The organism is Pseudomonas sp. Gutcm_11s, assembly GCF_028649395.1.
Taxonomy (GTDB): domain Bacteria; phylum Pseudomonadota; class Gammaproteobacteria; order Pseudomonadales; family Pseudomonadaceae; genus Aquipseudomonas.
The window spans coordinates 239208-354550 of sequence record NZ_JAQSUW010000009.1; the positions used below are offsets into that span (position 1 = coordinate 239208).

The following is a 115343-nucleotide window of genomic DNA, read 5'->3' on the forward strand; positions in this document are numbered from 1 at the left end:
TATGGCGCGCGCATCGGTGTGTCGCCGAGTGGCAGCGAGCCGGGCATGCTGCCGCATGCGCAGGACCTGCTCAGCCTGGCGACCTTCGCCTGGGCACGTGGCGAGGCGCTGCCGGCCGACCAGGCCCAGCCGGTGTACCTGCGCGACAACGTGGCTACACCGAAGAAGCCGGTCTAGAGCGCCGCTGCGCTTCGCCGCCTTCTGTCGCCGGGCGTGCGGCGAAATTGCCATTTGTATCCGCCGCCGCTACATTGCCACCCACGTATTCCGAGCAGTAAACGATGCGTATCGACGGCTTCTCATCCACATATCCTCTAGATCGCGGCTCCCGTGCGGGCAGTGCGGTCACGCCTTTGCGCGAGGATCAGCGTGAGATCGAGCAACGCCGCGAGCAACCCACGCCGCCTTCCGCCAGCCAGGGCTACGAGCAACTCGCCCAGCCACGCAAGGTGCAGGCCGGCAACGCCAGCAGCGACAGCCTGCCGGCGCGCTACCAGGACAACTTCGCCCAGCAGCGTGGCCTCAGCGCCCGCGCCAACCAGGCGCTGTCCGCCTACGGCAATACCGCGACCTATACAGACGAACGCGACGCCAGCGAAGTCCTTGGTCTAGACCTCTACGCCTGATGCTCCCGTATTTTCTCGGCTGCCCGTCCTGGAACGAGCCGGCCTGGCGCGGTTCTTTCTATCCGTCCGACCTGCGGCCCGCCGATACCCTGGCGCACTACGTGGCGACCTTCAATGCGGTGGAGGGCAACACCACCTTCTATGCGCGCCCGGCCGAGCAGACCGTGCAGCGCTGGGCCGAACAGATGCCGGCGCATTTCCGCTTCTGCGCCAAGCTGCCGCGCGATATCAGCCACGCCGGCGATCTGCGTGACCATTTCGCCGCCAGCGCCGACTTCCTCGCCCTGCTGAAGCCGCTCGGTGAGCGGGTCGCGCCGCTCTGGCTGCAGCTGCCGGCCAGCTTCGGTCCAGCGCGCCTGGGTGAGCTGCTGAGCTGGCTGGACGAGTTTGCCGAGCGCGCCGTCGCCGTGGAACTGCGTCATCCGGCCTTCTTCGAGCGGGGCGAGGAGGAGCGCGCGCTCAACCGCGAGCTGCAGGCGCGCGGGGTGGAGCGCATCTGCCTGGATTCGCGCGCGCTGTTCGCCTGCACCTCGCGCGATCCCGCGGTGCTGCATGCCCAGTCGAAGAAGCCGCGTCTGCCGTTGCGCCCGACCGCCTTCAGTGCCCATCCGCAGCTGCGTTTCATCGGTGGACCGGACCTGGACGCCAATCAGGCCTTCCTCGAGCCCTGGCTGGACAAGGTTGCCGGCTGGATCGAGCAGGGCCTGGCGCCGCATGTGTTCCTGCACACGCCGGACAATCATCTGGCCGCTGCCCAGGCGCTGCGTTTCCATGCCTGCCTGAGCGAGCGCCTGCCAGGATTGCCGGCGCTGGCCGTGACAGCGGTGGAACCGGCGGCAGAGCAGCTCGGTCTGCTCTGACAGGAGCTCCGCTTGTGGCCGCGGCCGGCTAAGGTTGCTCCATCATTCAGCGCAAGGAGCATCGCGATGAGTACACAGCGAGAGCGGGGTGAGGCCTTCCAGGCCCTGCACCGGGGCGAGGGCCTGCTGGTCCTGCCCAACCCCTGGGACGCCGGTTCGGCGAAGATGCTCGCCCACCTGGGCTTCCAGGCCCTTGCCACTACCAGTGCCGGTCTGGCCTTTTCCCTCGGTCGTCGCGATGCGGAAGGCACGGTCAGCCGCGACGAATGCCTGGCCAACGCCCGCGCCATAGTCGAGGCCACGCCGCTGCCGGTGGCGGCCGACCTGGAGAACGGCTACGGCGACAGCCCGGAGGATTGCGCGGCGACCATCCATCTGGCCGCGGAGATCGGCCTGGTCGGCGGCTCCATCGAGGACGCCAGCGGGCGTGCAGACATGCCGATCTACCCCATCGAGCTGGCAGCCGAGCGTATCCGCGCCGCCGTCGCGGCCGCACGAGCCCTCGACTTCCCCTTCACCCTGGCGGCCCGCGCGGAGAACTTCCTGCATGGCCGTGCCGACCTGGACGACACCATCCGCCGCCTGGTGGCCTATGCCGAGGCGGGCGCCGACGTGCTCTATGCGCCGGGCCTGACCAGCCGCGACGAGATCCGCGCCGTGGTCACGGCCGTAGCGCCCAGGCCGGTGAACGTGCTGGTCGGCTCGCCGAGCCTGCGCTTGTCGCTGGCCGAATTGGCGGAGCTGGGGGTGAAACGGGTCAGCGTCGGCTCCAACCTGGCGCGGGTGGCCTATGGCGAGTTCTTCCTCGCCGCCGGTGAGCTGGCGCGTGGCAGCCTGATCGCCATGGGCGAGGCGATTCCCTTCGGCGAAATCAACGATCTGTTCGGCTGAACAGGCGATGCGCGTGTTCTGGCCGCTGGTGCTGCTGAGCCTGATGATTGCGCCGCTGGCGGTGCAACAGGGCTGGGTGCAGGTGTCGCCGCGGCTCAACCCCTGGGCGCCGCTGGATGTACGCCAGCCGCCCAACCTGCTCACCGGCTACAAGCTGATGCGCCTGCAGCGCGATCCCGAGTTGTGCCGCCTGGCGCTGGACAGCAGCGTGCTGCGCTACACGGCGGTAGCCGACAGCGAGCCGGCCGCGGGCTGCGCGGTGCAGAACAGCGTGCGCGTGGATCGTTCAGCCGTGCAGTTCAGCTCCAGCTTCCTGGCCAGCTGCCGGCTGGCGGTGGCCTATGCACTGTTCGAGGAGCATGGCCTGCAACCGGCCGCGCGCCGGGCCTTCGGCCAGCCGGTGGCGCGGGTCGACCACCTGGGCAGCTTCGCCTGCCGCAACATCGGCAACAGCCAGCGTCGCAGCCAGCACGCTACGGCCAATGCTCTGGATATCGCCGGCTTCCGCCTCCAGGACGGGCGGCGCATCAGCGTGGCGCGGCACTGGGCCGGAAAGGGGCCGGAAGCGCTGTTCCTGCGTGAAGTACGTGACGCGGCCTGCGACAGCTTCAGGGTCACGCTGGGGCCGGAGTACAACGCCGCCCACCGCGATCACCTGCATCTGGATATGGGGCTGTTCCGCCTCTGCCGCTAGCGCTTGGCCAGCAGCAGGTCGGCGGCCTCCGGGGGGGCTGGTCGGTGGAGGTGCCAGAGCGAAGCTACGGAGTGGCGGCTCTTTTGACTCTGTCTACCTGCCTGAGCTGTGATGAGCCTATGCGCTGTCTGGCTCTTGGATAACTGAGCTAATTAGATTTGCACTTGCTTAAGCCGTATGATGATCGGCTTGATGGTTTCAGTCTGTGGGAATGGATGTCTATGCTCGCCACTGTGTTTCGTAATAAAAATAATGAAGTCTCCGGTAATCAAATAAAGCTTTTTCTACTCCTGTTCTTCTTTGTTTTGGCAGTTCTGGTTGGAGAAAGCTCGCGAAACGTGACAAGTGATCCGCGAGGAACCTTGATGGTCAGTCAGGCCATAGTTCAGCATGGAACGATAAGGCTTGATAGTTACGATAAGTCGCTTCTTGATAGTTACGGCTACGTTTTCCACCAAAAGAATGGTCACTACTATAGTTATTTCCCTTTGGGGACGGCGCTGATTGGTGTTCCGTTTGTTGCTGCTGCCAATGTCCTAGGGCTGGATATCGTAAGGGTCGATCCACTGGTCCAGATGGCGATGGTGGCCTTTGCGGCGTTTTTCTCTCTCTGGATCCTCTATGGAATTGCCAGGCTTTATCTGACCCCTTTGCTTAGTCTGTCGATGGTTGCCTTGGCGTGGTTCGGCAGTGCATTGGCCAGTACCTTGGGTACTGCATTGTGGTCTCATAATTTTGCGTTTGTGTTCTCTAGCTTGGCCATTTTTCTAGTTCTGAAGGTCAGGGCTGATGGCGGAGGGCTAAAGATTTCTATTCTGGTGGGAAGCTGTTTGTTTATGGCTTATTTCTGTAGGCCTGTCCTGGCTCTGCTAGTGCCATTCTTGCTCAGTTATTACTTCTTCAAAAATCGTTGGGCTGCTGTCTTCGCAGGGTTGGTGTTTTGCGCTTTGATGGCCGTATTTATGGGATGGAGTTATTTCGAGTTTGGGCAGATATTGCCTGATTATTATCAGCCCAAACGTTTGGGGAATGCTGACTTCATGCTGGCCGTTTATGGGGGGCTTTTCAGTCCTGCTCGTGGCTTGTTGGTATATTCAGCATTTCTTGTTCCGTCATTGCTGCTGAGTCTGCTCCTTGCGTTTCGCGGTGGAGAGTATTTGAAGCTGTCTTTGATAACGTTGGCATGGCCGGCAGCGCATCTGCTTTCTGTAAGCCAGCTGCCTCACTGGTGGGCAGGGTGGTCTTTTGGGGCGCGGTTTATGGCGGATGTGCTGCCTGGGTTGCTCCTGGGGCTATTTGCAGTGATGCAAGCATTCAAGGGAAGCAGGTTGCTCTGCGGGGCGCTGATTCTCACGGGGGCCGCCTCCGTTTTCATCAATACGTATCAAGGGCTGTTTAATCCCTATAGCGTCAAGTGGTGGAATGCAGAACCCAATATCGATATGAATCCCCAGTATCTCTTCGATTGGCGCTTCCCTCCGTTCCTTCACAACGAAGATCGCCACCGACTTCGTATTGAGGAACATCAGAGCCAAGCTAAGCAGTAGGGTAATAAGCTCAATGCTTTGCCAGCAGTAGATCAGCCGCCTCGCCACTGCGGCCGTCGCTGAACTCGAAGCGGCCGAGCTGGGCGATCTCGTCATAGGCGCCGACCGCCTGCTTGACGTCGCGGGCCTGCAACTCGATGGCGCTGACCCCGGCCTGACTGAGGCTCTGAATCTGCTGTTGGCCCAGGGCGTCGAAGCGCAGCAGGCGCAGGCGCTCGAACACCGCATCCTGTACATCGATACGGCCATCGCCGTTGTCGTCGAAGCGCGCCAGTTCGGCGAAGCCGTTGGCGGCGCCATGCTGGTCGCCGAACAGCTCGCGGCCGTCGTCGATGCGCCCGTTGCCGTTGCGATCCAGGGCCAGCAGGGCATCGTCGCCAGTGGGCGCGCTGATGCTGTCGGTGCGGCCGTCGGCGTCGAGGTCGAAGCGCACGGCGTCGCCCAGTCCACGGGTGGTGAAGCCGTTGCCGGCGAGGTCCAGCACCAGGGGGTCGACCTGTTGTGGCTGTGGATTGGTGGTGACGTTGATCTGCAATTCACGCTGCTGGATCACCTGCTGGAAGCTGGCGGCCTGGGCGGCGATGGCTTCGCCGTTGGTAGCAGCTGTCGGCTCGGCCTGGCTGGCCTGCTCGATCTCGGCGGCGGCCTCGCCGGGAGCGGGCGGTTCGCTCTTCGGCATCAGGGTACGGCGCAGGATCTGGTAGTCGAGCGAGTCGCGCAGGCCGGCGTCCAGCTGCTTGTCCAGCGAAGAGGGGCGGGGAGCGGAGAGGCTGTCGAACATCATCGAACTCGGTGCGGCCGCCATGGGCCGCGTCTGGCAGAATAGGGCATCACCCTGCTATCGGCCGCGCGCCGCCTCGATTGAGCGTTTTTTGAGCATATTTCCTGATGAGTGACGAACGGCCTATAACCAGAATCCGCGCCGAGGCGTTGTTGCCTGCCTTTGCCGACGAGGTGCGCGCCTGGGCCGAGCGCCTCGGCCTGCCGCTGGAAGGCGAGGCCGAGTTCGCCCTGCAGCTGGGAACTGATGGCCTGCAACTGGCCGAGCTGGGGCCGCAGGCGCCGGGCCCGGTGCGGGTGGACTTCGTCGAGGGCGCAGTGGCCCATCGTCGCCTGTACGGCGGCGGTAGCGGGCAGATGATCGCCAAGGCGGTCGGCGTGCAGCCCGGAGTGCGTCCGAGTGTCATGGATGCCACGGCGGGCCTGGGGCGTGATGCCTTCGTCCTGGCCAGCCTGGGCTGCGCGGTGACCATGAGCGAACGCCAGCCGATCATCGCCGCGCTGCTCGAAGACGGCCTGGCGCGCGCCGCCCGCGACGCCGAGGTAGCGGTCATCGCCGCGCAGATGCGCCTGCTGCACGGCAATGCCATCGAGCTGATGCGCGATTGGCAGGGCGAGCCGCTCCAGGTGATCTACCTCGATCCGATGTTCCCGCACCGCGACAAGAGTGCGCTGGTGAAGAAGGAGATGCGTCTGTTCCGCCCATTGGTGGGCGATGACATGGACGCCCCGGCGCTGCTGCAGGCGGCACTGGCCCTGGCCAGCCACCGGGTGGTGGTCAAACGCCCGCGCAAGGCGCCGGTCATCGACGGCGCCAAGCCGAGCTATGCGCTGGAAGGCAAATCCAGCCGCTACGACATCTATCCGAAGAAGGCGCTCAAGCCCTAGGGGCGATAGGCGCGCACGAACAGCCGCACCACTTCCTGCACGTGTTCGTCGGCCTCCTGGGCGTCGGGCGGCGGGAGTACGCCGATCATCAGGCGGAAGTGGCAGCCACCCTTGATCAGGCAGAAGAAGTGCTCGGCGGCGTGCTGCGGGTTGTCGATGCTCAGCTGGCCTTTTGCACTGGCCTGCTCCAGCAGGTGGCGCATGGCGTCGATCACCCGCTGCGGCCCGGCGTTGAAGAACAGCTGCGACAGCTGCGGGTTCTGCGCGGCCTGGGCCACCATCAGGCGGTGCATGGCCAGCGATTCCTCGCTGTTGACCAGCGCATTGAAGCCGCGACCGATGGCCAGCAGGGCCTGCTCGATGCTGCTGTTGGGGCCCAGTTCGAAGAACAGCGGCGGCAGCTGCTCCTCGCATTTGGACTCCACCGCGCAGGCGAACAGCGTCTCCTTGTCGGTGAAGTGGCTGTACACCGTGAGTTTGGAAACCCCGGCTTCGGCGGCAATGGCGTCCATGCTGCTGCCTTCATAACCGTTCTGCATGAACAGCTGCTTGGCGGCTTCGAGGATGGCCAGACGTTTGGCCGGGTCCTTCGGCCGTCCGGGGCCACCGCTGGGCTGTAAAGATTTGTCGGACATTTGGGCTTTTTAATACTGGACTGGTGAGTTCGCTATTTTTACTATACCGGCCAGTATAAGTATTCCAAGCTCCTTTTGCGCAAGGTCGTCCATCATGCTCCGTCATGCTCTGTCCCTCGCTGTGCCGCTGTCGCTGATCTCCCTGCTGGTTGCCTGTGGCAACGGTGAAACCGTCGAGGCGCCGCCGCGCCCGGCCATGGTGGTGCACCCGCTGCCTGCGGCGGATGCGGTGGACACCTACCCCGGTGAGGTGCGCGCGCGCTTCGAGCCGGAGCTGGCCTTCCGCATCGGCGGCAAGATCGCCAAGCGCCTGGTGGACTCCGGTGACCGCGTACGCAAGGACCAGCCGCTGGCCGAGCTCGACCCGCAGGACGTGCGTCTGCAGCTGGAGGCCGCTCGCGCCCAGGTCAACGCCGCCGAGGCCAACCTCAAGCTGGTGCGCACCGAGCGTGATCGTTACAAGACCCTGCTGGCGCGCCAGCTGATCAGCCAGTCGCAGTACGACACGGTGGAGAACCAGTACCGCGCCGGCGAGGCGCGGGTGAAGCAGATCAAGGCCGAGTTCGACGTGGCCAACAACCAGGCCGGCTACGCGGTGCTGCGTGCCTCGCAGGATGGCGTGGTGGCGCGGCGCCTGGCTGAAGTAGGCCAGGTGGTCGCCGCCGGCCAGACCGTGTTCACCCTGGCCGCCGACGGTGAGCGCGAGGTGCTGATTAGCGTGCCCGAGCAGTCGCTGGAGCGCCTGCGCATCGGCCAGGACGTCAGCATCGAGCTGTGGTCGCAGCCGGACAAGCAGTTCCCCGGCCGCATCCGCGAGCTGTCGCCGGCCGCCGACGCGCAGTCGCGCACCTTCGCCGCCCGCGTCACCTTCAGCGATGCCAAGGTCAGGGCCGAGGTAGGGCAGAGCGCGCGCGTGGCGATCACCGCTGACGGCGACGTGCCGCTGTCGGTGCCGCTGTCGGCGCTCAGCGCAGAGAAGGGCAAGCCCTTCGTCTGGGTCATAGAGCCCAACGAATCCAAGGCCGTGCGCACTCCGGTGCGGGTCGGCGCCTACGGCCAGGAGCGCGTGTCGATCCTGGAAGGCCTGAAGGAGGGCGACTGGGTTGTCGCCGCCGGTGTGCATGTGCTGCTCGATGGGCAGAAGGTGCGTCCGGTGGACCGCGACAACCGCCTGGTCGTGTTGGCGCACAAGGAGTAAGCCATGTCCTTCAACCTGTCCGAATGGGCGCTGCGCAACCGCAGCATCGTCCGTTACCTGATGCTGGTGCTGGCGGTGATCGGCGCGCTGTCGTACACCAAACTGGGCCAGAGCGAAGACCCGCCCTTCACCTTCAAGGCCATGGTCATTCGCGTCGACTGGCCGGGCGCCAACGCCGAGGAAGTCTCGCGGCAGATCACCGAGCGCATCGAAAAGAAGGTGATGGAGACCGGTGACTACCACTTCATCAATTCCTACTCGCGCCCGGGCGAGTCGGTCGTCACCTTCATGGCCCGTGACGACATGGTCTCGAAGAACATCCCCGACCTCTGGTACCAGGTACGCAAGAAGGTCGGCGACATCCGCCACACCCTGCCGCCGGGCATCCGCGGGCCGTTCTTCAACGACGAATTCGGCACCACCTTCGGCAACATCTACGCACTCACCGGCGAAGGTTTCGACTACGCGGTGATGAAGGACTACGCCGACCGCCTGCAGCTGCAGCTGCAGCGGGTCAAGGACGTGGGCAAGGTCGAGCTGCTCGGCCTGCAGGACGAGAAGATCTGGATCGAGCTGTCCAACGTCAAGCTTGCCACTCTTGGCCTGCCGCTGGCGGCCGTGCAGCAGGCGCTGGACGAGCAGAACGCGGTGGCCTACTCGGGCTTCTTCGAGACGCCGACCGACCGCGTGCAGATGCGTGTATCCGGGCGCTTCAAGTCAGTCGACGAGATTCGTGATTTCCCCATCCGCGTTGGCGACCGTACCTTCCGCCTGGGTGATGTGGCCGAAGTCCATCGTGGTTTCAACGACCCGCAGGCGCCGCGCATGCGCTTCATGAGCCAGGATGCCATCGGTATCGCCGTGTCGATGAAGGCCGGCGGCGACATCCTGACCCTGGGCGAGAACCTGGAGCACGAGTTCGCGCGCCTGCAGCAGACCCTGCCGGTGGGCATGGAGCTGCACAAGGTTTCCGACCAGCCGGCTGCGGTGAAGACCGGTGTGGGCGAGTTCGTCCAGGTGCTGGTCGAGGCGCTGGTGATCGTGCTGCTGGTCAGCTTCTTCTCCCTCGGTCTGCGCACCGGCCTGGTGGTGGCGCTATCCATTCCGCTGGTGCTGGCGATGACCTTCGCCCTGATGTACTACTTCGGCATCGGCCTGCACAAGATTTCCCTGGGCGCGCTGGTGCTGGCGCTGGGCCTGCTGGTGGACGACGCGATCATTGCGGTGGAGATGATGGCGATCAAGATGGAGCAGGGTTACGACCGCTTTCGCGCGGCCAGTTTCGCCTGGACCAGCACGGCCTTCCCCATGCTCACCGGCACCCTGATCACCGCCGCCGGCTTCCTGCCGATCGCCACCGCGCAGTCCGGCACCGGCGAATACACTCGCTCGATCTTCCAGGTGGTGTGCATCGCCCTGCTGGTGTCCTGGGTCGCCGCCGTGGTGTTCGTACCTTACCTGGGCGACCGCCTGCTGCCGGACCTGGCCAAGCTGCATGCGAAGAAGCATGGCGGCAACCCGGAAGGCCATGATCCGTACTCGACCACCTTCTACCAGACCGTGCGCGAGGTTGTGGAATGGTGCGTGCGCCGGCGCAAGACGGTGATCCTGGTGACCATCGGCCTGTTCGTCGCCTCCATCGTGCTGTTCCGCTTCGTGCCGCAGCAGTTCTTCCCGGCTTCCGGGCGCCTGGAGCTGATGGTCGACATCAAGCTCACCGAGGGCTCGTCGCTCAAGGCCACCGAGGAGCAGGTCAAGCGTCTGGAGGCCAAGCTCAAGGACCAGCCGGGCATCGACAACTACGTGGCCTACGTCGGCAACGGTTCGCCGCGCTTCTACTTGCCGCTGGACCAGCAACTGGCCGCGACCCGCTTCGCCCAGTTCGTCATCCTGGCCAAGAGCATCGAGGACCGCGAGCGGCTGCGCACCTGGCTGATCCAGGTGATGAACGAGGACTTCCCGTTCGCCCGTACTCGTGTCTCGCGGCTGGAGAACGGCCCGCCCGTGGGCTTCCCGATCCAGCTGCGGGTCAGCGGCGAGCACATCGACGAAGTGCGTGACATCGCTCGTCAGGTGGCGGCCAAGGTGCGCGAGAACTCGCACGTGTCCAACGTGCACCTGAACTGGGAAGAGCCGAGCAAGGTGGTGTACCTGAACATCGACCAGGAGCGTGCCCGCGCCCTGGGCGTGAGCAGCGCCGACCTGTCCAACTTCCTGCAAAGCTCGCTGACCGGCTCTAGCGTCAGCCTGTTCCGCGAAGACAACGAGCTGATCGAGATTCTCCTGCGCGGCACTGTGCGTGAACGTCAGGCGCTGGAGTTGCTGCCGAGCCTGGCGGTGCCGACCAGCAACGGCCGCAGTGTGGCGCTGTCGCAGATCGCCACCCTGGAGTACGGCTTCGAGGAGGGCGTGATCTGGCGTCGCGACCGCCTGCCGACCGTGACCATCCTCGGTGACATTTACGGCAACGAGCAGCCGGCCAGCCTGGTCAAGCAGATCATGCCGACTCTGGAGCCGATCCGTGCCGAACTGCCCAGCGGCTACCAGCTGGAAGTCGGTGGCACGGTGGAAGACTCGGCTCGCGGGCAGAAGTCGGTCAACGCCGGCATCCCGCTGTTCATCCTGGTGGTGCTGACCCTGCTGATGCTGCAGCTCAAGAGCATGTCGCGCGCGGCCATGGTGTTCCTCACCGCGCCGCTGGGGCTGATCGGTGTGACCCTGTTCCTGCTGGTGTTCCAGCAGCCGTTCGGCTTCGTCGCCATGCTCGGCACCATCGCCCTGGCCGGCATGATCATGCGTAACTCGGTGATCCTGGTCGACCAGATCGAGCAGGACATCGCCGCCGGCATGGACCGCTGGCACGCCATCATCGAGGCTACCGTGCGGCGCTTCCGTCCCATCGTGCTGACCGCCCTGGCGGCGGTGTTGGCGATGATCCCGATGTCGCGCAGCGTGTTCTTCGGGCCGATGGCGGTGGCCATCATGGGCGGCCTGATCGTCGCCACGGCGCTGACCTTGCTGTTCCTGCCGGCGCTGTATGCGGCCTGGTTCAGGGTCAAGGAAGTGGAGCGCTAGGCGTTGCCAGAATGAAAAGAGCCCGGCCTTTGTGCCGGGCTTTTTCATTCTGGCGCGTCATCGGTTTGAGCTGCAGGCTGGTTGGGTGGGTCTAAGGTTGTCTGTAACACAGTGCCAATCATCAGGTTGCGCTGGCTGTGCCTCTTGTCGGAATTAGTGGTTGCACTTGGTTGCACCTTCTCCTTCCGGAGGTTTACTCTCCTGCCACGCGCTGCAGCGCATCAATCGAAACAGGATAAGAAATGGCCACCACCACCCTTGGCGTGAAGCTCGACGACGCCACCCGTGAACGTCTGAAGCAAGCTGCCCAGTCCATCGATCGCACGCCGCACTGGTTGATCAAGCAGGCGATCTTCAATTATCTGGAGCAGGTCGAGGGTGGCCTGACCCCCGCCGAGCATTCCGGCCTGGCTGCCGCCGCCGGTGAAGAATCGGTCGACGCGCTGAGCGAGCAGGGCCTGCAGGTCTTCCTCGATTTCGCCGAGAGCATCCTGCCGCAGTCCGTGCTGCGCGCCGCCATCACCTCCGCCTACCGTCGCCCTGAAACCGAGGCGCTGCCGATGCTGCTGGAGCAGGCGCGCCTGCCGAAGGAGCTGGCCGAGTCCGCCAACAAGATGGCCCTGGGTATCGCCGAGAAGCTGCGCAACCAGAAGAGCGCCGGTGGCCGTCAGGGCCTGGTGCAGGGCCTGCTGCAGGAGTTCTCCCTGTCGTCCCAGGAAGGCGTGGCGCTGATGTGCCTGGCCGAGGCGCTGCTGCGCATCCCGGACAAGGCCACTCGCGACGCGCTGATTCGTGACAAGATCGCCAACGGCAACTGGAGCCAGCACCTGGGCCAGAGCCCGTCGATGTTCGTCAACGCGGCCTCCTGGGGCCTGCTGATCACCGGCAAGCTGGTGTCCACCCACAACGAGGCGGGCCTGTCATCCTCGCTCAACCGCCTGATCGGCAAGAGCGGCGAGCCGGTGATCCGCAAGGGCGTGGACATGGCCATGCGCCTGATGGGCGAGCAGTTCGTCACCGGTGAGACCATCGGCGAGGCCCTGGCCAACGCCACCAGCATGGAGAGCAGAGGCTTCCGTTACTCCTACGACATGCTCGGCGAGGCCGCGCTGACCGAGGAAGACGCCAAGCGCTACCTGGCTTCCTACGAGCAGGCCATCCATGCCATCGGCAAGGCCTCCCACGGCCGCGGCATCTACGAAGGTCCGGGCATCTCGATCAAGCTGTCCGCCCTGCACCCGCGCTACAGCCGCGCCCAGTACGACCGCGTGATGGACGAGCTGTACCCGATCCTGCTGGGCCTGACCAAGCTGGCCAAGCAGTACGACATCGGCCTGAACATCGACGCCGAGGAAGCCGACCGCCTGGAAATCTCCCTCGACCTGCTCGAGCGCCTGTGCTTCGCCCCCGAGCTGGCTGGCTGGAACGGTATCGGCTTCGTCATCCAGGCCTATCAGAAGCGTTGCCCGTACGTGATCGACTACGTCATCGACCTGGCCAAGCGCAGCCGCCACCGCCTGATGATCCGCCTGGTGAAGGGCGCCTACTGGGACAGCGAGATCAAGCGCGCCCAGGTCGAAGGTCTGGAAGGCTATCCGGTGTACACCCGCAAGCCGTACACCGACATCTCCTACATCGCCTGCGCGCGCAAGCTGCTGGCCGTGCCGGAAGCCATCTACCCGCAGTTCGCCACCCACAACGCCCACTCGCTGTCGGCCATCTACCAGATCGCCGGGCAGAACTACTACCCGGGCCAGTACGAGTTCCAGTGCCTGCACGGCATGGGCGAGCCGCTGTACGAGCAGGTCGTCGGCTCGATCAAGGACGGCAAGTACAACCGTCCGTGCCGTATCTACGCCCCGGTCGGCAGCCACGAGACGCTGCTGGCCTACCTGGTCCGCCGCCTGCTGGAAAACGGCGCCAACACCAGCTTCGTCAACCGCATCGCCGACCACAGTATCTCGCTGAAAGAGCTGGTGCTGGACCCGGTCGAGCAGGTCGAGCGCATGGCCGCGCAGGAAGGCACCCTGGGCCTGGCGCACCCGCGCATCCCGCTGCCGCGTGACCTGTACGGCGAAGGCCGAGTGAACTCCAGCGGCATCGACCTGGCCAACGAACACCGCCTGGGCTCGCTGAGCTCGGCGCTGCTGTCGTCGACCAACACCAACTACGTTGCCGGCCCGATCCTCGGCTGCGACACGCCGAACCCGGGCCCGGCCGAGCCGGTACGCAACCCGGCCGACCACCGCGACCTGGTCGGTCAGGTGCATGAGTCCAGCGAAGCCGACGTGAAGAGTGCGATCCTCTGCGCCCTGTCCAGCGGCCAGATCTGGCAGTCGACCCTGCCGGCCGAGCGCGCCGCCGTGCTGGACCGTGCCGCCGACCAGATGGACGGCGAGATCCAGCACCTGATGGGCCTGCTGGTGCGCGAGTCCGGCAAGACCTTCGCCAACGCCATCGCCGAAGTGCGCGAGGCCGTGGACTTCCTGCGTTACTACGCCGCCCAGGCGCGTACCTTCAGCAACGACAGCTATCGTCCGCTGGGCCCGGTGGTGTGCATCAGCCCGTGGAACTTCCCGCTGGCGATCTTCACCGGCCAGGTGGCCGCCGCTCTGGCTGCCGGCAACACTGTGCTGGCCAAGCCGGCCGAGCAGACTCCGCTGATCGCCGCGCAAGCCGTGCGCATCCTGCTGGAAGCCGGCGTGCCCGGTGGTGCCGTGCAGCTGCTGCCGGGCCGTGGCGAGACCGTCGGCGCCCGCCTGGTGGGCGACGAGCGCGTGCGTGGCGTGATGTTCACCGGTTCCACCGAAGTGGCCGGCATCCTCCAGCGCAACATCGCCGGCCGCCTGGACGCCCAGGGCCGCACCATCCCGCTGATCGCCGAGACCGGTGGCCTCAACGCCATGATCGTCGACTCCTCGGCCCTGGCCGAGCAGGTGGTGGTCGACGTGGTCAGCTCCGCCTTCGACAGCGCCGGTCAGCGCTGCTCGGCCCTGCGCGTACTGTGTGTGCAGGACGACGTGGCCGAGCGCGTGGTGGAAATGCTCAAGGGCGCCATGGCCGAATACAGCATCGGCTCGCCGGAGCGGCTGAACACCGACATCGGTCCGGTGATCGACGCCGAGGCCAAGGCCGGCATCGAGGCGCACATCGAGAAGATGCGCGAGAAGGGCCGCAAGGTCTTCCAGGCCGCCCGTTCCAGTGGCGAAGAGCTCAAGCGCGGCACCTTCGTGTTGCCGACCCTGATCGAGCTGGAAAGCTTCGATGAGATGAAACGCGAGATCTTCGGCCCGGTACTGCACCTGGTGCGTTACCAGCGTGAAGACCTCGGCAGCCTGCTGCAGCAGATCAACGACAGCGGCTACGGCCTGACCCTCGGCGTGCACACCCGCATCGACGAGACCATCACCCAGGTGGTGGACACCGCCAAGGTCGGCAACCTGTACGTCAACCGCAACATCGTCGGTGCCGTGGTCGGCGTGCAGCCGTTCGGCGGCGAAGGCCTGTCCGGTACCGGTCCGAAGGCCGGCGGCCCGCTGTACATGTACCGCCTGCTGTCGACCCGTCCGCAGGAAGCCGTGGCCCAGCACCTCAAGGGCGACAACGTGCAAGCGCTGACCGCGCCGGCCGAGCTGGCCAAGGCGCGTGCCGCCTTCGCCGAGTGGGCAGCCAAGGAGCAGCCGGCTACTGCCGCACTGTTCGAGCAGTTCGGCGGCCTGTCGCAGAGCTACTCCAGCCACCTGCTGACCGGCCCGACCGGCGAGCGCAACAGCTACACCTTGCTGCCGCGCGAGCGCGTGCTGTGCCTGGCCGAGGAGCGTGGCGACCTGCTCGCGCAACTGGCCGCCACCCTGGCAGTGGGTAGCCGTGCTCTGCTACCGGAGGCCCAGCGCGAGCTGGTCGCCGCGCTGCCGAAAGAGGTGCAGGCGCACATCGACCAGGTGGCCGACTGGACCGCGGCCGACGCCGAGTTCGACGCCATCCTGCACCACGGCGATTCCGACCAGCTGCGTGAAGTCTGCCAGCAGGCGGCTCAGCACAAGGGCGCGATCATCGGCGTGCACGGCCTGAACAAGGGCGAAACCGACATTCCTCTGGAGCGCCTGCTGATCGAGCATGCCCTCAGCGTGAACACCGCGGCCGCCGGCGGCAACGCCAGCCTGATGACCATCGGCTGATCCCGCGCGGCCGGCGGAGCTCTCCGCTGGCCGCACGAATCCCGCCGCAGAAAGCTGGTTGAAAGCTTTCTGCGGCATCCTTTCCCAAGTTCGGGATGTACGCAGCATGAACGCACTCTTTCTCGGCTATGGCCGTATGGGCAGCGCCATTGGCGAAGCGTGGCTGAAAGGCCACCTGGTCGGCAGCATCAGTGCCGTCGATCCCTATCTGGAGTTCTCCTCCAGTGCCCAGTTGTATGCGTCTATCGAAGAACTGCCGCAGCAGGCCTTCGACCTGATCATCGTGGCCACCAAGCCAGGCTATGCCTGCGAGGTACTGGCCGCGCTGCCCGATGTGCTGTGCCAGGACGCCGTGGTGATCTCGGTCGCCGCCGGCATCACCAGCGCCAGCCTGAGCCAGGCCCTGCGCCAGCGTTGCCCGGTGGTGCGGGTGATGCCCAACACGCCGGTGCTGGTCGGCGCCGGGTGCACCGGCATGTTCACTGATGCCGAGTTGAGTGCGGAGCGTCGTGATCAGGTCGCGCACCTGTTCGAGACCGTGGGTAAGGGCTACTGGGTCGAGCAGGAAGGCCAGCTGGACGCGGTCACTGCCCTGTCCGGCAGCGGCCCGGCTTACTACCATCTGTTCAGCGAGGCGCTGGCAGCTGCCGGCGTGGCCCTCGGCCTGCCGGCCGATCTGGCCAAGGCCCTCGCCGCACAGACCGCGTTCGGAGCGGCCTCGCTGCAAGTGCAGCCGGGTGCCGACTTCGTCGAACTGCGCACCGCCGTGACCTCGCCGAATGGCACCACGGCAGCTGCGATTGCCAGCTTCGAGCAGGATCAGGCCTTGCGCCACCTGGTCGATGCGGCAGCCCGAGCGGCCTTCGTCCGCTCCCAGGAGCTCTCCGAGGGCGCCTGACCGGCCGTGGCGAGCAGTCGCCACGTGCCACGCCACGTACACCGCAAGGGGGCTTACCCGCCCGGTATGTGGCGTTTCCAACCTAGGCCGGCTCGTTCCGGCACCCGGCAGGGCCACAAGCCCGGCCACAAAAAAGCCCGGCATTTGCCGGGCTTTTGCTTTTGCGCGTCGTGGCGGCTGACTTTACAGCGCGCCGAAGACCTTCTTGGCCAGGCTGGTCGCGGCACCGGCCGGGTTTTGGCGGATGCTCGCTTCCTGCTCGGCGATCATCTTGAACAGGCCGTCCAGCGCCTGCTCGGTCACGTAGTTCTCGACGTTGGCGCTCTTCGCGTCGACCACGCCGAGGGCGGCGGCTTGGCCGGCGAAGCTGTTGTACTGCTTGGCCACGCCGACCTTGTCGGTGGCCTGCTTGACGATGGGCAGGAACTTGGCGCGGATCTGCTCGCGGCTGCTCTTGTTCAGGTACTGGGTGGCGGAGTCGTCACCACCGGCGAGGATGGCCTTGGCATCGCTCACGGTCATCTTCTTTACCGCATCCACCAGGATCGCCTGGGCCTGCGGCACGGCAGCCTCGGCGGCCTTGTTCATGCTGGCTTCGAGCTCTTCGACCTGGGCGCCCATGCCCATCATCTTCATGGTCTGCGCGGCCTTGCCCAGCTTGCCGGGCAGCTCGATGCGCACCTCGTCGTTGTTGCTGAAGCCGCCCGGCTTGCCGAGCTGCTTGACGGCGACCTGCGCGCCCTGGGTCAGCGCGTCCTTGAGGCCGCCGCTGGCGTCGGTCTGGCTGAGGTCGGAGAGGGACAGGGCGAAGGCGCCAGCGGACAGCAGCAGGCCGGCGGCGAGGGTGGTGAGGCGCAGCATGGGGGACTTCCTTGATGACAGGGATATCGACCGAGCTTAGCGGAGTGGCGCCAGCGAGCCAATCGCGATGGCGTGGCTGGTCCGCTCCGTGGTCGTCTATGGTTTTCCTGCGCGCAGCGCTCTAGCGCGGGCCTGTGGTTCGCCAGGCGAGATGCGCGCGGACATGACCTGGGTCAATGGCGGCGGCCTTTTACGGGGCCAATGCTGACCCTGGACAGTATTCATTCAGCTTGTGAGGCGCACAGTAGGAATACCCACTCGCGGAGCGTGCCAGGGGCCGCTCTTTCAGGAGTCACCGAGGAGGACGATATGGGATCGCTGCACACCCACGAGCAAGGCGCGCCAGCCACTGCCGAGCAGTGGTACCGCAAGAGCGCGGACCAGGCGATGGCCGACCTGCAGACCAGCATCACCGGGCTGGCCCCGGAAGAGGCCGCCGCGCGGCTGCTGCGGGTCGGTGCCAATGCGCTGCCGGCCAAGGCCGTCGATCCGGCCTGGCTGCGCTTCGCCCGCCACTTCAACGACGTGCTCATCTACATCCTGCTGGCGGCCGCAGTCGCCACGGCGCTGATGGGGCACTGGACCGACACCCTGGTGATCCTCATCGTGGCGGTGATCAATGCCTCCATCGGCTTCTTCCAGGAGAACAAGGCGGAGAAATCCCTGGCCGCGCTGCGCGGCATGCTCAGCAGCCACGCCCACGTGGTGCGCAACGGCAAGAAGCTGGAGATCGACGCCAGCGAGCTGGTGCCCGGCGACATCGTCATCCTGCGCCCCGGCGACAAGATTCCCGCCGACGTGCGCCTGTTCGAGGCGCACCACCTGCAGGTCGAGGAGTCCATGCTCACCGGCGAGTCGCTCACCGTGGCCAAGCAGGTCGAGAGCATCGACCACGAGGCGCTGCTGGCCGACCGCACCAACCTGGCGTTCTCCGGCACCAGTGTCAGCGCCGGCAACGCCAAGGGTGTGGTGGTCGAGACCGGCGTATCCACCGAGCTGGGCAAGATCAACCGCATGATCGCCACGGTGGACGAGACCGAGACCCCGCTACTGCGGCAGATCGACCAGCTGGGCAAGCGTCTGTTCCAGCTGATCATCGGCATGATGGCGGTGCTCTTCGTCATCGGCTTCTTCTGGCACGACTACCCGTTCGGTGAGCTCCTGCTGTCGCTGATCAGCCTGGCCGTGGCCGCGGTGCCCGAAGGCCTGCCGGCGATCGTGTCGATCATCCTGTCCCTTGGCGTGCAGCGCATGGCTACCAACAAGGCGATCATCCGCAAGTTGCCGACGGTGGAGACGCTCGGTGCGATGAGCGTGATCTGCTCGGACAAGACCGGCACCCTGACCATGAACGAGATGACGGTGAAGAGCGTGCTCACCGCCGACACCAGCTTCAACGTCGAGGGGCAGAGCTACGAGCCCAAGGGCCGCATCACCCTGGCCGGCGCCACCGAGGCGCTGAGCTGGGCCGAACACCCGAACCTCGCGGCCTTCATCCGGGCTATCGACACCTGCAACGACAGCAGCCTGCAGCGCGATGAGGGCGGGCGCTGGAACGTGGTCGGCGGCCCCACCGAGGGCGCGCTCAAGGTGCTGGCGCGCAAGGCCGAGCTGCCCGAAGTGGAAGTGCGGCGCATGGGCAAGATCCCCTTCGACTCGGCCTACAAGTACATGGCGCGACGCTGCGATGTCGGTGGCGAGAGCCTGATCTACCTCAAGGGCGCGCCCGACGTGCTGCTGCGCATGTGCGAGCAACAGCTGGGCGTGAACGGCGCCGAGCCGCTGGACCGTGCCTACTGGGAGCGCGAGATGGGCCACATCGCCAGCCAGGGCTTGCGCATGCTGGCGGCGGCCTACCGGCCGGTGCCCGGCGCCAATGGCGAGATCGATCACCCGGACGTGCAGCACGGCATGGTCTTCCTCGGCGTCGCCGGGCTGATGGACCCGCCGCGCCCCGAGGCGATCGAGGCCATCGCCATGTGCCGGCAGGCCGGCATTCAGGTCAAGATGATCACCGGCGACCACCCGGATACCGCCGTGGCCATCGCCGGCATGCTCGGCATGGGCAGCGATTTGCGCGCCATGACCGGCCAGGAGCTGGAGGCCATCGACGACGCCGAGCTGAAGTCGCGGGCCATGCAGTATTCGGTGTTCGCGCGGACCAGCCCCGAGCACAAGCTGCGCCTGGTGCGCGCCCTGCAGGCCAACAAGCAGGTGGTGGGCATGACCGGCGACGGGGTCAACGACGCGCCGGCGCTGAAGCAGGCCGACGTCGGCATCGCCATGGGCATCAAGGGCACCGAGGTGACCAAGGAGGCCGCCGACATGGTGCTCACCGATGACAATTTCTCCACCATTACCGGCGCCGTGCGCGAGGGGCGGCGGGTCTATGACAACCTGAAGAAGACGGTGCTGTTCATCCTGCCGACCAACCTGGCGCAGGGCCTGATCATCATCCTGGCGATCCTCGCTGGCGCCGTGGTGCCGCTGTCGCCGCTGCAGATCCTGTGGATGAACATGGCCACCTCGATCACCCTGTCCTTCGCCCTGGCCTTCGAGCCCGGCGAGTCGGGGATGATGCGGCGCAAGCCGCGCGACGCCCGTGAGTCGATCCTCAACGGCTTCACCGTGTGGCGGGTGTTCTTCGTCGGCAGCCTGCTGGCCTCCGCGGCCTTCGCCGTGGATGCGTGGATGCTCGCCAATGGCCAGGACACCAACCACATCCGCAGCATGGTCCTGCACACCCTGGTCGTCTCGCAGTGGGCCTACCTGTTCAACTGCCGCCTGCAGGACGAGTTCTCGCTGAACGCTGCGCTGCTGCGCAACGGCGCGCTGCTCACCGTGACGCTGGCGCTGATCCTGCTGCAGTGCCTGGTGCTCTACGTGCCCTTCATGCAGGAGGCGTTCGACACGGTGGCGCTGCCGTTCAGCAACTGGCTGGTGGCCATCGGCATCGGTGCGCTGGTGTTCTTCGCCGTCGAGTTGGAGAAGCTGGTGATCCGCCGCTGGAAGGCCAGCCGCGGGCACTGAGTTGGGGTAAAAGAAAAGGGCCGCAGATGCGGCCCTTTTTCTTGTGCGCGGATCACGCCGGCTCGTTGTTCTCTTCGTTGCGCTCCAGTGCCACCTGGCGGATCGACAGGCGAATCTCCGCCGGCAGCACGCGCTTGGCCACGCCCTCCACCAGCTCGGTGAGCTGCGGGTGGTGGCTGAGCTTGCCCTCGCTGTTCTGGCGTAGTACGCCCTGGTCGAGCAGGGTCTGGATGAAGTGGCGGAACAGGCTCTTGTCGAAGAACTCCGGCGCGTTGAGGCCATGCAGGATCGACAGGCGCTGGGCCATGACCACGCAGAGGTTCTCCAGCTCCTCGGCGGACAGGGCGTACTGGCCGGCGTTGAGCAGCAGGGCGGTGGCCATGTAGAAGCGCTGCAGGGTCTGCACGATGGCGCGGGCCAGCAGGGTGAGCAGGACGAACTGCCGCGAGCTGGGCGCCGGGCGCACGTACATGTCGTCTTCCAGGCGCAGCAGGCCCTGTTCGACGAAGGCTTCCAGCCACTGGTCGACCACGCCTTCCAGCTCGTCCACGGACCAGCGAATGAACAGCTCCGACTGCAGGTACGGATACAGCGCGCCGACGTAGCGCAGGATCTGCTCGCGACTCATGCGCGAGCTGCTGAGGAAGAAGCTGGCCAGCAGGGCGGGCAGGGCGAACACGTGCAGCACGTTGTTGCGGTAGTAGGTCATCAGGACGGCGTTCTGCTCGTCCAGGTAGAGGATCTTGCCCAGGGCGTCCTTCTGCTCGGCCAGCAGGTCCATGCTCTGCACGTAGCGGATCAGGTCCTGGCCATCGCCTTCCGGCAGGGTGGCGTGGGGCGAGTAGGGCACCTTGCGCAGCAGTGCCAGGTACAGGTCGAGCACGCGGGCCAGGGCCTTCTCGTCCAGCGCCAGCTTGGCGGTGGAGAGCAGGGCCAGGCCGACCAGGTTGACTGGGTTGATCGCCGCGGCTTCGTTGAGGTGCTGTGCCACGCGCGCACCGAGGCGGTTGGTGGCCTGGTTCAGCCACTCGGGACGGCACTGGTCGCCGTAGTCCTGGCTGCGCCAGTCCGGCTGCTCGTGGTCGAGGAACTCGGCCAGCTTGATCGGCTCGCCGAAGTTGACCCAGACGCTGCCGAAGCGCTGCTTACGGATGGCGCCGATGACCTTGAAGATGTCGAAGATCGACTCCTTCTTCTTCGCCGCGCCGCGCAGCTCGCCCAGGTAGGTGCGGCCTTCGAGCACGCGCTCGTAGCCGATGTAGACCGGCACGAAGGCGATCGGCAGGCGCGACGAACGCAGGAAGCTGCGCAGGGTGATGGCCAGCATGCCGGTCTTCGGCTGCAGGGTGCGGCCGGTACGCGAGCGGCCGCCCTCGACGAAGTACTCGACCGGGAAGCCCTTGCTGAACAGGGTGTGCAGGTACTCGTTGAACACTGCGGTGTACAGCGGGTTGCCCTTGAAGGTGCGGCGCATGAAGAAGGCGCCGCCACGGCGCAGCAGGCCGCCGACTACCGGCATGTTGAGGTTGATGCCGGCGGCGATGTGCGGCGGCGTCAGGCCGTTGCGGAACAGCAGGTAGGACAGCAGCAGATAGTCGATGTGGCTGCGGTGGCAGGGCACATAGACGATCTCGTGACCATGGGCGATGTCGCGCACCGCTTCCAGGTGGTTGACCTGGATGCCCTCGTACAGCTTGTTCCAGAACCAGCTGAGCACCGTTTCGAGGAAGCGGATGGCGGTGTAGGTGTAGTCCGAGGCGATCTCGTTGCCGTAGCGCAGCGCCTGGGCCTGGGCCTTCTCCACGCTGATCTTCTCGCGCTCGGCCTCGTCGAGGATGGCCTGGCGCACCTGCGGGCCATGGACCAGGCCTTTCACCAGGTTGCGGCGGTGCGAAACGTCTGGGCCGATCACGGTGGTCTTCAGGTTGCGGAAATGCACGCGCAGGATGCGCTGCACCATGCGCAGCGTTCGTTCGCGGCCCTTGCCCTGGTCGAGCAGCTCGCGCAGATGGATCGGCGCGGAGAACTGCACGCGGGTCTTGCGGCCGAGGATGAGGATGCTGACCAGCTTGCGCAGGCGCCCGGTGACGGCCCAGGAGTCTGCGAACAGCAGCTTCCACGGGCTGGTCTCGCGGTCCGGCGACTGGCCCCAGAACACGCTGACAGGGACGATCTGCGCGTCATCCAGCGCGCTGCCATCGAGGCTGGCGAGCAGGCGTTGCAGGGTCGGTGGTGCGCCACGCTTGTCGTGGCCGCCGAACCAGCTCGGCGAGCGGGTCAGGTAGAAGAATCCGGCTGGCTCCATCTGCTCGCCCAGCGCCACCGGCAGGATCGGTCGCGGCAGGCCGGCCTTGCTGCATTCCGTGTCCACTACCGCCAGGTCCGCCGCCGAGGGCTGCTGCAGCACGTAGAACACCGGCTTGCTGCGATCCAGGCGCAGATTGAAGGACGACTGGTTGATGGTTTCCGAGCGTACCCAGAGGTACAGCAGGCGACGCAGGGCACCAAAGGCAAGGCGGTGGAGCGGGGAGCGGGTCATACGAGGGCGACTGTGAAAACGAGCGAGCGCTCGGGGCGGCTAGTGTGCCGTATTCGCCTCGCTGCGGCAAAAGCGCCGCAGGTACAAGTGTTCACCGGATGGCCGCGTGTTTCCTGGCCTGCAGGTCGATATCGAGAAGAAATCGCCGGGGCCCTGCAACTTTTCCTAAAAGCCCTTGTCTTGCCATGCCGCGGGTCGACTTTTATAGTCCGCCGGCGTTTGCAGGGCCCCCGAGGTCAGCATGGCCCGGGGTCTATCCCGTTGGGACGAGAGCCATGATCGAAATAAAAAATCTAACCAAGCGTTTTGCTCATCACACGGCCGTCGATGGTCTCAGTTTTCAGGTCCAGCAGGGGGAAGTGCTGGGCTTTCTCGGCCCTAACGGGGCCGGTAAATCCACCACCATGAAGATGCTCACCGGGTTCCTGGCGCCGACCTCCGGTACCGCCAGCATTCTCGGTTTCGACATCCAGCGTGACACCCTCAAGGCCCAGCAGCAGATCGGCTACCTGCCGGAAGGCGCGCCCTGCTACGGCGACATGACGGTGCGTGGCTTCCTCGAATTCATCGCCGAGGTCCGTGGCTTCCGCGGCGCCGAGAAGAAGCAGCGGGTGCTGCGCGCGGTCGAGCAGGTGGAGCTGCAGCATGTGCTGGAGCAGAGCATCGAGACCCTGTCCAAGGGCTTCAAGCGCCGCGTCGGCCTGGCCCAGGCCATCCTCCATGATCCCAAGGTGCTGATCCTCGACGAGCCCACCGATGGCCTCGACCCGAACCAGAAGCACCAGGTGCGCCAGCTGATCCAGAGCCTGGCCAAGGACAAGATCGTGATCATCTCCACCCACATCCTCGAAGAGGTGTCGGCGGTGTGCACCCGCGCCGTGGTGATCGCCGCCGGCAAGGTGGTGGCCGACGGTACGCCGCTGGAGCTGGAGAGCCGCTCGCGTTACCACCAGGCGGTGACCCTGGTCGCCGCCGGCGAAGTGGATCGCGAGGCCCTGGCCGCGCTGCCAGGCGTGCTCGCCGTGGAAGACAACACCGAAGGCAGCCTGACCCTGGTGGCCGCGCCTGGCCAGGTGATCTTCCCGCAGGTGAATGAGCTGATCCGCCAGCGTGGCTGGCAAGTGACTGAGCTGGACGTGGAACGCGGCCGGCTCGATGAAGTGTTCCGCAGCCTGACCCGGGGAGAGGCGGCATGAAGCAGTTGCCCGTGATCTTCAAGCGCGAGCTGGCCAGCTATTTCGCCACGCCGCTCGCCTATGTGTTCATCCTGATCTTCCTGGTGCTGTCCGGGGTCTTCACCTTCTACCTCGGCGGCTTCTACGAAAGCGGCCAGGCGGACCTGTCGCCGTTCTTCAACTTCCACCCCTGGCTGTACCTGTTCCTGGTGCCGGCCATCGCCATGCGCCTGTGGGCCGAGGAGCGCAAGTCCGGCTCCATCGAGCTGCTGATGACCCTGCCGATCACCCGCTTTGAGGCGGTGCTGGGCAAGTTCCTCGCCGCCTGGGTGTTCGCCGGCATCGCCCTGTTGCTGACCTTCCCGATGATCATCACGGTCAACTACCTGGGTGAGCCGGACAACGGCGCGATCTTCACCGGCTACTTCGGCAGCTGGCTGCTGGCAGGTTCCTACCTGGCCATCGGCTCGTGCATGTCGGCCCTGGCGAAGAACCAGGTGATCGCCTTCATCCTCGCTGTCAGCGCCTGCTTCCTGTTCATCGTCAGCGGCTTCCCGATGGTGCTCGACGCTCTCGAATGGGCGCCGCAGTGGCTGCTCGATGCGGTCGCCTCGCTAAGCTTCCTGACCCGCTTCGACGCGATCAGTAAGGGCGTGATCGACCTGCGCGACCTGCTCTATTTCGTCTCCCTGATGGCCGCCTGGCTTGCCGCCACCGCCGTCGTGGTCGATCTGAAGAAGGCTGACTGACCATGAAGAAACTGATGTATTCCGGCGTCGGCCTGTTGCTGATCGCCGTGGCCTTCCTGGCCTTCAACATGCTCTCGGCCCTGGGCCTGGGTGGCGCTCGCCTGGACCTCACCGAGCAGAAGCTCTACACCATCTCCGAGGGCACCGAGCGCATCCTTGGCGAGCTGGACGAGCCGATCAACCTGTACTTCTTCTACTCCGACAAGGCTGCCCGCGACCTGCCGGTGCTGCGTAACTACGCGGTGCGCGTGGAAGAGATGCTCAAGGCCTACGAGCGCGAGGCCAACGGCAAGATCAAGCTGCACATCGTCGACCCCGAGCCCTTCTCCGAGGATGAGGACAAGGCCGCCGGCTTCGGCCTGCAGGCCGTGCCGGCGAACCAGACCGGTGAGCAGATCTACTTCGGCCTGGCCGGCACCAACGCGGTGGACGACAAGCAGGTCATCCCGTTCTTCCCGCTGGACCAGGAGGAGTTCCTCGAATACCAGCTGAGCCAGCTGGTGCAGGGCCTGGCCAAACCTGAGCGGCCGGTGGTCGGCCTGCTCTCCGGGCTGCAGCTCAACGGCGGCTTCGACATGATGGCGCGCCAGCCGACCGCACCCTGGATGGTGATGGAAGAGGTGCGCCAGCTGTTCAAGATCGACAGCCTCAAGGCCGGCATCGACAAGATCCCGGACGAGGTTTCGGTGCTGCTGCTGGTACACCCGAAGAACCTGCCGCAGCCGACCCTGTACGCCATCGACCAGTTCGTCCTGCGTGGCGGCAAGCTGCTGGTGTTCGTCGACCCACTCAGCGAGGCCGACAACGCACCGCCGATGATGCCGGGCGACGACCAGGGCAAGGCCTCCGACCTGGAACCGCTGTTCAAGGCCTGGGGCGTGCGCCTGGTGCCGGACAAGGTGCTCGGTGACGGCTCCTACGCGCTGTCCGTGAGCATGGGCCAGGGCCAGCGTGCCGCACGCCATGCCGCCTGGCTGGCGCTGCCGCAGCGGGCGATGAACCAGGAAGACGTGGCCACCTCGGGCCTGGAGAGCATCAACATCGCCACCGCCGGTATCCTCGAACCGCTGGAGGGCGCCAAGACCCAGTTCGTGCCGCTGCTGCAGAGCTCCGAATACGCCATGCCGTTCGACGCCGCGCGCTTCGCCACCCTGGCCAACCCGGAGGAGCTGATCCGCGACCTGGAGCCGACCGGCGAGCGCTATGCCATCGCCGCACGCATCAGCGGTCCGGTGCAGTCGGCCTTCCCCGAGGGCATCGAGGGGCAGAAGGACGGCCTGAAATCGGCGGAGAACATCAACGTCATCGCCGTGGCCGACACCGACCTGCTCACCGACCGCATGTGGGTGCAGGTGCAGGACTTCTTCGGCCAGCGCGTGCCGCAGCCGTTCGCCGACAACGCCGGCTTCGCCATCAACGCGCTGGACAACCTGTCCGGTAGCGATGCGCTGATCAGCGTGCGCTCGCGCGGTCGCTTCAGTCGTCCGTTCGAGGTGGTCGAGGCGCTGCAGCGCGAAGCCGAGGCGCAGTTCCGGGTCAAGGAAGAGGACCTGCAGAAGCGCCTGGCCGAGACCGACCAGAAGCTCGCCTCGCTGCAGCAACAGGACCCGAGCAAAGCCCTGGAGCTGACCCCCGAGCAGCAGGCGGCGGTGCAGCAGTTCATCGCCGAGAAGCTGCGCATCCGCAAGGAGCTGCGCGAGGTGCGCTTCCAGCTCAACGCGCAGATCGAGGACCTGGGCCGCACCCTCAAGCTGGCCAACATCCTCGCCGTACCGCTGCTGCTGACCCTCGGCGTGCTGGCGCTGTGGCTGTGGCGCCGGCGCAAGGCCGCGTGACCCGGAAGGGGGAAGGGACAGACCCTTCCCCCTTTTTCTTTCTCACGTCCTTTTCCAACTCCTGATCAGGAGAGCAAGGCTATGAATCGCAGGTTTCTATCCGTCCTGGCGGTGCTGACGCTGGCCCTGGTGGCCGGCTGGTACTTCACCAGCCAGGTGAGCCTCCCCAGGATGCCGGCCCAGGCCGAGCGCTGGTTGCCGGGGCTGCAGGTGGCGCAGGTCAAGGCCATCGAAGTGCAGCGTGCCGGCCAGCCGCTGGTGCGCCTGGAGCGGGGCGAGCAGGGCTGGGTGTTGCCGGCCAAGGCGGGTTATCCGGCCGACCAGGGCGCGGCGAACCAGCTGCTCAATGCCCTGGCCGAGGCGCGCAAGGTCGAGCCACGCACGGCCAACCCCGAGCTATACGGGCGCCTGGGCCTGGCCGACAAGGGCGACGCCGAGCAGCAGGGCATTCGCCTCAAGCTGGAGCAGGGCGAGCAGCCGCTGCAGCTGCTGATCGGCAAGCCCGGCCAGCAGGATGGGCAGTTGGTGCGACGTGCCGATGAGGCGCAGAGCTGGCTGGTCAGCCAGCGCATCGAGCTGCCGCCCACCGAGCTGGCCTGGCTGGATCGCCGGGTCACTGCCGTGCCCTTCGCCGAAATTCGCGAGCTGGATATGCAGCATGCCAGTGGCGAGCGGCTGCAGCTGTTCCGCGACAAGATCGAGGACATCAACCTGCTGGTGCGCGATCTGCCCGCAGGCAAGCGGCTGGCGTTCGACGGTGCGGCCAATGGTGCCGGGCTGTTCTTCGCCGACCTGCGCTTCAGCGATGCAGCGCCGCTGGCCCAGGTCAGCTTCGCAGGCAAACCGGTGCTGCAGTTCACCCTCACCACCTTCGGCGATCGGCACCTCAAGGGCAGCCTGTATGGCAAGGCCGAGCAGTACTGGCTGGTGCTCGATCCGAGCAGCGATCTGCTCGCCGTCGAGCTGCCGGCACGTGCCGGTTGGGCCTATCGCCTGGAGGCACACCAGTACCAGAGCTTGGCGAAAAAGCTGACCGATCTGCTCGCGGCTGACTGAGCTAAAAACGCTGCAGGCCATGCACCATGCGGTCTGCAGCTCGGCCGAAAAAATCCCTTGGCAAGACGAACGCTTGTTTTATACTCGCCAGGCGGTCGCATTTAGACGCCATTCGGAACACCGCTCCACGCTCGTTTTGGCCGGGGTCGGAAAGAAGAAGAAGAACGTTTGCGCCGATCTACCCAACAACAAAACCGAGAATCGAGGGAAGTGGTAATGGCTGATCGTGAGGTCGGAACCGTCAAGTGGTTCAATGATTCCAAAGGGTATGGCTTCATTCAACGCGAAAGCGGCCCGGACGTATTTGTCCACTACCGCGCCATCCGTGGCGAGGGTCACCGCAGTCTTGTTGAAGGCCAGCAGGTGGAGTTCTCCGTGATCCAGGGTCAGAAGGGCCTGCAAGCGGAAGACGTATCCAAGGTCTGAGGACCTTCGTTGCACAGCAAAAGGCCCGTCATCGACGGGCCTTTTGTTTTTCTGCGGTGGCTGAGCACTCAGTCGGTGCGCCAGATGAATTCCTGCTCGCCCTCGGCGTTGACCTTGATCCAGCGGTCGGCGTCTTCCTCGCCGTCCTCTTCGCTCCAGCCACCGGTGGAGCAGCGCACTTCCACGCCGAGCGCGGCGAAGGCGGCGTGGGCGCAGGCCAGGTCATCGGCCCAAGGGGTCGCGTCGCTTTCCAGCATCAAGCTGTGCCACTTGCCCACGGCTTTGGGCAGGAATACCACCGGGATCGCGCCGGCCTGGCACTTGAACATCTGGCCGCGCTGCTGCCATTCGCTGCAGGAGCCGAAGACCTCGTTCAACCAGGCAGTGATGGCGTCCTGGCTGGCGTCCTTGAGATAGATCTCGATATCGGGTTGGCGCATGGCGGGCTCTCTAGATTTTCTCTATCCAATCGTAGCGAATGGAGACAGTAACTTCGAAGTCTTCGGCAATGACCGCGGCGCGGCGTTCGGCGCTGGCGCGCCAGCCGTGCGGGGTCATGGCCAGCAGGTCGGCGCGGGCCTGGGCGTCGGCCAGCAGCAGCGGGAAGCTGATGGTTTCGCTGTGGGCCAGGCGCATGCCAGCGGGGATCAGCTCCAGGTGCTTCTGGTCGTCATAGTCGCGCACCTCGTCGTACAGCTTCTGCCGTAGCTCCATCAGGTGCACGCTGGTCGGACCCATGCGCAGCAGGCCACCGCCGGGCTTGAGCAGACGCAGGGCTTCCTGCCAGTCCAGCGGGCTGAACACACTGGCCAGCAGGTCGCAGCTGGCATCGCTCAGCGGCACGCGGGCCATGCTCGCTACCAGCCAGCTCAGCTGCGGGGCACGCTTGCAGGCGCGCTTCACCGCCTCGCGGGAGATGTCCAGGGCATAGCCGTCGGCTGCGGGCAGCAGCTCGGCGAGCTGCGCGGTGTAGTAGCCCTCGCCGCAACCGATATCCAGCCAGGTGCGCGGGCCGCGCTCGGCGGCCAGCTCGGCCAGGCGCTTGGCCAGCGGCGCGTAATGACCGCCGTCGAGGAAGCGCCGGCGCGCCTCGACCATGGCCTGGTTGTCACCGGGGTCACGGCTGTTCTTGTGCTGCACCGGCAGCAGGTTGTAGTAGCCCTGGCGCGCACGGTCGAAACGGTGGTTGGCCGGGCAGGCCAGGCCGTTGTCGACCGCGCTCAGCGGCGCCTGGCAGATCGGGCAGGTCAGACTCATGCGAGGAGTTTGACCAGGGTCTGGTAGTAGACCTCGGTGAGCAGGTCGAGGTCGCTGGCCAGTACGCGCTCGTTGATCTGGTGGATGGTGGCGTTGACCGGGCCCAGCTCGACCACTTGCGTACCCAGGGTGGCGATAAAGCGCCCGTCCGAGGTGCCGCCGGAGGTGGACGGCGTGGTGTCGCGGCCGGTGACGGACTTGATGCTGGCGGCCACGGCGTCGAGCAGCTCACCCGGCTGGGTGAGGAACGGCAGGCCGGACAGTGCCCAGTCGATGTGGTAGTCCAGACCGTGCTTGTCGAGGATGGTATTGACCCGCTGCTGCAGGCCTTCCACGGTCGACTCGGTGGAGAAGCGGAAGTTGAACACCGCCTTCAGCTCGCCCGGGATCACGTTGGTGGCGCCGGTGCCGGAATTGAGGTTGGACACCTGGAAGCTGGTCGGCGGGAAGTAGGCGTTGCCGTCGTCCCAGTGTTCGGCGGCCAGTTCGGCCAGGGCGCCGGCGGCCAGGTGGATGGGGTTCTTGGCCAGGTGCGGGTAGGCCACGTGGCCTTGCTTGCCGTACACGGTGAGGGTGGCGCCGAGCGAGCCGCGGCGGCCGTTCTTCACCACGTCACCGAGCAGGGTGGTGCTGGACGGTTCGCCGACGATGCACCAGTCCAGGCGGTCGCCACGCTCGCGCAGGCGCTCGACCACGGCCTTGGTGCCATGGTGGGCCGGGCCTTCCTCGTCGCTGGTGATGAGGAAGGCGATGGCGCCCTTGTGGTTCGGGTGGTCGGCGACGAAGCGCTCCACGGCGATGATCATCGACGCCAGGCTGCCCTTCATGTCTGCCGCGCCACGGCCGCAGAGCATGCCCTCGTCGTCTACGCGCACGTCGAACGGCTGGTACTGCCAGGCTTCCAGCGGGCCGGTCGGCACCACGTCGGTGTGGCCGGCGAAGCACAGCACCGGGCCGTCACCACCACGCTTGGCCCAGAAGTTCTCCACTTCCTCGATGCGCATATGCTCCACCGCGAAGCCGAGTGCGGCCAGGCGGCGCATCATCAGCTCCTGGCAGCCTTCGTCGACCGGGGTGACGGAGGGGCGGCGGATCAGGTCGAAGGCGAGCTCCAGGGTGGGGGTGAGGGCGGTCATCGTGGCTCCGGAACAGCGGAAATCAGAAAGGCCGCCATCTTAAAGCAAAACGGCGGCCTCAAGGCCGCCGTTTCGACAGACAGGTCGTGCCGTCAGGCCGCGCCAGCCGGCTCGCCGACGTCCTCGGTAGCCGGCTTGGGCAGCGAGGAGAGCAGGGCCATCATCAGAGCCGCCAGGTAGGGCAGGGACTGCACCAGCAGGGTGGCGACCCAGAACTTCACGTCGGCGTTGCCGATGTCCTGGGCGAAGCCGATGCCGATCGCCGCGCCCCACAGCAGGAGCATGACGAACACCTCTTCGCGAGCCTCGGCCAGGGCCACCATGATGCCGTGGTTGCTGGCCATCTTCGGTGTGCGGAAGAACGGGATGGTCTTGGTGAAGGTCCCGTACAGCACGGCCTTGGCGATGGTGTGCGACAGCGCCAGACCTGCGATGGCCGCCTGGAACGAACGCTTCAGGTCCACGCCCACCGCACGGCGGTAGAGGAACATGATCTTGCCGAACTTGAAGAAGAACAGCGCCAGCGGCGGGATGGCGAAGATCATCAGCGGCGGGTCGACGCGGTTGGGCACGATGATCATCGCGGCCGACCAGAGCAGGGCACCGACGGTGAAGAAGATGTTCAGGCCGTCGGCGATCCACGGCAGCCAGCCGGCGATGAAGTGGTAGCGCTGGCCGCGGGTCAGCTCCGAGCCTTCGCCACGGAACAGCGCGCGGGCGTGGCCCTTCATGATCTGGATGGCGCCGTAGGCCCAGCGGAAGCGCTGCTTCTTGTAGTCGATGAAGGTGTCGGGCATCAGGCCGCGACCGAAGCTCTCGTGGGCATAAGCGGCGGAATAACCCTTCTCGAACACGCGCAGACCCAGTTCGGCGTCTTCGCAGATGGTCCAGTCGGCCCACTTCAGCTCGTCCATCACACTGCGGCGGATCATGGTCATGGTGCCGTGCTGGATGATCGCGTTGCGGTCGTTACGGGTGACCATGCCGATGTGGAAGAAGCCTTTGTACTCGGCGTAGCAGAGCTTCTTGAAGGCGCTCTCGTCGCCGTCGCGGTAGTCCTGCGGCGACTGCACCACGGCGATCTTCGGATCGCTGAAGTGCGGCACCATGTGCTTGAGCCAGTTGCGGTCGACGCAGTAGTCGGAGTCGATCACCGCCACCACTTCGGCATCCGGCGCGGTGTGCGGCAGGATGTAGTTCAGCGCGCCGCCCTTGAAGCCTTCGATGGGCGCCACGTGGAAGAAGCGGAAACGCTCGCCGAGCTGCTGGCAGTAGGCCTCGACTGGCTCCCAGACCTTCGGGTCCTTGGTGTTGTTGTCGATGATGATGACTTCGTAGTCCGGGTAGTCCAGGGCTGCCAGGGCATCCAGGGTCTGCTTCACCATCTCCGGCGGCTCGTTGTAGCAGGGCACGTGGATCGACACCTTGGGCCGGTAGGCGGTGTCGCCCATGACCGGCATGAACGGGCGGCGACGGGTGCGGGTCCAGGCGGTCTCGGCCAGCTCGTGGGCCTCGGTGAGCAGGACGATGAATACGCCCAGGGCGCCGATGCCGAGCAGGCCGCCGACGGTCAGGCTGAACCAGGTGCTGTACTGCTGGCTGTAGTCGTAGGCGATCCACACCAGCGCCGAGCCGCCGACGAAGGCGACGAAGGTCAGGAAGGTGCGGCCGCGCTGGCGCAGCGAGCTGCCGTCGATCAGCATCAGGGCCAGGGCCAGCAGGCCCATGACCACCGAGGCGACGGCCAGCATGCGCCACTGCGGAATGGCTACCACCGGGCCCTCGAAGGCGAACTTGGGCTGGCGGTCGAGGTTGTACACGCCCCAGTAGGCGCCCACCGCGCCTTCGTCGCCGGCTTTCCACGGCTGGTCGAAGGCTTCGATGACGAAGTAGTTGTAGCCCTTGGCGTTGAGCTGGTTGACCAGGGTGCGCAGGTACACGGCCTGCTCGGCCTGGTCGGCCTCGGCGCCGCCACGGGTACGGCCGTTGCTCGGCCAGCCCACTTCGGAGAGCAGCAGCGGCTTCTTCGGGAACAGCTTCTTCAGGTCCTTGGCGCGCTCGAGGACGAAGTCGGTGGAGTCCTCCATCGCCATGAATTCCCAGTACGGCAGTACGTGGGCGGCGATCAGGTCGACGTGGTCGGCCAGTTCCGGGTGATCCTGCCAGATGTGCCACTGCTCCGAGGTGGTCACCGGTACCTTGACCGCAGCGCGGACCCGATCGATGTAGGCGATCAGCTCCGGCACCTTGACCTCGCTGCGGAACAGCGCCTCGTTACCCACCGCCACGCGCACGACGCTGCGCGAGTTGTTGGTGATCTCGATGGCCTTGGCGATCTCGCGCTCGTTGCGCTCCAGATCGGTGCCGATCCAGATGCCGAGGGTCACGCGCAGGCCGAACTCCTCGGCGATGCGTGGAATGTCTTCCAGCGTGCCGTCTACCGAGTAGGTGCGGATGCTGTCGGTCTGCTTGCTCAGCAGCTCGAGGTCGGCGCGAATCTGCGCGTCGTTCGGGTAGATGTTCTGCTGCGGGTTCTGGCCGGCACGGAACGGCGAATAGGAGAAGCCGGAGATCTGCTCCGGCCAGTCCGGTGCGTCCACGGGACGGTTATAGAGAGCCCAGAGGCCGGTGAACATGGCGGCGACCGCCACGATGACCACCAGATTGATACCGAGTTTGCGCGTTGGCATGGCTACTTAAGGGTTCCACAGCAGGAACAAGAGAAAGGGCCGGCGGACGCCGGTCGGCGCGCATGCTACCCCGCAGCCATTGGCCTGTATAGCACCGCCGGGAGCGAGGCGCCTGCCCGTATCCGGGTTGGTCCGGCGCTGCCGCCGCCGAGTTCCGTGGATTGTCGTCACAGCGCGCGCAGGAGGATGCGCTCGCAGGCCTCCAGGTCGATCGGTGGCTGTTCGAGGCCATCGCGGCGCTGCAGCTGGGCCAGCACCTCGGGGATGGCTTCGGCGTCCAGGCCGTGGGCCGACAGGCGGGTGGCCACGCCCATGCGACGGAAGAAGCCCTCGGTGGCGCGAATGGCGGCGGCGATGCGCTGTTCCGGGCCGCCGTGGCGCAGGCCCCAGACCCGCTCGGCGTACTGCAGTTGCTTGGCCAGGCGCTCGGCCCGGTATTCGCCGAGCAGGGCTGGCAGCAGCAGCGCCAGGCTCTGCGCGTGATCCAGGTGGTAGAGCAGGCTCAGCTGGCGGCCGAGCAGGCCGAGGCTGTCGTCCTGGGCGCTGCCGCAGGCCAGCAGGCCGCTACGCGCCTGGCTGGCGCACCACATCAGGTTGGCCCGGCTGGCGTAGTCCAGCGGGTTGGCCATGGCCTTGGGTCCTTCTTCCAGCAGCGTGAGCAGCAGGCCTTCGGCCTGGCGGTCCTGCAGGGGCGTGCCGGTAGGCAGGGTGAGGTACTGCTCCAGGGTGTGCACGAAGGTGGCGACCACGCCATTGCCGATCTGCCGTGGTGGCAGGCTGAAGGTGGTGCAGGGATCGAGAATGGCGAAGCGCGGGTACAGGCAAGGGCTGGAAAAGGCCAGGCGCGCCTGCAGGTCGGCGTGGCCGAGCACGCCGTGCGGGTTGCACTCCGAACCGCTGGCCGCCAGGGTGGCCACGCAGCCCAGTGGCAGGGCGCGGCGGATCGGCGTGCCGCAGAGCAGATCGAACGGCTCGCCAGGGTAGGCCAGCACAGCGGCGACGAACTTGCTGCCGTCGATCACCGAACCGCCGCCGACGGCGAGGATGAAATCGCAGCCCGCGCGCCGAGCCAGCTCGGCCGCGCGTAGCAGCGTGCTGTATTGCGGGTTGGCCTCGATGCCGGCGAAGCGGGTGACCCTATAGGCGGCCAGGGCCTGCTCGACCTCCTGCCACACGCCGTTCTGCAGGATGCTGCCGCCGCCGTGGGTGACCAGCACCCGGCTGCCAGCCGGGATCTGCTGGGCCAGGCCGGCGATCTGCCCGGCGCCGAACAGGATGCGCGTCGGGTTGTAGTAGCTGAAGTTGCGCATGGCGTAACTCCCTGCGGAGCGTCCATCCACTATAGAAGCGTGTGCCGGGCCATGGCCGTATAATGTCGGCCGAATTCTGAGGGTGCGACGAGATGACAGACGAACAGCGCTTCGGCGGTATAGCCCGGTTGTACGGGCGCGAGGGGCTGGAACGGCTGGCGGCGGCCCACGTGGCAGTGGTTGGCATCGGCGGCGTCGGCTCCTGGGCAGCCGAGGCGCTGGCCCGCTCCGGGGTGGGCGAAATCTCGCTGTTCGACCTGGACGACGTGTGCATCACCAATACCAATCGTCAGGTGCACGCCATCGACGGCGCCGTGGGCAAGGCCAAGGTCGATGAGATGGCTGCACGCATCCGCGCCATCAACCCTGCCTGCACGGTGCACGCGGTGGCTGACTTCGTCACCCGCGAGACCATGGCCGAGTACATCACTGAGCAGCTCGATGCGGTGATCGACTGCATCGACAGCGTGGCGGCCAAGGCGGCGCTGATCGCCTGGTGCAAGCGGCGCAAGATCCAGATCGTCACCACCGGCGGTGCCGGTGGCCAGGTCGACCCGACGCAGATCCAGGTCGCCGACCTCAACAAGACCTTCAACGACCCACTCGCCGCCAAGGTACGCAGTACCCTGCGCCGCGACTACAACTTCTCCCGTACCCCCGGGCGCACCTACAGCGTGCCCTGCGTGTTCTCCACCGAACAGCTGCGCTACCCCAAGCCGGACGGCACCGTGTGCCAGGCCAAGGGCTTCGTCGGCGAGGGCGTCAAGCTCGACTGCGCTGGCGGTTTCGGTGCCGTGATGATGGTCACCGCCAGCTTCGGCATGGCCGCGGCGGCGCGCATCATCGACAAGCTGGTGGCCGGCGCGCGCCGCCCGGCCGAACGTGCGGGCAAATCCGACTAGTCTTTTTTCCGCGCCCGAGGGCGCCATGAGAGTTTCCCCATGAACAACAACGACGTACTGCGCAGCCTGCGTTATCTGCTGGATATCAGCGATGCCCAAGTGACTGACATCTGCAAGCTGGCCGATTACCACCTTGAAGCCGAGACGGTGGCGGCCTTGCTGAAGAAGGATGACGAGGAAGGCTTCCAGTCCTGCACTGATGAGGTGCTGGGGCATTTCCTTGCTGGCCTGGTGCTGCACAAGCGTGGTCGCGACGAGAGCCGCCCGCCGCTGCCGGTGGAGAAGCGCCTGACCAACAACATCATCCTGAAGAAGCTGCGGGTGGCCTTCGAGCTGCGTGACGACGACATGCACGAGATCCTCCGCGCCGCCGATCTGCCGATGACCAAGGCCGAACTCAGCGCCCTGTTCCGCAGCCCCGAGCACAAGAACTACCGCGCCTGCGGCGACCAGCTGCTGCGCAACTTCCTGCGGGGCCTGACCCAGCGCCTGCGCGGCTGACGGGTGGAGCCGCCAGCCAGCCTGCCTCGGCTACGCTCTAGGGGAGTGAAGTGGGCTGGCCATTTCATTGCAGGGACGCGCAGTGGGCCATGTCATGAGGTGTCCAGTGTTTGAGTCGTCCGCCTGCGCCTGCCGCAGCTTGTCACGTCGTTCGTCGCTGCTCGGGTTGCTGGCCGGTCTGCTGCTGGCCGTGTCCCCGTCTGTGCTGGCCGAACCGGTGGTGCGCATCGGCACCGGCGACTGGGTGCCCTACGTCGACCAGCAGCGCAAGGACGGCGGCGCCCTGGCGCGCCTGGTCAGTGCGGTGTTCGCCAAGGCCGGCTACCGCGTCGAGCTGGTCTTCTACCCCTGGGACCGCAACGTCCTGATGCTCGAACAGGGCAACCTGGACGCCATCATGCCCTACAGCTGCAGCCCTAAACGTCTCGACTTCGGCGTGTGCAGCGACCCGCTGGTGCGTGGCGAGGTCGTGCTGTTCCACCGCAAGGAGCTGCATTTCGACTGGCGCCGCGTCGAAGACCTCAAGCCCTATCTGATCGGTACCACCCATGGTTACTCCTACGGCCCGCAGTTCGACCGCGCGCTGCAGGACGGCAGTTTGCGCGTGCAGCAGAACAGCAAGGAAGACACCGGCCTGCGCCTACTGGAGCTAGGGCGCATTGACCTGCACCCGCAGGACCGCGCCGTGGGCTACGCCATGCTGCGCAAGCTGTTCCCGCGCGAGCACAACATCACCCACCATCCGCGCTACGTGAACACCGAGCCGCTGCGCCTGCTGTTCCGCCGCGACGACCCCGCCTCGGCGAAGTTGCTCGATCGCTTCAACGCGGAGCTGGCCCGCTTCGCCGAGCGCGGCGAGCTCAAACGCCTGCAGGAGGCTCTAAATCGGGGTGATCCGGATCGCTGGCGCCCTGAGTCGTTTTGACCCTTCGGCGTGATCCGATCCATGCACCGCCCAGCAGACCGACTGCGCTGGTCAACAGATCGCTGTTGATGGCTTGCAGGTTGGCAGCCAGTAACTCGAACCACTCATCCAGTGGCATTTCAGTCGGCCGCTCTAGCGCAATGCGGATCAGGGTAACCAGCGTGGCCAAGGCAAGTATCGTCAGCCCTGCCTGCAGGTAGCGACGCGGTTGCAACCATCCCACCACCAGCCCGGTGAGCGTGGCCGATAGCAGCAGATTGACGTAGAACGGATCAAGCCGCTCAGCAATCCACTCGGGCAGCCACAGCAGCACGCCAGAGATGCCTATTGCGAGGGGTAGGTACAACAGCGAGATGAGACCGAAAGCGCTGACTAGCGCCGTGCGTAGGTGAACAGGCATCACTCTCTCCATGAGTTAAGCGGTGGGCGAGAGTAGCAGCCATGCACCGCTGGTCGCTCATTCGAGGGGCGTTTTTGCCAACTCGTGCATGCGCCGCAGCACGGCGTTCAGGCCATTGCTGCGCGAGGGAGAGAGCTGCCGGGACAGGCCCAGGTCGGAGAACCAGGCCGGCAGGTCGATGCTGGCCAGTGCAGCGGCGTCGAGGCCGTCGACCCGCGCCAGCAGCACGGCGAGCAGGCCGCGGATCAGGCGGGCGTCGCTGGCGGCGCGGAAGTGCCAGATGCCGTCGCGCTGTTCGCCGACCAGCCAGACCTGGCTCTCGCAGCCATGCACCCGATTGGCCTCGTTACGTTCCTCTTCCGTCAGCGGCTGCAGCCGCTCGCCCCATTGCATCAGCAGGCGTGCGCGTTGCTCCCAGCCGGGGCAGGCGGTGAAGGCTTCCAGCGCCTCCTGGGCTGCGGTGGGCAGGCTCATCGCAGTAGCTCCAGGGCCTTGTCCAGGGCGGCGAAGAAGTGCTGCAGGTCCTCGCCATCGTTGTACAGGCCGAACGAGACACGGATGGCGCCCGGCAGGCCGAGCCGTTTCATCAGCGGCATGGCGCAGTGATGCCCGCTGCGCACGGCGATGCCCTGCTCGGTGAGCAGGTGGGCCAGGTCGGCGCCGTGCACGCCGTCTACCGTGAAGCTGGCCAGCGCCAGTTGCGGCGCACCGAGCAGGCGTATGCCCTCGGGGGTGGCCAGGCCGGCGAGCAGTTCGCGGTGCAATGCGGCTTCATGAGCCGCGGCGGCGGTGTCATCCAGGCTCGCCAGGTAGTCCAGGGTGGCGCCCAGGGCGATGACCGCCGAGATCGGCGGGGTACCGGCCTCAAAGCCGAGTGGAGCGGGGCGGAAGCGCGCCTCGTGGTAGTCGGCCTGCAGCACCATCTCGCCGCCGAACTGCCAGGGTTGCAGCTGCGCCAGGGCCTCGCGCCGGCCATGCAGCAGGCCGACGCCGTCCGGGCCGTAGAGCTTGTGCCCGGAGCAGACGTAGAAGTCGGCGCCCAGTGCCTGCAGGTCATGGCGGCCGTGCACGGCTCCCTGGGCACCGTCGATGACGCATAGCGCACCGTGGGCGCGGGCCAGGGCGAGCAGTTCGCTGACCGGTTGCCAGCGGCCCAGCACATTGGACAGCTGTGATACGGCCAGCAGGCGAGTGCGCGGACCAATCAGCGTGGCGGCCTGGGCCAGGTCGATATCCCCCAGCTCATCCAGCGGCAGTACCACCAGCTTGAGCCCACGACGCAGTGCCAGTTGCTGCCAGGGCAGCAGGTTGGCGTGGTGTTCCAGGGCGCTGATGGCGATCTCGTCGCCGGCCTGGAACAGGTGCTCCAGGCCATAGGCCAGCAGATTGAGGGACTCGGTGCTGCCGCGGGTGAAGACGATCTCCTCGCTGCTGGCGGCGTTCAGCCAGCGCGCGGCCTTCTCCCTGGTCGCCTCGAAGGCGCGGGTGGCGCGCTCGCCCGGCAGGTGCTGGGCGCGGTGCACGTTGGCGGCGCCGCTGGCGTAATAGCCGAGCAGGCTGTCCAGCATGGCCTGGGGCTTCTGCGCGGTGGCGGCGCTGTCCAGGTAGGTCTGGCCTTCTGCTGCCAGAGCCAGGATGCCGGGGAAATCGGCGCGCCAGGGAGAGTTCAGGGGCATGGTCTGCGGCACTGCTGGGAAATGTGCTGAGTATAAATAGACAGGCCGGGCATAAGCCCGGCCTGTTCACCATCACATGCGCTTAGTTGTGCGCGTGGAGGGCTTCGTTCAGCTCGATCGCGGTCTTGTTGGTCTTGCACTCGACCGCGCCGTTCTGCGAGTTGCGGCGGAACAGCAAGTCCGGCTGGCCGGCCAGGTCGCGGGCCTTGACCACCTTGACCAGGTTGTTCTGGTCGTCGAGCAGGGCCACCTTGGTGCCGGCGGTAACGTACAGGCCGGATTCCACGGTGTTGCGGTCGCCCAGCGGGATGCCGATACCTGCGTTGGCGCCGATCAGGCAGCCTTCGCCGACGGAAATCACGATGTTGCCGCCGCCGGACAGGGTGCCCATGGTCGAGCAGCCGCCGCCGAGGTCGGAGCCCTTGCCGACGAACACGCCGGCGGACACGCGGCCTTCGATCATGCCCGGGCCGGCGGTGCCGCCGTTGAAGTTGACGAAGCCTTCGTGCATCACGGTAGTGCCTTCGCCGATGTAGGCGCCCAGGCGCACGCGGGCGCTATCGGCGATACGCACGCCGGCCGGCACCACGTAGTCGGTCATCTTGGGGAACTTGTCCACCGAGAACACTTCCAGCAGATCGCCCTTCAGGCGTGCTTCCAGCTGGCGCTCGGCCAGTTCGCCGAGGTCGACGGCGCCCTGGCTGGTCCAGGCCACGTTCGGCAGCAGCGGGAAGATGCCGGTCAGGTTCAGGCCGTGCGGCTTGGCCAGGCGATGCGACAGCAGGTGCAGCTTGAGGTAGGCCTCCGGGGTGGAGGTCAGCGCGGCGTCTTCGGCCAGCAGGGTGACCACCAGCGGCTTGGTGCTCTCGGCCAGGCGGGTGAGCAGGGCAGCCTGGGCGGCGTCCACGCCTTTCAGGGCGGTGGCCAGCTCGGAGGCCTGGGTGGTGGTCAGGGCGAGGGCCTGGTTGCCGCCGGTGTAGCCGACCTTCTCGGCGACCAGGGCGACCAGCTCGGCGGCCGGGTTGACCAGCGGCTGGGCGTAGAAGACTTCCAGCCAGGTGCCCTGGCGGTTCTGGGTGCCGACGCCGAAGGCCAGGCTGAACAGGTTTTGCGACATTGCGGTGTTCCTCGTAACTCTAATTGGGTGGAAGCCAGGCGCTTATTTCAGTGCGGCGGCGTAGAGGTCCGGCTTGAAGCCGACCAGGGTCTTGCCGCCCAGGTCCAGCACCGGACGTTTGATCATCGAAGGCGCAGCCAGCATCAGTTCGATGGCCTTGGCCTGATTCAGGTCGGCCTTCTGCGCGTCGTCCAGCTTGCGGAAGGTGGTGCCGGCACGGTTCAGCACGGTTTCCCAACCATGTTCGGCACACCAGCGGGTCAGGCTCTCACGGTCGATGGCGGAGGCCTTGTAGTCATGGAAGGCATAGGTGACACCCTGCTCGTCGAGCCAGGTGCGGGCCTTCTTCATGGTGTCGCAGGCCTTGATGCCATAGAGGGTGTAGGACATTGGGGTTCCTCGCGCGGGCGTTCTGCCCGCTGCGCTTGCATTGCGTAAAACCGGGGTGGCGATTATGCCATGTCGGGCGAGCGACAGCCCGGCATGCTGCCGGATGATCATTTCACGATCTTTTCACTTGGGGCCAGGCAGGGTGAGCTGGACGCTCCTACTGCCCGGCCCTCGCGCCGGGCTTCTTTTTTTCGGCTATCAGCCCTGCACGAAGCGGCGAATGCGTTCGGCCGCTTCGATGCACTCGGCCAGCGGCGCGACCAGGGCCAGGCGCACGCGCCCGGCGCCCGGGTTCTCGCCATTCACTTCGCGCGACAGGTACGAGCCCGGCACCACGGTGACGTGCTCGCGGGCGAACAGCTCGCGGGTGAAGGTGGTGTCGTCGCCCGGGGTCTTGGCCCACAGGTAGAAGCTGCCATCCGGGCGCTGTACGTCCAGCACCGGCTGCAGGATCTCCAGCACGGCATCGTACTTGGCGCGGTACTGGTCGCGGTTGGCGCGTACGTGCTCCTCGTCGTTCCAGGCGGCGACGCTGGCCAGTTGGGTCTGCACCGGCATGGCGCAGCCGTGGTAGGTGCGATACAGCAGGAAGGCCTTGAGGATGTCGGCGTCGCCGGCGACGAAGCCGGAGCGCAGGCCTGGCAGGTTGGAACGCTTGGACAGGCTGTGGAACACCACGCAGCGCGCAAAATCGCTACGGCCCAGCTCGGCGCAGGCGGTCAGCAGGCCGGGCGGCGGATTATCTTCATCGAAGTACAGCTCGCTGTAGCACTCGTCGGCGGCGATCACGAAGTCGTGCTCGTCGGCCAGGGCGATCAGCTTCTTCAGCTGCTCCATTGGCACCAGGGCGCCAGTGGGGTTGCCCGGCGAGCAGAGGAAGAGGATCTGGCAGCGCTGCCAGACGTCGGCCGGCACGGCGTCGAAGTCCGGGTTGAAGCCGTTGTCTTCCAGGCATGGCAGGTAATGCGGCTCGGCGCCCGCCAGCAGGGCCGCGCCCTCGTAGATCTGATAGAAGGGGTTGGGGCTGACCACTAGGCCTTTAGCTTCACGGCGTACCACTGTTTGGGTGAAGGCGAACAGCGCCTCGCGGGTGCCGTTGACCGGCAGTACGTGGCGGGCTGCATCCAGCCAGCCGTGCGGTACGCCGAAGCGGCGCTCGCACCAGGCGGCGATGGCCTCGCGCAGGGCGGGGATGCCGAGGGTGGTCGGGTAGACGGCCAGCTGGTCGAGATTGTCCGCCAGGGCCTTGGCCACGAAGTCCGGCGACTTGTGCTTGGGCTCGCCGATGGACAGGGCGATCGGCCGCTTGTCCGCCGGCGGGTTGGCACCGGAGAGCAGGGCGCGCAGTTTCTCGAAGGGGTAGGGCTGCAGCTGGGTCAGGGCGTGGTTCATGGGGTCTCTTTCTTGCGGTGCGTGCCGGCGGCGCTGCGCCGGCACGGTTCAGATACTGATCGAGCCGAGATTGACGCTCTCGCCGTTGGCCTGTGACAGCTGCTGGGCGATGGCGTCCTGCAGGCGGGCGCACAGCTCCGGGTCGGACAGCGGCTGGTTGGCCGCGTCGGTGATGAAGAACACGTCCTCCACGCGCTCGCCGAGGGTGGCGATCTTGGCGTTCTGCAGCGACAGGTCGAAGTCGAGGAAGATCTTGCCGATCCGCGCCAGTAGGCCGGGGCGGTCGGGCGCGGTGATCTCCAGCACGGTGACCGGGCGCTGGGCATCGTTGTGGATGCTCACCAGCGGTTGGAAGGCGAAGTGCTTGAGCTGGCGTGGCACGCGGCGCTGGATGATCGTCGGGTACTCGTCCGGGTGGCGCAGGACTTCCACCAGGCCGTCGCGAATCTCGCGGATACGCGCGGGATTGTCGCCAATCCGGCCGCCATCGGCGTCCAGCACGATGTAGGTGTCGAGGGTGAACAGGCTGGTGGAGGTGATCACCCGGGCGTCATGGATGTTCAGGTTGAGCTGGTCCATGGCGGCCACGGTCACGGCGAAGAAGTCGTGCTGGTCCGGGGCGTAGATGAAGATCTGGGTGGCGCCCTCGAACTCGCGCTGGGCGGTCTCCTTGATCAGCACCAGCGGGTCCTTGCTCGGCGAGTGCTGGAGGATGGCCTCGGTATGCCAGGCCACGTCGGCAGCGGTGTGGCGCAGGAAGTAGTCGTCGCCGAGCTGGCTCCACAGCTGCTCGGCGTCGTCCTGGTCGATGCCGCTGCGTACCAGGATGTCGATCGCCGAGCTCTGTGTCTGGCGGATCTGTTCCTCGCGGTCCAGCGGGTTCTCCAGGCCGCGGCGCAGGGCGCGCTTGGTCTCGGTGTACAGCTGGCGCAGCAGGCTGGCGCGCCAGGAGTTCCACAGGCTGGGGTTGGTGGCGTTGATGTCGGCCACGGTCAGCACGTAGAGGTAGTCCAGGCGGGTCTGGTCGCCGACCAGCTGGGCAAAGTCGAAGATCACCTGCGGGTCGGAGAGGTCCTTGCGCTGGGCGGTGGTCGACATCACCAGGTGGTTCTGCACCAGCCAGACGATCAGTCGGCTATCCCAGGCGGGCAACTGGTGGCGGGCGCAGAAGGCCTCGGCATCCACCGCGCCGAGCTCGGAGTGGTCGCCGCCACGGCCCTTGCCGATGTCGTGGTAGAGGCCGGCCAGGTAGATCAGCTCCGGCTTGGGCAACTGGTCGATGACCTTGCTGGCCAGCGGGAACTTCTCCGCCAGCTCCGGCCACTTCAGCTTGCGCAGGTGCTTGATCAGGTTGAGGGTGTGCGCGTCCACGGTATAGATGTGGAACAGGTCGTGCTGCATCTGCCCGACGATATCGCCGAACTCCGGCAGATAGCGGCCGAGGATGCCGTAGCGGTTCATTCGCCGCAGGTTGCGGTGGATGCCCTGGGTCGATTTGAACAGCTCGATGAACAGGCTGGTGTTGCGGATGTCGCTGCGGAATTCGTCGTCGATCAGGTGGCGGCTGTCGCGCAGCAGGCGAATGGTGTCGGCGCGCACACCCCTGATCTCGGGGTGCTGGGCCATCAGTACGAAGACTTCGAGAATGGCGAAGGGGGTGCGCTTGAAGACGTTGGGGTGGACCACCTCGATGTAGCCGTCGCGTAGCTGGAAGCGGCTGTTCAGTGGGTGGGCCAGGCCGGGCTCGCCCTCGTGCAGCAGCACGTCTTCGAAGTGCTGGTTGATCAGGTCGCTCAGCTCGGCGACGCCCATCACCACGCGGTAGTACTTCTGCATGAAGCGCTCGACCGCGAGCTTGCCGCTGCCGTCCTCGAAGCCGAGCAGGGCGGCGATCTTACGCTGGTGGTCGAATAGCAAACGGTCTTCGGCGCGGCCGGCGAGCATGTGCAGGGCGTAGCGCACCTTCCACAGGAACTCCTGGGCCGAGGCCAGCATGCTGTACTCGCTGTCGACCAGGAAGCCCTGCTGCACCAGGGAGTGCAGGTTGAGGCTGCCGAACTGGCGGCGCGCCACCCAGAGAATGGTCTGGATGTCGCGCAGGCCGCCTGGGGAGCCCTTCACATTGGGCTCCAGGTTGTATTCGGTGTCGTTGTACTTGGCGTGACGCGCCTTGGCTTCCTTGCGCTTGGCTAGGAAGAAGTTCTTGCTCGGCCACATCTGCGAGGTGCTGGTGACTTCCTGCATGCGCTGGCGCAGATGCTCGGGGCCAGCAATGGTACGGCTTTCCATCAGGTTGGTGACCACGGTCAGGTCGGCGCGCGCCTCTTCGGCGCATTCGTCGACACTTCGCACACTCTGGCCGACTTCCAGGCCGATGTCCCAGAGCAGGGTGAGGAAGCCCTCGATAGCGTCGCGGAAGACCTCGTGGTCGGCGCTGTCGAGCAGGATCAGCAGGTCGATGTCGGAGCACGGGTGCAGCTCGCCGCGGCCATAGCCGCCGACGGCCAGCAGGGCGATGTCGGCATCTTCGCTCCAGGCGAAGCGCTTCCAGGCTTCCTGGAGGATCTGGTCGACGAACCAGGCGCGGTCCTCGACCAGGCGGCGGATGTCACGGCCCTCGCGGAAGCGCCCGTCGAGCACCTCGCGCGCCTGCTTGAGGGCCTTCTTGAAGGCGGCGATGGGACTGGACTTGAGCGCCAGTTCCGCCTGGAACTGGCCGCGGTCAAACAACTCCGGGTCCATCTGCGGCATGCGTGCCTACCTTCTATCTATATGTATGGGCTCAGGCCGAGGTGCGCGGCAGGGTGTCGTCGCTACGCAGGGTGAGGATCTCGTAGCCGCCCTGGGTGACCAGCACGGTATGCTCCCACTGGGCGGAGAGCTTGCGGTCCTTGGTGATGGCGGTCCAGCCGTCGCCAAGCAGGCGGGTTTCCGGGCGACCCTGGTTGATCATCGGTTCGATGGTGAAGATCATGCCTTCCTTGAGCTCCACGCCGGTGCCGGAGCGGCCGTAGTGCAGTACCTGCGGTTCTTCGTGGAATACCGCGCCGATGCCGTGGCCGCAGTACTCGCGAACCACCGAAAAGCCGTTCTTCTCGGCGTGCTTCTGGATCACCTCGCCGATGTCGCCCAGGCGCGCGCCCGGCTTGACCATCTGGATGCCCTTGTACATGCATTCCTGGGTGATTTGCGCCAGGCGCTCGGCCCATTCGGGGACCTTGCCGACCATGAACATCTTGCTGGTGTCGCCGTGGTAGCCATCCTTGATCACGGTGACGTCGATGTTCAGCACGTCGCCGTCCTTCAATGGCTTGTCATTGGGGATGCCGTGACAGACCACGTGATTGAGCGAGGTGCAGATCGACTTGGGGAAGCCTGGACGGCCCGGCGCGGCGCCATAGTTGAGCGGGGCGGGGATGGCCTTCTGCACGTTGACGATATAGTCGTGGCAGATGCGGTCGATTTCCTCGGTGGTGACGCCCGGCTTGACGTGCTCGCCGATCATCTCCAGCACTTCGGCGGCCAGGCGGCCGGCTACGCGCATTTTTTCGATTTCGTCGGGAGTCTTGATGGTGACGGTCATGCGGTCTCTCTCGGCGCCGGTGGCGCTAGGCGAATCAGGGAAGGCGGCAATTCTAACAAAGAAAGCCGCCCGGCGGCGGCCCGGCGCTAAAGTGGGGTTTGGCTAGCCTGTTGCACCTTTGTGTGATATAAAACGCGCCGCTTTACGGGCTGTGGCCTGTTGAGCATTAACCCGCACACGTATCGACACGATTTCCTGGGTGCCCGCAAGGGTTGGAGATTGGGATGCGTGGAGGCCTAACCCGACTTATCAAGGAACTATCATGTCCCAAGTCAACATGCGCGATATGCTGAAGGCCGGTGTGCACTTCGGCCACCAGACCCGTTACTGGAACCCGAAAATGGGCAAGTTCATTTTCGGCGCTCGTAACAAGATCCACATCATCAACCTGGAAAAGACCCTTCCGATGTTCAACGACGCCCTGTCGTTCGTCGAGAAGCTGGCTTCCGGTAAGAACAAGATTCTGTTCGTCGGCACCAAGCGCTCCGCTGGCAAGATCGTTGCTGAAGAAGCTGCACGTTGCGGTTCCCCGTACGTCGATCACCGCTGGCTCGGCGGCATGCTGACCAACTTCAAGACCATCCGTGCTTCGATCAAGCGCCTGCGCGAGCTGGAAACCCAGTCCCAGGACGGTACCTTCACCAAGCTGACCAAGAAAGAAGCTCTGATGCGCTCCCGTGATCTGGAAAAACTGGATCGCAGCCTGGGCGGCATCAAGGACATGGGCGGTCTGCCGGACGCTCTGTTCGTGATCGACGTTGACCACGAGCGCATCGCTATCACCGAAGCCAACAAGCTGGGTATCCCGGTCATCGGCATCGTCGATACCAACAGCAGCCCGGAAGGCGTTGACTACATCATTCCGGGTAACGACGACGCCATCCGCGCCATCCAGCTGTACATGGGTGCCATGGCTGACGCCGTGATCCGCGGTCGTGGCAACTCCGCTGGCGGCACCGACGAGTTCGTCGAAGAAGCTGCCTCCGAGGCCAGCGAAGGCTGATAACGGGATCGACCATCCCGTTGCGCGAGAAGGGGGCTAGGCCCCCTTTTTGCCACTTACGAATTTTGTGCCCGGCGTGGCCGGGTTGAATGGTTGAAACACCACTTCAAGAGGATTAGGAACATGGCAGAAATCACTGCAGCCCTGGTTAAAGAACTGCGCGAGCGTACTGGCCAAGGCATGATGGAGTGCAAGAAGGCTCTGGTTGCCGCTGAAGGCGACATCGAGAAGGCCATCGACGATATGCGCGCCTCCGGTGCCATCAAGGCCGCCAAGAAGGCTGGCAACGTCGCTGCCGAAGGCGCCATCGCCGCTCGCGTCGAAGGTGGCCGTGGCCTGCTGATCGAAGTCAACTCGCAGACCGACTTCCTGGCCCTGCAGGACGACTTCAAGGCCTTCGTCAAAGAAAGCCTGGACGAAGCCTTCGCCCAGAAGCTGACCGATGCCGCTCCGCTGATCGCTTCCCGCGAATCCGCTCGTGAGGCCCTGGTTGCCAAGTGCGGCGAGAACGTCAACATCCGTCGTCTGGCTGCTGTTGAAGGCGAAGTCGTAGGTTCCTACCTGCACGGCCATCGCATCGGTGTTCTGGTTGTCCTGAAAGGCGGCAACGAAGAACTGGCCAAGCACGTTGCCATGCACGTTGCTGCTTCCAACCCTGCCGTTCTGAGCCCGTCGGACGTTTCCGAAGAGCTGATCGCCAAGGAAAAGGAAATCTTCCTGCAGCTGAACGCCGAGAAGATCGCCGGCAAGCCGGAGAACATCGTCGAGAACATGGTCAAAGGCCGTATCGCCAAGTTCCTGGCCGAAGCCAGCCTGGTCGAGCAAGCCTTCGTCATGGATCCGGAAGTCAAGGTCGGTGAGCTGGTCAAGAAAGCCGGCGCCGAAATCGTTTCCTTCACCCGCTACGAAGTGGGCGAGGGCATCGAGAAGGTTGAGGCTGACTTCGCTGCCGAAGTTGCTGCTCAGGTAGCCGCTGCCAAGCAGTAAGACGGTTTCGCACTGTCGAACAGAAGAGGCTGCCCGCTCACGCGTGCAGCCTCTTTTGCAAAGCGCGGGAGCATCCCGCACGAATTCACCGGGCAGTAGTCTGACTGCCGGGTAAGATAAGTAGCCAAACAACGCCGCAGGAGAGACTCGCAATGGCTCAGCAGGTTAGTGGTCGTCAGCCTCGCTATAAACGCATTCTGCTCAAACTAAGCGGCGAAGCCCTGATGGGTTCGGAAGAGTTCGGCATCGATCCCAAGGTGCTGGATCGCATGGCGCTGGAAGTCGGCCAACTGGTTGGCATCGGCGTGCAGGTCGGCCTGGTGATCGGTGGTGGCAACCTGTTCCGCGGTGCTGCGCTGTCCGCCGCCGGCATGGATCGGGTCACTGGTGACCACATGGGTATGCTGGCTACCGTGATGAACGCCCTGGCTATGCGCGACGCCCTGGAGCGTTCGAATATCCCGGCGCTGGTCATGTCCGCCATTTCCATGGTCGGTGTGACCGATCACTACGATCGCCGCAAGGCCATGCGCCACCTGTCCGCTGGCGAGGTGGTGATCTTCGCCGCCGGTACCGGCAACCCGTTCTTCACCACCGACTCGGCGGCCTGCCTGCGCGCCATCGAGATCGATGCCGATCTGGTGCTGAAAGCCACCAAGGTCGATGGCGTGTACACTGCCGATCCTTTCAAGGACCCCAATGCGGAGAAGTTCGATCGCCTGACCTATGACGAGGTGCTCGACCGCAAGCTGGGCGTGATGGACCTGACGGCCATCTGCCTGGTACGCGATCACAAGATGCCGCTGCGGGTCTTCAACATGAACAAGCCTGGCGCCCTGCTGAATATCGTAGTGGGCGGCGGCGAAGGAACCCTGATCGAGGAGGATGCACAATGATCAACGAGATCAAGAAAGACGCCCAGGAGCGTATGGTCAAATCCCTGGAGTCCCTGGGTCGTAACCTGGCCTCCATTCGTACCGGTCGTGCGCATCCGAGCATTCTGGATAGCGTCAAGGTCCCGGCCTACGGCAGCGACATGCCGCTGAACCAGGTTGCTGCGATCACCGTGGAAGACGCGCGTACTCTGAAGATCGTCGCCCACGACAAGACCCTCAGTGCTGCGATCGAGAAGGCCATCATGACCTCCGATCTCGGTTTGAACCCGAGCAGCGCTGGCGCCACCATTCGCGTGCCGATGCCTGCCCTGACTGAAGAGACCCGCAAGGGCTACACCAAGCAGGCGCGCGGCGTTGCCGAGGATGCCAAGGTGGCCGTGCGTAACGTGCGTCGCGATGCCCTGGCCGAGCTGAAGAAGCTGTCCAAGGACAAGGAAATCAGCGAAGACGAGGAGCGCCGTGCTGCCGATGAAGTGCAGAAGCTCACCGACAAGTTCGTTGCCGAAGTCGACAAGGCCCTGGAAGCCAAAGAAGCCGACCTGATGGCGGTGTGATGTGAGCAAGGCCAAGCAGGAAGCTCCGGCGGCTGTACCGCGCCATGTTGCCATCATCATGGATGGCAACAATCGTTGGGCGAAGAAGCGCCTGTTGCCTGGCGTAGCCGGGCACAAGGCCGGCGTCGATGCGGTGCGTGCAGTCATCGAGGTCTGTGCTGAGTCCGGCGTCGAGGTGCTGACCCTGTTCGCCTTCTCCAGTGAGAACTGGCAGCGTCCGGCCGAGGAGGTCGGCGCGCTGATGGAGCTGTTCCTCTCGGCCCTGCGCCGTGAAGCGCGCAAGCTCAAGGACAACGCCATCAGCCTGCGCATCATCGGCGACCGCTCGCGCTTCCATCCGGAGCTGCAGGCCGCCATGCGCGAGGCCGAGTTGCAGACGGCTGGCGAGAACCGCTTCGTCCTGCAGATCGCCGCCAACTATGGCGGCCAGTGGGATATCGCCCAGGCTGCCCAGCGTCTGGCGCGCGAGGTTCAGGCCGGTCACCTGCAGAGCGAAGACATTACCCCCGAGCTGCTGCAGAGCTGCCTGGCCACCGGTGACCTGCCGTTGCCGGACCTGTGCATCCGCACTGGCGGTGAGCATCGCATCAGCAATTTCCTGCTCTGGCAGCTGGCTTATTCCGAACTGTACTTCTCCGACCTGTTCTGGCCGGACTTCAAGCACGAGGCCATGCGCAAGGCGCTGGCCGATTTCGCTACCCGCCAGCGTCGCTTCGGCAAGACCAGCGAGCAGGTGGAAGCCGAGGCTCGCCAATGCTGAAGCAGCGCATCATCACTGCCCTGATCCTGTTGCCCATCGCCCTGGGCGGCTTTTTCCTGCTCGAGGGCGCCTGGTTCGCCCTGTTCATCGGCGCCGTAGTCACTCTGGGTGCCTGGGAGTGGGCGCGCCTGGCTGGCCTCGAGACGCAGCCGCAGCGCGTGGCTTACGCGGTCGTGGTTGCGGCGCTGCTCTATGGCGCCTGGCTGCTGCCGGTACTGGCGCCCTGGTTGCTGGGCGCTGCGGTGCTCTGGTGGCTGGCGGCGACCCTGCTGGTGCTCAATTACCCTGATAGCAGTCGCTACTGGGGTGGCCTGTCCGGCAAGCTGCTGATCGGCCTGCTGATCCTGCTGCCGGCCTGGCAGGGCCTGGTGCTTCTCAAGCAGTGGCCGCAGGCCAATGGCCTGATCATCGCGGTGATGGTACTGGTCTGGGGTGCCGACATTGGCGCCTACTTCGCCGGCAAGGCCTTCGGCAAGCGCAAGCTGGCGCCTCGGGTCAGTCCAGGCAAGAGCTGGGAAGGCTTCTATGGCGGCCTGCTCGCCAGTCTGCTGATCACCCTGGCGGTCGGCCTGCAGCAGGGCTGGCAGGTGGTCGATCTGCTGCTGGCGCTGGCCGGGGCGGCCCTGGTGGTCGCCGTATCGGTGATCGGTGACCTGACCGAAAGCATGTTCAAGCGCCAGTCCGGCATCAAGGACAGCAGTAACCTGCTGCCAGGACATGGCGGTGTGCTTGATCGCATCGACAGCCTGACCGCCGCCATCCCCGTGTTCGCCGTGCTGTTGTGGCTGGCTGGATGGGGCGTGCAGTGAGTCAGCCGCAAAGGATCACTGTGTTGGGGGCCACCGGCTCCATCGGTCTCAGCACTCTCGATGTCATTGCGCGCCATCCCGAGCGCTATCGCGCCTTCGCCCTCACGGGGTTTTCGCGGATCGCCGAGTTGAAGGTGCTCTGCCTGCGCCATCGCCCTGAATTTGCCGTCACGGCAGACCAGGCATCGGCCCGCGTGCTGCAGGATGCCTTGGATGCGGCGGGCCTGCAGACGCACGTTCTGGCTGGCGAAGCCGGGTTGTGCGAGGTGGCGCGGCACTCCGAGGTGGATGCGGTGATGGCTGCCATCGTCGGCGCGGCCGGTCTCAAGCCGACCCTGGCCGCGGTGTCCGCAGGCAAGAAGGTGCTGCTGGCCAACAAGGAGGCGCTGGTGATGTCCGGTGACCTCTTCATGCAGGCCGTTAAGGAGCATGGCGCCACCCTGCTGCCCATCGATAGCGAGCACAACGCGATCTTCCAGTGTCTGCCGGGCGATTACGCCCGCGGGCTCGGTGCTGTGGGTGTGCGCCGCATCTTGCTGACCGCCTCCGGCGGACCTTTCCGCGAGACGCCGCTGGCCGAGCTGGAGCGGGTATCGCCCGAGCAGGCCTGTGCTCATCCGAACTGGTCCATGGGGCGCAAGATCTCGGTGGACTCGGCGAGCATGATGAACAAGGGATTGGAGCTGATCGAGGCCTGTTGGCTGTTCGATGCGCGGCCATCCCAGGTCGAGGTGGTGATTCATCCGCAGAGCGTGATTCATTCCCTGGTCGATTACGTGGATGGTTCGGTGCTGGCCCAGCTGGGTAATCCGGACATGCGCACGCCCATTGCCAATGCTTTGGCTTGGCCTGAGCGCATCGATTCGGGAGTTGCGCCGCTCGATCTATTCGCCGTCGCGCGCCTGGATTTCCAGCGTCCGGACGAGCAGCGCTTTCCCTGCCTGGCGCTGGCGCGGCAGGCCGCTGAAGCGGGCGGCTGCGCTCCGGCGCGGCTGAATGCGGCCAATGAAGTGGCGGTGGCGGCGTTTCTCGAACGGCGCATCCGCTTCCCCGAGATCGCGAGTATCATCGAGGACACCCTGAATCGAGAGGCTTCGGCAGTGGTCGAAGACCTGGACGCCGTACTGGCGGCGGATGCCCGGGCTCGTGCCCTGGCGGTCGACTGGTTGAATCGCCACGGGCGCTGAGGCCCGAAGGAAGACGCAATGAGCGCGCTGTACATGTTCTTCGGCACCCTGATCGCGCTCGGGGTGCTGGTCACCTTCCACGAGTTCGGCCATTTCTGGGTGGCGCGTCGTTGTGGCGTCAAAGTGCTGCGCTTCTCCGTGGGCTTCGGCAGTCCGCTGGTGCGCTGGCATGACCGCCAGGGTACCGAGTTCATGGTCGCCGCCATCCCGCTGGGCGGCTACGTGAAAATGCTCGATGAGCGCGAGGGCGATGTGCCGCTCGAACAGCTCGACCAGGCCTTCAATCGCAAGTCGGTTGGTCAGCGTATCGCCATTGTGGCTGCCGGTCCGATCGCCAACTTCCTTCTGGCCATCCTGTTCTTCTGGATCATCGCCATGCTCGGCACGCAGCAGGTGCGCCCGGTGATCGGCCAGGTGGCGCCGGAGAGCCTGGCGGCGGCCGCTGGTCTGCGTGCGGGGCAGGAGATCGTCTCGGTGGATGGCGAGGCGACGCCGGGCTGGTCCGCAGTCAATCTGCAGCTGGTCCGCCGTCTCGGCGAGAGCGGTATCGTCGAGTTGCAGGTGCGCGACGAGGGCGGCTCGCTGGTTTCCAATCGTCAGCTGGTGCTGCGCGACTGGTTGCGCGGCGTCGACGAGCCCGAGCCGCTGTCTTCGCTGGGTATTCAGCCTTGGCGCCCAGCAACCTTGCCGGTAGTCAACGAACTGGACCCCGAAGGACCGGCCCAGGCGGCGGGTGTGCGTCTGGGGGATCGTCTGTTGGCGCTGGGTGAGCTGCGCGTGGATGACTGGCAGCAGGTGGTCGACTGGGTGCGCAAGCATCCCGGCGAGATCGTCACCTTGCGCCTGTCCAGAGATGGTGAGCAGCAGGAGTTGCCGCTGACGCTGGCGAGCAAGGGGGAGGGTGATTCGCGTGCCGGCTACCTTGGTGTTGGCGTGAAAGGCGGCGAGTGGCCCGCCCACATGCTGCATGAGGTCAGCTTCGGTCCTCTCGATGGGGTGATCGAGGGGCTCCGTCGCACCTGGGGAATGACGGTGCTAACCCTTGATTCGCTGAAGAAAATGCTGTTCGGCGAGCTGTCGGTAAAAAACTTGAGTGGGCCGATAACCATTGCTAAAGTGGCGGGCGCTTCGGCTCAGTCCGGCGTGGCGGATTTCCTCAATTTCCTCGCCTATCTGAGCATTAGCCTGGGGGTTCTCAATTTGCTGCCCATTCCCGTTCTGGATGGGGGGCATTTGCTGTTCTACCTGGTCGAGTGGGTGCGTGGTCGCCCGCTGTCGGAACGGGTGCAGGGTTGGGGCATTCAGATCGGTATCAGTCTGGTGCTGGGGGTGATGTTGCTGGCCCTGGTCAATGATTTGAGCCGTCTGTAATCGAATAGCTGAATTCCGAATCTGCCGCGTATCGCGGCAGTTTCTTTATTATCAGTTGGAATAAGAAAGGACTTCATGAAACGTCTGCTGCTACCTGCGGTTCTCGCCGCACTGATGATCGCCGAAGTTCACGCCGAGTCCTTCACCATCACAGATATCCGCGTCAACGGCCTGCAGCGAGTCTCCGCCGGCAGCCTGTTCGGCGCCTTGCCGCTCAACGTCGGCGATGCGGTTGATGATGGTCGTCTGGTGGACGCTACCCGCGCTCTGTTCAAGACCGGTTTCTTCCAGGATATCCAGCTCGGCCGCGAAGGCGACGTGCTGGTTATCAACGTGGTCGAGCGCCCGTCCATCTCCACCATCGAGATCGAGGGCAACAAGGCGATCAGCACCGAAGACCTGATGAAGGGGCTGCAGCAGTCGGGCCTGGCCGAAGGCGAGATATTCCAGCGCGCCACCCTTGAGGGCGTGCGCAACGAGCTGCTGCGCCAGTACGTGGCCCAGGGCCGCTACTCGGCCGAGATCGAAGCCGAAGTGATTCCGCAGCCGCGTAACCGTGTGGCGCTGAAGATCAACATCAATGAAGGCTCGGTCGCCGCGATCCAGCACATCAACATCGTGGGTAACACCGTCTTCCCCGATGATGATCTGGCCCTGCTGTTCGAGCTGAAGACCACCAACTGGCTGTCCTTCTTCAAGAACGACGACAAGTATGCCCGCGAGAAACTGTCCGGTGACCTGGAGCGTCTGCGCTCCTACTACCTAGATCGCGGCTACATCAATATGGACATCTCCTCCACCCAGGTGTCCATCACGCCAGACAAGAAGCACGTCTACATCACCGTCAACGTCGATGAAGGCGAGAAGTACAGCGTCAGCGAAGTGAAGCTGTCCGGTGACCTTAAGGTGCCGCAGGAAGAAGTCGAGAAGCTGCTGCTGGTCAAGCAGGGTCAGGTCTTCTCGCGCAAGGTGATGACCACCACTTCCGAGCTGATCACCCGCCGCCTCGGTAACGAGGGCTACACCTTCGCCAACGTCAACGGCGTGCCGCAGCCCAACGACGAAGATAAGACAGTTGCCATCACCTTCGTGGTCGATCCGGGCAAGCGTGCCTATGTAAACCGCATCAACTTCCGCGGTAACACCAAGACCGAGGACGAAGTGCTGCGCCGCGAGATGCGTCAGATGGAAGGCGGCTGGGCCTCCACCTATCTGATCGACCAGTCCAAGACTCGTCTGGAGCGACTTGGCTACTTTAAGGAAGTCAACGTCGAGACTCCGCAGGTGCCGGGTACCGACGACCAGGTCGACGTCAACTACAGCGTTGAAGAGCAGCCTTCCGGCTCCATCACAGCCAGCGTCGGCTTCGCGCAGAACGCCGGTCTGATCCTCGGCGGCTCGATCAGCCAGAATAACTTCCTGGGTACCGGCAACAAGGTCAGTCTCGGTCTGACCCGCTCCGAATACCAGACCCGCTACAACTTTGGCTTCGTCGACCCCTACTGGACCGTCGACGGCGTCAGCCTGGGCTACAACGCCTTCTATCGCACCACCGACTACGACGAACTGGATACCGACGTATCGAGCTACTCGGTGGACAGCCTCGGTGCCGGCGTGAGCATTGGCTATCCGATCAGCGAAACCGCGCGCCTGACCTATGGTCTGACCGTGCAGCAGGACTCCCTCGACACCGGTTACTACACCGTCGACGAGATCCTGGCGTTCATGGACGATGAGGGTGACAACTTCCTCAACTTCAAGGGCTCCATCGGCTGGTCCGAGTCGACCCTGAACCGTGGCACCATGGCGACCCGTGGCCATTCGCAGAGCCTGGTGCTTGAGTCGACTCTGCCGGGCAGCGACCTGTCGTTCTTCAAGCTGGATTACCGTGGCCAGATCTTTGCGCCGCTGACCCAGGCTACCGGCCTGCGCTTCCACACCGAGCTGGGCTACGGTGACGGCTATGGTTCTACCACCGGCCTGCCGTTCTATGAGAACTACTATGCCGGTGGCTTCAACTCGGTACGTGGTTTCGAAGACAGCACCCTCGGCCCTCGTAGTACTCCGAGTGTGGCGCGAGATAAGGATGGCAATGCTTTACCGGGTGGCGAGGGCGCAGGTCCAGGTGTCGACGGTCGTTATACCGACGACCAGGATCCGGTTGCTTACGGTGGTAACGTGCTGATCCAGGGTGGTGTCGAGTACCTGTTCCCGCTGCCGTTCGTGAAGGATCAGCGCTCGCTGCGTACCGTGCTGTTCTGGGACGTGGGTAGCGTGTTCCTCACCGATTGCCCGACCAAGACCGCTACCACTCGATTCATGAACACCAGCAGTTGCGGCAGCATCGATATGAGCAACCTGGCCAGTTCGGTGGGTGTCGGCCTGACCTGGGTTACCGCCATGGGCCCGCTGAGCTTCAGCCTGGCCGCGCCGGTGAAGAAGCCCGACGATTCCGACCCGCAGATCTTCCAGTTCTCGCTGGGCCAAACTTTCTAATATTTGCTAGACAACGGTTTGACGTTGCAGGAGTACATCGTGCGTAAGTTGACTCAACTGGTTCTGGTTGCCGCTGCAGTGGTCGCGACCCCCGCTTTCGCCGAGATGAAGATCGCGGTGATGAACTACCAAATGGCCCTGCTTGAGTCGGATGCTGCCAAGAAGTACGCCGTCGACGCCGAGAAGAAGTTCGGTCCGCAGCTGAACAAGCTCAAGCAGCTCGAGTCCGACGCCAAGCGCATCCAGGATCGCCTGGTCAAGGATGGCGACAAGCTGCAGCAGGCCGAGCGTGAGCGCCTGGAGCTGGAATTCAAGCAAAAGGCCCGTGACTTCCAGTTCCAGTCCAAGGAACTGAACGACGCCAAGGCAGTTTCTGACCGCGACATGCTCAAGCAGCTCAAGCCGAAGCTGGACAAGGCCGTCGAGGAAGTGATCAAGCAGGGCAACTATGACCTGGTACTGGAACGTGGCGCCGTGGTCGACGTCAAGCCGCAGTACGAGATCACTCGTCAGGTCATCCAGCGCATGAACACCCTGCGCTGAAGATGAGCGCACCGGTCTTCACCCTCGGCCAACTGGCCGAGCGTCTTGGCGCCACCTTGCGTGGTGCCGCGGACAAACCGATCCGTGGCCTGGCGACCCTGCAGGACGCGGGTTCGGATCAGCTGAGCTTCCTGTCCAACGCGCAGTACCGCAAGTTCCTGGCCGACACCAAGGCCGGCGTCGTGCTGCTGACCGCTGCCGATGCAGAGGGCTATGCCGGCGATGTGCTGTTGGTGGCCAATCCCTATCTGGCCTTTGCCCAGCTCTCTCACCTGTTCGACACCAAGCCTGTCGCCCCCGCCGGTGTGCATCCGTCCGCTGTAGTGGCGGCCGACGCGCAGGTCGACCCGAGTGCCAGTATCGCCGCCTACGCGGTGATCGAGAGCGGCGCCCGGATCGGCAAAGGCGTGACCATTGGCGCTCATTGCGTGGTGGGTGCTCGTAGTGAGATCGGTGAGGGTGGCTGGCTGGCACCGCGCGTGACCCTCTATCACGATGTGAAGATCGGCAAGCGCGTGGTCATTCAGTCCGGAGCCGTGCTCGGTGGCGAGGGCTTCGGCTTCGCCAACGAGAAAGGTGTGTGGCAGAAAATCGCGCAGATCGGCGGCGTGGTGTTGGGCGACGATGTCGAAGTCGGTGCCAATACCACCATCGATCGCGGCGCCCTGGCCGATACTCTGATCGGCAACGGCGTGAAGCTGGACAACCAGATCATGATCGCGCACAACGTGCAGATCGGCGATCACACCGCAATGGCTGGCTGTGCCGGCATTTCCGGCAGCACCAAGATCGGCAAGCACTGCATGATCGCTGGTGGCGTAGGCATGGTTGGGCACATCGAGGTGTGCGACAACGTGTTCGTCACCGGTATGACCATGGTTACCCGCTCGATTACCGAGCCAGGCGCCTATTCTTCCGGTACTGCGATGCAGACTGCATCCGATTGGAAGAAGAGTGCGGCCCGTATCCGTCAACTGGACGACATGGCGAAGCGCCTGCGCGAGCTGGAAAAGCGCCTCGCCGCCGTGACCTCGGGCGATCAGGCCTCATCAGATGCCTGATCGTGCCTCAGGCACGCCCCCATTTTTAGTAAAGGCTTTCTGCAAATGATGGACATCAACGAGATTCGCGAATATCTGCCGCACCGCTACCCCTTCCTGCTGGTGGATCGGGTTGCCGAGCTGGATATCGAAGGCAAGACCATTCGCGCCTACAAGAATGTCAGCATCAACGAGCCTTTCTTCAACGGCCACTTCCCCGAGCACCCGATCATGCCGGGCGTGCTGATCATCGAGGCCATGGCCCAGGCCGCTGGTATCCTCGGCTTCAAGATGCTCGACGTGAAGCCTGCCGATGGCACCCTCTACTACTTCGTCGGCTCCGATAAGCTGCGTTTCCGCCAGCCGGTACTGCCGGGCGACCAACTGGTGCTCGAGGCCAGGTTCCTCAGCGTCAAGCGCAGCATCTGGAAGTTCGAGTGCCGCGCCAGCGTCGATGGCAAGGAAGTCTGCTCGGCTGAAATCATCTGCGCGGAACGCAAGCTATGAGTTTGATCGACCCTCGCGCCATCATCGATCCGTCGGCCAAGCTGGCCGCGGATGTCCAGGTCGGCCCCTGGTCGATCATCGGACCTGATGTGGAGATCGGCGAGGGTACTGTGGTCGGCCCGCATGTCGTGCTCAAGGGCCCGACGGTGATCGGCAAGCACAACAAGATCTACCAGTTTTCCTCGGTGGGCGAAGACACGCCTGACCTCAAGTACAAGGGCGAGCCGACCCGCCTGGTGATTGGCGATCACAACGTGATCCGCGAGGGCGTGACCATTCACCGTGGCACCGTGCAGGACCGTGGCGAGACCACCATCGGCGACCACAACCTGCTGATGGCCTATGTACATATCGGTCATGACAGCGTGATCGGCAACCACTGCATCCTGGTCAACAACACTGCACTGGCCGGTCATGTGTGGGTCGACGACTGGGCTATCCTCTCCGGCTTCACCCTGGTCCACCAGTTCTGCCGTATCGGCGCCCACAGTTTCTCCGGCATGGGTACTGCCATTGGTAAGGACGTGCCGGCCTACGTCACCGTGTTCGGCAACCCGGCCGAGGCGCGGAGCATGAATTTCGAGGGCATGCGCCGTCGCGGCTTCAGTGCCGAGGCCATCGCTGCCCTGCGTCGGGCCTACAAGGTGGTCTACCGCCAGGGGCTGACCGTCGACCAGGCGCTGGCCGAGCTGGCCGAGTCCTCCGCACAGTTCCCGGAAGTGGCGGTATTCCGCGACTCCGTCCAGGCTTCGACCCGCGGCATCACCCGCTGACATGAGCCGCCCCCTTCTCGTTGCGCTGGTGGCCGGAGAGGCCTCCGGCGACATCCTCGGCGCCGGCCTGATGCAGGCGCTCAAGGCCAAGCACCCGGAAGTCCAGTTCATCGGCGTCGGTGGTCCGCGCATGGAGGCCGAGGGGCTGGTTTCCGCCTTCCCCATGGAGCGCCTGGCGGTAATGGGCCTGGTCGAAGTGCTCGGTCGTCTGCGCGAGCTGCTGGGGCGGCGCAAGCGCCTGATCAAGGACCTGATCGCCGCCAAGCCGGACGTGTTCATCGGTATCGATGCCCCGGACTTCAACCTGACCCTCGAGCTCAAGCTGCGCCAGGCCGGAATCAAGACCGTGCACTACGTCAGCCCGTCCGTCTGGGCCTGGCGGCAGAAGCGCGTGCTGAAGATCCGCGAAGCCTGTGACCTGATGCTGACCTTGTTCCCCTTCGAGGCGCGCTTCTACCTGGACCACCAGGTGCCGGTGCGCTTCGTCGGCCATCCTCTGGCCAACACCATTCCATTGCAGGCCGATCGTGCCGGTGCCCGCGAGGCTCTGGGGCTGGCAGAGGACGAAGCCGTGGTTGCGCTGCTGCCAGGTAGTCGTGGTGGTGAGGTGGGGCGCCTTGGCGAGCTGTTCCTCGACGCTGCCGAGCGCTTGCGCGCCCTGCGCCCCGGTGTACGCTTCGTGCTGCCCTGCGCCAATGCCGAGCGCCGTGCTCAGCTGGAAGCCATGCTTGCCGGACGCAACCTGCCGCTGCTGTTGCTCGATGGTCGCTCCCACGAGGCCCTGGCCGCCTGCGATGCGGTGCTGATCGCCTCCGGCACGGCGACCCTCGAGGCCCTGCTGCACAAACGCCCCATGGTCGTGGCCTACAAGGTGGCGCCGCTGACCTATCGTATTCTCAAGCGCTTGGTGAAGAGCCCCTACATCTCGCTGCCCAACCTGCTGGCCGAGCGCATGCTGGTGCCGGAGCTGATCCAGGATGCCGCGACTCCCGACGCTCTGGCGCAGACCCTGGCGCCGCTGCTGGACGATGGCGCGGTGCAGACTCTGGGCTTCGATGTGATCCACCGTGCCCTGCGCCAGGATGCCTCGCAGCAGGCTGCCGACGCCGTGCTCAAGCTGGTGGGGCAGGCCTGATGCAGCTCGGTCTGGATTTCGCCCTGGTCGAGGAGCTCGTGGCTGGTGTCGACGAAGTCGGCCGCGGCCCGCTCTGCGGACCGGTGGTTACCGCCGCGGTGATCCTCGATCCTGCTCGTCCCATCGCCGGCCTCAACGACTCGAAGAAGCTCAGTGAGGCGCGTCGCGAGAAACTCTTCGACGAGATTCGCGAGAAGGCGCTGGCCTGGTGCATCGCCCGTGCCGAGGTCGAGGAGATCGACCAGCTGAACATCCTGCATGCCACCATGCTGGCCATGCAGCGCGCGGTGGAAGGCTTGAGTGTCACCCCGAAGCTGGCGCTGATCGACGGCAACCGTTGCCCGAAGCTGGCGGTGCCCAGCGCCCCGGTGGTCGGTGGCGACGCCCAGGTGCCGGCCATCGCTGCCGCTTCGATCCTGGCCAAGGTCAGCCGCGACCGTGAGATGGCCGAGATGGAGAAACTCTATCCGGGCTACGGCATCGGCGGGCACAAGGGCTATCCGACGCCGGTGCACCTCGAAGCCCTCAAGCGTCTGGGCGCCACGCCCATTCATCGGCGCTCTTTCGCGCCGGTGCGCAAGGTGTTGGAAGGTAGTTAAGTCTCAAGCTGCCCTTTGTAATCAGGCCCGGTACAATCCGGGCCTTATCGTTTTTGCGTCACCTATGGAATTGCCATGACTGCCAGCTTCGTCCATCTGCGCCTGCACACCGAGTTTTCCCTGGTCGATGGCCTGGTGCGGGTCAAACCGCTGGTCAAGGCCGTGGCCGGTGCTGGCATGCCAGCCGTGGCGGTCACCGACATGAGCAACATGTGCTCGCTGGTGAAGTTCTACAAGACCGCCATGGGTGCCGGCATCAAGCCGATCTGCGGCGCTGACATCTGGCTGGCCAGCCCGGACGAAGATGGCCCGCTGTCGCGCCTGACCCTGCTGGCGATGACTGCCCAGGGCTACCGCAACATCACCGAGTTGATTTCCCGTGGCTGGGCAGAGGGCCAGGACAACGGCCTGGTGATCATCCAGCGCGACTGGGTCAAGGAAGCCGCCGAAGGCGTGATCGCCCTGTCTGGCGGGCGCGAGGGCGAGGTGGGCATGGCCCTGCTGGCCGGCGAGCAGGGGCGGGCAGAGGCTTTGCTCGACGAGTGGATGGCGGTGTTCCCCGAGCGCTTCTATCTGGAAGTGCAGCGTACCAATCGAGTCAACGACGAGGAGCACTTGCACGCCGCCGTCGACCTGGCCGCACGCACCGGTGTGCCGCTGGTCGCCACCAACGATGTGCGCTTCCTCAAGCCGGGCGACTTCGAGGCCCACGAGACCCGCGTCTGCATCGGTGAGAGTCGCACCCTCGACGACTCGCGTCGTCCGCGCAACTACTCCGAGGAGCAGTACCTCAAGTCGCCGGAGGAAATGGCCGAGCTGTTCGCCGATCTGCCCGAAGCGCTGGAAAACACGGTGGAGATCGCCAAGCGCTGCAACATCGATGTGCAACTGGGCAAGTACTTCCTCCCGGACTTCCCCACGCCCAACGGCATGGGTATCGACGACTACCTGCGTCACGCCTCCTTCGAGGGCCTGGAGGAGCGCCTGGCCGTGCTCTGGCCGAAGGACACCACGCCCAACTACGAAGAGAAGCGCCAGGTCTACGTCGACCGCCTGAACTTCGAGCTCGACATCATCATCCAGATGGGCTTCCCCGGTTACTTCCTCATCGTGATGGACTTCATCAAGTGGGCGAAGAACAACGATGTGCCGGTCGGCCCGGGCCGGGGTTCAGGCGCCGGCTCGCTGGTGGCTTACGTACTGAAGATCACCGACCTTGACCCGCTGGCCTATGACCTGCTGTTCGAGCGTTTCCTCAACCCCGAACGCGTATCCATGCCCGACTTCGACGTCGACTTCTGCATGGACGGCCGCGACCGGGTGATCGACTACGTGGCCGACAAGTACGGCCGCAACGCGGTGAGCCAGATCATCACCTTCGGCTCCATGGCGGCCAAGGCGGTGGTACGCGACGTGGCACGGGTACAGGGCAAGTCCTACGGCCTGGCCGATCGTCTGTCGAAGATGATTCCCTTCGAGGTCGGCATGACCCTGGAGGCGGCCTACGAGCAGGAAGAAGTGCTGCGCGACTTCCTCAAGGTCGACGAGGAAGCCCAGGAAATCTGGGACATGGCCCTCAAGCTCGAAGGTGTGGTGCGTGGTACCGGCAAGCACGCCGGTGGTGTGGTGATCGCACCGACCAAGCTGACCGACTTCGCGCCAACCTCCTGCGATGAAGAAGGCGGCGGCCTGGTTACCCAGTTCGACAAGGACGACGTGGAGGCGGCCGGCCTGGTGAAGTTCGACTTCCTCGGCCTGCGGACTCTGACCATCATCAAGTGGGCGATGGAGACCATCCACCGCATCCAGAAGCGCGACGGTGCTGCAGATGAAGAGCTGATCAACATCGACTTCATCCCGCTGGATGACAAACCGACCTACGCGATGCTGCAGAAGGCCGAGACCACGGCCGTGTTCCAGCTCGAATCCCGCGGCATGAAGGAGCTGATCAAGAAGCTCAAGCCGGATTGCCTGGAAGACATGATCGCACTGGTGGCGCTGTTCCGCCCCGGCCCGCTGCAGTCGGGCATGGTGGATGACTTCATCAACCGCAAGCACGGTCGCGAGCCGCTGTCCTACCCGCACCAGGACTACCAGTACGCTGGTCTGGAGCCGGTGCTCAAGCCCACCTACGGCATCATCCTGTACCAGGAACAGGTGATGCAGATCGCCCAGGTAATGGCGGGCTACACCCTCGGCGGCGCCGACATGCTGCGCCGAGCCATGGGTAAGAAGAAGCCCGAGGAGATGGCCAAGCAGCGTGGCGGTTTCATCGAAGGCTGCGTGAGCAACAACATCGACGCGAACCTGGCCGGCAACATCTTCGACCTGGTGGAAAAGTTCGCCGGCTACGGCTTCAACAAATCCCACTCCGCCGCCTACGGTCTGGTTTCCTACCAGACCGCCTGGCTCAAGGCGCACTACCCGGCGCCGTTCATGGCAGCGGTACTGTCGGCGGATATGCACAACACCGACAAGGTGGTAATCCTCATCGAGGAATGCCGCAACATGAAGCTGCGCCTCGACGCGCCGGACGTAAACACCTCGGAGTTCAAGTTCACCGTCAATGACGATGGCCGCATCGTCTACGGCCTGGGCGCAGTGAAGGGCGTCGGCGAGGGACCGGTGGAGGCCATCGTCGAGTGCCGTGCCGAGGGCGGTCCGTTCAAGGATCTGTTCGACTTCTGTAACCGCGTCGATCTCAAGCGCATCAACAAGCGCACCCTGGAGGCGCTGGTGCGCTCCGGCGCGCTGGATCGCCTGGGTCCCTACTACCAGGACGAACTCAAGGCCTACCAGGCCAGCGTCGACCTCAACCGTGCCGTGTTGCTGGCTGCGATGGAGGAGGCGGTACAGGCCGCCGAGCAGACCGCGCGCAGCCACGACAGCGGCCATATGGACCTGTTCGGCGGCGTGTTCGCCGAGCCGGAGGCGGATCTCTACATCAACCACCGCAATGCCCGCGAGCTGTCGATCAAGGAACGCCTCAAGGGCGAGAAGGACACCCTTGGCCTGTACCTCACCGGCCACCCGATCGACGAGTACGAGGGCGAAGTGCGTCGTTTCGCCCGCCAGCGCATCGTCGAGTTGCGTGCGGCCCGCGACACCCAGACCATCGCCGGCCTGATCGTGGCCCTGCGAGTGATGAAGAACAAGAAAGGCGACAAGATGGGCTTCATCACCCTCGATGACCGCTCCGGCCGCATCGAAGCCTCGTTGTTCGCTGATGCCTTCGCCAGCGCCCAGGCGCTACTGCAGACCGACGCCCTGGTGGTGGTCGAGGGCGAGGTGAGCAACGACGAGTTCTCCGGTGGCCTGCGCCTGCGCGCCAAGCGGGTGATGAGCCTGGAGGAGGCGCGTACCGGCCTGGCCGAGAGTCTGCGCATTCGTGTTGGCCATGAGGCGCTGGGCGGTGATCGCCTGCGCTGGCTGGGTGAGCTGTTCGGCAAGCACAAGGGCGCCTGCCCGCTGACCCTCGACTACAGCGGCAGCGATGCCAAGGCGGTGCTGCAATTCGGCGAGCGCTGGTGTATCGACCCGGCGGACAACCTGATCCAGGCCCTGCGTGACCAGTTCGGCAAAGACAACGTCTTCCTCCAATACCGCTGAGGGGCAGGCCGCAGGTCTACCTCCTCGGCCTCGACCCTGGGCGTCTTATCCCTTAAGGTAGGACGCCAGATGGAACCAGCCGCCCGGCCTTTCGGCCGCCGACGCAAGACGGACGCCTATGAACCCGAATTTCCTCGACTTCGAACAGCCGATCGCCGACCTGCAAGCCAAGATCGAAGAGCTGCGCCTGGTCGGTAACGACAATGCGCTGAACATCAGCGACGAGATCGCCCGCCTGCAAGACAAGAGCAGCGACCTGACCAAGAGCATCTTCGGCAACCTCAGCAGCTGGCAGATCTCGCAGCTGTCGCGTCACCCGCGCCGCCCCTACACCCTGGACTACATCGAACACATCTTCACCGAGTTCGACGAACTGCACGGCGACCGTCACTTTTCCGATGACGCTGCCATCGTCGGCGGTACTGCCCGTCTGGACGATCAGCCGGTGATGATCATCGGCCACCAGAAGGGCCGCGAAGTACGCGAGAAGGTGCGCCGCAACTTCGGCATGCCGCGCCCCGAGGGCTACCGCAAGGCCTGCCGCCTGATGGAGATGGCCGAGCGCTTCAAGCTGCCGATCCTGACCTTCATCGATACCCCGGGCGCCTATCCGGGCATCGACGCCGAAGAGCGTAACCAGAGCGAGGCCATCGCCTGGAACCTGCGCGTGATGTCGCGCCTGAAGACCCCGATCATCGCCACCGTGATCGGTGAGGGTGGTTCCGGCGGTGCGCTGGCCATCGGTGTGTGCGACCAGCTGAACATGCTGCAGTACTCGACCTACTCGGTGATCTCGCCGGAAGGCTGCGCCTCGATCCTGTGGAAAACTGCCGAGAAGGCGCCGGATGCGGCCGAGGCCATGGGCATCACCGCCGAGCGTCTGAAGGGTCTGGGTATCGTCGACAAGGTGATCGCTGAGCCGCTGGGCGGTGCGCATCGCGAGCCGGCGACTGCCGCCCAGTCGATTCGTGCTGAGCTGCTCGAGCAACTCGACATGCTGCGCAAGCTTGACGACGCCAAGCTGCTGGAGCGCCGTTACGAGCGCCTGATGAGCTACGGCATCGCCTGATTGGTGTCATGCATCCACAACGGGCCTTCGGGCCCGTTGTTGTTTAAGCTGGCGGCATGACTGCGCTCGAAACCTCTCTGCTCGATTCCTTGTCGCCCTGGCGTGACGCTCCTGCCTGGTATGTCGCCCTGTCCGGCGGATTGGATTCGACCGTTCTGCTGCACCTGCTGGCGCGCCTGCGCGAGCGGCAGGCGCTGCCGCCGCTGTTCGCTATTCATGTCCATCATGGCCTGCAGGCCGCCGCCGATGCCTGGCCGGCGCACTGCCAATCCTTCTGCGACCAGTTGGGTGTGCCGCTGCATATCGAGCGGGTGCAGGTGGACAGTGGTGCCAGTCTCGAGCGCGCCGCACGGGAGGCGCGCTATCGAGCGTTCGAGCGCAGGTTGGAGGCGGGCGCGCTGCTGCTGACCGCCCAGCATCGTGACGATCAGGCTGAAACCTTGTTGTTCCGTCTACTGCGCGGCGCTGGCGTGCGTGGCCTGGCGGGTATGTCTCTGAGTCGGTCGTTCGGCTCCGGCTGGCTGGTGCGTCCATTGCTGCAGGCTTCGCGCGGCGAGTTGGAGGCCTACGCCAGGCAGCACGATCTGAATTGGGTGGAGGATCCCTCCAACGCCGACACCGGACTGGCGCGCAACTTCCTGCGTCGTGATGTGCTGCCGCTTCTGACTCGGCATTGGCCCCAGGTAGGCGCGAGCCTGGCGCGTACCGCTGGGCACATGCGCGAGGCTGAACAACTGCTCGGCGAGTTGGCCGAGGTGGATCTTGCTGCTGCACGAGCCGAGCATGCCCATGCCTGGCTGGGGCTGCCTTCCTTGGCGCTGGCTCCGCTACGAGGCCTCTCGGCCGCGCGCCAGCGCAACTTGTTGCGTCACTGGCTGGCGCCGCTGACGCGGATGCCGGACAGCGAGCATTGGGCCGGCTGGGGAAGCCTGCGCGATGCGGCGGTCGATGCCGCTCCGCTCTGGAGTCTCGAGGGTGGAGAGCTGCGGCGCGCCGACGAGCGGTTGTGGTGGTTGTCCGGCGATTGGTTGCAGGCGCTGCCAGAGCCCGCTGACTGGGGCGATCCGCAGCAGCCATGCGATTTGGCCGGCAATGGTCGGGTGTTCATGCGGGGAGTCGCTCCGGATGGCCCTCTGCAGCTGCGTTATCGCCACGGTGGCGAGGTCATGGCGCTGGCCGGGCGCGGGCATCGCGATCTCAAGCGTCTGCTCAACGAGCGTGCGCTGCCGGCCTTCGTGCGTGGTCGCCTGCCATTGCTCTACCGGGGCGATGAGCTGATCGCGGTGGCCAACCTGGCAGGTCTTGATGGCCCTCCGTCGGCAGAGTGGCGTTTCTGCTGGCAGCCTCCGACCAACGCACAAGGTTTGAGCTGAAAGGGCCTTTCCGGTAGACTACGCTCCCGTCTTATTACTGCTTCTGTGGGCTCCCTTGGAACCCGCAGGGCGTTGCTTATTTCAGGTCGGCATTGGCCGTCCTGCGCTTTCTTCCCGGCGGCGCTGACCGCTTGAACACAGACTTCTAGGATTTTTCATGACGCGCTACATCTTCGTCACGGGTGGTGTTGTTTCTTCATTGGGGAAAGGCATCGCCTCGGCTTCCTTGGCAGCCATCCTGGAGGCGCGGGGCCTGAAGGTCACCATGCTCAAGCTGGATCCCTACATCAACGTCGATCCGGGCACCATGAGCCCGTTCCAGCACGGTGAGGTATTCGTCACCAAGGACGGCGCCGAGACCGACCTCGACCTGGGCCACTACGAGCGGTTCATCCGCACTACCATGACCCAGGACAACAACTTCACCACCGGCCGTGTCTACGAGCACGTGCTGCGCAAGGAGCGCCGTGGTGACTACCTGGGCGCCACCATCCAGGTGATCCCGCACATTACCGACGAGATCAAGCGCCGCATCATCAAGGGCGCCGGCGATGCCGACGTGGCCATGGTCGAGATCGGCGGCACCGTGGGTGACATCGAGTCGCAGCCGTTCCTCGAGGCCGCTCGTCAGCTGCGCGTGGAGGTGGGCGCCAAGCGCGCCATGTTCATGCACCTGACCCTGGTGCCGTACATCGCCACCGCCGGTGAGACCAAGACCAAGCCGACCCAGCACTCGGTCAAGGAACTGCGCTCCATCGGCGTGCAGCCGGACGTGCTGGTGTGCCGCTCCGATCACGAGATCGACCTGTCCTCGCGTCGCAAGATCGCCCTGTTCACCAACGTGGAAGAGCGCGCGGTCATCGCCCTGGAAGACGTCGACACCATCTACAAGATTCCGTCGGTACTGCATGCCCAGGGCCTGGACGACATCGTCGTCGAGCGCTTCGGCCTGCAATGTGGCCCGGCCGACCTCTCCGAATGGGACCGCGTGGTAGATGCCAAGCTGAACCCGGAGAAGGAAGTCACCATCGCCATGGTCGGCAAGTACATGGAGCTGCTGGATGCGTACAAGTCGCTGATCGAGGCGATGAACCACGCCGGCATCGAGAACCGTACCAAGGTCAAGCTGCGCTATATCGACTCCGAGGAGATCGAGAACGAAGGCACTGCCAAGCTGGAGGGCGTCGACGCCATCCTGGTTCCTGGCGGCTTCGGTCTGCGTGGCGTGGAAGGCAAGATCAAGACCGTGCAATACGCCCGTGAGAACAAGATCCCCTACCTGGGCATCTGCCTCGGCATGCAGGTCGCGGTGATCGAGTACGCCCGTAACGTGCTGGGCTGGGCCGACGCCAACTCCACCGAATTCGACCAGAACAGCGGCCACCCGGTCGTCGGTCTGATCACCGAATGGCAAGACGCCACTGGCGCCACCGAGATCCGTACCGATGCCTCCGACCTCGGCGGTACCATGCGCCTGGGCGCCCAGGACTGCCAGCTGATCGCCGGTTCCAACGTACGCGAGTGCTACGGCAAGGACGTGATCGTCGAGCGCCACCGCCACCGTTACGAGGTCAACAACAACCTGCTGCCGCAGCTGGAACAGGCGGGCCTGAAGGTCAGCGGTCGTTCCGCCGACGGTGCGCTGGTCGAAGTGGTCGAGGCGCCGGATCATCCGTGGTTCGTCGCTTGCCAGTTCCACCCGGAATTCACCTCTACTCCGCGCGACGGACACCCGCTGTTCAGCGGCTTCGTCAAGGCCGCGTTGAAACAGGCCGGCAAGGCGTAAGGAACGAGCATGGCGCAGAAGATCATCAAGGTCGGTGGCATCGAGATCGCCAACGACAAGCCGTTCGTCCTGTTCGGCGGCATCAACGTGCTGGAATCGCGCGATCTGGCCATGCAGGCCTGCGAAGAGTACGTGCGGGTCACCGAGAAGCTCGGCATTCCCTACGTGTTCAAGGCCAGCTTCGACAAGGCCAACCGCTCGTCCATCACCTCCTTCCGCGGCCCGGGCCTGGAAGAGGGCATGAAGATCTTCGAGGAAGTGAAGAAGACCTTCGGCGTGCCGGTGATCACCGACGTGCATGAGCCGCACCAGGCCGCTCCGGTGGCCGAGGTGTGCGACATCATCCAGCTGCCGGCCTTCCTTTCGCGGCAGACCGACCTGGTAGTGGCCATGGCCAAGACCGGCGCGGTGATCAACATCAAGAAGGCCCAGTTCCTCGCCCCGCAGGAGATGAAACACATCCTGCGCAAGTGCGAGGAGGCCGGTAACGACCAGTTGATCCTCTGCGAGCGTGGCTCCTCCTTCGGTTACAACAACCTGGTGGTGGACATGCTCGGCTTCGGCATCATGAAGTCGTTCGAATACCCGGTGTTCTTCGACGTGACCCATGCCCTGCAGATGCCGGGTGGTCGTGCCGATTCCGCAGGTGGCCGTCGTGCCCAGGTCACCGACCTGGCCAAGGCCGGCATGAGCCAAGGCCTGGCTGGTCTGTTCCTCGAGGCCCATCCGGAGCCGGAGCAGGCCAAGTGCGATGGTCCGTGCGCCCTGCGTCTGAACAAGCTGGAGCCCTTCCTCACCCAGCTCAAGCAGATGGATGATCTGGTGAAGAGTTTCCCGCCGATTGAGACTGCCTGATCAGGCAATTCTCCGGTAAAGTGCGCGCCCGTTGGCCGTGACCGGCAGGCATTCTCTCTCGTAAACATTTGGAGTGTTATACGCGATGGCTAAAATCGTCGATATCAAGGGTCGCGAGGTTCTCGACTCCCGTGGCAACCCCACTGTTGAAGCCGATGTGATCCTCGAAGGCGGCATTGTCGGTAGCGCCTGTGCACCGTCCGGTGCGTCCACTGGCTCGCGCGAAGCGCTGGAGCTGCGTGATGGCGACAAGAGCCGTTACCTCGGCAAGGGCGTGCTCAAGGCCGTGGCCAACATCAACGGTCCGATTCGTGACCTGCTGCTGGGCAAAGACGCCATCGATCAGAAGGCCCTCGACCTGGCCATGATCGACCTCGATGGCACCGAGAACAAAGGCAAGCTGGGCGCCAACGCCATCCTCGCCGTGTCCCTGGCTGCCGCCAAGGCCGCTGCCCAGGCCAAGGGCGTGCCGCTGTACGCGCACATCGCCGACCTGAACGGCACCCCGGGCGTCTACTCCATGCCGGTACCGATGATGAACATCATCAACGGCGGCGAGCATGCCGATAACAACGTCGATATCCAGGAGTTCATGGTTCAGCCGGTTGGCGCCAAGACCTTCTCCGACGCACTGCGCATGGGCACCGAGATCTTCCATCACCTGAAAGCCGTGCTGAAGGCCCGTGGCCTGAGCACCTCCGTCGGTGACGAAGGCGGTTTCGCGCCGAACCTGGCCTCCAACGAAGACGCCCTGGCTGCCATCGCCGAGGCCGTGGCCAACGCCGGCTACAAGCTGGGCACCGACGTGACCCTGGCCCTGGACTGCGCTTCCTCCGAGTTCTTCGAAGATGGCAAGTACGACCTGGCCGGCGAAGGCCAAGTGTTCAGCGCCGAAGGCTTCGCCGACTACCTGGCCGGCCTGACCCAGCGCTACCCGATCATCTCCATCGAAGACGGCATGGACGAGTCCGACTGGGCTGGCTGGAAAGTCCTGACCGACAAGATCGGCGAGAAGGTACAGCTGGTTGGCGACGACCTGTTCGTGACCAATACCAAGATTCTCAAGCGCGGTATCGAAGAGAAGATCGGCAACTCGATCCTGATCAAGTTCAACCAGATTGGCTCGCTGACCGAGACCCTGGAAGCCATCCAGATGGCCAAGGCTGCCGGCTTCACCGCCGTCATCTCGCACCGCTCCGGTGAGACCGAGGACAGCACCATCGCCGACCTGGCCGTAGGCACCGCCGCTGGCCAGATCAAGACCGGTTCCCTGTGCCGTTCCGACCGCGTCTCCAAGTACAACCAGCTGCTGCGCATCGAAGAGCAGCTCGGCGGAAAGGCTCCCTACAAGGGCCGCGCCGAGTTCCGCGGCTAAGCCGGGAATGGTAAAAGGGCAGCGCAAGCTGCCCTTTTCGTATGGATACTCGCGTTCCCATGTCTAACAAAGCGCCCTACTGGCTGTTCGTCGCGCTCGTGCTGGTTCTGGCCGGCCTGCAGTACCGCCTGTGGGTGGGTGACGGAAGCCTGGCCCAGGTCACCGAGCTGAAGCGGCAGATTGCCGATCAGCAGGGCGAGAACGAGCGCCTGCTCGAGCGCAACCGTATCCTCGAGGCCGAGGTGCTGGAGTTGAAGAAGGGCATGGAGACCGTCGAGGAGCGTGCACGTCACGAGCTCGGCATGGTCAAGGAAGGCGAAACCCTCTACCAGCTGGCCGAATGAATACTCCCGCGACACCTTCCTTCTGGGTGGTGATTCCCGCCGCCGGTATCGGCTCGCGCATGCGTGCCGACCGCCCCAAACAGTATCTGCAACTGGCCGGGCGAACCATTCTCGAACATACCCTCCACTGTTTCCTCGATCATCCGCAGCTCAGGGGCCTGGTGCTCAGCCTGGCGGCGGACGATCCCTGGTGGCCGACGCTGCCCTGCGCCGGTGATGCCCGCATCCAGCGCACCGAGGGCGGTGCCGAGCGCGCCGACTCGGTGCTGGCCGGCCTGCTGCGTCTGCTCGATCTGGGCGCGCAGCCGGACGACTGGGTGCTGGTGCACGATGCCGCGCGGCCCAATCTGGCGCGCAGTGATCTCGACCTGCTGCTGCAGGAGCTGGCCGACGATCCGGTTGGTGGCCTGCTGGCCGTCCCCGCGCGCGATACGCTCAAGCGAGTCGGCGCTGATGGTCGGGTCGCGGAGACCGTGGATCGCAGCCTGATCTGGCAGGCGTACACGCCGCAAATGTTCCGTCTCGCCGCCCTGCATCGGGCATTGGCCGATGCGTTGGTGGCCGATGTGGCGGTGACCGACGAGGCCTCGGCCCTGGAGTGGGTCGGGCAGTCGCCGAGGCTGGTGGAGGGTAGGGCGGACAACCTGAAGATTACCCGCCCCGAAGACCTGGAATGGCTGCGCCAGCGCTGGGCGCACAAGGTCTGATCACGCCCTGGCGATGAGAGTAGCTGCGGGTGATTCACTTGCAGCTACTGCCGGCTCCGTTGGGGTCTACACCCTGAACTGATTGATCAACCGTCGCTGCTGCTCGGCCAGCTTGGTCAGCTCGGCGCTCGCCTGGCTGGCCTCGTCGGCGCCACCGGCCACCTCGCCGGCCACCTGGCCGATATTGGTGACGTTGCGGTTGATGTCCTCGGCCACCGCGCTCTGTTCCTCGGCGGCACTGGCGATCTGGGTGTTCATGTCGTTGATCACCGATACCGCCTGGGTGATCGATTCCAGCGCCTCGGCAGCGATCTGCGCCTGCTGCACGCTGTCGTCGGTACGCGCCTGGCTCTGCTCCATCACGTTAACCACCTCGCGGGTGCCGTTCTGCAGCTGCTGGATCATGCTCTGGATCTCTTCGGTGGCCTGTTGGGTCTTCTGCGCGAGATTGCGCACCTCGTCGGCTACCACGGCGAAGCCGCGGCCCTGCTCGCCGGCGCGCGCTGCCTCGATGGCGGCGTTGAGGGCCAGCAGGTTGGTCTGCTCGGCGATGCCGCGGATCGCCACCAGAATGGCGTTGATGTTCTCGCTGTCCCGCGCCAGGGTCTGCACCACGCCCACGGCGCGGCCGATTTCGCTGGCCAGCCCGGAAATTGCCTTGGCGGTACCCTCGACGATGCGCTTGCCGTCATTGGCTGAGCGGTCGGCGTGGTTGGCGGCTTCGGCCGCCTGGGTGGCGTTGCGTGCCACGTCCTGGGCGGTAGCGCTCATTTCCTGCACGGCGGTAGCGACCTGGTCGATCTCCGCCATCTGTTTCTGCACGCCCTGGTTGGTGCGGATGGCGATGTCGGCGGTGTACTCCGAGGAGTCGCTGACCTTCTGCACCGAGGTCACCACGTCGCGGATCATGCCCTGCAGCTTGCCGAGGAAGGCGTTGAAGCCGCCGGCGATCTGCCCGAGTTCGTCGCTACGGTCGACCTGCAGGCGCACGGTGAGGTCGCCGTCGCCCTTGGCGATATCGTTGAGCATGCCGACCATCTGCCGCAGCGGCCGGGCGATGCCATAGCCGACGAACCAGATCACGACCAGGCCGAGGGCCGCGATCAGAAGCCCCACTACGCTCATGCCGAAGATGTCCTGGTTGCGCTGTTCTGCCAGCTCCTCCTGCAGCTTGATCAGGTCGGCATAAACGGCGCTCTGCGGAAGTTGCAGGAGCAGGGTCCAGCGAGTCTGGGTATCGCCGATGGTGAAGGGCATCAGCAGCTGGATCAGGTCCTTTGCATCGTCTTCGCTGAAGTGGGCCTGGCCTGCCTGCAGGCCCTTCAGATCGCCGAGGTTGCCGATCACCTGTTCGCTGGGCTCGCCGAGCTTTCCAGCGTCCTGAGTGAAGGCCACCAGGCGGCCATTGCTGGAGATCAGCGCCATCTCTCCTGCGCCGTCATAAAGCTGGGCATCGGCGGCTTTCAGCAGCTCCTGGATGAAGTCCAGAGCCAGGTCGGCACCGACTACACCGCGAAATTGTCCGTTGACTAGAATTGGTACGTTGAACGACGCCATCATCACCATCTTGCCATCCATCTCATACGGGGCCGGGTCGATGATGCAGGTGCCCTTGGTCTCCCTCGGGCACAGGTAGTACTCCCCGGCGCGCACGCCAGTAGGTAGCAGCTTGGGATTCTCCATGTCGGAGCCCAGGGGCTCCACGGAAGGTTGGCCATTCTTGCGGTACCACCAGGGCATGAATCGGCCGCTGTCGTCATAGCCGGGCTGATTGGCGTACAGGTTGTCGTCCTGGTCGAAGGCGTTGGGCTCCCAGCCAACATAGACGTCGAGCAGCTTGGGATTCTTAACCACGGCGTTGCGCAGCAGGTTGTTCAGCTCCTCGCGGCTTATGCCAAACAGGGCGGAGCCGCTTGCATCGGTCTCGCCCATCAGAGCGTTTGTCTGGGCGATGTTCCCGGCCACCGCCAGTGGGTATTCCAGTTCGCGCTGGATCTGACTGACCTGTGCCTGTGCCAGGGTCTTCAGGCGATCTTCGATGATGTGCGTGAGCAGGCCTTCGGTCTGCTCACGCACGGTTTGCTGGGTCCGGGCTCCCGAGAACAGCGAGTACAGCACCAACGCCACGACGACTGCCAGCACGCTGGCACCTGCGAGGAACGCGACGGAAAGCTGGATGGACTTGAATCGCATAGGGACTCCACTCGGTCGGGTTGTACCTGTCCCTGGCTTATCGGCTCTGCTGTGCAAAAGCATTAGCGCCTCTGCAACTAGCAAAGATGGCCGACGGTCAGAGTGCAAGCGGGAGCATTGTCCCGCGACGCCGGGCGCCATAGCATACGTCGCCTGCATTTCCCGGAGATCTGATATGCACCCCCTGTTTCGTCTGACCGCCCTGGCCGGTCTCTCCCTGCTGACCGCCTGCCAGTCGGTGAACACCACCAGCGGTGGCGCCGTGGGTGTGGAGCGCAAGCAGTACATGTTCAGCATGCTGTCGGCCCAGGAGGTGGACAGCATGTATTCGCAGGCCTATCAGCAGACGCTCAGCGAGGCGTCGAGCAAGGGCGTGCTGGACAAGAACAGCAAGAACGCCAAGCGCGTCCAGGCTATCGCCAAGCGCTTGATCGCCCAGGCCCCGGTGTTCCGCGCCGATGCTGCGCAGTGGGACTGGCAGGTCAACCTGATCGACAGCGAAGAGCTCAATGCCAACTGCGGCCCCGGCGGCAAGATCATCGTCTATAGCGGGCTGATCGAGCAGCTGCAGCTGAGCGACGCCGAGCTGGCCGCGGTGATGGGCCACGAGATCGCCCACGCCCTGCGCGAACACAGCCGCGAGGCCATGTCCAAGGCCTACGGCACGCAGATGGCGACCCAGGTGGGGGCGGCGCTGCTGGGGCTGGGAGAGGCTGGCAAGCAGATGGCCGATACCGGCGTGGAATACCTGATGACCCTGCCCAACAGCCGCTCCAACGAGAACGAGGCCGACATCATCGGCCTGGAGCTATCGGCGCGCGCGGGCTACGACCCGAACGCGGCGATCAGCCTGTGGCAGAAGATGAGCAAGGCCGGTGGCGGCGCACCGCCGGAGTTCATGAGCACTCACCCGTCGTCGAACAGCCGCATTGCCGCGCTGCAGGCGGCTATCCCGAAGGTGATGCCGCTCTACGAGCAGGCCAGGAAGTAACGAAAGAAAACGGCGCCTGAGGGCGCCGTTGTCATTTCAGGGCAGGGCCTTCTCGGCGAAGGGACGGGTCTCCAGGCCCAGTTGGGCGCGGAAGCTCTCCATGTCGAACATGGTGCAGATCTCGCGGATATCGCCATTCGGCGCCAGGGTCCAGAAGGCCATGGCCGAGATGCTCAGCACCTTGTCGCTGGGCGGGTAGCCCAGGGCTGGTTTCTCGATGGTGCCGATCAGGGTGCTCCAGGTGACGACCTTGTTGCCCTCGGCCAGGCACTCTTCGACCACCACCTCGAGCTCGGGCATGGCCAGGCGTATCTCCTGGACCATCTGGGCGAAGGCGGTGCTGTTCAGCGGGCGGCCGAGGAACGAACTCTTGTAGAGGAAGTCAGGGCTGTGCATCTGCTCGGCGAGCGCCAGGCGACCCTTGTTCCAGGTCAGGTCGATGTGCTGGCGCACACGCTTCTTGAGGTCTTCCAGTGACATCTTGTGCTCCTTGCATGCTGGTACTGCGCAATCCGTTGCACAGATTACCAGCCGCCTGCCGGTTGGCAGAGCCCCCGGGCGAAGCCGGCTCCTGCGTCGAGCGTTATAGCCCGACGCCGAAACCCAGTGCCTGACAGGTTGCGTACACGGCCAGGGCGGCGAAGGCGAGGGCGGCCAGGCGACGAATGAGCGTCAGCGGCAGACGGTCGGCAGCGAAGTTGCCGGCCAGCACCACCGGCACGTTGGCGACCAGCATGCCCAGGGTGGTGCCGATCACCACCATGACGAAGTCCGGGTACTGCGCTGCCAGCATCACGGTGGCGATCTGGGTCTTGTCGCCCATTTCGGCGAGGAAGAAGGCGATCAGCGTGGTGAGGAAGGGGCCGAAGCGCTTGAGGTGCGATTCTTCGTCATCGTCCAGCTTGTCCGGCACCAGGGTCCACAGAGCCACGGCGGCGAAGCAGGCGGCGAGGATCCAGCTCAGGGTGGTCGGGGAGAAGAAGCCGGCGACCCAGTTGCCCACGGCGCCTGCGGCGAAATGATTGGCCAGGGTGGCGACGACGATGCCCCAGATGATTGGCCAGGGCTTGCGGAAGCGTGCGGCGAGGAGCAGGGCGAGCAGCTGCGTCTTGTCACCGATTTCGGCGAGAGCAACGATTCCGGTGGGGACGAACAGGGATTCCAACATCAGGCGTTCCTACAGGGGCGGGTTTGACTGTTCTATGACACGTACTACCTCCCCGCCCCGGGTTGAGGTGTGCGTGTCATAGGTCTTGTCAAACCCCAGGCCGCGCGGGCCTTGGGTCGCATGCGCCATGCTCTGCTGAGCAAGTGTGTTGACGCACGCCGGGTGAGCTGGCGCTCACGGGAGACTACTCCCCTAGGACGGCGCGCATTGTGCCCAAAGCGCGCCGGGGAGGCAACCTCACTCGTCGGTCGGGCGCACATCCATCTCGCGGTAGGCGACCAGGCGGCTGCCGTTCTTCAGGCGGTAGCCGAACCAGATGGCGAGGAACAGCGGCAGGCTGATGTAGGTGGCGATCAGGCCGGCCCAGTCGATCTCATGGGCGATGAACGCCTGGTAGTTCTGCCCCAGGGTGATGACCAGGCACAGGCTGAAGGCGAACAGCGGGCCGAAGGGGAACAGCTTGGCCCGGTAGGGCAAGTCTTCCAGGCGCCCGCCCTGGGCCAGGTAGCCTTTGCGGAAGCGGTAGTGGGACACGGCGATGCCCAGCCAGGCGATGAAACCGCACATGCCCGAGGTGTTGAGCAGCCAGGTGTACAGGGTGCTGTCGCCGACGATGGAGGTGAAGAAGCACAGCGCGCCGACCAGGGTGGTGGCGTACAGCGCATTGCGCGGCACACCGCTGGCGGACAGGCTGGCGAACAGGCGCGGCGCCTTGCCCTGCTTGGCCAGGTTGTAGAGCATGCGGGTCGAGGCGTACATGCCCGAGTTGCCGGCCGAGAGGATGGCGGTGAGGATCACCGCGTTCATCACGCTGGCCGCGGCGGCGAAGCCGGCACGTTCGAACAGCAGGGTGAAGGGCGACACGCTGATGTCGCTGGCATCGTTCTGCAGCAGGCTGGGGTCGGTGTAGGGGATCAGCATGCCGATCACGAAGATCGCCAGGATGTAGAACATCAGGATGCGCCAGAACACCTGGCGGATGGCGATGGGGATGTTCTTGCGCGGGTTCTCCGACTCGCCGGCGGCGATGCCGATCAGCTCGGTACCCTGGAACGAGAAGCCGGCGATCATCGCTACCCCGACCATGGCCTGCAGGCCGCCGACGAAGGGTGCGTCACCCGTGGTGAAGTTGCTGAAGCCGGGGGATTCGATACCGCCCATGATGCCGAGGATGGTGGCCAGGCCGATGCCGATGAACACCACGACGGCCACCACCTTGATCAGGGCGAACCAGAACTCGCTCTCGCCGAAGCCCTTCACCGAGACGAAGTTGAGCAGGAACATCAGGCCGAGGAACAGTGCGCTCCAGTAGATGCCCGGCACTTCCGGCAGCCAGAAGCTCATGATCAGCTGCGCCGCGACCAGCTCGGCGGCGATGGTCACCGCCCAGTTGTACCAGTAGTTCCAGCCCTGGGCGAAGCCGAAGCCTTCGTCGACGAAGCGGCTGCCGTAGGTGCTGAACGAGCCCGATACCGGCATGTGTGCGGCCATCTCACCGAGGCTGGTCATCAGGAAGTACACCATCACCCCGATCAGTGCGTAGGCCAGCAGCGCTCCGCCCGGCCCGGCCGTGGCCACCGTGGCGCCGGAGGCGACGAACAGGCCGGTGCCGATCGAGCCGCCGATGGCGATCATGTTCAGGTGCCGCGGCTTCAGCGAGCGCTGCAGATGAGGCTGGTTGGTGCTGGGTGTATCGGTCACAAAAGGGCTCCGGGGCGGTCCACGAAGGTGGCCGCCTGAGTATGGTCGAGGATGGGGGATCAGCCGCGGCGGGCGCTGTAGATGCGGAAACCGTCGCCTTCGCTAAGGGTCTTGCAGGGCCCCAGGTGCTGTTCGATCAGCGGCGGGTACTTGAGGAAGCTGTTGGCCACCAGGCGCAGCTCGCCGCCTTTGTTCAGGTGGCGAGCGGCCTCGCGCAGCAGGTGCTCGCTGGCCTGGTAGTCGGTATGCACGCCGGTGTGGAACGGCGGGTTGCTGACGATGGCGGCGAGGCCTGCGGGGGCTGCATCGATACCGTCACCGGCGATCACCTCGGCTTCCAGTCCGTTGGCGGCGAGGGTCAGGCGGCTGCTCTCGACGGCGAAGGCATCGACGTCGAGCAGGGTCAGCTGGCTCTGCGGATAACGGCGCTTGAGCGTGGCACCGAGGATGCCGGCGCCGCAGCCGAAGTCGAGCAGATGGCCCTGTGGCAGGCCGTCCAGCTGTTCCAGCAGCAGGGCACTGCCGCGGTCCAGGCGGCCGTGGCTGAACACGCCGGGTAGGCTCAGGACCTGCAGCGGACCGTCGGCCAGCGGCAGCTCGAAGCGCTGGGCGAGGGCATGTAGGTCGGGCGCTTCCGGTGCGTTGTCCACCGTGACCTGCCACAGCTGGCAGTGGCGCGCGCTGTCCAGCTTGCGCGGCTTGCCATAGGTGCTCAGCTGCTTGGCGGCGCGCTCGATGCCGCCGCGTTTCTCGCCGACCAGGTACAGCTCGCGGCCGGCCAGGCGCGCAGCCAGGGCCTGCAGCAGGTAGTCGGCAAGCTCGCGGGACTTGGGCAGGAACAGCACGGCGCTGTCGAAGGCTGCGTCGGGAGCCCGAGTGCCGAAGCGGCTGCGGCCGGCGAAGCGTGCTTCCAGGGTGTTCTGCTCGCCGGCGTGCCAGCTCCAGCCATGGGCGCGCGGCAGCTGGCCGAGCAGGTCGTCGGCCGGCAGGCCGGCCAGCAGCAGGTCGCCCTGGAACAGCTCGGCCTGGCGCAACAGCACCTCGCTTCGTGGGTCCATGGCGATCTCCGGGTCAAAAAAGCTGCGTAGTTTACCCGCTGACCACGCGGATGGGGGCGCCGGAGAAGAACGCGTGAGCATTCTCCGACAGTTGGCCGACAATGCGCTGGCGGGCTTCGCGGCTGCCCCAGGCGTTGTGCGGGGTGATGATCAGGCGCGGGATGTCCGGCGCCAGCAGCGGGTTGCCGTTACGCGGCGGCTCCTCGCTGAGCACGTCGAACGCCGCGCCGCCCAGGTGGCCGGCGCGCAGTGCGTCGGCCAGGGCCTGCTCGTCGACCAGGCCGCCACGGGCGGTGTTGAGCAGCAGGGCATGGGGCTGCAGCAGGGCCAGCTCGGCGGCGCCGATCAGGTTGCGGGTCTGCTCGTTGAGCGGGCAGTGCAGGCTGAGGGCGTCGACCTGCGGCAGCAGCTCGCTCAGCGCCAGGCGGTCGGCGCGGGCGGGGCGGCCGGGCAGGGCGCCATACAGCACGCGCATGCCGAGGGCTTCGGCCAGGCGGGCGAAGGCGCCGCCCAGCTCTCCGTGACCGAGGATGCCGAGGGTCTTGCCCTGCAGCTCGATGATCGGGAAGTCCAGCAGGCAGAACTGGCTGGAGCGTTGCCAGGCGCCGTCGCGGACCGCCGCCTGGTAATCGGGCAGGCGAGTGGCCAGGGCGAGCAGCAACAGCAGCGCGTGCTGGGCGACCGAGGCGGTGCCGTAGCCCTGGCAGTTGGCCACGGTGATGCTGTGTTCGCGGGCGGCGGCCAGGTCAACGTTGTTGGTGCCGGTGGCGGAAACCAGGATCAGTTTCAGCTCGGGGCAGGCGGCCAGAGTGGCGGCGCTCAGGTGCACCTTGTTGCTGATCGCCACCTGGGCGCCTTGTAGGCGTTCGGCGACCTGCTCGGCCGTGCAGGTGTCGTGCAGGACCAGCTCGCCGAACATCTGGCGCAGCGGAGCCATGTCGAGATCACCGAGGTCGAGGGAGCTGTGGTCGAGGAAGACCGCGCGGGGGCTATTGCTCATCAGCTGTACCTGTCTGGATGCGTTGCAGTGGCGTAAGGTTGCCAGCCTGTTGTCCTGATTCCCACTATTCGGAGGTCGCATGTACTGGGCGGAGTTTTTGACCGTGGCGCTGATCCACCTGCTGGCCGTGGCCAGTCCGGGGCCGGATTTCGCCATCGTCGTGCGCGAGAGCGTGGCCCATGGCCGCCGCGCGGGCACCTGGACGGCACTGGGCGTGGGTACCGGGATCTTCGTGCATGTGGCCTATTCGCTGCTGGGCATCGGCCTGATCGTGTCGCAGTCGATCGTGCTGTTCAATGCGCTGAAGTGGCTGGCGGCGGCCTACCTGTTCTACATCGGCATCAAGGCCCTGCGTGCCAAGCCGGCGGCGCCGGGCAGCCTGGACGTAGTTGGCGATGGCATCGAGCGCTCGCCGCGTGGCGCCTTCATGACCGGCTTCGTCACCAACGGCCTGAATCCCAAGGCCACGTTGTTCTTCCTCTCGCTGTTTACTGTGGTGATCAACCCGCACACGCCGCTGGCGGTGCAGGCCGGCTACGGCGTGTACCTGGCCTTCGCCACGGCGATCTGGTTCTGCCTGGTGGCACTGCTGTTCAGCCAGCGCCGGGTGCGTGCCGGTTTCGCGCGCATGGGCCACTGGTTCGACCGGCTGATGGGGGCGGTGCTGGTGGGACTGGGGATCAAGCTGGCCTTTACCGAGCTGCGTTGATCAGCCGCCCATAAAAAAGCCCCGCCTAGGCGGGGCTTTTCATTTGCACGCTGCTTACAGCAACTCGATGGCCACGGCAGTGGCTTCGCCGCCGCCGATGCACAGCGAGGCCACACCGCGCTTGCCGCCCTTGTTGCGCAGGGCGTTGATCAGGGTAACGATCAGGCGCGAGCCGGTGGAGCCGACCGGGTGGCCCTGGGCGCAGGCGCCGCCGTAGACGTTGACCTTGGCGTGGTCCAGGCCGTGCTCACGCATGGCCAGCATGGTGACCATGGCGAAGGCCTCGTTGATCTCGTACAGGTCGACGCTGTCCTTGCTCCAGCCGGTCTTCTTGAACAGGTTGCTCATGGCGCCGATCGGCGCGATGGTGAACTCGCTCGGGTCCTGGCTCTGGGTGGCGTGGGCGACGATCCTGGCCAGTGGCTTGAGGCCGCGCTTGGCTGCTTCATCGGCGGTCATCAGAACCAGGGCGCTGGCGCCGTCGGAGATCGAACTGGCGTTGGCGGCGGTGATGGTGCCGTCCTTCTTGAAGGCCGGCTTGAGGCCAGGAATCTTGTCCAGGTTGGCGGTCAGCGGCTGCTCGTCGTCCTTCACAACCACTTCGCCCTTGCGGCTGGTGACGGTGACCGGAACGATCTCGTTGGCCAACTCGCCGCTCTGGATGGCGGCCTGGGCGCGCTTCAGCGACTCGATGGCGTAGGCATCCATCTCTTCGCGGCTAATGCCGTACTTGTCGGCGGTTTCCTGGGCGAAGGAGCCCATCAGGCGGCCAGTGCGGGCATCTTCCAGGCCGTCGAAGAACATGTGGTCCTTGATCTCGCCGTGGCCCATGCGCAGGCCGGTGCGGGCTTTCTCGATGATGTAGGGGGCGTTGGACATGCTTTCCATGCCGCCGGCGACCATCACTTCGTTGCTGCCGGCCTTGAGGGCGTCGAAGGCCTGCATCACGGCTTTCATGCCGGAGCCGCATAGCTTGTTGATGGTGGTGCAACCGGTGGCCGACGGCAGGCCGGCGCCCAGCGAGGCCTGGCGGGCCGGGCCTTGCTTGAGGCCGGCGGGCAGTACGCAGCCCATGATCACTTCCTGCACGTCGGCCGGCGCGATGCCGGCGCGGGCCACGGCCTCGCGGATGGCGATGGCGCCCAGTTCCACGGCGGGTACGCCGGACAGGCTGCCCTGGAAGCCACCCATGGGGGTGCGGGCGCCGCTGACGATGACGATATCGGACATCGGTATTACCTCTGAAGAGTGAAGCCGTAGACGGCAGTTACCGTTCGATTCTACTGCGTGACCGAAAGTGGCCAAAGGGTCACGGGAAAAATCATTCTTTGGATGGATTAAGCCGAAGCCAGAGCGGTTCTAGATTGGCGGCGAAGAAAAAATCCAAGAAAACAGGTCATCGCCATGCTGAATACCCGTGTCATTCCGCCAACCGAAAACGCCAACCAGGCGCCGCTGCTGATCAAGCGTCTGCTGCTCTCCGGCAGCCGCTACGAGAAGACCCGCGAGATCGTCTACCGCGATCTGGTGCGCTACAGCTATGCCACCTTCAACGAGCGCGTGGCGCGTCTGGCCAACGTGCTGACGGCGGCGGGTGTGAAGGCCGGTGACACCGTGGCGGTGATGGACTGGGACAGCCACCGTTACCTGGAATGCATGTTCGCCATCCCGATGATCGGCGCGGTGCTGCATACCATCAACATCCGTCTGTCCGCCGACCAGATCCTCTACACCATGAATCACGCCGAGGACCGTTTCGTGCTGGTCAACAGCGAGTTCCTCTCGCTGTACAAGGCAGTGGAGGGGCAGCTGACCACGGTGGAGAAAACCATCCTGCTCACCGACGGCGCCGAGAAGACTGCCGAGCTGCCCAATCTGGTGGGCGAGTACGAGAGCCTGCTGGCTGCGGCCAGTACCCGCTACGACTTCCCCGATTTCGACGAGAACTCGGTAGCGACCACCTTCTACACCACCGGCACCACAGGCAACCCCAAGGGCGTGTACTTCACCCACCGCCAGCTGGTGCTGCACACCCTGGCCGAGGCCAGCGTGCTCGGCAGCCTGGATAGCGTGCGCCTGCTCGGCACCGATGACGTGTACATGCCGATCACCCCGATGTTCCACGTGCACGCCTGGGGCATTCCCTATGTGGCGACCATGCTCGGGGTCAAGCAGGTCTATCCGGGGCGCTACGATCCGGAGCTGCTGGTGCAGCTGTGGCAGAAAGAGAAGGTCACCTTCTCCCACTGCGTGCCGACCATCCTGCAGATGGTGCTCAACGCCAAGGCGGGGCAGGGCCAGGACTTCGGCGGTTGGAAGATCATCATCGGCGGCAGCGCACTCAACCGTGCCCTGTACGAGGCATCCAAGGCGCGCGGCATCCAGCTCACGGCTGCCTATGGCATGTCCGAGACCTGCCCGCTGATCTCCTGTGCGCACATCAACGAAGAGCTCAAGGCCGGCAGCGAGGGTGAGCAGATCACCTATCGGATCAAGGCCGGCGTGCCCGTGCCGTTGGTGGAGACTGCACTGATGGGGGCGGACGGCCAGCTGTTACCGGCCGATGGCGAGACCCAGGGCGAGCTGGTACTGCGCGCACCCTGGCTGACCATGGGCTACTTCAACGAGCCGCAGAAGAGCGCGGAGCTATGGGAACACGGCTGGCTGCATACCGGCGACGTGGCAACCCTGGACGACTTCGGCTTCATCGATATCCGCGACCGCATCAAGGATGTGATCAAGACCGGTGGCGAGTGGCTGTCGTCGCTGGAGCTGGAAGACCTGATCAGTCGTCACCCGGCCGTGCGCGAAGTGGCGGTGGTCGGTGTTCCCGATCCGCAGTGGGGTGAGCGTCCCTTCGCCCTGCTGGTGCTGCGCGAGGGGCAGAGCCTGGATGCCAAGGGGCTCAAGGAGCACCTCAAGCCCCATGTCGAGCAGGGTTGCATCAACAAGTGGGCGATACCCAGTCAGATCGCGCTTGTTACCGATATTCCCAAAACCAGTGTGGGCAAGCTGGATAAGAAACGAATTCGTCTTGATATCGCCCAGTGGCTGGAGGCGGGAAGCACATTCCTGTCTACGCTCTGAGCCCTGAGGATAGGGCGCATGGCCATTATGCGCCTCATCCGAGCAAACGCTTGGCTTGTTAATTGCTGTCGCGTGGTGAATCTGGCTGGCTCGCTACGCGTGACCGGCCGGTCTAGAGAGGTCGGGGGCTGGAAATCACACTTTAGGGGGATCAAGCCTCGGGGGGTGGTAGCTATAGTCCGCGGCATCCATAACAAAAAAACACATGGAGTAGCGTCGATGACAACCACTAAACCGTTCTGGCGTATGGCCAAGCTGCCGCTGGCAGTCAGCCTTGCCTCAACCCTCGCTGCCCCGGCTTTCGGTGTCACCTTCAACATCGGTGAGATCGAGGGTCAGCTCGACTCTTCCCTGTCTGTTGGTGCCAGCTGGTCGGTACGTGGTGCTGATCCATCTCTGGTCGGTCAGCGTAATGGTGGAGAGGCCTCTTCGCAGACGGGCGATGACGGTCGTCTGAACTTCAAGAAGGGTGAAACCTTCTCGAAGATCTTCAAGGGCATCCATGACCTCGAGCTGAAATACGGCGATACCGGCGTATTCGTTCGTGGCAAGTACTGGTACGACTTCGAGCTGAAGGACGAGCATCGCCAGCTGTACGACATCGATGACCATAACCGTAAAGAGGCCGCTCAAGCCTCTGGTGCACAGCTCCTCGACGCATTCATCTATCACAATTACACAGTTGCCGAGCAGCCGGGTTCGGTTCGCCTGGGCAAGCAGGTAGTGAGCTGGGGTGAGAGCACCTTCATCTTCAACTCCATCAACTCCATCAACCCGGTCGATGTTGCTGCATTCCGTCGTCCAGGCGCCGAGATCAAGGAAGGCCTGATCCCGGTCAACATGTTCTACGTCTCGCAGAGCCTGACCGATAACATCTCTGCCGAGGCCTTCTACCAGCTTGAGTGGGATCAGTCTGTCGTAGATAACTGCGGTACGTTCTTCTCCGTGGACGTTGCTGCCGATGGCTGTACTGATCGCTTAGGTGTACAGGGCTCCGATTTGCGTCCACGCAATGTCTCTGTTCCGGTAACCGATCCTAGTTACAACAACTACACCTACCTTGGTCGCCTGGGTGACAAGGATGCACGTGATAGCGGTCAATGGGGTGTAGCTCTGCGCTGGTTCTCTCCGGAGCTGAACGATACCGAGTTCGGTTTCTACACCATGAACTACCACAGTCGTACTCCGATCCTGTCCTATGTGGCAGGTGATCCAGGGCTGTACGACCTAGATAATCCAGTCACTGGCGAGCTGAGCGGCAAGTACTTCCTGGAGTATCCGGAAGATATTCGTCTGCACGGCATCAGTTTCTCCACCAACGTCGGCTCCACTGCTGTAGCTGGTGAACTGAACTATCGTCCGAACATGCCGATGCAGCTGAACACCACTGATCTCACTGTGGCTTCGGTTGCTCAGGCAGGCCCGCTGATCTGGAACAACAGCCCGATCTATACCAGTGGTCATGCAGCACAAGGTGCTGGTGAAACCATTACCGGTTATGTACGCAAGCCGATGACTCAGGCTCAGGTAACCGTTACTCAGTTCATTGATCAGGTCATGTTTGCCGAGCGACTCACTCTGGTGGGCGAAGTGGGCTACACCCACGTCAGCAATTTGGGCGAGAACGAACTGCGCTTCGGTCGTGCCCCTGAGTACGGCAATGGCGTAATTCCTGATAACAGCCTGTGCCAAGGCTTGCTGAACGGCGCCAACCCGCAGAACTGTGACAACAAAGGCTTCTTCACCAATACATCTTGGGGCTACCGCGCTCGCGCCATCCTCGACTACAACGATGTGTTTGCCGGTGTGAACCTGAAGCCAAACGTGTCCTGGTCTCATGACGTAGATGGCTACAGCCCAACCTTCACCGAGGGCAACAAGGCAATCAGCGTTGGTGTGGATGCTGAGTACCAGAACACCTATACCGCCAGCCTGTCCTACACCGATTACTTCGGTGGTGAATACAACACCAACATCGATCGTGACTTCGTCGCTCTGAGCCTTGGCGTGAACTTCTGACGGATAGGATCATTAGGAACGTATGCAAATGAAAACAACAAAATACATGCTGAAATCCGGTGTTCTGGCTCTCTCGATGCTGGCCACCAGCGTAATGGCTGCCGTTTCCGCCGACGAAGTTGCCAAGCTCGGCGCTACCCTGACCCCGGTCGGTGCCGAGAAGGCCGGTAATGCCGATGGCACCATCCCGGAGTGGACCGGTGGTCTGCCGAAGAATGCTGGCACTGTGGATGATCGTGGCTTCCTGTCCAATCCGTTCCCGAACGAGAAGCCGCTGTTCACCATCACCGCGCAGAACGTTGATCAGTACAAGGACAAGCTGACCCCAGGCCAGCTGGCAATGTTCAAGCGGTACCCGGAAACCTACAAGATGCCGGTGTACACCACCCACCGTTCCGCGGGCCTGCCGCAGAACGTGCTGGATGACGCTAAGTCCAACGCTGCCAACACCAAGCTGGTTGAGGGCGGTAACGGTCTGGAGAACTTCAAGACCGCCAACCCGTTCCCGATTCCGCAGAACGGCTTGGAAGTGGTCTGGAACCAGATCACCCGCTATCGCGGCGGCAGCGTACGTCGTCTGGTGACCCAGGCGACCCCGCAGGCCAACGGCTCGTTCAGCCTGGTGTACTTCCAGGATGAGTTCGTCTTCCCGACCAGTCTGACCGACTACGATCCGAGCAAGCCGAGCAACATCCTGTTCTACTTCAAACAGCGTGTGACCGCTCCGGCGCGTCTGGCTGGTAACGTTCTGCTGGTTCACGAGACCCTGAACCAGGTGAAAGAGCCGCGTCTGGCCTGGCTGTACAACGCTGGTCAGCGTCGCGTACGCCGCGCACCGCAGGTTTCCTACGACGGCCCGGGTACCGCTGCCGACGGCCTGCGTACCTCGGACAACCTGGACATGTACAACGGTGCTCCGGATCGTTACGACTGGAAACTGGTTGGCAAGAAGGAGATCTACATTCCGTACAACTCCTACGACCTCGACTCGCCGAAGCTGAAATACGCCGACGTGATCAAGGCCGGTCACATCAACCAGGATCTGACCCGTTACGAGCTGCACCGCGTATGGCAGGTAACCGCCACCCTCAAGGCCGGCGAGCGCCACATCTACGCCAAGCGCGACATGTACCTCGACGAGGACACCTGGCAGGCTTCGGTGATCGACCACTACGACGGTCGTGGTTCCCTGTGGCGTGTAGCTGAAGCACACTCCCAGTACTACTACGACAAGCAGGTTCCTTGGTACACCCTGGAAACCCTGTACGACGTGATCTCCGGCCGTTACCTGGCCCTGGGTATGAAGAACGAAGAGAAGAAGGCCTACGACTTCGGTTACAAGGCTTCTACCACCGACTTCACCCCGGCTGCCCTGCGTCAGGCTGGCGTGCGTTAATACTCCGCGTTACCCGAGAAAGCCGGCCTTGTGCCGGCTTTTTCGTTTCTGCAGATGGACTGGGCTTCAAATGCTCGGCGTGAGGGGATAGGCTGCGGACATTTCGCGCCTGGATTGCAACTGCGCCCGTGACCGATCTGTCCCGCTCTTCAACCCTTGCCAGCTTTCCGGCCGTGACCGGAGATGGGCGATTCTTTCGCCCGCCGCTGCCCGCCGGCCACGTGCTTCGGCCTCGCCTTTGCGAGCGCCTGGAGGCAGGCATGGACGGCCGTTTGCTGCTGGTCTGTGCTCCAGCTGGATTCGGCAAGAGCTCGCTGGCCGTGGAGTTCTGTGAGCGATTGCCGTCGCGCTGGCAGAGCCTGTGGATAAGCCTCAATCGGCGTGACAGCGATCCAGGGCGTTTCCTGGAGCGTCTTTTGGACGGATTGCGCCAGCACTTTCCGAAGATTGGCGACGAGGCCCTGGGGCTGCTGAAGATGCGCCAGCGTCACCAGCCGTTCGCCTTCGAGGAGTGGCTGGATGGCCTGCTCGATGAGTTGGGCAGTCGAATCGATCCCGAGAGCCCTTTGTTGCTGGTGCTGGACGACTACCACCTGGCGCAGGGCGCAGTGCTGGATCGCTGCCTGCAGTTTTTCCTCAACCATCTGCCGGCGGGCATGCTGGTGCTGGTGACCAGCCGCCAGCGTCCCGACTGGCATCTGGCTCGCCTGCGTTTGTCCCGGCAGTTGCTGGAACTGCAGGAGCAGGACCTGCGGCTTACCAGGGAGGAGACCAGCGAGCTGCTTTCTGTGCAGGGTGCCGAGCTGCCAGGCGAGGCGCTGGAGACCTTGTTGCTGCGCAGCGAAGGCTGGGTCGCGGGATTACGCCTGTGGTTGCTCACGGCTGCCGAGGGCGAGCGCGATCTGCACGGAGCCCAGGGCATGATCCGTGATTACCTGCTGGAGGAGGTGATCGAGCGCCAGTCGCCGGAGGTGCAGGCCTTCCTCTATGACACCTCCTGCCTCGAGCGTTTCTGCGCCGAGCTGTGCGATGCCGTGCGTGACAGCCACGATAGCGCGGCGATCCTGCAGCATCTGCAGGCCCACCAGGTGTTCCTGGTGCCCTTGGACGAGCAGGGGCGCTGGTTCCGCTACCACCATCTGTTCTCCGATCTGTTACGGGCGAATCCGGCCAGGCAGCTGTCGCAGCCTCCGGCGCGCCTGCACCTGCGCGCCTGCCGCTGGTTCAGCGGGCGCGGGCAGCTCGACGAGGCAGTGGAGCAGGCCTTGCGGGCAGGCCAGCCCGACGTGGCTGCCAGCCTGGTGCAGAACTTCTCCGAGGAGCACCTGCTGGCCGAGCAGAACGTCGCCATGCTGCTGCGCTGGAAGATGGACCTGCCGGATAGCCTGCTGACCAGCACGCCGCGCCTGATCCTGCTGTACAGCTGGGCCCTGGCGCTGGCCTGCCAGCTGGATGCTGCCGAGGAACTGGCCAATCATCTGGAGCGTTTCCTGCCGGCGCCCAACGCCGCCGAGCAACAGTCCCTGCTGGCCCAGTGGCTGGCCGTCAGTGGCGTGATCGCTCGCGGTCGCGGCGACAGCCACAACGCCGAGCTGTACTGCGGCCAGGCGCTGGTTGGCATGCCGAGCCAGCATTACGGCTCGCGCCTGCTGTGCCTGTCCACGCTGGCCAATCTGGCCGTGGTGCGGGGCGATCTGTGGCGCGCCCGCGGCCTCAATCGCGAGGCGCTGGAGCTGGCCCAGCGCCATGGCAACCTGCTGTTCGAGGCCTTCTGTCACTACGATCGTGCCCGCGTCCTATTGGCGCGTGGCGAGATAATCCGTGCGCTGGAAGAAGTGCGAGCCGGTCTCGAGCGGCTGCGCGGCCTGTCGACCCAACGCGACTACGCGGTGCGCGCACGGCTGACGCTGTACGAGGGAGTCCTGCTCTGCCTGCGCCTGCGCCCGGATGAGGCGCGCGAGCGGCTGCTGGCGGGCATTGCCGAGGCGCGCAAATGTCGCGACATCAGCCTGCTAATCGGCTACTGCATCCTGGCCAGCCAGGAAGGGCGGCTGGGGCGTCTCAACGAGGCCTTCGCGCAACTGGCCGAAGCCGAGCGCCTGATGCACATCTGGGACGTGCCGCCGGTGTATTACCTGGCAATGATCACCGTGACCAAGTGTGAGCTCTGGCTGAGTCAGGGCCAGGTCGACCTGGCCAATGCCTGGCTGGTGCGCCTGGGCGAGACCTACGGGGGAGAGCAGGCAGCCGCGGCACCGGAATTCCACCCGCAGCTGCCACTGCACATCGAGCTGCAGCGGGCCGCGCTGGAGCGTCGCATGGATCAGCCGGAGGCTGCCGAGCGGCGTCTGCGGGCGCTGATTCAGCGGGCGCAGGTGCAGGGTGGCCAGTTGCTCGGCGTGTTCGCCCAGGCGCAACTGAGCCAGCTGCTGTATGCCGCAGGGCGCGAGCGTGATGCCCAGCACCAGTTGCTGAGTGGCCTGGAGGCTGCTGCTGGTGGTGCCCTGCTGCCGTTCTACGAGCTGCTCGCGCACCAGCCGGCCTGGTTGCGCGCCCAGTTGCAGACGGCCCCGGCAGGCCCGCTCAGCGAGGCGCTGCGTGGCTGTCTACCGGTTGAGGCCGAAGCCGAGCCGGCGGTGAGCGGGGCGGTCGAGACGCTGAGTACCCGCGAACTGGCGGTGCTGCGGCTGATCGCGCTGGGCTGCTCGAATCAGGAGATCAGCGATCGCCTGTTCATCTCCCTGCACACGGTCAAGACCCACGCCCGCCACATCAACAGCAAGCTCGGCGTCGAGCGGCGCACCCAGGCCGTGGCGCGAGCCAAGGGTCTGGGCCTGATCAGCTGACTTCCAGCGGATCGAACTCGCGGCGGCGTTCCAGAATCAGCTGCAGGTTGTCGTGCTGCCAGGGATGGAAGTCGGCGCGGTAGAAGTCCAAGTAGACGCGTACCAGCGGGCGCAGGATGCCGCGGCTGCCCCACAGCCAGGCAAGGCCGTCGCGCCAGACCTTCCAGTTCCACAACAGGCCGTCGCGGCGCAGCATGTGTACCAGCCCCTTGAAGGTGTCCAGGGTGAAGAAGAAGGTGCTGTGCAGCATGGCGCGGCGACGTATCCAGACCTTGCCACAGACCTGCTGGTAGAGGTCGAAGGCCACCGCCTTGTGCTCGCTTTCCTCCAGCGCATGCCAGCGCCATAGGCGCGCCATTTCCGGGTCGGCGCCGGCCAGCCAGTCGGGGTTCTGGAGAATGGCGTCGGCCATGATCGCGGTGAGGTGCTCCACTGCCGTGGTGGCTGCCAGGTGCGCCTTGGGCGGCAGGTGTTTGCGCACGAAGGCCAGGCGTTTCTTCAGGCGCCGCTCCAGATAATCCAGGTCGTAGCCAGCTTCGCGCAGCGCCTCGCTGTAGTGCTCGTGCTCGCGACTGTGGTGGGCTTCCTGGCCGATGAAACCACGAATCTGCGCCTGCTGCTGCGGGTCGGTGACCTGGTCGCGATAGGCGCGCACCGAGTCGATGAAGAAGCGTTCGCCATCGGGGAACAGCAGCGACATCGCATCGAAGAAGTGGCTCTTGAAGGCGTTGTCCCCATGCCAGTGGCGGCGCCAGGGCGAAGGCAGGGTGAACTCCGGCTGACGCGGCTTGATCAACAGGTCGTGCGGGGTGGGGCGGTGCATGCGGCCTCCCATCTTGTAGTTATGTTCGAGAGGACTATGGGCTTGTGGGCTTTTCCCGGACAAGGTTATCTTCAGCCAAGTTTCAGGTCATATCCGGCCAACGATCATTGCGGTCAACTCCGATGAGCAAACCCCTGACCCTGAGTTCCGAGCTGGTTCCCATCACCTATGCCGAGGCCCTGTTGCAATTGGCAGGCGAGCGCGGCATCGGGCGCGAGCGGCTGCTCGGCGCGGCGGGCATCCGCCCCGAGCAACTGCAGAGCCCCTCCGGGCGGTTGTCCTTTATCGATTTCCACCAGCTTGCCGCTACAGCCCTGGTGATGTGCGAGGAGCCGGCGCTGGGCCTGCTGCTGGGCCTGCGGCTGAACGCATCGGCCCATGGCATCCTCGGCTATGCGCTGCTGTCCAGCGCCAACCTGGGCAAGGCGGTGCATTTTGCCCTGCGCTATTACCGGGTCCTGGGGCTGACCTTCGATCTGGAGCTGGTAGATAACCCGGATTCGCTGGAGCTGCGGGCCAGCGAGTCGATCCCCCTCGGCGCCCTCGGGCGTTTCGCCGCGGAGGGGCTATTCGGCAGCCTGTATGCCATTGCCCAGTTCCTGCTCGGCGAGCCGCCGCAGGGGCTCGAGATCGGCTTCGCCTATGCCGAGCCGGAACATGCCGCGCGTTATCACGAAACCTTCGGCGTGGCGGTGCAGTTCGATCAGCCCTGGCATTGGTTTCGCCTGCCGCGCCATTACCTGGAACGGCCCATGGCCCTGGCCAATCCGGCGACCATGCAGATGTGCGAGCAGCAATGCGAAGCCCTGCTGGCCACCCTGAATGTGCAGGAGGGCCTGCTCAGCCGTCTGCGCCGCCTGCTGCTGGCGCGGCCCGGTGACTTCCCCAACCTGGACAGCGCCGCCAGCGCCCTGCACACCAGCGGCCGCAGCCTGCGACGGCACCTGGCCACTGCCGGCACCAGCTACCAGCAGGTGCTCGACGAGGTGCGCAAGCGCCTGGCCCTGCAGTACCTGGAAACCACCCACCTGCCGGTATTCGAGATCGCCCTGCTGCTGGGCTTCAGCGACCAGTCCAACTTCCGCCGGGCCTTTCGCAAATGGACGGGCAGGGCGCCGAAGGACTATCGTGCGCGGCCCGTGACCGCCGAGGAGACCGTTCGATGACCGCAACCCCGCAACCCAGCCTGATCCGCGAGACCTTCCCGGTCGGGCCCTTGCAGTGCAACTGCACCATCATCGGCGACCCGCTGACCAAGAAGGCCATCGTCGTGGACCCGGGCGGCAACCCCGAGCTGATCATGGCACGTCTGGAGAAACACGGTCTCAAGGTGGTCAGCATCATCCACACTCATGCCCACCTGGACCACTTCCTCGCTTCCGGACAGATGAAGGAGAAGACCGGCGCCACCCTACACCTGCACAAGGACGACCAGTTCCTCTGGGACAACCTGGAGATGCAGTGCCGCATGTTCGGCGTGCCCTACACCCCGGTGCCGGCGCCGGACCAGTGGCTCGCCGATGACGAGGAACTGGCCTGCGGTTGCGGTGTGGCCCTGCATACGCCGGGACATACGCCTGGCTCCACCAGTTTCTGGTTCGCCGATGCCAAGCTGCTGATCGCTGGCGACACTCTGTTCCGCCGTGGCATCGGCCGTACCGACCTGTGGGGCGGCGACTACGCCACCATCGAGCGCTCCATCAAGCGCCTGTATACGCTGGACGAGGATGCCACCGTGGTCACCGGCCATGGTCCGGATACCCGCCTGGGCGACGAGATGCGCGAGAACCCCTTCATCCGCGCCTGACAGGGAATCTTTCCTCGCCGCTTCGCTCTAACCTGTTGCCGGTCCGTCCGACTGGTAACCCCGCTTCAGGAGTAACCCTCATGTATACCCCTTCACGCCTGACTCTCGCCGCACTGCTGTTGGCGCTGCTGACTGGCTGTGCCTCGCAGAATCCCTACGACAACCAGAGCCAGCAGAGCTCTGGTGGCATGAGCAAGACCGCCAAGTACGGCGGCCTCGGAGCCCTGGCCGGTGCAGTGGCCGGTGCCGCGATCAATCACGACAACCGTGGCAAGGGCGCGCTGATTGGCGCCGCAGTGGCCGGCGCTGCTGGTGCCGGTTACGGCTACTACGCCGACAAGCAGGAAGAAGAGCTGCGCCGCAGCATGGAAGGCACCGGCGTGGAAGTGCAGCGCCAGGGCGACACCATCCAGCTGATCATGCCCGGCAACATCACCTTCGCCACCGACTCCGCGGACATCGCCAGCAGCTTCTACAACCCGCTGAACAACCTGGCCACCTCGTTCCGCCAGTACAACCAGAACAGCATCGAGATCGTCGGCCACACCGACAGTACCGGCAACCATGCCTACAACGTGGGCTTGTCGCAGCGCCGTGCGCAGAGCGTGGCCAACTACCTGATGGCCCAGGGCGTCGACGCCTCGCGCCTGAGCACCCGTGGCGCCGGCCCGGATCAGCCGGTGGCCAGCAACGCCACGGCCGATGGTCGCGCGCAGAATCGCCGGGTCGAAGTCACCCTGCGGCCGCTGCCCGGCGCGCAATAACCGCCAGGACGTTACACAACGAAAGGCCCCGCGAGGGGCCTTTCGCGTTTCTGATGATGGCCAAGTGCCGTCTGTCGTATGAGCCGACCCCTGAAAAAACCTGACTACACTCCCAGTTGACGCGCGGAGCGCTGCGCGTGAGTCGCCACGCCTCGGGGGAGCCCGGCGCGCGTCGGCGAAGGAACAGGAGACCCCATGGACGACGCCGCTCCCATCCTCCTCAACCGCAAATCCTGGATGCCCCTTCTGGTCAGCCTGCTCCTGCTGGGAGGGCTGGGCTCGCTGGTGTTCTGGCAGTGGAACACCGTGGAGGCCGGTGCGCGGCAGGCCCAGGAGCAGCGCTTCGAGCAGGCGGTCGATGGGCTGGAGTTCAGCGTGCGCGAGCGCATGCGCGCCTACGAGATGGTGCTGCGTGGGATGGCCGGGTTGATGGCCGGCAGCACCGAGGTGTCCGACGAGGAATGGCAGCGCGCCACCGACCAGCTGCAACTGCAGGAGCAGTATCCGGGTATCCAGGCGCTGGCCTGGAGCCGCTACCTGGGGGCTGGTGAACTGCAGCCCTTCGTCGATAGCGTGCAAACCTCCGGCCGCGCCGATTTCCAGGCGTACCCTGCGGGCGACCGTGAAAGCTACCTGGTGGTCGACTTCGTCAACCCGCTGGACTGGCGTAACCGCCGCGTTCTGGGGTTCGACATGTTCAGCGAGGCAACCCGCCGCGCGGCTATCGTCAGTGCGCGTGACAGCGGCGAGGCCGTGCTCACCGGCCCGCTGCGCCTCAAACAGGAAACCGAGAAGGACATACAGGCCGGCATGCTCCTGTACCTGCCGGTGTTCCGTCAGGGCGCGCCAATCGCCAACCCGGATGAGCGTCGGGCGGCACTGCTGGGTATGGTTTCCGGCTCGTTCCGCCTGGCTGACCTGATGCATGGCATCCTCGGTAGCGGCGCGGACCAGTTCGCGGTGGAGCTGATCGACCAGGCCGACACCGGCCATCCGCTGCTGGGCAGGAGCGGCGAGCAAACGCATAGCCCGCGCTTCCGTGCTCAGCGCACGCTGAACATCTATGGGCGCGACTGGCAGCTGAACGTTGGCAGCACTGCAGCCTACGAGGCGAACCAGGGCAGCGCCGACTTGCCGATCAGCCTCGGCGCCGGCCTGCTGGCAACCGCTCTGCTGGCGCTGCTGGTCGGCGGTTTCCTGTTCTTGCGCGAGCGCGCTCTGGCCGACAGCGAGAGCCAGCGTCGGCAGCTGCGTGAGAGCGAGGGGCGCTTCCGCCTGGTGGTGGAGGCATCACCCAACGCCATCGTGCTGGTGGATCAGGCGGGCAGGGTGGCCATGGTCAATCGCCAGGCCGAGATGCTGTTCGGCTACGAGCGTGCCGAGCTGCTCGGCCAGCCGGTCGAGCGGTTGCTGCCGGAATCGTTGCGCCAGAGCCATGTCGGCATGCGCCAGTCCTTCCACCAGGCGCCGGAGCAGCGGCGCATGGGCGGCAACCGCGAGCTGTTCGGCCAGCACCGTGACGGCCGCATGATCCCGCTGGAAGTCGGCCTGGCGCCGATCCGCGCCGGTGAGGAGCTGCTGGTGCAGGCGGTGATCATCGACATCAGCGAGCGCAAGGCCGCCGAGGAGCGTTTCCGCCTGGTGGTCGAGGCATCGCCCAATGCCATCGTGCTGATCGACGGCCACGGTCGCCTGAACATGGTCAACCGCCAGACCGAGCAGATGTTTGGCTACAGCCGCGACGAGATGCTCGGCAAACCGGTGGAGATGCTGCTGCCCGAGGCGACTCGCGAGCGTCATCCGACACTGCGCGATGGCTTCATCAAGGATCCGGCGCCACGGCGCATGGGCGGCAACCGCGAGCTGTTCGGCCAGCATCGCGATGGCCACCTCATCCCGCTGGAAGTGGGGCTGTCGCCGTTGCGCAGTGGCGACGACAGCCTGGTGCAGGCGGTGATCATCGACATCAGCGAGCGCAAGGCCGCCGAGCAGCGGCTGCGCGAGCAGGCCGAGCAACTGGCGCTGGCCAACCGCTACAAGTCGGAGTTCCTCGCCAACATGTCGCACGAGCTGCGCACGCCGCTCAACAGCATCCTCATCCTCAGCGAGCAGCTGCGCCACAACCTGGCCGGCAACCTCAGCGAGAAGCAGGTCAAGCATGCCGACATCGTCTACAAGGCCGGCAACGACCTGCTGCAACTGATCAACGACGTGCTCGACCTGGCCAAGATCGAGGCGGGGCGGGTGCAGCTCAAGCTGGAGCCGCTGAGTATCCAGGACCTGCTGGTGGAACTGGATTCCAGCCTGCGGCCGATGGCTGAGATCAAGGGCCTGCGCCTGATCACGCACATGGAGCCGGGCGTGCCGCGGGTCATCCACAGCGACCGCGGGCGCCTGCAGCAGATCCTGCGCAACCTGCTGTCCAACGCCCTCAAGTTCACCGAGTACGGCGATGTGGAGTTGTCCATCGGACGCTCGCCGGTGTCCCTGGATGATGATCGCGAGACCCTGCAATTCGTCGTCCGCGACAGTGGCATCGGCATCGACCCGGCGCAGCACGAACGCATCTTCCAGGCCTTCCAGCAGATCGATGGTTCCACCAGTCGGCGCTTCGGAGGCACCGGCCTGGGTCTGGCAATCACCCGCCAGCTGGTCGAGGTGCTGGGCGGGCAGATCAGCCTGGAGAGCACGCCGGGGCAGGGCTCGCGCTTCATCGTGCGGTTGCCGGTGACAGCCCTGCAGACCCAGGACAAGCAGGACGAGTCGGCTGATGCGCCGCCGCAGCGCAGTGGCAGCGGGCCGGCGGTGCTGATCATCGAGGACGATCTCAATTTCGCCGCCGTGATCGCTGAGGAAGCGCTGGCGCATGGCTTCGCCAGCGTGCACTGCCGCAACGGCAAGCAGGCCATTGCCCTGCTGCACAACGAACGCTTCGCCGCGGTGGTGCTGGATATCCTCCTGCCGGACATCAGCGGCTGGCAGATCTACCGGCGCCTGCGAGGCCTGCTGCCGCACCGCGACGTGCCGGTGCACATCGTCTCCTGCGTGCCGCAACCGCAGGACTGGCAGAGCGAGGGGACCCGCTACCTGGTCAAACCGATCGCCCGCGAGGACCTGGAAATGGTGTTCCAGGATATCGGCGTCGGCAGCATGCCCAGAAGGAGCCTGCTGCTGGTGGAGGATGTCGAGGTGGAGCGTGACCACTACCGCCAGCACCTCAGCCAGATGGGCTTCGTCGTCACCGCCTTGGGTACCGCCGAGGAGGCGCGCCAGGCCTATGCGGCTCAGTCCTTCGATGCGCTGGTGATCGACCTCAACCTGCCCGATCAGGATGGCTTCGACCTGCTCGAGGCGCTGCATCGCCAGCGCTCGCTGCATGGCAGCCAGGTGGTGATCAATACCGGCCTGGACATTACCCGCCAGGACCTGCAGCGCCTGCGCCGCTACTCGGCGGTGGCGGTGCGCAAGAGTGGCAACGACTTCGCCCCGCTCAGCTCGGCGCTCCAGGGTTTCCTCGCCAGCGTGCGCGATCCGCAGCCGCAGGCCGAACGCTCCGATCTGGATGGCAAGCGTGTGCTGCTGGTCGACGACGACATCCGCAACATCTACGCGATGACCGCGCTACTGGACGAGATCGGCCTGGCCGTGGTGCCAGCCAAGGATGGCGTGGAGGCGCTGGAGGTGTTCTCCCGCGAGCCCTTCGACCTGGTACTGATGGACATGGCCATGCCCAACATGGACGGCTACACCGCCACGCGCATCCTCAAGGGCGAGCGCGAGTGCAGCGTGCCGATCATCGCCCTGACCGCGCACGCGATGAAGGGCGATCGGGAGAAATGCATCACCGCAGGCTGCGATGACTACCTGGCCAAGCCGGTAGCGCGGCAGGAGCTGCTGGAGATGCTGCATCGCTGGCTGGCGCTGCCCGAGCAGCAGCGCCGGGCGCAGGGTTGAGGGAGGAGGGCCAGATGGCGCAGCCGCAGCGTGAGGCTGAGAACAACGAGCAGATTCTGCTGGTGGTGGACGACCGCGAGGAGAACCTGGTGGCCATGGAGGCCCTGCTCGACAACGGCGACTGGAACGTACGCACGGTCAACTCCGGCGAGGCTGCGTTGCGCTGCATGATGGACGAGGACGTCGGCCTGGTCCTGCTCGACGTGCAGATGCCGCGCATGGATGGTTTCGAGGTGGCCCGCCTGATGCGCGGCAGCCCGCACACCCGGCATACGCCGATCATCTTCCTCTCCGCCATCGCCCATACCGAGGAGTCGGTGCTGCAGGGCTATGCCATCGGCGCGGTGGACTTCATCCTCAAGCCGTTCGATCCCACGGTGCTCAAGCACAAGATCGGTACCCTGCTGGAGCAGGAACGCCATCGCCACGAGCTGTTGCAGCTGACCCAGCAGCTGGACCGCGAGCGCGCCTTCAACGCCTCGGTGCTGGACAACGCCTCGGAAGGCATCCTGGTGATCGACCAGGACGGCATCATCCGTTTCGCCAACCCGGCGATGGCGCAGATGCTCCATGGCAGCGTGGCGGACTTGCAGGGCAGCGCGTTGCTCGCGCACCTACGGGCGCCCGAGATGTCGATGGACTGGAAGCAGAGCGAGTTCTATCGCCACTGGCGCAGCGGCAAGACCTACCGCCTGCACGATGCGGTGCTGGCCACGCTCGATGGCGCGTTGATGCCGGCGGCGCTGTCCTGCTCGCCATTGCCGCAGTACCAGAATTCCATGGTGCTGATCGCCCTCGACATGTCGGTGGTGCGCAACCTGCACGCCCAGCTGGAGTCCCAGGCCGTCACCGATGCGCTGACCGGGCTGTTCAATCGCCGCGGCTTCCATCAGGCGCTGGAGGCGGCGCTGTCGCGGGTCGACCGCAACGGCAAGCGCATGGCCGTGCTCTATCTGGACCTGGATGGCTTCAAGCGCATAAACGACTCGCTTGGCCATGACGCCGGCGACCAGATACTGCGCAAGGTTGGCGAGCAGCTGAAGCACTGTCTGCGCCCCTACGACATCGTGGCGCGCATGGGCGGCGACGAATTCACCGCGCTGCTCGATACTTTGGACCACCCCGAGGATGCGGCGCGGGTGGCGGAGAAGCTGATCGAACTGGTGTCGGTACGGCACAAGGTGGACGGCATCGAATTCACCCTGGGCGCCAGCATCGGCATCGCCTGCTACCCCGACTGTGGTACCTCGGTGGACGGCCTGCTGCGCTCGGCAGACATGGCCATGTACGAGGCCAAGCGCGCCGGGCGCCAGCAATATCGCTTCTTCTCACCGGAGATGAACGGCCGCGCGCGTTCACGGCTGATGCTCGAGGAGAGCCTGCGCAATGCCATCGAGAAGGACGACTTCGTGCTGGTCTACCAGCCGCAGATCGACCTTGCCAGCGGTCGACTGCGTGGTTTCGAGGCGCTGCTGCGCTGGGAGCACCGCGTGGCCGGGACCATCTCGCCGGGGGTGTTCATTCCGCTGCTGGAGGAGACGCGCCTGATCAATCGCCTGGGCGACTGGATCTTCAACCAGGGCATTCGCCAGTGCCGGGCGTGGCAGGCGCAGTTCGGTGAGCAGCTGCTGCTCAGTCTCAACGTCAGCCCGGTGCAGTTCGGCACGCCGCAACTGGTGGAGGACCTGCGCCGGGTGCTGGAGGCGCACGGGCTGAATCCCTCGCAGCTGGAGGTGGAAGTGACCGAAGGCGCGCTGATGCAGGATCTCGACAACACCCGCGAGCAGCTGAAGCAGCTGCGCGCCCTGGGCGTGCGCATTGCCATCGACGACTTCGGCACCGGCTATTCGTCGCTGGCCTATCTACGTCACTTCGAATTGGACACGCTGAAGATCGACCGCTTGTTCGTGGCCAACATGCTGGATTCGCCGAAAGATGCGGCCATCGTCAGCACCATCATCGACCTGGGCCACCACCTGGGCCTGGAGGTGGTCGCCGAAGGAGTGGAGACCCTGGAGCAGCGCGACTGGCTGATGGCCCATCACTGCACCACCATGCAGGGCTTCCTGGTGGCGCCGGGGCTGTCGACGGCGCGGGCCAGCAACTTCCCGCGGCGCCTGGACTGGAGCACCTGGAAGCCGGACGAGCCGCCCCTGGTGCTCTGAGGTTCAGCTACGGCCGGGGTACTGCTGGTGCAGCGCGGCCAGCTGGGCGTCCTTGGCCTCCCACAACTGATTGACCCACTGCTGGAAGCGCAGGCGGTATTCCTCGTCCTGGTCGTAGTTGCGGCCGATGAACTCGGTGGGGATGGCCAGCTTGTCGAAGCGCACCACCACCTGATCCAGGCGCCCGCAGAGCAGGTCCCAGAAACCCGGGTTGCCGGACGGGTAGTGGATGGTGACGTTGACGATGGCGTCCAGCTGCTCGCCCATGGCGTCCAGCACGAAGGCGATGCCGCCGGCCTTGGGCTTGAGCAGGTACTTGAACGGCGAGTTCTGCTGGGCATGCTTCTGCGGGGTCAGGCGGGTGCCTTCGAGGAAGTTGAACACCGACACCGGGTTGTTCTTGTAGCGGGCACAGGCCCTGCGGGTGGTGGCCAGGTCCTGGCCGCGCTTCTCCGGGTGCTTGGCCAGGTATTCCTTGCTGTAGCGCTTCATGAACGGGAACTCGAGCGCCCACCAGCACAGGCCGATCACCGGCACCCAGATCAGCTCCTGCTTGAGGAAGAACTTGAGAAAGGGTACGCGTCGGTTGAGCAGGTACTGCAGCACCAGGATGTCTACCCAGCTCTGGTGATTGCTGGTGATCAGGTAGGAGTGGCGCAGGTCCATGCCCTGGATGCCTTCGACGTCCCAGCGGGTGTCGCGCACCTGATTCATCCAGAACTTGTTGAAGCTGATCCAGAACTCGGCGATGGCGTGCATCACGAAGCGCAATCCACGCTGAATCGGCGGGATCGGCAGCAGCAGCTTGAGCAGCGCCACGGCGAACAATGGCCAGCAGCAGATCAGAGTGTTGAGAGCCAACAGCAGGGCGCTGATGACACCACGCAGAGGGGCGGGCAGGAATTGCAGCATGGGCTCGAATGGCTCCTGGTCAGGGGGCTTTCTGTGCGCCCCGTACGGTCGAGATACCTGCAGCATTCCCTGCGGCAAGTCGGTCCGGCGCCAAGGTTAACGCTTGTACACTGAACGGCAAGTGCTGGTGGTGACCGCAGGGTCTTCCAGACAGGCGTCGCCATCCGCGCCGGGCGCGCGAATTCTAGCTCACTGACTGTGACTGATGTCGCCTCGCAGGTGGCCTTTCCCTTGGGTGATTTGCCGCTGAGGCCCATGCCCGCTAGCGAGGGCCTCGGTGTTGCGGCGCGCTCAGCCCTTGGCCGCAGCCTGGATTGCGGTGAGGGCGATGGTGTAGACGATGTCGTCCACCAGTGCGCCGCGCGACAGGTCGTTCACCGGCTTGCGCAGGCCCTGCAGCATGGGGCCGACGCTGACGCAGTCGGCGCTGCGCTGCACGGCCTTGTAGGTGGTGTTGCCGGTGTTCAGGTCGGGGAACACGAACACGGTGGCGCGGCCGGCCACCTGGCTGTTCGGCGCCTTCTGCCGGCCGACGCTGGCGATGGCCGCAGCGTCGTACTGCAGCGGGCCGTCGATCAGCAGGGCCGGGTTGGCCTCGCGCGCCAGACGGGTCGCCTCGCGCACCTTGTCCACCTCGGCGCCGCTGCCGGAGTCACCGGTGGAGTAGCTGATCATCGCCACCCGTGCCGGCACGCCGAAGGCTTCGGCGGAGGCGGCGCTCTGCAGGGCGATCTCGGCCAGTTCGGTGGCATTGGGGTCCGGGTTCACCGCGCAGTCGCCATACACCAGCACCTGGTCCGGCAGGAGCATGAAGAACACCGAGGACACCAGCTTGTAGCCGGGTGCGGTCTTGATCAGCTGCAGGGCCGGGCGGATGGTGTTGGCGGTGGTGTGGATAGCGCCGGAGACCAGGCCGTCGACCTCATCCAGGGCCAGCATCATGGTGCCCAGCACCACACTGTCCTCCAGCTGGGCCAGGGCCATTGGCGCGTTGAGGCCCTTGCCCTTGCGCAGCTCGACCATGGGGTCGACGTAACGCCCACGAATCACCTCCGGGTCGAGGATTTCCAGGCCTGGTGGCAGCTCGATGCCCTGGGCCTTGGCTACGTTGAACACGTCTTCCGGCTTGGCCAGCAGCACGCAGCGGGCGATGCCGCGCGCCTGGCAGATGGCCGCAGCCTGCACGGTGCGGGGCTCACTGCCCTCCGGAAGGACGACGCGCTTGTTCGCCGCCTGGGCGCGGCGCACCAGCTGGTAGCGGAACGCCGGCGGCGACAGGCGCAGCTCGCGCGGGGTGCCGCAGCGCTGCTTGAGCCAGTCCAGGTCGATGTGCCCGGCGACGAAGTCGGTGACCTTCTCCGCGCGCTCGCGGTCGTCCACCGGGATTTCCTTGTTCATGCGGTTGAGGTTGGTCGCCGTGTCGTAGGAGCCGGTGCTCACCGTCAGCACCGGCAGGCCGCCTTGCAGGGCGCCACGGCACAGCTCGAGGATGCGCTCGTCCGGCGGGAAGTCGCTGCACAGCAGCAGGCCGGCCAGCGGTACGCCGTTCATGGCGGCGAGGCTGGCGGCCATGATGATGTCGTCGCGATCACCAGGGGTGACCACCAGCACACCGGGCTTGAGCAGCTGCACGGTGTTGGGTACGGCGCGCGCGCACAGCACGATGTTCTGCACCCGGCGCTGTTCATAGTCACCGGCGTTGAGCACCTGGGCGCCGAGCAGGTCGGCCACGTCGCGGGTGCGTGGGGCGTTCAGTTCGTCCTGCCAGGGAATGCAGCCGAGAAGGCGGAAGTCGCCACTGCGCAGCAACGGCGAGAGCTGGCTCAGACCCTCGGTGAAGGCCTCGACGCCCTCCGGGTGGCGCACCTTGTTGAGGATCACGCCGATCACCTTGGGATCGCGCGGGCCGCCAAACAGCTGGGCCTGGATCTCGATGCGGTCGGACAGCTCGGTGAGCTTCTCCGGCTCCTCGCCCTCGGGCGCCGAGACCAGGATGATCTCGGCGTCCAGGCTCTTGGCCAGGTGCACGTTGACCCGTGCGGCGTAGCTGGCGTGGCGGGTCGGCACCATGCCTTCGACGATCAGCACGTCCATGCCCTGGGCAGCCTGCTGGTGCAGGCTGACGATCTCTTCCAGCAGCTCGTCGAGGTGGCCGTCGCCGAGCATGCGCTCGACCTGGGTCAGCGGTAGCGAGCGCGGCGGCAGCAGGCCATGGGTGCGCGCGATCAGTTCGCTGGAGCGCTCCGGGCCTGCATCGCCAGGGTGCGGCTGGGCGATCGGTTTGAAGAACCCGACCTTCAGCCCGGCGCGCTGCAGGGCGCGGACCAGGCCGAGACTGATGGAGGTAAGGCCGACGCCGAAACCGGTGGGGGCGATGAAGAAGGTATGCATGAGCGTTCCTTGAATGACCGTCAGGCGGTGAGCAGGGCCAGGGTGTCGAGGGCGATCTGCCGCTCCTCGTTGGTCGGCACCACCAGCACCCGTGGGTGGCCGTGGGCCTGGATGGCACCGGCGACGCCGCGGATACAGCGGGCGTTGGCTTCCTTGTCGAGGGCGAGATTGAACAGCTTGAGGTGCGACACCGTCTTGCTGCGGATCAACGGCGAGTTCTCGCCGATGCCGCCGGTGAAGATCAGCCCGTCGAGCTGGGGCAGGGCGCAGCTCATCGATGCCAGCGACTTGGCCAGGCGGTAGCAGAACACCTCGATGGCTAGGGTCGCGCCGGGGTGACCCTGCTCGCGGGCCTGTTCCAGGCTGCGCATGTCGTTGGACAGGCCGGACAGGCCGAGCAGGCCGCTGTCCTTATTCAGCATGGCGTCGATCTGCTCCAGGCTCCAGCCCAGGGTGCGGGCCAAGTGGCCGTGCAGGTTGGGGTCGACATCGCCGCTGCGGGTGCCCATCACCAGGCCCTCCAGTGGGGTCAGGCCCATGCTGGTGTCACGGCTCTGGCCGTCGACGATGGCGCAAGTGGAGCTGCCGTTGCCCAGGTGGGCGGACAGCCAGCTGCTGTCGCCAGTGGCCAGCCCGGCCATCTCGGCCGCGCGGTGGCTGACGTAGCGGTGGCTGGTGCCGTGGAAGCCATAGCGGCGTACGCCGTGGTCGCGGTACAGGTGCTCCGGCACCGCGTAGCGATAGGCATGCTCGGGCAGGCTCTGGTGGAAGGCGGTGTCGAACACCGCCACCTGGGTGAGGTTGGGGAACAGCTTGAGCGCCGCCTCGATGCCCTGCAGGTTGGCCGGGTTGTGCAGTGGTGCCAGCGGCGCGGTGGCGCGGATCGCCTGCAAACTGTGGGCATCGATGCGGCAGGCGGCGGTGAACTGCTCACCGCCATGCACCACGCGGTGGCCGATGCCGTGCAGCTTGCCGCCGGCAGCGCCCTGGACCAGTGGTAGCAGCTGGTGCAGCGCGGCGCGGTGGTCGCCGCCGGGCAGCATCAGGCTGTCCTTCTCGCCGCCACGCTGCCAGTGCAGCACCGCATCCGGGCTGCCCAGACGTTCGGCCAGGCCGCTGAGGGTGAACTGCGAATGGGCCTCGTTGACCAGGGCGAACTTGATCGACGAACTGCCGCAGTTGATGACCAGGATGTTGCGTGCCGGCATGACTATTCCTTATCCGCGTTGCTACCGCTGAGGGCGACCTCTGCCGCTGCGCACCAGCCGCAGGCAAAGGGCTGGCCGAGGTGGCGCTGGCGCTCGTGCGGGTCCATGACCCAGGCCCGATTCTGCCATGGTGGTTGGTGGCGCAGGTGCTGCGTATGGCCGCAGGAGAGGTCCGCCACCCAGTGGCCGTCCTCGTCCTGGTGGAAACCCAGCAGCCGGGCCCGTCCGTCAGTGCTGCGGTCGCTTTCGGCAGGCGTGACGGTTAGACTTGGCGCCTTTCCATTCTCTTGCAAAGGTTGTCCCTCCATGCAGATCGCCGCCAACAAGGCCGTGTCCATCGACTATACCCTGACCAACGATGCCGGTGAGGTGATCGACAGCTCCGCCGGCGGCGCCCCGCTGGTGTACCTGCACGGTGCTGGCAACATCATCGTCGGCCTGGAAAAGGCTCTGGAAGGCAAGCAGGTTGGTGACGAGCTGAGCGTAGCCATCGAGCCGACCGAAGCCTACGGCGAATACAGCGCCGAGCTGGTTGCCACCCTGAACCGCAGCATGTTCGAAGGCGTCGACGAACTGGCCGTTGGCATGCAGTTCCACGCTTCCGGTCCGGACGGCGGCATGCAGATCGTCACCATCCGCGACATCGAAGGCGATGACGTGATCGTCGACGGCAACCACCCGCTGGCCGGCCAGCGCCTGAACTTCCAGGTCAAGGTCGTAGACGTGCGCGAAGCGAACGCCGAAGAGATCGCCCATGGTCACATCCATGGCGAAGGCGGCCACCATCACTGATATGTGATCGGGCCGAGCAATACGACTTATGGTCGTTCCAAGCTCGGCCCCGGCTGCTAAGCTCAGCTAACCGAAAAGGCGCCCACGGGCGCCTTTTTTGTCCGCATCGGATACTCAAGGAGTCTGTCATGAGTGCCTTTCACGATCTCAATCTGCGCGCGCTCGATGGCCAGGAACTGCCGTTGGCGCCCTACAAGGGCCAGATAGTGCTGGTGGTCAACGTGGCCTCCAAGTGCGGCCTGACCCCGCAATATGCCGGGCTGGAGAAACTGCAGCAGGAGTACCAGGGGCGTGGCTTCACCGTGCTCGGCCTGCCGTGCAACCAGTTCGCCGCCCAGGAGCCGGGCAGCGAGGATGAGATCCGCGAATTCTGCAGCCTCAACTACGGGGTGACCTTCCCCCTGGGCAGCAAACTGGAGGTCAACGGCCCCGGTCGTCACCCGCTGTACCGCCTGCTGGCGGGCGAGGGCGCCGAGTTTCCCGGTGACATCACCTGGAACTTCGAGAAGTTCCTGGTCGGCCGCGACGGCCGCGTGCTGGCGCGTTTCTCGCCGCGTACCTCGCCCGACGATCCTGCGCTGATCCAGGCCATCGAGAGCGCGCTGGGCTGAGCGGCCTATTGCGCCAATTGCCAGGCCGTTCCCGGCCGCCGTCTTGCCCCCTCGCGCTAGCGGTTGCCTAATCCCAGGCACGCGCCGAGGAGGCCACCATGACCAGCTTCGCCCCCGATGATCTCAGCCCAACCGCCTCGCCTGCAGCGCTGCGTGCGCTGATCGAGAGCCGCCGCTCGGTGCGTCGCTTCGGCGACGAGCCGGTGTCGGATGCGGTGATCCGCGACTGCCTGGAACTGGCCGTGCTCGCGCCCAACTCCTGCAACCTGCAGCCCTGGAGCTTCCAGGTGATCCGCGACCCGGCGCTGCTGGCGCGCCTGCACCCGGTGTGCATGAGCCAGAACGCCGCCAAGGCGCCGCTGCTGATCGCCGTGCTGGCGCGCCCGGACACCTGGAAACAGGCCTGCGCCAACATGGTCGAGTACTGGCCCGAGCCCGAAGTGCCGGCGCGCATCCGCCACTTCTACGCCAAGACCGCACCGTTCCAGTACAACCAGGGCCCACTGGGCCTGCTCGGCCTGTTCAAGCGCCAGCTGGTACGCCTGGCGGCGCTGCGCAAGCCGCTGATGCGCAAACCCAACAGCAAGGCCGACATGCGTCTCTGGGCGGTGAAGTCGACGGCCCTGGCCGCCGAGAACCTGATGCTGGCCTTCCAGAGTCACGGCTACGCCAGTTGCCCGATGGAGGGCTTCGACGAGGTGCGCCTGCGCCAGGTGCTGGATATCCCGCGCCAGGCCATTCCAGTCATGCTCCTGGCGGTCGGTCGGCAGGGCGAGAAGGGCGTGTACAACCCGCGTCTGCGCTTCCCCCTGGAGCAGCACGTCACCTGGCTCTAGCGCCGTCTACGCATCAGACGCGCCGCGATAGCCAGGCGTGGATCAGCCCGGCCTGGAAGAACTGCACCGGCAGGGCGAAACCGCCGGCGGTGATGATCGCGGCGGTCCGCTCGGGCGACAGCACCCCGACATCGTTGGCGTAGGCCTTGCGCATGCGCTCGATGGCCTCGGCCGACAGATCGGCGGCCGTCATCATGTTCACCCAGGCCCCCAGCAGCACGTCGTACTCCGCCGAACTGATGTCAGCGGCCAGGTCGGAGCTGGCGAGCAGGCCTCCCGGCTTGAGGCGCTCGGCGATCTCGGCGAAGAAGGCGGAGCGTGCCTGCGGCTCGAGAATGAACTGGGAGACCAGCAAGCAGGTGGCCGCGTCGTGCGCATCGGTAGCCGGCAGCGACTCCAGATAGCCCGCATGGAAAGTGCAGCGCGCGGCGAAGCCTTCCCGCTCCGCGCGTTGCCGGCAGACCTCGAGCATCGCGGCCGAAGGCTCCACGGCGGTGAAGTGCCAACCCGGATTCTGCGCGGCCAGATGGGCCATCTCCGTGCCGGTGCCCACGCCGACGCAGAGGATGCGTGCGTCGGCCGGCAGCTCGGCGAACTGCGAGTCGAGCAGCAGGTGCAGGCAGTGGCGGATCGGCGCCGTCTTCGCCCACTGGCTGTCGTAGCTGGCGGCCTGCTGCTGGAAGATTTCCGTGACCTCGTCGCGGTGCATGAGTTGTTCCTCAAATAAGGCGGGTTCAGTAACAGCCTACCCTGCCTGTCAATAGGGGCAGGCCGTGCCCGCTTCTTGGACAAAATCACCGAAATCAATAGTGCTGGGCGAAGCGAGACGACCGGTCATATGCTGCGCGCCATGAACAGCAGCATCCGACTCGACAAGCGTGACCTGATCCTGGCCAAGGGCTCGGAAGTGATGACGCGCCGTGGCTACCACGGCACCGGCGTGATGGAGATCGTCCAGGCCGCCGGCATCCCCAAGGGCAGCTTCTATCACTACTTCGCCAGTAAGGAAGACTTCGCCCTGCAGGCCCTGGAGTTCGTCTACCAGCCGCGCCTGCTGCGCTATACCGAGGCCCTGAGCAATCCGGCGCTGAGCCCCAGTGCGCGCATCCTCGGTTACTACCGCGAACTGCAGGCGCACTTCGCCCGCCAGGAACAGCCCGAATACCACTGCTTCATCGGTAGCCTGAGCTTCGAGATGAGCGAGGTGCTGCCGGCCATCGGTGCCGAGGTCGAGCGCATCCAGCAGGCCTCGGTGGACACCCTGCGCGAATGCCTGGAGCAGGCCCGTGCCGCCGGTGAGCTGGCGGCCGACGAGGACTGCGAGAACCTGGCGACCTTCATTTCCAACGCCTGGCAGGGCGTGCTGGCGCGCCTCAAGGTCGGCCGCAGCCTGCAGCCGCTGGAAGCCTTCATTCACCGTCTGGAGCTGCTGCTGCGGCCCTGACCCGTTTTTTTGCCCATCGACGAGACGACCGGTCAGTTGGCCGGCCCCAAGGAGAATCCATGACCGTTAAAGCCCTGTTCGAACCCTTCCGCCTGGGCAACCTGGAGCTGCCGACCCGCGTGGTGATGGCACCGATGACCCGCTCCTTCTCCCCGGGCGGCGTACCGGGCGCGCAGGTGGTGGAGTACTACCGTCGCCGCGCCGCGGCCGGTGTCGGCCTGATCGTCACCGAGGGCACCACCGTCGGCCACAAGGCCGCCAACGGTTACCCGCACGTGCCGCGCTTCTACGGTGAAGACGCCCTGGCCGGCTGGAAAGAAGTGGTCGATGCGGTGCACGCCGAGGGCGGCAAGATCGTCCCGCAGCTGTGGCACGTGGGCAACGTGCGCAAGGCCGGCACCGAGCCGGACGCCAGCGTCCCGGGCTTTGGTCCGAGCGAGAAGGTCAAGGAAGGCACCGTGGTGGTCCACGGCATGACCAAGCAGGACATCGATGAGGTGATCGCCGCCTTCGCCCAGGCCGCCCGCGACGCCAAGGCCATCGGCATGGATGGCGTGGAAATCCACGGCGCCCACGGCTACCTGGTCGACCAGTTCTTCTGGGAAGGCAGCAACAAGCGTACCGACGAATACGGTGGCGACCTGGCCCAGCGTTCGCGCTTCGCCATCGAGCTGATCCAGGCCGTACGCGCCGCCGTTGGCCCGGACTTCCCGATCATCTTCCGCTTCTCCCAGTGGAAGCAGCAGGACTACACCGCGCGTCTGGTACAGACCGCCGAGGAGCTGGGTGCCTTCCTCAAGCCGCTGGCCGATGCCGGCGTGGATATCTTCCACTGCTCGACCCGTCGCTTCTGGGAGCCGGAGTTCGAAGGCTCCGACCTCAACCTGGCAGGCTGGACCCGCCAGCTGACCGGCAAGCCGACCATCACCGTGGGCAGCGTCGGCCTGGACGGCGAGTTCCTGCAGTTCATGGTCAACACCGACAAGGTCGCCGAGCCGGCCAGCCTGGAGAAGCTGCTGGAGCGCCTGAACAAGCAGGAGTTCGACCTGGTGGCCGTGGGTCGTGCGCTGCTGGTCGACCCGGACTGGGCGGTGAAGGTACGCGATGGCCGCGAGAGCGACATCCTGCCGTTCAGCCGCGAGGCCCTGAAGACCCTGGTCTGATGCTTTACCCCGGGCCCGCTTCGGCGGGCCTTTTCCAGCCCTGGGCACACCGGGGCTTTTGTATGCCCGCAGGAAACTCAGACCGTTGCGGTCGAGGCATCCGGCGCGTTTCTGGCCAGCTGCAGATAGGCCTCGAATTGCTCGACTATCGCCGTCCAGCCCTGTTTGCCGGCGTGCTGGCGAGCGTTCAGGCGCACCCGGCGCAGGGTCTCTGGGTCTTCCAGCAGCCAGTGCGCGGCGTCGATGAAGGCCTGCTCGTCACCCGGGCTGGCCAGGGCGCCGTTGTGCCCGTGGCGAATGTGCTGGGCCGCGGCGGCCTGGTCGAAGGCCACCACGGCGAGGCCCGAGGCCAGCGCCTCCAGCACCACGTTGCCAAAGGTCTCGGAGAGGCTGGGGAAGAGGAACAGGTCGCCACTGGCGTAGTGCTCGGCCAGCGCTTCGCCACGCTGCACGCCGCAGAACAGCGCCTCCGGCAGTTGCTCCTGCAGTTGCGCGCGTAGCGGGCCATCGCCCACCAGCACCAGGCGCAGGCGTCGTTGCGGCAGGTCGTGCTGTAGCTGGCGGAAGGCGCGGACCAGCAGTTGCAGGTTCTTCTCCGCCGCCAGGCGGCCGACGTGCAGTACGGCAACCTCGTCTTCGTCCATGCCCCAGGCGGCGCGCAGTTCTGTCGAGCGTCGCGCTGGGTGGAATAGCTGGCCGTCGACACCGCGCGAGAGCAGCTCCAGGCGCTCGAAACCACGCCGCTGCAACTCGACGCGCTGGCTGGGACTGGGCACCAGGGTCAGGCGCGAGCGGTTGTGGAACCAGCGCAGGTAACCCGTCAGCAGCCGGCTGAGCAGGCCGAAGCCATAGTGCGCGCTGTACTGCTGGAAGTTGGTGTGGAAGCCGCTGACCACCGGGATACCCAGGCGCCGCGCCGCACGCAGGGCGGACAGGCCCAGCGGACCCTCGGTGGCGATGTACAGCACGTCCGGGCGCTGGCGCTTCCAGCGACGCAACAGCTTGTGCAGCGAGGAGTGGCCCCATTGCAGGCCGGCGTAGCCGGGCACGGGCCAGCCGCGGGTCAGTAGCAGGTCGTCGTTGCTCTGGTTGTGTTCGTCGGCCTGGCGCGGGCGCACCAGTTGCAGGCGGTGGCCGCGCTCACGCAGGCCCTGGCACAGGCGGCCGAGGGTGTTGGCTACGCCATTCACCTCGGGAGGGAAGGTCTCGCTGACCAGGGCGATATGCAGGCTTGTGACATTCATGGTGCCAGTCTGGCCGGGCACCATGAAGCGGCGGTGACGCTTGTATTACTGGGGCGTGACTTCGCGCTCGCGCACCCAGAACAGAGTGGCGCCGGCCACGGCGGCGGGCATCACCAGGATGTTGACGAAGGGGATCATCAGCGCGAGGTAGGTGGCGCCGCCGAAGCCCAGGCTCTGCCAGCGCTTCTCGCGCAGCCAGGCGAGCATCTCGTTCCAGCCCAGCTTGTTGTTGTCCGCCGGGTAGTCGATGTACTGCACGGCCATCATCCACACGCCGAAGAGTATCCACAGCGGCGCCGCGACAAGGTTGAGCACCGGCACGAAGGTGAGGATCAGCAGGGGAATGGCGCGGGGCAGGAAGTACGCCAGCTTACGCATCTCACGGCCGATGGTGCGCGGCACCATGGCCATCAGCTCACCCCAGCTGAAGGCCGGGAAGTCGTCGCGGCCGCGCAGCACCACCTCCACCTTCTCGGCGAGGAAGCCGTTGAAGGGCGCCGCGATGATGTTGGCCAGCAGGGTGAAGGTGAAGAACATCACCACCAGTACCAGCACCACGAACAGCGGCCAGAGGATGTATTCGAGGAAGCTCAGCCAGCTCGGCAGGCTGGGCATCACGCTGTCGACCCAGCCACCGAACTGCTGCATGGCCAGGGCGATCAGACCGATGAACAGCAGGGCATTGATCGTCAGCGGCAGCAATACGAACAGGCGCAGGCCAGGGCTGAGCACCAGTTTCAGGCCTTGGCCGAGGTATTGAGAGCCGGACAGGGCAGGCGTGGACATGACGATCTCCGCGGGGTGGAAAAGCGCCGACCTTAACCACTTTGCCGGGACGAGGAAAGTCGCTGCGGCCGGTACAGACAGGCGCGGCCGCGCTCGCGCTTGGCCTCGTACATGGCGCTGTCGGCCGCCTTGACCAGGCTCTCCGCGTCGTCCGCGTGCTCGGGGTAGAGGGCGATGCCGATACTCGGCGTAACAAAGTCGATGACCTGCTGTTCGATCTGCATCGGCTGCTTGAGTGTGGCGAGCAGGCGCAGGGCAACCCGCTGGGCCACTTCGGCGTTGCCGCCGGCCACGATCAGGGTGAATTCGTCACCGCCCAGGCGGTAGACCTGGTCGGGCTGGCGCATGGCACCGCGCAGACGCTCGGCGATGCCCTGCAGCAGCAGGTCGCCGATGTCATGGCCGAAGCGGTCGTTGACCTCCTTGAAGCGGTCCAGGTCGAGATAGATCAGTGCCAGTTGGTCGCCGCTGCGGCGGGTCTTCTCCAGTGCCAGCGGCAGCTGCTCGGTGAACGCCTTGCGGTTGTGCAGGCCGGTGAGCGGGTCGGTGTAGGCCATGTCCAGCAGGCGGTTCTGGTAGGCCACCTGGTCGCTGATGTCGCGCATGATGCCGCGGTAGCCGGCGAAGGTGTTCTGCCCGTCGTGGATGATCGAGAAGCGCGTCTCGTAGTGGCCGCGGCTGCCGTCGCGGCGCTGCAGCGGGGCGACGAAGCGGACGTTGTCGCCGGTCTGGTGGGCGCGGGTGAGCTGGTCGACGGCGCGCTCCAGGTCCTCCTGCTCCATCAGCGCCTCGAAGCTGTTGCCCAGCAGCTCTTCCTCGCTGTAGCCGAGCATGCCGCACAGCGCGCGGTTGATGGCGGTGATGTGGCCGTCGTGGTCCAGCTCGAAATAGCCGTCCTGGATGGCGTCGAGAATCTCGCGGTCGCGTGTCTCGCTCTGCTCCAGGCGCTCGAGCATGCGGTTGACCTCCTGGGACAGGCTGCCCAGCTCGTCGTTGCCGCTGTCGCGGATGCGCTGGTGGTTCGAGTCCGGCCCGATGGCCGAGATGTCGCGGTGCATGCGCGAGACGCGGCGCATGATGCCGAATTCGAGGCCGAGATAGATCAGCACCCAGGCGATCAGGCCGACCCCGGTGGCCTCGGCCAGGAAGATGCTGATGGCCTTGCGCCCCTCCTGGTACAGGCGCCGCTCGCGGGTCAGCTCCATTAGCAGCTGTGGCTCGCCCAGGCTGTTGCGGAACAGCAGGTCCAGCTGTTGGCGGTTCTCGTCGAGTACCCGCCGTGGGCTGATTTCTATGCGGTTGAGGTTGGCCGTGCCGAGCGTCGGCAAGGCCCGCCAGCCGTCATGGTCGACGTCTGGCGGGAGCAGGCGCAGGGAGCCGTTGACCTGGCTCTGCAGCAGCTCGGAGCGCTCGCCGTCGATGAAGTGCCCGGCCACCAGGGTGCCCAGGCTCGGCAGGCTGTCCTGGTTGTTGCTGATGCCGCCCATGGCCAGCACCAGGGGGACGCCCTGGACCACCACGATCTGCCCGCGCAGGTCCTCGCGCCCCGGTTGGTGCAGGCGCCTGATCTGTTCGACGATCGCATCGCGCAGCGACCGGTAATCACGGGGCCGCTCGCTGCCGAGGGTGATCATGTCCGGCAGGTCGGGCGGCATCCATTGCTCGGCTTGGACACGGTCCTGCTCGTCGAGCAGCAGCATGAAGTCGAAGTTGATCTGCTGCAGCGCCTCCGGGTCCATGTTGCGGCGGACGTAGTCCGGGTGCTGGCCGCGCATGAAGTCGTAGGTGTCGTCCCACTTGGCGTAGCTCAGCACCAGGTCGAGGTTGCGCTTGAGGTTGTGGTCGAGCAGCGCCTGCAGGCGCTTGGCCTCGGCGTCCAGCAGCGCGGCGTCCTGGCGGTCGAAGCGGCTGAGGATCAGGCTCTGCGACAACAGGTAGGCGAAGCCCAGCGCCAGCAGCAGCAACGGGGCGAACAGCCAGAACAGGCGTTTGCGCAGGGTCATGCGGTCGGCAATCCGGAGCGGAGGGCAATTGAGCCGAGTATAGACAAGGGGGCTGTGTGCACCGGGCCAAATAGGCCGTTGCTATCGGCTGAATTGAGAATGGGCATTTTCGCCGGCGGTGCCGTCTCGATAGCCTTGCTGCCAATCCCCCTTGCCGGGGCCGCCCCTGTTCAAAGCCTTCCCCAAGTGCCTGGGCCGGTCCCTTTTTCTTCAGGAGTTGGCCATGTCCGCAAACCGTCATGCCCGCGTCATCATCCTCGGCTCCGGCCCCGCCGGTTACAGCGCCGCCGTGTATGCCGCCCGCGCCAACCTCAAGCCGTTGCTGATCACCGGCATCCAGGCCGGCGGCCAGCTGACCACCACCACCGAGGTCGACAACTGGCCGGGCGATCCGCATGGCCTGACTGGGCCGGCGCTGATGCAGCGCATGCAGGAACACGCCGAGCGCTTCGAGACGGAGATCGTCTACGACCACATCAACGCCGTGGACCTGGCCGGCAAGCCCTTCACCCTGGTCGGCGACAGCGGCACCTACACCGCCGATGCGCTGATCATCGCCACCGGCGCCAGCGCCCGCTACCTGGGCCTGCCGTCGGAGGAAGCGTTCATGGGCAAGGGCGTGTCCGCCTGCGCCACCTGCGATGGCTTCTTCTACCGCAACCGCGAGGTGGCGGTGGTCGGCGGCGGCAATACCGCCGTGGAGGAGGCGCTGTACCTGGCCAATATCGCCAGCAAGGTGACCCTGGTGCATCGCCGCGAGACCTTCCGCGCCGAGAAGATCCTGCAGGACAAGCTGCGCGCGCGTATCGCCGAAGGCAAGATCGAACTGCGCCTCAACGCAGCGGTGGATGAGGTGCTGGGCGACGCCAGCGGCGTTACCGGCGTGCGCCTACGGCACAACGACGGCGCCAGCAGCGAGCTGCAGGTCGACGGCCTGTTCGTCGCCATCGGCCATACGCCCAACACCTCGCTGTTCGAGGGCCAGCTGGCGCTGCGTGATGGCTACCTGGTGGTCAACGGCGGGCGCGACGGCAACGCCACCGGTACCAGCATCCCCGGCGTGTTCGCCGCCGGCGACGTGGCCGACTCGGTGTACCGCCAGGCCATCACCTCGGCGGGCGCCGGCTGCATGGCGGCGCTGGATGTGGAGCGCTATCTGGATTCGATCTGAGGCATCTCCGCGCCCGGCAACCGCTGGACAAAAACGCCGCGACTTCGCAAGGAGTCGCGGCGTTTTCATTGCCGGGCCTTGTATCGCCGAGAGCATCGACCTTGGTCTTAGGCGCGTGGCGACCTTGGGGAAAGTGAACAACACTTGGCCGGCTAAGTCAGTCAACAGTGGACCCAGCGGTTCGCGATACGCGCCGCAACTCTCCGGCCCGGGCGTGGCCGGTCACCAACAAGAGAGGCCATCGTCATGATCTACGCACAACCCGGAACTGCCGGTGCCATCGTTTCGTTCAAGGCGCGCTACGGCAACTACATCGGTGGCGAGTTCGTCGCCCCGCTCAAGGGCCAGTACTTCACCAACACCTCGCCGGTCAACGGCCAGCCCATTGCCGAGTTCCCCCGTTCCGATGCTGCCGACATCGACAAGGCGCTGGACGCCGCGCATGCCGCCGCCGATGCCTGGGGCCGTACCAGCGCGCAGGAGCGCTCCAATGTGCTGCTGCGCATCGCCGACCGCATCGAGCAGAATCTCGAGTTGCTGGCGGTCACCGAGACCTGGGACAACGGCAAGGCGGTGCGTGAGACGCTGAATGCCGACATCCCGTTGGCCGTCGACCATTTCCGCTACTTCGCCGGCTGCATCCGCGCCCAGGAGGGCGGCGCCGCGGAAATCGACGCCGGCACCGTGGCCTACCACATCCACGAGCCGCTGGGCGTGGTCGGGCAGATCATCCCGTGGAACTTCCCGCTGCTGATGGCCGCCTGGAAGCTGGCCCCGGCCCTGGCCGCCGGCAACTGCGTGGTGCTCAAGCCGGCCGAGCAGACGCCGCTGGGCATCAGCGTGCTGATGGAGCTGATCGGCGACCTGCTGCCGCCGGGCGTGCTCAACGTGGTGCAGGGCTTCGGCAAGGAGGCGGGCGAGGCGCTGGCCACCAGCAAACGCATCGCCAAGATCGCCTTCACCGGCTCCACTCCCGTGGGCTCGCACATCCTCAAGTGCGCGGCGGAGAACATCATCCCCAGCACCGTGGAACTGGGCGGCAAGAGCCCGAACATCTACTTCGAGGACATCATGCAGGCCGAGCCGGCCTTCATCGAGAAGGCCGCCGAGGGCCTGGTACTGGCCTTCTTCAACCAGGGTGAGGTGTGCACCTGCCCGTCGCGGGCGCTGGTGCAGGAGTCCATCTACCCGGCGTTCATGGCCGAGGTGATGAAGAAGGTGCAGGCCATCAAGCGCGGCAACCCGCTGGATACCGACACCATGGTCGGCGCCCAGGCCTCGCAGCAGCAGTTCGACAAGATTCTTTCCTACCTGCAGATCGCCCAGCAGGAGGGCGCCGAGGTGCTCACCGGCGGCGGCGTGGAGAAGCTGGAGGGCAGCCTGGCCACCGGCTATTACATCCAACCGACCCTGCTCAAGGGGCACAACAAGATGCGCGTGTTCCAGGAGGAAATCTTCGGCCCGGTGGTGGGCGTGACCACCTTCAAGGACGAGGCGGAGGCGCTGGCCATCGCCAACGACACCGAGTTCGGCCTCGGCGCCGGACTGTGGACCCGCGACATCAACCGTGCCTGGCGCATGGGCCGTGGCATCAAGGCCGGTCGCGTGTGGACCAACTGCTACCACCTGTACCCGGCGCACGCCGCCTTCGGTGGCTACAAGAAGTCCGGCGTTGGCCGCGAGACCCACAAGATGATGCTCGACCACTACCAGCAGACCAAGAACCTGCTGGTGAGCTACGACATCAATCCCCTGGGCTTCTTCTAGGCGTCAGGGGCATGAGCTGGTCCACCGTCAAGACCCGGAAAAAGCCCCGCATTGCGGGGCTTTTTTATTGCGGCACTACGCCTTCTTGTGCAGTGAGGGCAGCAGGATCGTCAGAACGCCGAGCAGCGGCAGGAACGAGCACAGCAGGAACACGTGTTCGATGCCGTGGATATCCGCCAGGTAACCGAGCAGCGCGCCGCCGATGCCACCGAAGCCGAACATCAGGCCGAAGAACACCCCGGCGATCATGCCAACGTTGCCTGGTACCAGCTCCTGGGCGAATACCACGATGGCGGAAAACGCCGAAGCCAGGATGAAGCCGATGATCATGCTCAG

At 65.2% G+C, this 115343-nt stretch carries 95 protein-coding genes and 1 riboswitch (2 of these 96 cut by a window edge); of the genes, 61 read left to right on the forward strand and 34 right to left on the reverse strand.

Annotation, left to right across the window (positions count from 1 at the left end; all coding sequences use genetic code 11):
• The 6 genes from tsaB to PTT45_RS03760 all read left to right on the forward strand — a co-directional run.
• Positions 1–177, forward strand: the end of a protein-coding gene (tsaB, locus tag PTT45_RS03735; RefSeq protein ID WP_273811594.1) for a tRNA (adenosine(37)-N6)-threonylcarbamoyltransferase complex dimerization subunit type 1 TsaB. Its footprint begins 504 nt before the window's first position; only the last 177 of its 681 coding nucleotides appear in the window; its start codon lies beyond the left edge, outside the window; it ends in the stop codon at positions 175–177.
• Positions 178–281: 104 nt separating this feature from the next.
• Entirely contained in the window at positions 282–626 is a 345-nt protein-coding gene (locus PTT45_RS03740) for a hypothetical protein (protein WP_273811595.1), read from the forward strand.
• The gene (locus tag PTT45_RS03745; protein WP_273811596.1) at positions 626–1486 is read left to right on the forward strand and encodes a DUF72 domain-containing protein; all 861 of its coding nucleotides are present in this window, start codon (positions 626–628) and stop codon (positions 1484–1486) included. Before PTT45_RS03740 ends, PTT45_RS03745 begins: the two co-directional genes overlap by 1 nt.
• Before the next feature lie 66 nt (positions 1487–1552).
• Positions 1553–2377, forward strand: coding sequence for an isocitrate lyase/PEP mutase family protein (locus tag PTT45_RS03750; protein WP_273811597.1), 825 nt, complete (start codon positions 1553–1555; stop codon positions 2375–2377).
• Between the two features lie 7 nt (positions 2378–2384).
• Complete coding sequence (locus PTT45_RS03755; RefSeq protein WP_273811598.1) at positions 2385–3071, forward strand: extensin-like domain-containing protein; 687 nt, start codon at positions 2385–2387, stop codon at positions 3069–3071.
• A 221-nt stretch (positions 3072–3292) separates the two neighbouring features.
• The gene (locus PTT45_RS03760; RefSeq protein ID WP_273811599.1) at positions 3293–4618 is read left to right on the forward strand and encodes a hypothetical protein; all 1326 of its coding nucleotides are present in this window, start codon (positions 3293–3295) and stop codon (positions 4616–4618) included.
• Positions 4619–4628: 10 nt separating this feature from the next.
• On the opposite strand, the gene PTT45_RS03765 is transcribed toward PTT45_RS03760, so the two are convergent.
• Positions 4629–5423 carry a hypothetical protein gene (locus tag PTT45_RS03765; protein ID WP_273811600.1) on the reverse strand — a complete coding sequence of 265 codons (795 nt, stop codon included), beginning with the start codon at positions 5421–5423 and terminating at the stop codon, positions 4629–4631.
• Positions 5424–5506: 83 nt separating this feature from the next.
• Here PTT45_RS03765 and PTT45_RS03770 point away from each other — a divergent pair, with 83 nt between their 5' ends.
• Positions 5507–6286 (forward strand): class I SAM-dependent methyltransferase, encoded by a 780-nt coding sequence (locus PTT45_RS03770; RefSeq protein ID WP_273811601.1) that lies wholly within the window; start codon positions 5507–5509, stop codon positions 6284–6286.
• On the opposite strand, the gene PTT45_RS03775 is transcribed toward PTT45_RS03770, so the two are convergent.
• Complete coding sequence (locus tag PTT45_RS03775) at positions 6283–6921, reverse strand: TetR/AcrR family transcriptional regulator (RefSeq protein ID WP_273811602.1); 639 nt, start codon at positions 6919–6921, stop codon at positions 6283–6285. The genes PTT45_RS03770 and PTT45_RS03775 overlap by 4 nt on opposite strands.
• Positions 6922–7015: 94 nt before the next feature.
• Between PTT45_RS03775 and PTT45_RS03780 the strand changes: the two genes are divergently transcribed.
• The 4 genes from PTT45_RS03780 (at position 7016) to proC (ending at position 16270) form a co-directional block, all read left to right on the forward strand.
• Entirely contained in the window at positions 7016–8119 is a 1104-nt protein-coding gene (locus tag PTT45_RS03780) for an efflux RND transporter periplasmic adaptor subunit (RefSeq protein ID WP_273811603.1), read from the forward strand.
• A 3-nt stretch (positions 8120–8122) separates the two neighbouring features.
• Positions 8123–11194 (forward strand): efflux RND transporter permease subunit, encoded by a 3072-nt coding sequence (locus PTT45_RS03785; protein WP_273811604.1) that lies wholly within the window; start codon positions 8123–8125, stop codon positions 11192–11194.
• A 242-nt stretch (positions 11195–11436) separates the two neighbouring features.
• A complete protein-coding gene (gene putA, locus PTT45_RS03790) occupies positions 11437–15372 on the forward strand; it encodes a trifunctional transcriptional regulator/proline dehydrogenase/L-glutamate gamma-semialdehyde dehydrogenase (protein WP_273811605.1) in 3936 nt (1311 codons plus the stop codon).
• A gap of 106 nt (positions 15373–15478) precedes the next feature.
• Entirely contained in the window at positions 15479–16270 is a 792-nt protein-coding gene (gene proC / locus PTT45_RS03795; protein WP_273811606.1) for a pyrroline-5-carboxylate reductase, read from the forward strand.
• Between the two features lie 183 nt (positions 16271–16453).
• Here the strand turns inward: proC and PTT45_RS03800 are convergent, their stop codons facing one another.
• A complete protein-coding gene (locus PTT45_RS03800) occupies positions 16454–17131 on the reverse strand; it encodes a DUF4197 domain-containing protein (protein WP_273811607.1) in 678 nt (225 codons plus the stop codon).
• A gap of 309 nt (positions 17132–17440) precedes the next feature.
• Here PTT45_RS03800 and PTT45_RS03805 point away from each other — a divergent pair, with 309 nt between their 5' ends.
• The gene (locus PTT45_RS03805) at positions 17441–20161 is read left to right on the forward strand and encodes a cation-transporting P-type ATPase (protein WP_273811608.1); all 2721 of its coding nucleotides are present in this window, start codon (positions 17441–17443) and stop codon (positions 20159–20161) included.
• Between the two features lie 52 nt (positions 20162–20213).
• Here PTT45_RS03805 and plsB read toward each other — a convergent pair whose 3' ends face one another.
• Positions 20214–22700 (reverse strand): glycerol-3-phosphate 1-O-acyltransferase PlsB, encoded by a 2487-nt coding sequence (gene plsB / locus PTT45_RS03810; protein WP_273811609.1) that lies wholly within the window; start codon positions 22698–22700, stop codon positions 20214–20216.
• Between the two features lie 275 nt (positions 22701–22975).
• Here plsB and PTT45_RS03815 point away from each other — a divergent pair, with 275 nt between their 5' ends.
• From PTT45_RS03815 to PTT45_RS03835, 5 genes are all read left to right on the forward strand, one after another.
• The gene (locus PTT45_RS03815; RefSeq protein ID WP_273811610.1) at positions 22976–23896 is read left to right on the forward strand and encodes an ABC transporter ATP-binding protein; all 921 of its coding nucleotides are present in this window, start codon (positions 22976–22978) and stop codon (positions 23894–23896) included.
• Positions 23893–24624, forward strand: a complete 732-nt coding sequence (locus tag PTT45_RS03820; RefSeq protein ID WP_273811611.1) for an ABC transporter permease subunit — start codon at positions 23893–23895, stop codon at positions 24622–24624. Before PTT45_RS03815 ends, PTT45_RS03820 begins: the two co-directional genes overlap by 4 nt.
• A gap of 2 nt (positions 24625–24626) precedes the next feature.
• On the forward strand, positions 24627–26459 hold the full coding sequence (locus PTT45_RS03825; protein WP_273811612.1) for a GldG family protein: 1833 nt from the start codon (positions 24627–24629) through the stop codon (positions 26457–26459).
• An 81-nt stretch (positions 26460–26540) separates the two neighbouring features.
• Positions 26541–27515: a DUF4340 domain-containing protein gene (locus PTT45_RS03830; RefSeq protein WP_273811613.1), complete on the forward strand. Its 975-nt coding sequence runs from the start codon at positions 26541–26543 to the stop codon at positions 27513–27515.
• Between the two features lie 216 nt (positions 27516–27731).
• Positions 27732–27941, forward strand: coding sequence for a cold-shock protein (locus PTT45_RS03835; protein ID WP_137974306.1), 210 nt, complete (start codon positions 27732–27734; stop codon positions 27939–27941).
• Positions 27942–28009: 68 nt separating this feature from the next.
• Here the strand turns inward: PTT45_RS03835 and PTT45_RS03840 are convergent, their stop codons facing one another.
• The 5 genes from PTT45_RS03840 to PTT45_RS03860 all read right to left on the reverse strand — a co-directional run bounded on the left by PTT45_RS03840 (position 28010) and on the right by PTT45_RS03860 (position 34334).
• A complete protein-coding gene (locus PTT45_RS03840; RefSeq protein ID WP_273811614.1) occupies positions 28010–28381 on the reverse strand; it encodes a hypothetical protein in 372 nt (123 codons plus the stop codon).
• Between the two features lie 10 nt (positions 28382–28391).
• Positions 28392–29198, reverse strand: a complete 807-nt coding sequence (locus PTT45_RS03845; protein ID WP_273811615.1) for a putative RNA methyltransferase — start codon at positions 29196–29198, stop codon at positions 28392–28394.
• The gene (gene dapE, locus PTT45_RS03850) at positions 29195–30334 is read right to left on the reverse strand and encodes a succinyl-diaminopimelate desuccinylase (protein ID WP_273811616.1); all 1140 of its coding nucleotides are present in this window, start codon (positions 30332–30334) and stop codon (positions 29195–29197) included. The genes PTT45_RS03845 and dapE overlap by 4 nt, the downstream gene beginning before the upstream one ends.
• A 92-nt stretch (positions 30335–30426) precedes the next feature.
• Entirely contained in the window at positions 30427–33024 is a 2598-nt protein-coding gene (locus tag PTT45_RS03855) for a glycosyltransferase (protein WP_273811617.1), read from the reverse strand.
• Between the two features lie 167 nt (positions 33025–33191).
• On the reverse strand, positions 33192–34334 hold the full coding sequence (locus PTT45_RS03860) for an iron-containing alcohol dehydrogenase (protein ID WP_273811618.1): 1143 nt from the start codon (positions 34332–34334) through the stop codon (positions 33192–33194).
• Positions 34335–34426: 92 nt separating this feature from the next.
• Between PTT45_RS03860 and tcdA the strand changes: the two genes are divergently transcribed.
• From tcdA to PTT45_RS03875, 3 genes are all read left to right on the forward strand, one after another.
• Complete coding sequence (gene tcdA / locus PTT45_RS03865) at positions 34427–35236, forward strand: tRNA cyclic N6-threonylcarbamoyladenosine(37) synthase TcdA (RefSeq protein WP_273811619.1); 810 nt, start codon at positions 34427–34429, stop codon at positions 35234–35236.
• 39 nt (positions 35237–35275) lie between these two features.
• Entirely contained in the window at positions 35276–35737 is a 462-nt protein-coding gene (locus PTT45_RS03870; protein WP_273811620.1) for a DUF1456 family protein, read from the forward strand.
• A gap of 106 nt (positions 35738–35843) precedes the next feature.
• Positions 35844–36662 carry a substrate-binding periplasmic protein gene (locus PTT45_RS03875; protein WP_273811621.1) on the forward strand — a complete coding sequence of 273 codons (819 nt, stop codon included), beginning with the start codon at positions 35844–35846 and terminating at the stop codon, positions 36660–36662.
• Here the strand turns inward: PTT45_RS03875 and PTT45_RS03880 are convergent.
• The 8 genes from PTT45_RS03880 to map all read right to left on the reverse strand — a co-directional run bounded on the left by PTT45_RS03880 (position 36598) and on the right by map (position 45220).
• Positions 36598–37062, reverse strand: a complete 465-nt coding sequence (locus PTT45_RS03880; protein ID WP_273811622.1) for a hypothetical protein — start codon at positions 37060–37062, stop codon at positions 36598–36600. The genes PTT45_RS03875 and PTT45_RS03880 overlap by 65 nt on opposite strands.
• 57 nt (positions 37063–37119) lie before the next feature.
• Positions 37120–37536, reverse strand: coding sequence for a SufE family protein (locus PTT45_RS03885; protein ID WP_273811623.1), 417 nt, complete (start codon positions 37534–37536; stop codon positions 37120–37122).
• Positions 37533–38738: an aminotransferase class V-fold PLP-dependent enzyme gene (locus PTT45_RS03890; RefSeq protein ID WP_273811624.1), complete on the reverse strand. Its 1206-nt coding sequence runs from the start codon at positions 38736–38738 to the stop codon at positions 37533–37535. The genes PTT45_RS03885 and PTT45_RS03890 overlap by 4 nt, the downstream gene beginning before the upstream one ends.
• A gap of 82 nt (positions 38739–38820) precedes the next feature.
• The gene (gene dapD, locus PTT45_RS03895; protein ID WP_273811625.1) at positions 38821–39855 is read right to left on the reverse strand and encodes a 2,3,4,5-tetrahydropyridine-2,6-dicarboxylate N-succinyltransferase; all 1035 of its coding nucleotides are present in this window, start codon (positions 39853–39855) and stop codon (positions 38821–38823) included.
• 42 nt (positions 39856–39897) lie between these two features.
• Positions 39898–40245 carry an ArsC family reductase gene (locus PTT45_RS03900; RefSeq protein ID WP_273811626.1) on the reverse strand — a complete coding sequence of 116 codons (348 nt, stop codon included), beginning with the start codon at positions 40243–40245 and terminating at the stop codon, positions 39898–39900.
• Positions 40246–40443: 198 nt separating this feature from the next.
• Positions 40444–41637 (reverse strand): succinyldiaminopimelate transaminase, encoded by a 1194-nt coding sequence (dapC, locus tag PTT45_RS03905; RefSeq protein ID WP_273811627.1) that lies wholly within the window; start codon positions 41635–41637, stop codon positions 40444–40446.
• 48 nt (positions 41638–41685) lie between these two features.
• Entirely contained in the window at positions 41686–44388 is a 2703-nt protein-coding gene (locus PTT45_RS03910) for a [protein-PII] uridylyltransferase (RefSeq protein WP_273811628.1), read from the reverse strand.
• Positions 44389–44419: 31 nt separating this feature from the next.
• Entirely contained in the window at positions 44420–45220 is an 801-nt protein-coding gene (gene map / locus PTT45_RS03915) for a type I methionyl aminopeptidase (RefSeq protein ID WP_273811629.1), read from the reverse strand.
• Positions 45221–45482: 262 nt separating this feature from the next.
• On the opposite strand from map, the gene rpsB reads away from it, so the two are divergent.
• From rpsB to ispD, 23 genes are all read left to right on the forward strand, one after another.
• The gene (rpsB, locus tag PTT45_RS03920) at positions 45483–46223 is read left to right on the forward strand and encodes a 30S ribosomal protein S2 (protein ID WP_273811630.1); all 741 of its coding nucleotides are present in this window, start codon (positions 45483–45485) and stop codon (positions 46221–46223) included.
• 123 nt (positions 46224–46346) lie between these two features.
• Positions 46347–47210, forward strand: a complete 864-nt coding sequence (tsf, locus tag PTT45_RS03925; RefSeq protein WP_273811631.1) for a translation elongation factor Ts — start codon at positions 46347–46349, stop codon at positions 47208–47210.
• Positions 47211–47362: 152 nt separating this feature from the next.
• Positions 47363–48106 (forward strand): UMP kinase, encoded by a 744-nt coding sequence (pyrH, locus tag PTT45_RS03930; protein ID WP_273811632.1) that lies wholly within the window; start codon positions 47363–47365, stop codon positions 48104–48106.
• Positions 48103–48660, forward strand: coding sequence for a ribosome recycling factor (gene frr, locus PTT45_RS03935; RefSeq protein ID WP_043306946.1), 558 nt, complete (start codon positions 48103–48105; stop codon positions 48658–48660). Before pyrH ends, frr begins: the two co-directional genes overlap by 4 nt.
• A gap of 1 nt (position 48661) precedes the next feature.
• A complete protein-coding gene (gene uppS / locus PTT45_RS03940; RefSeq protein ID WP_273811633.1) occupies positions 48662–49420 on the forward strand; it encodes a polyprenyl diphosphate synthase in 759 nt (252 codons plus the stop codon).
• A complete protein-coding gene (locus tag PTT45_RS03945; protein WP_273811634.1) occupies positions 49414–50229 on the forward strand; it encodes a phosphatidate cytidylyltransferase in 816 nt (271 codons plus the stop codon). Before uppS ends, PTT45_RS03945 begins: the two co-directional genes overlap by 7 nt.
• Positions 50226–51416, forward strand: a complete 1191-nt coding sequence (gene ispC / locus PTT45_RS03950; RefSeq protein WP_273811635.1) for a 1-deoxy-D-xylulose-5-phosphate reductoisomerase — start codon at positions 50226–50228, stop codon at positions 51414–51416. Before PTT45_RS03945 ends, ispC begins: the two co-directional genes overlap by 4 nt.
• A gap of 18 nt (positions 51417–51434) precedes the next feature.
• On the forward strand, positions 51435–52787 hold the full coding sequence (rseP, locus tag PTT45_RS03955; protein WP_273811636.1) for an RIP metalloprotease RseP: 1353 nt from the start codon (positions 51435–51437) through the stop codon (positions 52785–52787).
• A gap of 75 nt (positions 52788–52862) precedes the next feature.
• On the forward strand, positions 52863–55283 hold the full coding sequence (gene bamA / locus PTT45_RS03960) for an outer membrane protein assembly factor BamA (RefSeq protein WP_273811637.1): 2421 nt from the start codon (positions 52863–52865) through the stop codon (positions 55281–55283).
• Positions 55284–55322: 39 nt separating this feature from the next.
• Positions 55323–55826: an OmpH family outer membrane protein gene (locus PTT45_RS03965; RefSeq protein WP_273811638.1), complete on the forward strand. Its 504-nt coding sequence runs from the start codon at positions 55323–55325 to the stop codon at positions 55824–55826.
• A gap of 2 nt (positions 55827–55828) precedes the next feature.
• On the forward strand, positions 55829–56887 hold the full coding sequence (gene lpxD / locus PTT45_RS03970) for a UDP-3-O-(3-hydroxymyristoyl)glucosamine N-acyltransferase (protein ID WP_273811639.1): 1059 nt from the start codon (positions 55829–55831) through the stop codon (positions 56885–56887).
• A gap of 45 nt (positions 56888–56932) precedes the next feature.
• Positions 56933–57373: a 3-hydroxyacyl-ACP dehydratase FabZ gene (fabZ, locus tag PTT45_RS03975; protein ID WP_021701230.1), complete on the forward strand. Its 441-nt coding sequence runs from the start codon at positions 56933–56935 to the stop codon at positions 57371–57373.
• Positions 57370–58146, forward strand: a complete 777-nt coding sequence (gene lpxA, locus PTT45_RS03980) for an acyl-ACP--UDP-N-acetylglucosamine O-acyltransferase (RefSeq protein WP_273811640.1) — start codon at positions 57370–57372, stop codon at positions 58144–58146. The genes fabZ and lpxA overlap by 4 nt, the downstream gene beginning before the upstream one ends.
• 1 nt (position 58147) lies before the next feature.
• On the forward strand, positions 58148–59281 hold the full coding sequence (gene lpxB / locus PTT45_RS03985; protein ID WP_273811641.1) for a lipid-A-disaccharide synthase: 1134 nt from the start codon (positions 58148–58150) through the stop codon (positions 59279–59281).
• On the forward strand, positions 59281–59880 hold the full coding sequence (gene rnhB, locus PTT45_RS03990; protein WP_273811642.1) for a ribonuclease HII: 600 nt from the start codon (positions 59281–59283) through the stop codon (positions 59878–59880). Before lpxB ends, rnhB begins: the two co-directional genes overlap by 1 nt.
• Positions 59881–59955: 75 nt before the next feature.
• Complete coding sequence (dnaE, locus tag PTT45_RS03995; protein ID WP_273811643.1) at positions 59956–63489, forward strand: DNA polymerase III subunit alpha; 3534 nt, start codon at positions 59956–59958, stop codon at positions 63487–63489.
• Between the two features lie 118 nt (positions 63490–63607).
• Positions 63608–64558 carry an acetyl-CoA carboxylase carboxyltransferase subunit alpha gene (locus tag PTT45_RS04000; RefSeq protein ID WP_273811644.1) on the forward strand — a complete coding sequence of 317 codons (951 nt, stop codon included), beginning with the start codon at positions 63608–63610 and terminating at the stop codon, positions 64556–64558.
• A gap of 56 nt (positions 64559–64614) precedes the next feature.
• Complete coding sequence (gene tilS, locus PTT45_RS04005; RefSeq protein ID WP_273811645.1) at positions 64615–65931, forward strand: tRNA lysidine(34) synthetase TilS; 1317 nt, start codon at positions 64615–64617, stop codon at positions 65929–65931.
• A gap of 157 nt (positions 65932–66088) precedes the next feature.
• Positions 66089–67717 carry a CTP synthase gene (locus PTT45_RS04010; RefSeq protein WP_273811646.1) on the forward strand — a complete coding sequence of 543 codons (1629 nt, stop codon included), beginning with the start codon at positions 66089–66091 and terminating at the stop codon, positions 67715–67717.
• Positions 67718–67726: 9 nt separating this feature from the next.
• On the forward strand, positions 67727–68572 hold the full coding sequence (gene kdsA, locus PTT45_RS04015) for a 3-deoxy-8-phosphooctulonate synthase (RefSeq protein WP_192316396.1): 846 nt from the start codon (positions 67727–67729) through the stop codon (positions 68570–68572).
• Between the two features lie 85 nt (positions 68573–68657).
• Entirely contained in the window at positions 68658–69947 is a 1290-nt protein-coding gene (gene eno / locus PTT45_RS04020) for a phosphopyruvate hydratase (RefSeq protein ID WP_273811647.1), read from the forward strand.
• Between the two features lie 59 nt (positions 69948–70006).
• Positions 70007–70291, forward strand: a complete 285-nt coding sequence (gene ftsB, locus PTT45_RS04025) for a cell division protein FtsB (protein ID WP_273811648.1) — start codon at positions 70007–70009, stop codon at positions 70289–70291.
• Positions 70288–70998, forward strand: coding sequence for a 2-C-methyl-D-erythritol 4-phosphate cytidylyltransferase (gene ispD / locus PTT45_RS04030; RefSeq protein WP_273811649.1), 711 nt, complete (start codon positions 70288–70290; stop codon positions 70996–70998). Before ftsB ends, ispD begins: the two co-directional genes overlap by 4 nt.
• Before the next feature lie 66 nt (positions 70999–71064).
• Here ispD and PTT45_RS04035 read toward each other — a convergent pair whose 3' ends face one another.
• Positions 71065–73191 carry a methyl-accepting chemotaxis protein gene (locus tag PTT45_RS04035; protein WP_273811650.1) on the reverse strand — a complete coding sequence of 709 codons (2127 nt, stop codon included), beginning with the start codon at positions 73189–73191 and terminating at the stop codon, positions 71065–71067.
• 175 nt (positions 73192–73366) lie between these two features.
• Here PTT45_RS04035 and PTT45_RS04040 point away from each other — a divergent pair, with 175 nt between their 5' ends.
• Complete coding sequence (locus tag PTT45_RS04040) at positions 73367–74182, forward strand: M48 family metallopeptidase (RefSeq protein WP_273811651.1); 816 nt, start codon at positions 73367–73369, stop codon at positions 74180–74182.
• A 36-nt stretch (positions 74183–74218) separates the two neighbouring features.
• Here the strand turns inward: PTT45_RS04040 and PTT45_RS04045 are convergent, their stop codons facing one another.
• The 5 genes from PTT45_RS04045 to PTT45_RS04065 all read right to left on the reverse strand — a co-directional run bounded on the left by PTT45_RS04045 (position 74219) and on the right by PTT45_RS04065 (position 79109).
• The gene (locus tag PTT45_RS04045) at positions 74219–74662 is read right to left on the reverse strand and encodes an ester cyclase (protein ID WP_273811652.1); all 444 of its coding nucleotides are present in this window, start codon (positions 74660–74662) and stop codon (positions 74219–74221) included.
• Between the two features lie 103 nt (positions 74663–74765).
• Positions 74766–75347: a TMEM165/GDT1 family protein gene (locus tag PTT45_RS04050; protein WP_273811781.1), complete on the reverse strand. Its 582-nt coding sequence runs from the start codon at positions 75345–75347 to the stop codon at positions 74766–74768.
• A gap of 93 nt (positions 75348–75440) precedes the next feature.
• Positions 75441–75555: riboswitch (yybP-ykoY riboswitch) on the reverse strand.
• A gap of 32 nt (positions 75556–75587) precedes the next feature.
• The gene (locus tag PTT45_RS04055; protein WP_273811653.1) at positions 75588–77051 is read right to left on the reverse strand and encodes an amino acid permease; all 1464 of its coding nucleotides are present in this window, start codon (positions 77049–77051) and stop codon (positions 75588–75590) included.
• A 59-nt stretch (positions 77052–77110) separates the two neighbouring features.
• Positions 77111–78109, reverse strand: a complete 999-nt coding sequence (locus PTT45_RS04060) for a methyltransferase (RefSeq protein ID WP_273811654.1) — start codon at positions 78107–78109, stop codon at positions 77111–77113.
• 31 nt (positions 78110–78140) lie between these two features.
• Positions 78141–79109, reverse strand: coding sequence for a 2-hydroxyacid dehydrogenase (locus PTT45_RS04065; RefSeq protein ID WP_273811655.1), 969 nt, complete (start codon positions 79107–79109; stop codon positions 78141–78143).
• A gap of 79 nt (positions 79110–79188) precedes the next feature.
• Here PTT45_RS04065 and PTT45_RS04070 point away from each other — a divergent pair, with 79 nt between their 5' ends.
• Positions 79189–79818, forward strand: a complete 630-nt coding sequence (locus tag PTT45_RS04070) for a LysE family transporter (protein ID WP_273811656.1) — start codon at positions 79189–79191, stop codon at positions 79816–79818.
• Between the two features lie 54 nt (positions 79819–79872).
• Here PTT45_RS04070 and PTT45_RS04075 read toward each other — a convergent pair whose 3' ends face one another.
• Positions 79873–81048: a thiolase family protein gene (locus tag PTT45_RS04075; protein ID WP_273811657.1), complete on the reverse strand. Its 1176-nt coding sequence runs from the start codon at positions 81046–81048 to the stop codon at positions 79873–79875.
• A 174-nt stretch (positions 81049–81222) separates the two neighbouring features.
• Here PTT45_RS04075 and PTT45_RS04080 point away from each other — a divergent pair, with 174 nt between their 5' ends.
• The 4 genes from PTT45_RS04080 (at position 81223) to PTT45_RS04095 (ending at position 89166) form a co-directional block, all read left to right on the forward strand.
• Positions 81223–82905 (forward strand): fatty acid--CoA ligase, encoded by a 1683-nt coding sequence (locus PTT45_RS04080; protein ID WP_273811658.1) that lies wholly within the window; start codon positions 81223–81225, stop codon positions 82903–82905.
• Between the two features lie 219 nt (positions 82906–83124).
• Positions 83125–84924, forward strand: coding sequence for a DUF1302 domain-containing protein (locus tag PTT45_RS04085; RefSeq protein ID WP_443218146.1), 1800 nt, complete (start codon positions 83125–83127; stop codon positions 84922–84924).
• 28 nt (positions 84925–84952) lie between these two features.
• Positions 84953–86320 (forward strand): DUF1329 domain-containing protein, encoded by a 1368-nt coding sequence (locus PTT45_RS04090; protein WP_273811659.1) that lies wholly within the window; start codon positions 84953–84955, stop codon positions 86318–86320.
• A gap of 128 nt (positions 86321–86448) precedes the next feature.
• Entirely contained in the window at positions 86449–89166 is a 2718-nt protein-coding gene (locus PTT45_RS04095; RefSeq protein WP_273811660.1) for a LuxR C-terminal-related transcriptional regulator, read from the forward strand.
• Here the strand turns inward: PTT45_RS04095 and PTT45_RS04100 are convergent.
• Positions 89159–89989, reverse strand: coding sequence for a metal-dependent hydrolase (locus PTT45_RS04100; RefSeq protein ID WP_273811661.1), 831 nt, complete (start codon positions 89987–89989; stop codon positions 89159–89161). The two genes, PTT45_RS04095 and PTT45_RS04100, sit on opposite strands and share 8 nt — an antisense overlap.
• A gap of 122 nt (positions 89990–90111) precedes the next feature.
• Here PTT45_RS04100 and PTT45_RS04105 point away from each other — a divergent pair, with 122 nt between their 5' ends.
• From PTT45_RS04105 to PTT45_RS04125, 5 genes are all read left to right on the forward strand, one after another.
• Positions 90112–91155, forward strand: a complete 1044-nt coding sequence (locus PTT45_RS04105; RefSeq protein WP_273811662.1) for an AraC family transcriptional regulator — start codon at positions 90112–90114, stop codon at positions 91153–91155.
• Positions 91152–91796 carry an MBL fold metallo-hydrolase gene (locus PTT45_RS04110; protein WP_273811663.1) on the forward strand — a complete coding sequence of 215 codons (645 nt, stop codon included), beginning with the start codon at positions 91152–91154 and terminating at the stop codon, positions 91794–91796. Before PTT45_RS04105 ends, PTT45_RS04110 begins: the two co-directional genes overlap by 4 nt.
• An 80-nt stretch (positions 91797–91876) precedes the next feature.
• Positions 91877–92560, forward strand: coding sequence for an OmpA family protein (locus tag PTT45_RS04115; RefSeq protein ID WP_043306911.1), 684 nt, complete (start codon positions 91877–91879; stop codon positions 92558–92560).
• 195 nt (positions 92561–92755) lie between these two features.
• Positions 92756–96514 carry a PAS domain S-box protein gene (locus PTT45_RS04120; protein WP_273811664.1) on the forward strand — a complete coding sequence of 1253 codons (3759 nt, stop codon included), beginning with the start codon at positions 92756–92758 and terminating at the stop codon, positions 96512–96514.
• A 14-nt stretch (positions 96515–96528) separates the two neighbouring features.
• Positions 96529–98679 (forward strand): putative bifunctional diguanylate cyclase/phosphodiesterase, encoded by a 2151-nt coding sequence (locus PTT45_RS04125; RefSeq protein ID WP_273811665.1) that lies wholly within the window; start codon positions 96529–96531, stop codon positions 98677–98679.
• Positions 98680–98682: 3 nt separating this feature from the next.
• Here PTT45_RS04125 and PTT45_RS04130 read toward each other — a convergent pair whose 3' ends face one another.
• From PTT45_RS04130 to PTT45_RS04145, 4 genes are all read right to left on the reverse strand, one after another.
• Complete coding sequence (locus PTT45_RS04130; RefSeq protein ID WP_273811666.1) at positions 98683–99591, reverse strand: acyltransferase; 909 nt, start codon at positions 99589–99591, stop codon at positions 98683–98685.
• A 291-nt stretch (positions 99592–99882) separates the two neighbouring features.
• Positions 99883–101982, reverse strand: a complete 2100-nt coding sequence (gene pta / locus PTT45_RS04135) for a phosphate acetyltransferase (RefSeq protein WP_273811667.1) — start codon at positions 101980–101982, stop codon at positions 99883–99885.
• Between the two features lie 20 nt (positions 101983–102002).
• Entirely contained in the window at positions 102003–103190 is a 1188-nt protein-coding gene (locus PTT45_RS04140; protein WP_273811668.1) for an acetate kinase, read from the reverse strand.
• A 2-nt stretch (positions 103191–103192) separates the two neighbouring features.
• Positions 103193–103528 carry a DUF3565 domain-containing protein gene (locus tag PTT45_RS04145; RefSeq protein ID WP_273811669.1) on the reverse strand — a complete coding sequence of 112 codons (336 nt, stop codon included), beginning with the start codon at positions 103526–103528 and terminating at the stop codon, positions 103193–103195.
• Here PTT45_RS04145 and PTT45_RS04150 point away from each other — a divergent pair.
• From PTT45_RS04150 to PTT45_RS04160, 3 genes are all read left to right on the forward strand, one after another.
• Positions 103497–103982: an FKBP-type peptidyl-prolyl cis-trans isomerase gene (locus PTT45_RS04150; protein WP_273811670.1), complete on the forward strand. Its 486-nt coding sequence runs from the start codon at positions 103497–103499 to the stop codon at positions 103980–103982. The genes PTT45_RS04145 and PTT45_RS04150 overlap by 32 nt on opposite strands.
• Before the next feature lie 128 nt (positions 103983–104110).
• Positions 104111–104593, forward strand: coding sequence for a glutathione peroxidase (locus tag PTT45_RS04155; protein WP_273811671.1), 483 nt, complete (start codon positions 104111–104113; stop codon positions 104591–104593).
• Between the two features lie 98 nt (positions 104594–104691).
• Positions 104692–105429, forward strand: a complete 738-nt coding sequence (locus PTT45_RS04160) for a nitroreductase family protein (protein ID WP_273811672.1) — start codon at positions 104692–104694, stop codon at positions 105427–105429.
• 13 nt (positions 105430–105442) lie between these two features.
• On the opposite strand, the gene PTT45_RS04165 is transcribed toward PTT45_RS04160, so the two are convergent.
• Positions 105443–106138 carry a class I SAM-dependent methyltransferase gene (locus PTT45_RS04165; protein WP_273811673.1) on the reverse strand — a complete coding sequence of 232 codons (696 nt, stop codon included), beginning with the start codon at positions 106136–106138 and terminating at the stop codon, positions 105443–105445.
• Positions 106139–106279: 141 nt separating this feature from the next.
• Here PTT45_RS04165 and PTT45_RS04170 point away from each other — a divergent pair, with 141 nt between their 5' ends.
• Together PTT45_RS04170 and PTT45_RS04175 are read left to right on the forward strand one after the other, a co-directional pair.
• Complete coding sequence (locus PTT45_RS04170; protein ID WP_443218147.1) at positions 106280–106873, forward strand: TetR/AcrR family transcriptional regulator; 594 nt, start codon at positions 106280–106282, stop codon at positions 106871–106873.
• Positions 106874–106932: 59 nt separating this feature from the next.
• Entirely contained in the window at positions 106933–108036 is a 1104-nt protein-coding gene (locus tag PTT45_RS04175; RefSeq protein ID WP_273811675.1) for an NADH:flavin oxidoreductase, read from the forward strand.
• A gap of 77 nt (positions 108037–108113) precedes the next feature.
• Here PTT45_RS04175 and PTT45_RS04180 read toward each other — a convergent pair whose 3' ends face one another.
• The 3 genes from PTT45_RS04180 to PTT45_RS04190 are packed head-to-tail and all read right to left on the reverse strand — an operon-like array spanning position 108114 to position 112069.
• The gene (locus PTT45_RS04180) at positions 108114–109280 is read right to left on the reverse strand and encodes a glycosyltransferase family 4 protein (protein WP_273811676.1); all 1167 of its coding nucleotides are present in this window, start codon (positions 109278–109280) and stop codon (positions 108114–108116) included.
• Positions 109281–109325: 45 nt separating this feature from the next.
• Complete coding sequence (cysZ, locus tag PTT45_RS04185) at positions 109326–110066, reverse strand: sulfate transporter CysZ (RefSeq protein WP_273811677.1); 741 nt, start codon at positions 110064–110066, stop codon at positions 109326–109328.
• A gap of 32 nt (positions 110067–110098) precedes the next feature.
• Positions 110099–112069, reverse strand: a complete 1971-nt coding sequence (locus tag PTT45_RS04190; RefSeq protein WP_273811678.1) for a sensor domain-containing diguanylate cyclase — start codon at positions 112067–112069, stop codon at positions 110099–110101.
• 223 nt (positions 112070–112292) lie between these two features.
• Here PTT45_RS04190 and trxB point away from each other — a divergent pair, with 223 nt between their 5' ends.
• Entirely contained in the window at positions 112293–113240 is a 948-nt protein-coding gene (gene trxB / locus PTT45_RS04195; RefSeq protein ID WP_273811679.1) for a thioredoxin-disulfide reductase, read from the forward strand.
• 246 nt (positions 113241–113486) lie between these two features.
• Positions 113487–115007 (forward strand): acetaldehyde dehydrogenase ExaC, encoded by a 1521-nt coding sequence (gene exaC, locus PTT45_RS04200; protein WP_273811680.1) that lies wholly within the window; start codon positions 113487–113489, stop codon positions 115005–115007.
• Between the two features lie 75 nt (positions 115008–115082).
• Here exaC and PTT45_RS04205 read toward each other — a convergent pair whose 3' ends face one another.
• Positions 115083–115343, reverse strand: partial view of an MFS transporter gene (locus tag PTT45_RS04205; RefSeq protein WP_273811681.1) — the 3' end only. The gene runs 960 nt beyond the window's last position; 261 of the gene's 1221 nt are visible here — the last part of the coding sequence; its start codon lies beyond the right edge, outside the window — the gene reads right to left on this strand; the stop codon is at positions 115083–115085.

What these genes read in the sequence shown, in the direction of transcription:
- PTT45_RS03740 (WP_273811595.1), top strand. Translation starts at nt 282, where the DNA reads ATGCGTATCGACGGCTTCTCATCCACATATCCTCTAGATCGCGGCTCC.
- PTT45_RS03745 (WP_273811596.1), top strand. Translation starts at nt 626, where the DNA reads ATGCTCCCGTATTTTCTCGGCTGCCCGTCCTGGAACGAGCCGGCCTGG.
- PTT45_RS03750 (WP_273811597.1), top strand. Translation starts at nt 1,553, where the DNA reads ATGAGTACACAGCGAGAGCGGGGTGAGGCCTTCCAGGCCCTGCACCGG.
- PTT45_RS03755 (WP_273811598.1), top strand. Translation starts at nt 2,385, where the DNA reads ATGCGCGTGTTCTGGCCGCTGGTGCTGCTGAGCCTGATGATTGCGCCG.
- PTT45_RS03760 (WP_273811599.1), top strand. Translation starts at nt 3,293, where the DNA reads ATGCTCGCCACTGTGTTTCGTAATAAAAATAATGAAGTCTCCGGTAAT.
- PTT45_RS03765 (WP_273811600.1), bottom strand. Translation starts at nt 5,423, where the DNA reads ATGGCGGCCGCACCGAGTTCGATGATGTTCGACAGCCTCTCCGCTCCC.
- PTT45_RS03770 (WP_273811601.1), top strand. Translation starts at nt 5,507, where the DNA reads ATGAGTGACGAACGGCCTATAACCAGAATCCGCGCCGAGGCGTTGTTG.
- PTT45_RS03775 (WP_273811602.1), bottom strand. Translation starts at nt 6,921, where the DNA reads ATGTCCGACAAATCTTTACAGCCCAGCGGTGGCCCCGGACGGCCGAAG.
- PTT45_RS03780 (WP_273811603.1), top strand. Translation starts at nt 7,016, where the DNA reads ATGCTCCGTCATGCTCTGTCCCTCGCTGTGCCGCTGTCGCTGATCTCC.
- PTT45_RS03785 (WP_273811604.1), top strand. Translation starts at nt 8,123, where the DNA reads ATGTCCTTCAACCTGTCCGAATGGGCGCTGCGCAACCGCAGCATCGTC.
- putA (WP_273811605.1), top strand. Translation starts at nt 11,437, where the DNA reads ATGGCCACCACCACCCTTGGCGTGAAGCTCGACGACGCCACCCGTGAA.
- proC (WP_273811606.1), top strand. Translation starts at nt 15,479, where the DNA reads ATGAACGCACTCTTTCTCGGCTATGGCCGTATGGGCAGCGCCATTGGC.
- PTT45_RS03800 (WP_273811607.1), bottom strand. Translation starts at nt 17,131, where the DNA reads ATGCTGCGCCTCACCACCCTCGCCGCCGGCCTGCTGCTGTCCGCTGGC.
- PTT45_RS03805 (WP_273811608.1), top strand. Translation starts at nt 17,441, where the DNA reads ATGGGATCGCTGCACACCCACGAGCAAGGCGCGCCAGCCACTGCCGAG.
- plsB (WP_273811609.1), bottom strand. Translation starts at nt 22,700, where the DNA reads ATGACCCGCTCCCCGCTCCACCGCCTTGCCTTTGGTGCCCTGCGTCGC.
- PTT45_RS03815 (WP_273811610.1), top strand. Translation starts at nt 22,976, where the DNA reads ATGATCGAAATAAAAAATCTAACCAAGCGTTTTGCTCATCACACGGCC.
- PTT45_RS03820 (WP_273811611.1), top strand. Translation starts at nt 23,893, where the DNA reads ATGAAGCAGTTGCCCGTGATCTTCAAGCGCGAGCTGGCCAGCTATTTC.
- PTT45_RS03825 (WP_273811612.1), top strand. Translation starts at nt 24,627, where the DNA reads ATGAAGAAACTGATGTATTCCGGCGTCGGCCTGTTGCTGATCGCCGTG.
- PTT45_RS03830 (WP_273811613.1), top strand. Translation starts at nt 26,541, where the DNA reads ATGAATCGCAGGTTTCTATCCGTCCTGGCGGTGCTGACGCTGGCCCTG.
- PTT45_RS03835 (WP_137974306.1), top strand. Translation starts at nt 27,732, where the DNA reads ATGGCTGATCGTGAGGTCGGAACCGTCAAGTGGTTCAATGATTCCAAA.
- PTT45_RS03840 (WP_273811614.1), bottom strand. Translation starts at nt 28,381, where the DNA reads ATGCGCCAACCCGATATCGAGATCTATCTCAAGGACGCCAGCCAGGAC.
- PTT45_RS03845 (WP_273811615.1), bottom strand. Translation starts at nt 29,198, where the DNA reads ATGAGTCTGACCTGCCCGATCTGCCAGGCGCCGCTGAGCGCGGTCGAC.
- dapE (WP_273811616.1), bottom strand. Translation starts at nt 30,334, where the DNA reads ATGACCGCCCTCACCCCCACCCTGGAGCTCGCCTTCGACCTGATCCGC.
- PTT45_RS03855 (WP_273811617.1), bottom strand. Translation starts at nt 33,024, where the DNA reads ATGCCAACGCGCAAACTCGGTATCAATCTGGTGGTCATCGTGGCGGTC.
- PTT45_RS03860 (WP_273811618.1), bottom strand. Translation starts at nt 34,334, where the DNA reads ATGCGCAACTTCAGCTACTACAACCCGACGCGCATCCTGTTCGGCGCC.
- tcdA (WP_273811619.1), top strand. Translation starts at nt 34,427, where the DNA reads ATGACAGACGAACAGCGCTTCGGCGGTATAGCCCGGTTGTACGGGCGC.
- PTT45_RS03870 (WP_273811620.1), top strand. Translation starts at nt 35,276, where the DNA reads ATGAACAACAACGACGTACTGCGCAGCCTGCGTTATCTGCTGGATATC.
- PTT45_RS03880 (WP_273811622.1), bottom strand. Translation starts at nt 37,062, where the DNA reads ATGCCTGTTCACCTACGCACGGCGCTAGTCAGCGCTTTCGGTCTCATC.
- PTT45_RS03885 (WP_273811623.1), bottom strand. Translation starts at nt 37,536, where the DNA reads ATGAGCCTGCCCACCGCAGCCCAGGAGGCGCTGGAAGCCTTCACCGCC.
- PTT45_RS03890 (WP_273811624.1), bottom strand. Translation starts at nt 38,738, where the DNA reads ATGCCCCTGAACTCTCCCTGGCGCGCCGATTTCCCCGGCATCCTGGCT.
- dapD (WP_273811625.1), bottom strand. Translation starts at nt 39,855, where the DNA reads ATGTCGCAAAACCTGTTCAGCCTGGCCTTCGGCGTCGGCACCCAGAAC.
- PTT45_RS03900 (WP_273811626.1), bottom strand. Translation starts at nt 40,245, where the DNA reads ATGTCCTACACCCTCTATGGCATCAAGGCCTGCGACACCATGAAGAAG.
- dapC (WP_273811627.1), bottom strand. Translation starts at nt 41,637, where the DNA reads ATGAACCACGCCCTGACCCAGCTGCAGCCCTACCCCTTCGAGAAACTG.
- PTT45_RS03910 (WP_273811628.1), bottom strand. Translation starts at nt 44,388, where the DNA reads ATGCCGCAGATGGACCCGGAGTTGTTTGACCGCGGCCAGTTCCAGGCG.
- map (WP_273811629.1), bottom strand. Translation starts at nt 45,220, where the DNA reads ATGACCGTCACCATCAAGACTCCCGACGAAATCGAAAAAATGCGCGTA.
- rpsB (WP_273811630.1), top strand. Translation starts at nt 45,483, where the DNA reads ATGTCCCAAGTCAACATGCGCGATATGCTGAAGGCCGGTGTGCACTTC.
- tsf (WP_273811631.1), top strand. Translation starts at nt 46,347, where the DNA reads ATGGCAGAAATCACTGCAGCCCTGGTTAAAGAACTGCGCGAGCGTACT.
- pyrH (WP_273811632.1), top strand. Translation starts at nt 47,363, where the DNA reads ATGGCTCAGCAGGTTAGTGGTCGTCAGCCTCGCTATAAACGCATTCTG.
- frr (WP_043306946.1), top strand. Translation starts at nt 48,103, where the DNA reads ATGATCAACGAGATCAAGAAAGACGCCCAGGAGCGTATGGTCAAATCC.
- PTT45_RS03945 (WP_273811634.1), top strand. Translation starts at nt 49,414, where the DNA reads ATGCTGAAGCAGCGCATCATCACTGCCCTGATCCTGTTGCCCATCGCC.
- rseP (WP_273811636.1), top strand. Translation starts at nt 51,435, where the DNA reads ATGAGCGCGCTGTACATGTTCTTCGGCACCCTGATCGCGCTCGGGGTG.
- bamA (WP_273811637.1), top strand. Translation starts at nt 52,863, where the DNA reads ATGAAACGTCTGCTGCTACCTGCGGTTCTCGCCGCACTGATGATCGCC.
- lpxD (WP_273811639.1), top strand. Translation starts at nt 55,829, where the DNA reads ATGAGCGCACCGGTCTTCACCCTCGGCCAACTGGCCGAGCGTCTTGGC.
- fabZ (WP_021701230.1), top strand. Translation starts at nt 56,933, where the DNA reads ATGATGGACATCAACGAGATTCGCGAATATCTGCCGCACCGCTACCCC.
- lpxA (WP_273811640.1), top strand. Translation starts at nt 57,370, where the DNA reads ATGAGTTTGATCGACCCTCGCGCCATCATCGATCCGTCGGCCAAGCTG.
- lpxB (WP_273811641.1), top strand. Translation starts at nt 58,148, where the DNA reads ATGAGCCGCCCCCTTCTCGTTGCGCTGGTGGCCGGAGAGGCCTCCGGC.
- rnhB (WP_273811642.1), top strand. Translation starts at nt 59,281, where the DNA reads ATGCAGCTCGGTCTGGATTTCGCCCTGGTCGAGGAGCTCGTGGCTGGT.
- dnaE (WP_273811643.1), top strand. Translation starts at nt 59,956, where the DNA reads ATGACTGCCAGCTTCGTCCATCTGCGCCTGCACACCGAGTTTTCCCTG.
- PTT45_RS04000 (WP_273811644.1), top strand. Translation starts at nt 63,608, where the DNA reads ATGAACCCGAATTTCCTCGACTTCGAACAGCCGATCGCCGACCTGCAA.
- tilS (WP_273811645.1), top strand. Translation starts at nt 64,615, where the DNA reads ATGACTGCGCTCGAAACCTCTCTGCTCGATTCCTTGTCGCCCTGGCGT.
- PTT45_RS04010 (WP_273811646.1), top strand. Translation starts at nt 66,089, where the DNA reads ATGACGCGCTACATCTTCGTCACGGGTGGTGTTGTTTCTTCATTGGGG.
- kdsA (WP_192316396.1), top strand. Translation starts at nt 67,727, where the DNA reads ATGGCGCAGAAGATCATCAAGGTCGGTGGCATCGAGATCGCCAACGAC.
- eno (WP_273811647.1), top strand. Translation starts at nt 68,658, where the DNA reads ATGGCTAAAATCGTCGATATCAAGGGTCGCGAGGTTCTCGACTCCCGT.
- ftsB (WP_273811648.1), top strand. Translation starts at nt 70,007, where the DNA reads ATGTCTAACAAAGCGCCCTACTGGCTGTTCGTCGCGCTCGTGCTGGTT.
- ispD (WP_273811649.1), top strand. Translation starts at nt 70,288, where the DNA reads ATGAATACTCCCGCGACACCTTCCTTCTGGGTGGTGATTCCCGCCGCC.
- PTT45_RS04035 (WP_273811650.1), bottom strand. Translation starts at nt 73,191, where the DNA reads ATGCGATTCAAGTCCATCCAGCTTTCCGTCGCGTTCCTCGCAGGTGCC.
- PTT45_RS04040 (WP_273811651.1), top strand. Translation starts at nt 73,367, where the DNA reads ATGCACCCCCTGTTTCGTCTGACCGCCCTGGCCGGTCTCTCCCTGCTG.
- PTT45_RS04045 (WP_273811652.1), bottom strand. Translation starts at nt 74,662, where the DNA reads ATGTCACTGGAAGACCTCAAGAAGCGTGTGCGCCAGCACATCGACCTG.
- PTT45_RS04060 (WP_273811654.1), bottom strand. Translation starts at nt 78,109, where the DNA reads ATGGACCCACGAAGCGAGGTGCTGTTGCGCCAGGCCGAGCTGTTCCAG.
- PTT45_RS04065 (WP_273811655.1), bottom strand. Translation starts at nt 79,109, where the DNA reads ATGAGCAATAGCCCCCGCGCGGTCTTCCTCGACCACAGCTCCCTCGAC.
- PTT45_RS04070 (WP_273811656.1), top strand. Translation starts at nt 79,189, where the DNA reads ATGTACTGGGCGGAGTTTTTGACCGTGGCGCTGATCCACCTGCTGGCC.
- PTT45_RS04075 (WP_273811657.1), bottom strand. Translation starts at nt 81,048, where the DNA reads ATGTCCGATATCGTCATCGTCAGCGGCGCCCGCACCCCCATGGGTGGC.
- PTT45_RS04080 (WP_273811658.1), top strand. Translation starts at nt 81,223, where the DNA reads ATGCTGAATACCCGTGTCATTCCGCCAACCGAAAACGCCAACCAGGCG.
- PTT45_RS04085 (WP_443218146.1), top strand. Translation starts at nt 83,125, where the DNA reads ATGACAACCACTAAACCGTTCTGGCGTATGGCCAAGCTGCCGCTGGCA.
- PTT45_RS04090 (WP_273811659.1), top strand. Translation starts at nt 84,953, where the DNA reads ATGAAAACAACAAAATACATGCTGAAATCCGGTGTTCTGGCTCTCTCG.
- PTT45_RS04100 (WP_273811661.1), bottom strand. Translation starts at nt 89,989, where the DNA reads ATGCACCGCCCCACCCCGCACGACCTGTTGATCAAGCCGCGTCAGCCG.
- PTT45_RS04105 (WP_273811662.1), top strand. Translation starts at nt 90,112, where the DNA reads ATGAGCAAACCCCTGACCCTGAGTTCCGAGCTGGTTCCCATCACCTAT.
- PTT45_RS04110 (WP_273811663.1), top strand. Translation starts at nt 91,152, where the DNA reads ATGACCGCAACCCCGCAACCCAGCCTGATCCGCGAGACCTTCCCGGTC.
- PTT45_RS04115 (WP_043306911.1), top strand. Translation starts at nt 91,877, where the DNA reads ATGTATACCCCTTCACGCCTGACTCTCGCCGCACTGCTGTTGGCGCTG.
- PTT45_RS04120 (WP_273811664.1), top strand. Translation starts at nt 92,756, where the DNA reads ATGGACGACGCCGCTCCCATCCTCCTCAACCGCAAATCCTGGATGCCC.
- PTT45_RS04125 (WP_273811665.1), top strand. Translation starts at nt 96,529, where the DNA reads ATGGCGCAGCCGCAGCGTGAGGCTGAGAACAACGAGCAGATTCTGCTG.
- PTT45_RS04130 (WP_273811666.1), bottom strand. Translation starts at nt 99,591, where the DNA reads ATGCTGCAATTCCTGCCCGCCCCTCTGCGTGGTGTCATCAGCGCCCTG.
- pta (WP_273811667.1), bottom strand. Translation starts at nt 101,982, where the DNA reads ATGCATACCTTCTTCATCGCCCCCACCGGTTTCGGCGTCGGCCTTACC.
- PTT45_RS04140 (WP_273811668.1), bottom strand. Translation starts at nt 103,190, where the DNA reads ATGCCGGCACGCAACATCCTGGTCATCAACTGCGGCAGTTCGTCGATC.
- PTT45_RS04150 (WP_273811670.1), top strand. Translation starts at nt 103,497, where the DNA reads ATGCAGATCGCCGCCAACAAGGCCGTGTCCATCGACTATACCCTGACC.
- PTT45_RS04145 (WP_273811669.1), bottom strand. Translation starts at nt 103,528, where the DNA reads ATGGACACGGCCTTGTTGGCGGCGATCTGCATGGAGGGACAACCTTTG.
- PTT45_RS04155 (WP_273811671.1), top strand. Translation starts at nt 104,111, where the DNA reads ATGAGTGCCTTTCACGATCTCAATCTGCGCGCGCTCGATGGCCAGGAA.
- PTT45_RS04160 (WP_273811672.1), top strand. Translation starts at nt 104,692, where the DNA reads ATGACCAGCTTCGCCCCCGATGATCTCAGCCCAACCGCCTCGCCTGCA.
- PTT45_RS04165 (WP_273811673.1), bottom strand. Translation starts at nt 106,138, where the DNA reads ATGCACCGCGACGAGGTCACGGAAATCTTCCAGCAGCAGGCCGCCAGC.
- PTT45_RS04170 (WP_443218147.1), top strand. Translation starts at nt 106,280, where the DNA reads ATGAACAGCAGCATCCGACTCGACAAGCGTGACCTGATCCTGGCCAAG.
- PTT45_RS04175 (WP_273811675.1), top strand. Translation starts at nt 106,933, where the DNA reads ATGACCGTTAAAGCCCTGTTCGAACCCTTCCGCCTGGGCAACCTGGAG.
- PTT45_RS04180 (WP_273811676.1), bottom strand. Translation starts at nt 109,280, where the DNA reads ATGAATGTCACAAGCCTGCATATCGCCCTGGTCAGCGAGACCTTCCCT.
- cysZ (WP_273811677.1), bottom strand. Translation starts at nt 110,066, where the DNA reads ATGTCCACGCCTGCCCTGTCCGGCTCTCAATACCTCGGCCAAGGCCTG.
- PTT45_RS04190 (WP_273811678.1), bottom strand. Translation starts at nt 112,069, where the DNA reads ATGACCCTGCGCAAACGCCTGTTCTGGCTGTTCGCCCCGTTGCTGCTG.
- trxB (WP_273811679.1), top strand. Translation starts at nt 112,293, where the DNA reads ATGTCCGCAAACCGTCATGCCCGCGTCATCATCCTCGGCTCCGGCCCC.
- exaC (WP_273811680.1), top strand. Translation starts at nt 113,487, where the DNA reads ATGATCTACGCACAACCCGGAACTGCCGGTGCCATCGTTTCGTTCAAG.